Here is a 114,598-nt window from a genome sequence, read left to right as displayed (position 1 = left end):
AAAGGCCAGGTACCGGAGGACGCTGCCAGTTATCGCGGTGCCAGGGCGTGGAGATGGGAAATAACCACCTGTTCGGCGGTTTCCACCACCTCCGGAGGGAATTCCCCCTCCAGGCCGAGGCGGCGGAGCAGTGGAAAGCGAGCGACCAGGAAGAAGACGATCTGGCCCATCACCGTGTGGGCCTCAATAATCACCCGACGTTCGTCGGGTGACCGGTCCATCACGACCGCAATCAGGCGGGTCAGGTGGATGTGGACCCGTTCGAAGGTTTCCTCGTAGAGGATATCGAAGGCCGCGGTTGGGTTGGCCTGTTCCCGGATCACCAGCATGAGCCAGCGGCGGGCTTCCGGGGCTTCTGCGAACTGGTGAACCATACGCCGGACAATGATTTCCAGTTGAGCCAGCGCCTGGCCGCGATCAAGCGTATCTGGAGTGGATTGGTCGCCCTGGAAACCGAAAACTTCCCTCATACGCCGGGCGATATGCCGGGCGATCGCCAGGTAAAGACCCGTTTTGTTGTCGAAGTAATAGGCGATGGACCCGATATTGGAACCGGCAGCTTCAGCGATCATACGGGTGGTCGTGCCTTTGAAGCCGTATTGGCCAAACAGGTCCATGCCGGCCAGAATCAGTTTATAGGCGGTTTCATCCTCGAGCCTGCCCGGTTCGTTTGCCACAGCCATCCCCTCAATGCACTAGGTTGTCTCGGTTACTGTGGGCATCTTCCCTGATTCGCGGGCAAAAAAGTAGGTGTACAAGACCGGCACCACGCCCAGGCTCATCACGGTTCCCAGGCCCAGGCCGAAAGCCATGGCACTGGCCATGGCGTAGAACAGCGGGTCTTTGCCGATGATCAGCGGCAACAGTCCGAGGATGGTGGTGGCTGCGGACATAACAATGGGCCGCAGCCGCCGGACCGAGGCCCGGATTACCGCCTCGCGTAGGGAGAGCCCGGCGCTTCGGCGTTCACGGTCGATCCGTTCAATAAGCACGATGGCATTGTTGATGATGATACCCGCCAGGCTGTAGATCCCCAGCAGGACCATGAATCCGAAATCCGCCCGCAACACCAGCAGGCCAACCGATACCCCAAGTACTACCAGCGGAATCGTGACCACGATCAGCAGTGGGCGTTTGTAGGAGTTGAACTGCGCCACCAGCAGGATCAGGATCAAACCCAGGCACAGCGGCAGGTTGGCCTGCATTGCCGCCTGCCCTTCGGCGGACTGGACCACCACGCCATTAAACTCAATCCAGTGCCCTGGCGGCAAAGAGGCTTCCAGGGATTCCAGGGCCGGGGCAATGTGCGGCACCATATCCTCGGCGGTCAGGGCATCATTTCGTCCTTCGATGGTAATGGCCCGCACCAGATCGTGCCGGTCGATCCGGTAGTAGCCGTCATCCAGCCTGATTTGCGCCACTTGGTTCAGGGGAACGCCCGGTCCGCTGCCGCTCATGGGATAGACCATCAGAGATTTCAGTCGCTCCAACCGCATTCTGACATCCTGCGGGTAGCGCAACACAATGGGCACCAACGTGTCACCCTGCCGCAGCTGGCTAAGCGGATGGCCGTCGACGGCGCCTTTTAACGAGCTGGCAATGTCGGCGGACGTGACCCCGGCGCGATCGGCCTGGGCCTGATTCACCTGGATGCGCAATGACGGGATGCGCGCTTCCCAACTCTGCCGGACATCCCTGGCTCCCGGCATTGAACGGAGCTCCGCCGCCACTTTGGCGGCAGTGTCGTACAACACCTCCCGGTCCGGGCCCTTGACCAGGATCTCCAACAGGTTGGAATCCGACGGCCCGAGGAACATTCGGGTTACCTGTGAGGAAAGTTGTGGGAACTCCCGGGCCAGCAGTCGCCTTACAGCGTTCATTACCGGCGCCACCTGGTCCCGCTTTGCCACATTCAGCACCAGGAAACCCTTGTTCGGCGCAGGATCAATGGGCGTCAATGACAGCACAAACCTGGGCCCACCAAATCCAGCGTACGCCGCCACCCCGGTGAGCCGATCACCCAGGGATTCGGTGAGCGCCCGGCTGACCGCCTGAACCTGCTGATCCGTTGTGGAGGGTGCGGTGTCTGATGGCAGGTTCAGGTAGACCAGTACCTGTCGACGATCGGAATCGGGGAAGAACTTCTTGGGCACAACCTGCATCAATCCAATGCCCAGCGCCAGCAAAGCCACCACCACCGCCAGGAACAGCGGGCGATGACGCAGGCAGCGCCTGAGCACTGTCTCGTAGCCACTGGACATAGTCTTGAACAGGCGGTCCGACAGCGCCGCCGGCGCCAGATCATCCTGGCCCGATACATCCGACCGATGATCCTCTGGGCGCTTCATAAACCGGTGACACCAGATCGGCACCACCGTCAGCGATAGCAGCCAGGAGGTCAGCAACGACAGCGCAATCACCAGGGATATCGACCGGGTGTACTCCCCAGCCACATGCTCAGCCAGCATCAGTGGCAGGAATACAAGGATGGTGGTCAGCGTGGAGGACAGCAGAGGCATGGCCAGTTCGCCCCCGGTCTGCTTCAACGCAGCCTCGCGGGACAGCCCCTCGGCCAACCGGACCTTGAAGTCCTCTGCAACCACGATCGCGTTGTCCACCAACAACCCCAGGGCGATCACCAGGGTCGCAAGGCTCATGCGCTGCAGGGTCATGTCGGCGAGGCCCATCAATGCCAGGGTCACCAGCATCACCGCCGGCACGGTTGAGCCGACGATCAGGCCGGTACGAACACCCAGGAACAGCACCACCACCGCCAGCACAATGGCCAGGGTCTGTACCACACTGAGGCTGACGCCATAGACCGCATTGGCCACCTGGTCCGCCTGGAAAGTCATGATATCCAGGACATAGCCCGCCGGCAGACTGGCCTCGATGTCAGCCAGGCGTGCCTTTATTGCAGCGCCGTAGTCCAACACGCTGTAACCATCGGCCATGGATATGGCGAAAACGATGGCGCGTTCGCCGTTGTGGTAAGCGGTGTTGGTGGGAGGGTCGAGGTACCCCCGGGTTACCGCCCCCAGGTCTCCCAGGCGGATGCTGCCCCCATCGGGCAAGCGGATGTCTGCCGCCCGCAAGGCATCCAGATCCGGGAATTCCCCGGAGACCTGTAACGCCAGCCGCTGTTCACCGGATTCCATAACACCTGCCGGTGACAGTACATTGCGATCGCTGAGCTGAGAGGCCAGTCGCACCGGTGTCAGCCCCAGGGTGGCAAGGCGGGAGTCGCTGATATCAATGTAGATACGCTCCGGCTGTACACCGAGCAACGCCACCTTGCGGGTCCCCTCCACGCCATACAGCCGGGCCTGCACATGCTCGGCAATCTGCAACTGCTCGGCCTGACTGAACTGGTTTGAGGTGAGCGCTGCGGTGACCACTGCCACGTCACCGAAATCGTCGTTCAGGACCGGTGCCTCGGTGCCCTCTGGCAACTGGCTGCGGGCGTCGTCCACCTTCTGGCGAACGTCATCCCATATCTGCGCCAGATTGAAGTAGCGATCCTGGATCTCGACATGAATCAACGATTGGCCGCGAAGGGAGGTGGACCGTATGTGTTCCACTTCTGAGACCTGGCGAATCCGGGTTTCCAGCGGCTTGGTGATCCATTCCTCCACCTGCTCGGCGGGCAGTCCGGCGTAGCGGGTGCTGACCACAGCCTCACGGACGGTAATACCGGGATCTTCCCGGGTGGGTAGAGAGACGTAACTGAAGGCGCCAAACAGCATGGCGGCCACCACGGCCAGCAGGACGACCGGGCGGTAACGGAAAGCGAGCTGGGACAGATTCATGCTCACCTCAATGGAGCCGCTGCGGGCCCTGGCCCAAAACGCTGACCCGCTCCCCCACTGAAACGAATTCAACGCCGCGAGCGACTATCCGTTCCCCGACCCTGAATTCGCCGGTAACCACGGCAACGCCATTCTCCACAGAGTGCACCGTCACGGTCACCGGTCGCAGTTGGTTGGCGTCGTCCAGCCGCAGAACCTGAGGTTTGCTGTTCGCCGGGTACACCAGGGATGTCAGTGGCACCTGGAAAGCACCCGCAGGTGTCGCTGCGTTATCGGCGGCAGCCATTTCGAAGGTGATTTCAGCCGTCATGCCGGAACGGAGCCCGGGCACTGGCCCGGTTACGCGGAGTATGACCGGGTATTGATTCGCGGAAGACGCAGACGTCCCGATGTGTTGTACCCGGGCCGTCGCCTGGGCTGCATCCAGGGCGGGCACTGTCACTGTCTGTTGGCTTTGCGGTTGAATCCGGCCGATCAAATTCTCCGGAACATGGGTCAACACATCAAAACCGCCATCGCTCGAGACCAGGCCCAGGACCACCTGGTTTGCTGTCACCCGTTGCCCGGGCTCGGCGCTCCGACGGGCGACCGTACCGCTGAACGGAGCCTGGAGAGATGTTTGTTTCAGATCCCGCCGGGCCAGTTTCCGGGACGCCACGGCGGAATTCACCCGGGCCCGGGCGCCAGCCACTGCCGCCTCTGCGTTATCAAGCGTCGCCTGGCTGGTGTGGCCGCCCTGCCGCAGCGCTATCAGCCGCTGCAGTTCTCGCTGGGCATCGGCAAGGCCAATTCGGGCCTCCTCCTCGGCTGCCTGGCTGCGCTCATACGCCAGCCGGTAACGGCCGCCATCAAGCCTGGCCAACGTGTCACCCTGCTGAAACGTATCACCGACCTCCAGGCCCAGGTGTTCCACCTGGCCAGGCACCTCAAAACTCAGCGTGGTTTCCTGGTTAGGCCGGATGCGGCCCGGCAAAGTAACGCGGGAAACTGAACGGGCCAGCTGCACCGTCGCCACGTCTACAAGGCGTGGAGCAGACGGGGCATCCGGAGCTTCGTGGGCCGGGGAACATCCGACCACGAGAAGCATCGCAAAGACCCCGGTTGCCTTCCGGTAGAGCTTACCGGCGCTCACCCGCCAGGATAGCTTTGTGTTCCGATGCTGCAGTCTTCCCTTAGTCATTTCCACTAGTCATTTCCACTGCCACCCCGCAGTTTAATCATTTGATTAAAGCATCATATAATCATTTGATTAAGCCTGAAAGGCCTTGCAGTGAACGTTGTGCTTTCGGGAAGGGCTACTGCCATTGAAAATCTGGGGAGGAAAAGCCAGGGGCCGCCCGGAGGCAGCCCCTGTCAGACCGATAGAGCATCGGACATGGCGTTGTCGGATCAGTTGCTGGCAACACGATCCTTCGGCAGCTTGAAGGTCCAGACCATGCCACCCTGGTTAAAGTCCTTCACCACCTTGGCCACTTCACCACCCCAAAGCGGAACCGCGCCGCCCCAGCCTGAAGCCACGGAGACATACTGCTCACCGTCCATGGTCCAGGTGACTGGTGTGCCCACAACGCCGGAACCGGTGTTGAACTTGTACAACTCCTCACCGGTCTTGGCGTCAAAGGCCTTCAGATAGCCTTCCGGTGTACCGGTAAAGACGAGGTTACCGGCCGTTGTCATCACGCCACCCCAAAGCGGAGCGGTGTTTTCATAGCGCCAGACTTCCTCGCCGGTTTTGGGATCCATCGCACGCAGTACGCCGATATATTCTTCATTTGCCGGCTTGATGGTAAAGCCCGCACCCAGGAAGGCAGCGCCTTTCTTGTAGGAAACCGGCTCGTTCCAGATATCCATCGACCACTCATTGGACGGTACGTAGAACAGGCCGGTTTCCTGGCTGAACGCCATTGGCATCCAGTTCTTGCCACCGAGGAATGCAGGCTGCGCTACCACTACTTCACCCTTGTTTCCTTCCATGGCGGAAGGATCACCCGGGCGACCGCCCTCCGCGAAGATGGGGCGACCAGTCTCCGGATCCAGACCTTCGGCCCAGGTAATCTTGTCCACAAACGGGAAGCCACGAATGAAATCGCCATTCTCACGATTCAGTACGTAGAAGAAGCCGTTGCGGTCAGCGGTTGCCGCGGCTTTGATGGTCTTGCCGTTTTCCTGGTAGTTGAAGGAAATCAGCTCGTTCACACCGTCGTAATCCCAGCCATCGTGGGGCGTGGTCTGGAAGTGCCACTTGATACGGCCATCATCCGGATCAATCGCCAGACGTGAGGAAGAGAACAAGTTGTCGCCGGGGCGCAGGTGGGAGTTCCAGGGGGCCGGGTTGCCCGTTCCAAAGAACAGCGAATCGGTGTCCGGGTCATAGGTGCCACCCAGCCAAGGGGCCGCCCCGCCGTTTTTCCACATATCACCAGGCCAGGTCTGGCCGGGCTTGCCACCAGAAATACCGGCCTCGACGGCCTTGCCATCTTTGTAGACGTACCCCATGTGGCCCTCGACGGTCGGACGCGTCCAGACCAGCTCACCCGTATTTGCGTCATAGGCTTCCACCTTGCCGACAATACCGAATTCACCACCGGAAACCCCGGTAATCACTTTGCCCTTGACCACAATGGGCGCGGCGGTAATGGCATAACCAGCCTGATAGTCGGCCACCTTCTTGATCCACATTGGCTTGCCAGTGTCTTTATTCAGGGCGACCAGTTTGGCGTCGAGGGTACCGAAGATAACTTTGTCGTCGTACAGGGCAACACCCCGGTTAACCACGTCACAGCAGGGCATGATGCCGTCTGGCAGGCGCGCGTCATACTGCCAGATTTCCTCGCCGGTCCTGGCATCGATGGCATACACACGGGAATAGGAGGCGGTTACGTACATCACACCGTCCTTGATCAGCGGCTGGGACTCCTGACCACGCATTTTCTCGCTGCCAAAGGAAAATGCCCAAACTGGCTGAAGGTGCTGCACATTGTTGGTATTGAGGTCGTCAATAATGCTGTACCGCTGACCCTGGGTGCCCATGCCGTAGCTGACGATGTCCCCGGGGGTTTTGTGATCGTTCATGATGTCTTCGTCGGTAACCGCATGGGCCCCGTACGACACCGCCAGCGCAAGGGCGCTGGTGGCAATGCGAATCCCGAACTTGTTTGTTCTCATGTTGCGCTCTCCAATTCTCTTGTTGTCGGTTCTCTTGTTTCCGTTTTTGGGCGAACCGGGAACTTTTCCCGCCTCTGTGGAGATTCTTCGCTCTGGCGCAAAAACCAACAATTACCCCCCGGCACTGGTTTTCTCATCACTTGGTATTACTACTTTCCCAAGCAGGGCCCGCGAGGGCATCGTTAGGGCTGGCCCTCGGCTTTTGCCAATGCTTCGTCGCTGAGAAATTCCCGGTAGTACTGGGGAACGCCGTAGCGGAGGCCCAACTCCGAGAACAGGGATTGCATCTCACCGGATTTGACCATCTCACTGATAATGGCTTCGATCGCATAGCCCAACTGGCGATGGGTATGCTTGATGGCCATACCCACATCCCAGACCTGCTTGCCGATGCCGGGGAAGCCATTGCCCGCCAGCCGGAATTCCTCGTTTTCCGGGTGCCCCAGTTCATGGTCGATCTCTGCGCGCATACCCATGACGGCGCTGACCGTGCCCTCACGCATGGCTTCGAAAGCCTTGCGCACATTGGGGTAATGTCTGACCTGGTCCCGCATGCGGCCTTGCAGCCCGGAGCTCAGGTAAAAGTCCGGCAGGGTGTCGATCTCCACGCCGATGGGGTGGTACTGGAACTTAGCAACGGTGTCGACGCCATCAAGCGTTTCCGGGTTGAAGGCAATCTGCCAGGTTTCCTGCTGATACGGGCCAAACAGCACCACTTGCTCATTGATGTATTCGCCGGTGGAATCCTGCATGTACGCATACTGCTTGTCGTAGGGTACGCGCATCATCACGTCGGCCAGTCGGCGCTTGGCCAGGTAATGCCCCTTCCAGACGTTGTTCCGCAGGTCGTCACCCAGGCTTTCGTCGGGAACAATCCAGTGCACCTTGAATTCAACACCCATTTCCTCCGCAATCCGCTTGCCGACCTCCACATCGATTCCCCGGGGCTCGCCATCCACCTGGTACGAATACGGCGGGAAGTTCTCGTAGACACCCACTTTCAGGTAACCGGACTCCCGGATAATGTCGTAGGTTCGCTCCGCCGGGCGGTTGAGCAGCGGATCGCCGTCGTCAATTTCCTGTGCAAAGGCGACCTGACAGAGCAACATCAGTACGAGGATACGGGACAGTACTTTCATTGATTTCTCCCCAACGACGTCAGGCCGGCACAGGGCCGGCCCGGGTTCAGGCTTCCAATCGTGATATGCGGAACCATTATTCCGGCTTGGGCAGGGACTCCACATAGGTCCTTATGGCCCATATGGCATTCTGATCCAGGGTTTTCTTCCAGGCGGGCATGCCACGGTCGGTGCCATTAAGTACACGGTTGACGTAGTACTCGTCATCCCACTCGGTCAGTTCCCGCAGATCCGGCGTCAGGCCACCGGACATGGCGCGGATACCATGGCAGCCGGCGCAGTTACCGGCGTAGGCACTCTCACCCACTTCTATCGCCTGGGCGTTGTGCTCACCGTATTCGTTGCCCTTCCGGAAGGGGTTTTCGGAACGCACCTCGTCGCCCAACTCAGGAAGATTACCGGTGTCCACCTCCTGTGGGGTCACATTGCCATGAGCCATTACCAGACCGGCAACTCCGAATAGGACAGCTGCCAGCAGCGTGCTAAGTGAAAAGGACGTGGTCATTGTTGCTACCTCTGTTTTTGAATCCCCGTGCGTTGGCTATTGGTTTTATCGGACGCCAACCTGCTTATCCCCAGTCTAGGAACACCACTGCCCGATCCGAATGCCACTTTGGGGGTTTTGGCTTAGTTCCTTGGTAGTAGACGCGAGGTGTCGAGGAGGAAATCTCATCCTTTAGTACCGACAGATTCCTACTTTCTGAATATTTCGGCGGGTATAGGGCTTCTCTATCCTCGAGAGAAGGACAACAAGAACGGAGATTATCTATGCCACATCGCTACCTCAAAGCCTTTACCGGCCTGCTCGCTGCCACTGTGCTTTCCAACAGTGCCCTGGCGGAGCCGCTTGAGGTGGGCATTGGCTACATTCAGTGGATTCCGGACCAGGGTCCGGTCCTCTCCAATGTCATCCCGGAACCGGAGGACGCCGGCCTGAAAGGCGCAGAACTGGCGTTACAGGACAACAGCACCACCGGCAAGTTCCTTGGTCAGACCTACACACTAGAGAGTACGGTCGCCGACTCCGGGGAAGCCGCCATCGCCGCTTTCGACAGCATGCGTAGAAAGGGTGTGGGTCTGTTCGTGGTGAACGCCCCGGCGCAGACACTGAAGGCGATCACCGCCAGCGCGAACGAAGAAACGCTGATCTTCAACGCAGGCGCCAAGGACGACGAGCTCCGCACTAACGGATGCCACGCCAACATGCTGCATACCATGCCCAGTTACGCCATGCTCACCGACGCCCTCGGCCAGTGGCTGAACCAGCGGCGTTGGGACGAAGTGTTCCTGATTACCGGACCCACCGAGGCAGACAAGGGCTGGGCCGATGCCTTCCGTCGCGCTGCCAAACGATTCGGCCTGGAGATTGTGGAGGACAAGCCATGGACCTTTGATGCCGATCTGCGCCGGACAGCCTCGAAAGAACTGCCCCTGTTTACCCAGGCCAGCGATTACGATGCCGTCGTCGTGGCCGATGTTCGCGGTGATTTCGGCGAGTACGTGCCATTCAACACCTGGCTGCCACGACCGGTTGTCGGAACGCAAGGTATGTCACCGGTGGCCTGGCACCGGGTGGTGGAGAGCTGGGGCGCGGCACAGCTGCAGAACCGTTTCCGTGAACTGGCCGGCCGCGATATGAACAGTGAGGACTACGCCGCCTGGGCCGCCATTCGCTCCATCGGCATCGCAGTAACCGACCTGGGTAACGCCAACCCTGACGCAATCCGAAGCTTCCTGTTCAGCGACAAATTCCAGTTGGCCGCGTTCAAGGGCCGCAAACTCACCTACCGCGACTGGAATGGCCAACTGCGACAGCCCATTCCCCTGGTTCATCCCCGGGGACTGGTTGCCCGGGCACCTTTTGAAGGCTTCCTTCACCCCAACACCGAAATGGACACGCTCGGCTTCGACAGGCCGGAAAGCGAATGTCGGATTAACGGCTGATCGCTTCCGCGGCAGCGCCCAAAAACAAGAAGGAGTTCCACCATGATATCCCTGTTCAAGCACACCGCCCTGGCCACCATGATCGGCCTGTCGACCCCGGCACTGGCCAGCCTGGCCTATGTTTCCAATGAAAAGGACAACACCCTGTCGGTGATCGACACTGATTCCATGGAAGTGGTCGACACTATTGATGTCGGCGCCCGCCCTCGCGGTATCCTGTTGTCCAAGGACTACACCAAGCTCTACATCTGCGCCAGCGACGACGACACCGTACAGGTGCTGGACCTGGCTACTCGCAAGATCATCGACACCCTGCCTTCCGGTGAAGACCCGGAGCAGTTCGCCCTGCACCCCAACAACAAGCACCTGTACATCTCCAATGAAGACGACGCCATCGTGACGGTGGTGGATGTGACCAATAAAGATGTGCTCGCCCAGATCAATGTGGGTATCGAGCCGGAAGGCATGGCCGTCAGCCCGGATGGAAAGTGGGCGGTGAACACCAGTGAAACCACCAGCATGCTGCACTGGATCAACACCGAGACCTTCGAGATCGAGAAGAACATCGTGGTGGGCCAGCGGCCCCGCCATGTGGAGTTCAGCAAGGACAGCAAGATCGCCTGGGCTTCGGCGGAAATCGGCGGCACCGTGCACATCATTGATGTGGGCAACCTGGAGCAGATCCACGAAATGTCCTTCAAGGTGCCCGGCGTGAACCAGGATCGTGTGCAGCCTGTGGGCATCGAACTGACGGACGACGGTAAGTACGCCTTTGTGGCGCTCGGCCCCTCCAATCACGTTGCCGTGGTGGATGCCCAGACCTACGAAGTGCTGGACTACCTGCTGGTAGGCAGCCGCGTCTGGCAACTGGACCTGGATAAGGACCAGAAGCACCTGTTCACCACCAACGGTGTGTCCGGAGATGTCTCGGTCATCGATGTGGCAGAGCTGAAGGTGATCAAATCCATCAAGGTAGGCCGCTACCCCTGGGGTGTGGTCGTCGATCCAACTTCATGACTATTGAAGCCAGGAATATCAGCTTTCGCTACGGCGACAAGCCGGTGCTCCAGGAGGTCAGCTTCGCGCTGACCTCGGGCTGTTTTCATGCGCTCCTGGGGCCCAATGGCGCTGGTAAGTCAACACTGTTCGGTTTGCTGACCCGGCTTCTTGCCCTTCAGCAGGGAGAGCTCCTTCTGGCGAGGCAATCGCTGAAGAAGCAACCCTCCCGGGCCATGCGGCAGATTGGCGTGGTGTTCCAGCAGAATGCCCTGGATCTGGACCTGACGGTTCGCCAGAACCTGCAGTATCACGCAGCACTGCACGGTTTATCCCGCAAGGAGGCCCGGGTGCGTGGCGACCGGGAACTGGCGCGTTTTGAACTGCTGGAGCGGGCAAACGAGCCGGTCCGGAAACTCAACGGCGGCCACCGCCGGCGGGTGGAAATTGCCCGTGCGCTGCTCCATGAGCCCTCTCTGTTACTGCTCGACGAGCCCACGGTTGGGCTGGATGTGGCCAGCCGCAGAGGATTGAACGAGCATGTTCGCGCGCTCTGTGACGAAGTGGGGCTGACGGCTCTGTGGGCTACTCACCTGATTGAGGAAGTTCGCCAGGACGACCGGGTGTTGATCCTGCATGAAGGAAAACTGTTGGCCGACGGAGTGGGTCATGATATCTGCAAAACCAAGGGCACGCGCGACCTGGCAGAAACCTTCCATACCCTGACCGGAGCCGGATAACCATGAAAGCTGCTCACTATTGGCATTGCTTTGTCGGCATCCAGACCCGGGAGTGGTTACGCTTCTGGCAACAGCGCACCCGCTTCGCCAGCGCCCTGGTACGGCCGCTGCTGTGGCTGGTGGTGTTTGCCGCCGGCTTCCGGGCGGTACTGGGTATTTCCATCATCCCGCCCTACCAGACCTACATCACCTACGAGACCTACATCGCCCCCGGCCTGTGCGGAATGATCATCCTGTTCAACAGCATGCAGGGTGCGTTATCCATGGTGTACGACCGGGAGCTCGGCAGTATGCGGGTGCTGCTGATGAGCCCTCTGCCCCGTCCTTTTTTACTGGTGACCAAGTTGCTGTCCATGGGGGTGGTGTCGGTTGGGCAAGTGTACGTGTTCCTGCTGCTGGCACTGCTCGTAGATGTAGAACCGCCGCTTTGGGGCTACCTTGCCGTACTGCCGGCGCTGGTGTTGACCAGTCTTATGCTGGGAGCATTGGGCCTGCTGATCGCTACCTGGATCAAACAACTGGAGAACTTTGCAGGGGTGATGAACTTTGTCATTTTCCCGATGTTCTTTATGTCATCGGCGCTGTACCCGCTGTGGAAAATGAACGAAGCCAGCCCCTGGCTGTACTGGATCTGCCAGTTCAACCCGTTCACCCACGCGGTGGAGGCGATCCGGTTTTCCCTTTATCTGGAGTGGAATCCGGTGGCCTTTGGCATCACCTCTGGTGTGACGGTCGTTCTTGCCCTTTTGGCGACTGCGGGGTTTCGGCCTCAGAGGACTAGAATACTTGGCACCAAGCCTGCCTAATCGAGGGGAAGTCAGCAAGCTTGGTACCGAGATTTATTTTTGGCGACCTACCAACCTTCCGTTGGAATGCCATGCTCTTTTAGGTAGTCACCGTGCTTTTCCAGGTAATTTCGGGTGCCTACCTCAAAATCGTCTGGATCACCTGGCCCCTCTGAGGCCTGCATACGCATTACCTCGACCTCGTTCCCGATCTGGTTCATGATCCAGACCACCACGGTGCCTCCGGGTGCCAGGCCAATGGCCATGGTGTGGCGAGGTCCCGACCGCACGTCCACTTGCGTCTTGTACGTTGCTGGCTCCCGCATGCGATCCTGCAGGTCGGGCGGTACCTTGATCAACTTGACGTAGTACTTCTGCTCAGCAAAGGAAAACCAGTGAATGAGGATCAACTCGGGAAAGGGGTCAACCCCAACGCTTGACCCACTGGGGCCTCGCGGTCCCTTCCAGCAGCAACTTACGTAGCCTACGGGCTGACGCCAACTTCGTTCTCCAGTCTTCTCAAGGAACAGGCCCACGCCCCAAATATCATAATGCTTGGGGGCTACTACTTTTATTCCCCAGGGGATGCTCTCCTTAGTCGAGGTAGCGCAGCCGCTAACTAGTAGGACCATTGCGGCAATACCGATAGCCAATACCCTCCAGATCATCATTTCCCCTCCCTCTGAGGATATACGAGGCGCTCCCCAGACGACGTAGGCGCGTGAGGGAACAACACCCTCAACTTAGCCGGCAATCCCCCTATTTGTGCCTCAATACTGTTGTAGTTTGCCGAGCGATGGATGTAGCGCTGAAGTAATAGGTCCAGATCTTCGGCGCCGAGAGATGGCACCTCATTCCCCTCGGTAACCTGCTCCAAAATATGTAACAAGATCGGTTCCAGCTCTGCAGGTAGAGTATTTTCAGCTCTCCTGATGTCAACGTCTCGGAAAGGTACGTTACTCTCAGTTGCCATGTGGTGCATCAACCTCAATGCTACCTGCGAATACTCTCCGCGCACTTGGCGCAACATCCGCAACACCAGCTCTACGCTGCCATCTGGTACTGGATGGTCATTTCGCATGGTAACGATTTCCAGTCGCGCAGCTCCTTTAGAACCCAAGTCTGTCGGCCACGCTTGCAACCGATCCGACTGCTGCACCGGCAAGTTATAGGGGCCAATCCAGCCCTCCGCCGCCACTTGGTCCCTCTGAGTTTCCAGATTGTCCCACTGTAAGGTTTTTTCCGGCCAGCGCAGCCGGTTTCGAGGTACCTGGAGACGAGGACTCAGCAGCACTTCTTCCCTCTGGCTGTCTCTGTAGCCACCACCAATATCTGAGTGAGCGCCCGGCAGTGTGATCTCCCTGAAGTTTGCTGGAAGACTGCCATCCTTATTTCTCAGACTATTCAGGGCAAAGGCTTTACGGTTCTCATGAGCAGCAGTCAGGTGTACCGCATTGCCTACCTTATCCGGGTCCAAGTACAGTCGTATCGGATGGTTCCGGTCGTTGTGCGCGAGCAGGTCACCAGACGCTGGGTTAACGATGGCCGCTACAGAATCAAATAAACCAACGAAGCGTATTTCCACCTTTTCTGGCCAGAGAACACCGTTCTCTGCAAGCACTCTCGACAGCAGGCCATTTTGCTTCTGATTGATCTCATAGGCTACGTGGCGTGCAGCAGCCGCTCCGCGACTGAAACCAAAAAGATCAACAGTCAGTCTATCGATGGTCTGGCCTTGCAGATCTTCTTTGATCAGTATGGCCAGTCGCGAGAAGGCGTGGTTTACCTGTTGGATGACTCCCGCCTCCCCCATGCCTGTAGCTGCGCTATACCATCTATCGCTATCACCAGTTTTTGTGCCCGCACCAGGGGCATATACCTGGCGCCGATAGACTATTTTCCCATCGGACTCCAGCTCACCTTCAGCATACAGATCTCGCAGCTTAGCCACATTGCTAAGGCCATTGGCATAACTGTCCCCCATCATCAAGCGAATACGCCACTCGCACTCCTCCCGACTAATATCATCGTTTTCATAGGGAATCAGACAATCCTGCTCCAGCTGTTCGGCAAAAGACCGTGCATTGGCGGCGTTGTTCATGGTGCCGTCGGTAAATATCCCAACTTCCAGATGCACTTTGCGAGAGGAAGCCTTGGGCGGATCGGTTTGGGCGCCGCCGGTTGCAGGTGCAGTCGCAACATTCAGCGGCGCCACCGAGGCAGCGGCTCCCAGTGGCAAGCTCAGGCGATGATCCTCCGCCCCGCCTTGCGCCTCCTGTGCTGATCGCTGCCACTGCCGATAGTTCGCCGAAAACAGGCTTGTTCCCAAACCACCGATGCCCTGGGGTTCATAATGGCGGAGCTGTTCCTGGCTAATCTCACAAGCGTTCAGTTCCGCTACGGCCTTTTTTATGTCGTAGGGGGAACCCATCCCACTGTCGCTGACCTGCCAGTGCCCTCCGGCGGGCAGGCTGTCGTCCGGTTGCCAGATCACCATAGGGGACAAGGGCCTGTCAGACCCGGTATAAACAAGCATCAGCCTGCCATCGCTGACCGCCTGGCAGACGGTCTCGGCCAGGTTGTGGCCGGCACCGGTTCTGGCTCCCAATTCCGATGCCATGCGCGAGCGGACACCGCCATCGTTTTGCACAAGACCTCTGGCCATACTGGCGGCGATAAAGGGGGATTCAATGCGGGGAAGGTGGTAGGCCTTCAGGTCCCAAAGCGGAACCAAGTCCATAAAGCCCATCGTCAGCACTCCTTGTTGACGGTAAGAAACAAGCTGGCCATGTTAGCCGATGTTTCACAAGGACAACAATTCAGCTGTCACGACTCTGTCATTAAACCATGTCGAATCCCTCGGAGTTTCGCAGCTTGCCAAGAAGCTCATTGATCAAGCGAGGTTCGCCAACCGCATCATCCCACTGCAACTGCGCGGGCCTGCCATCCAGGTACCATAGGCGGTTCGCCAGAATCTCGGCATCTCCTCCATCATGGGTCACGCAAATCATGGCCATCCGGGGATGAGCATCCATAATTCCGGCAATCAGTGCTTTCAGTTCCCCTGCCATCACCGGATCAAGCGACGCAAATGGCTCATCCAACAACAGCAGGTCGGGTTTCACGGCAAGGCAGCGGGCAAGCGCGGCCCTGCGGGCCATACCGAGGGAAAGTTGATCAGGCAAGTAGTGGCTGTAGTCTTTCAAACCCACACTGGCCAAGTGATCATCCGCTTCCGCCGTAGTTGCACCCGCCAGTTGGAGGTTGGCGTTGAGAGTCCGCCAGGGCAACAGCCGATGTTCCTGAAACAGATAGCCAACCCTGAGTTTGTCTCGACCGATGATCGCCTTCGGTGGAATTGTTTTATCCAGCCCGGCAATGGCGTTCAACAATGTGGTTTTGCCAATGCCCGACGGCCCCAACAGGCAGATGCGATCCCCCCGCTCTATCGTGGCAAAGACCTCTCCCAACACGGGCTGCCCAAAGCTGCGGCCGGCGATCTGCAGCTCAAGCATGGGCGGCCTCCGGCTGGCGCCAGCGGCTGGACCGCCGTTCGAGGGGCTGCAGGATAGCCAGCTCGATGAGTTGGACCACGGCAATGAACGCCAGACTGTAGGCAAGGATGGCAGCCACGTCGAAAACCTGAAAGGCCATGTGCAGTTGGAAGCCAACGCCGCTGGAACGGCCAAGCAGTTCGACCACCAGAACAATTTTCCAGATCAATGCCAGACCGCCACGGGTGGCGGCCATCAGGTAGGGAAACAGTTGCGGCACCCAGACGTCGCGGAAGCGTTGCCAGCGGGTGAATTCGTAGACGGTGGCCATTTCCTCCAGGCGGTAGTCAAGGCTTCGTGCCCCTTCACGGACGGTCACCGCAACATTGGGAACCTTGTTGATAACCACGGCCATCACGGCAGCCACTTCCACCAGGCCGAACCAGACGTACATCAGGATAATGGTGACCAGCGCCGGCAGGTTGAGCATTAACACCAGCAGGGGATCGAACAGGGCGTTGGTGGTTCGTGAGCGGCCCATGACGAGCCCGATGACCGTGCCCAGAAGCATGGCAAGAATAAACGCCACAACAACACGCCCGAGGGTGGCACCCAGATGGTGCCAGAGTTCGCCCGAGGCGGATTCCCGTATCAGGGTGTCGAGCACGTTCAAGGGGGTGGGTAGCAACGGTGATTTGAGCCACCAGGCAATCAAGGCCCAGAGCAGGACAAACGACGGCAGGACCACCCAGTAGCTCCAGGCCGGCGGGCGACCGGAGAAGGTGTTCACGGCCGCCTCCGGTAGAACAGATCCTCTGGCATCAGGTGGTTCGAGTCGGCACCGGTGAGCTGCAGCAACCGATGCAGGTCCGCTATGCGCTGATCGGTCTGCGGCGCCGGTGTGCCTGCTATAAAACCCTCTCGCAGTGCGTGGAAAACGCCCGTCTCCGGGCTGCCCATGAGCGGTCTCAGTCGTTGCCAGTGTGATTCGCCTTCCGCCAGTTCCGCTTTTGCCTGTCGCAGGGAGGTCGCAAAGCGATCCAACAGCGGGCCATGGTTATCCGCCCAGGCCGCCGGAAACACGTAGCCCAGAACCGGCAAGTTCCGGTCCAGATCCAGGGCGGTGAGCAGGTCTGCCATACCGAACGCGGAGCGCCAGCCGCCCTCACCCCGCAGGCGGGCGGCAAAATGCCAGTAGGTGACGATCACGTCCACCTGTCCCCGTCTCAGGGCCTGGCTCAGCAGCGGTGGTGCGGCAAACTGCACCTCGGCGGATTCAGCCAGGCTGATCCCTTGCTGCCCGGCGACCTTCTGGAGCAGTACCCAGCCTTTGCTGTCCGGCCCGCCAGCAACGCCGATACGCTTGCCGGCAAGATCCGCCACAGAGCGAATCCCGGAGTTTTCCGCCACCACAATATCGCCGATCTGGGACGAAAAAGGCACGTAAAGGTAGGGCGTGCCGGCCTGAAACCGGGACTGCGTCCACAGCAGGTCGGCCACGGCGCCATTCACCGATCCGCTGGTCACCGCCAGCCGGGACGCCGGGAGGTTGGCCACCAGTGTCAGTTCAAGGCGGTAACCGTTCTCGTGATCCAGCCCCCGGTGCAGGATGTGGTCCAGCTCCCAGTGAGCGGTGCCAAACTGCAACACGCTGACGGAAAGCACCGGCAGTTTTGAGGAGTCTTCGTCATTGCCGTAGGCGGGGCTGATCAGCACAGAAAGGACCAGCAACGCGGTAACCATCACCCTGGCAAGCCTGGCGGTAACGGAAAAGGATTGAGAAACGGGCTTTGTTATTGGTTGTTGGCTCATTCCTCCACGATACGAAGCCGGCCGCCAGGCAAGAATAGTACTTTGGTGCCTGTTTTTTGGTGCGATGGTCGCATTCAACCCAGGACGCAGATAGCGTGTAATGCAATCATCACAATAATAAACAGAGGATCGATCCGGACCCCGGAAATCCCTGTAACAGGAGGCCGCCATGCTGAATGAGCTCGAAGCCGCACTCTCTTCCGAAAAGCGTTATCATGTTTCGGAACCCGTCCCCGATAACGACAACAAACAGGTGGATCCGTCCATGGAGCCGGCTTATAAAATCCTGATTGCCGATGACCACCCGCTGTTTCGCGAAGCGATCAGCAGTGTGATCGCGACAGGTTTTGAGGGCAGTGAAATCATCGAAACCGCCGATCTCGACAGTGCCCTGGACATTACCCGCGAAAACGATGACCTGGACCTGATCCTGCTGGACCTGAACATGCCGGGAATGCACGGCCTCAATGGCCTGATCACCCTGCGGAATGAGGCACCCACCATTCCCGTGGTGATTGTGTCAGCGGAGGAAGACAAGCAGGTGGTGTTGCAGGCCATTACTTATGGCGCCTGCGGTTTCATTACCAAATCCTCGCCACGGGCCCAGATGACCGAGGCGATCCAGCAGATCCTCAACGGCAATGTGTACCTGCCTTCGGACATTATCCGCACCGGCAAGGAAAGCAACACCCGCCGCAGCCGACATGAAGACAACCCGATTTCCCCGGAACTGCTGAACTCCCTCACCCGCCGTCAGTTGCTGGTGCTGGAGCGAATGTCCAAGGGGGAGTCCAACAAGCAGATTGCCTACAACCTGAACATCGCCGAAACCACGGTGAAAGCCCATGTGTCGGCGATTCTGCGTAAGCTTGGGGTTCATAACCGGGTACAGGCGATTCTTTCCGCCAGTGATGTGGATTTCAGTCAGTATTTGAAGCGGTAGGATTTTCTTTACGCTAGCTGGTTTGTCGGATTACGCCTTCGGCTAATCCGACCTACGTTTCTCGATTCTACTCCCTGTAGGTCGGATTAGGCGAAGCCGCAATCCGACAATTTCCAAAGACCTTTCACCCTCGCAACAAATGATTCAACGCACTCCGCAACTTCAGCGGCTTTACCGGCTTGTTCATCAACACATACCCCAACTCGCGGATGTGCTGCTTTAATTCGTTGGTGTAATTGGCGGTAATCATCACCACCGGCGCCGGGCACTGCCGGCGGTCGTTGATGTTGGCCACCACATCCACCCCGTTCTCGTCATTATCCAGGTGATAATCCGCCAGGATCAGGTCCACGGGGCTTTTGGCCGGGTCCAGCTGGCGCTCAAGGTCATCCAGGGAAACGGCGGACACCACCTGGCAGTCCCAGCCTTCCAGCAGCGTTTGCATGCCCTGGCAGATGGCGTGGTCGTTATCAATCACCCAGATCCTCGTACCGCCCAGGCCGCTGTGGTTTGAAACCTCCCGGCTGCCATCCTTTGCCGGGCGCCGGGGCTGCAGTCGCCCAATCGGAACTTTCACGCTGAACACGGAACCCTTGCCCTCCACGGAGGAGACAGTCACCTCGTGGCCGAGTATTCGCGAAATCTTGTCCACAATGGCCAGCCCCAGACCAAGCCCCTTGTCCGGTTGTGAGCCGGTGGGGCGGATGCGCTTGAACTCCTGGAAGATCTCGGTCAGCTTGTCCTCGGGGATACCAGGGCCGGTGTCCCACACCTGCAGCAGCACGTGATCAGCCTGCCGGCGGCACCCCAGCAGGATGCGCCCCTCGCCGGTGTAACGGATGGCATTGGTGAGGAAGTTGCGGAGGATCCGTGCCAGTAGCTGGGAGTCTGACTCCACCACTGCCGACGAAGGCACAAAGTCCAGGGTCAGCCCTTCCGCCATCGCCATCTGGCGGAATTCCCGGGCGATGTTGTTGAGCAGGTCACGCAGATCAAAGGCCATGATATCCGGTTTGATCACGCCGGCGTCCAGTTTGGAGATATCCACCAGGGTACCCAGCAGGTTTTCCACGTCGTCCAGGGAGGTACTGACCGACCTGACCAGCCCTTCGGCCTTGGGACCGAACGAATGCTCCAGCAAGGCGCTGGTGAACAGGCGGGCCGCATTCAGCGGCTGCAGCAGGTCATGGCTGACCGCCGCCAGGAATTTGGTCTTGGACAGGTTGGCACGCTCGGCGTCCATCTTGGCGTCACGCAGCCGGGCCTCGACCGCTGCCCGCTCGCTGATCTCCTGCCGCAATTGGTTATTCAGGCCAGTCAGGGCCGCCGTGCGCTCCTTGACACGCCGTTCCAGGTTGTCATAGGCCTGTTCCAGCGCCAGGGCGGTTTTGCGGCGGTCTGTGATATCGCGGATCAGCACGAAGAAACCGGTTACCTGCCCTTCCACGTCCACGTTGGGCACATAGGCACGGAGCATGTAGCGGGTCTCGCCGGTGTCGTTGGTCTCCTCGAACTCGAAGTTGACGCTATGGCCTTTCAACACCCGCTGGACATGGGGCAACAGACGCTGATAAAGCTCCGGCTGGTGAACGTTTTCCAGGTGCTTGCCCAACGGAGACTCGCCATTTCGGCCGTACCAGGCTTCGTAGACCTTGTTGCAGAACTGCACGGTCATGTCCGCGCCGACGTAGGCGATCAATGCGGGCACATGGTCCGTCACCACGCGAATCCAGCGTTCGCTCTCTTCCAGCGCCTTGATGCGGCGGGCCATTTCGCTGTTCTTGACGTCGGTGATGTCGGAGTAGAGAACGACCAGCCCACCTTCACGGGTGGACCTTTCCGTCATCTGTACCCAGCGGCCATTGGACAACAGGAAGACCGCCCCCTCAGAGGAGGCATTGACGTGTTCCTCAATAATCAGCCCGGAACTGACCGCACGGGCCTTTACTTCGGCGATTGAGGTCCCTGCCGGCGGCACCTCAAGGCCGGAGTGCTTCCAGTAGCTGCGGAACCGGCTGTTACACTGGATCAGTCGGTGCTGGTGATCGAAAAGCACAAAGCCGTCGGCGATACTTTCGATGGCATCAACCAAACGCTGGCGGGTGGTTTCGGCTTCTTCGCGGGCACGATTCAGGGCCTTGTTGCTGCCCTTGAGCTCGTCCATGGTCTGGTTGAGTGCTTCGGTACGCTCACGCACCTGCTCCGCCAGCACCACCGAGTGCTCAAACACCGCGTAAGGCTCGGGTTTGTGGGCCGACCCGGATTCCACCCGCACAATCAGGGCATCGCGGATTTTCCTGAGACGTTCGTTCTCCGCCTCCAGTTGGGCGATGCGCTGGTCCCTGCTGTCTTCAGGGCCAGCGTCAGTTGTGGCTGTAACCGGCATCAGGCTGACCAATCACCACCCCCGTGAACGTCTGGTTGATATGCATGCCATCGAACTGCTCGCCGTAGGTGTTGAAGCCGATGACCTTGTGGTGACGGAGAAAGTCAGACACCTCGTCCACCACACCGGTCAGTTCCGCTTCCAGGCGACGCAGGAAGCAGTCACAGCCAATGGTGACCAGGGGCGGGCCAACCACCCGCTCGGAGGCTTCAATCTGAGTTCGGACACTGTCCAGCAGGGAGGCCGGCTCCATGGCCGTCATCACGATGCCGGTTTCCACCGCGCAATAGAAAGTCAGACTCTTGTCGGCATTCACCCGCTGCACCGACCGCACGAAATAGTGGCCACCGATCCTTACTCCCATGGGGCGCAGGGCAAAGACCTTGCGGTCCAGTTCATCGACTGTCACGCCCACGGCGCGGGCATAGGCTTCCGCAGCCGGTTCCGCATTCAGTTCATAGACCGTGCGGCTCTTGGCATCGGCATGGGTAACCACCAGTTTCTCGTTGCGAGCCTTCATGTGGTGGGTGGAAAACACCCGGAAATCCAGCGGTGTATTCACCAGCATCACCGTAGCCGCACCGGTGTGGAACTGGCCGTCAAAGAACACGTGGGTATTGGCCAGGCGCTCGTCGTCACCGGCGGAACCGCCAAACTGCGGGATCGTGCCCAGGGCGGCATTCAGGGTGGCCAGCACCAGCTCTTCCCGGCTCGACAAACCGTCCAGCAGGGTAATGGCGAAGGTATTGCCCTTGATCGGCGCCAGGTGGGCATCGCGGCAGGTGGACAGCAAGCCGTCGATCACACCCTGGGCGTCCTGCAGGGTAAAGCTCTCGAGCTCACTGATCAGCGCACAGTCGATGGAGAAATAGCGGCGATCAAAGCCGATGGCGGTAATACAGCCCCGGCCGTAACCCTCTGGCGTGATCTCCCCTGCGGACGTGCAACCGCTGACCCGCACTCCGTCGAATACGTGCTCCAGGGCAATGCCAAGACGCCCCAGATCATACTCCGCGGAACAGAAGAACAGCACACAGCCCAGGTTTTCATGGCTGAGCTGGCTGGCAAGGTTGGTAGCTGCCAGCATGGGATCACGAACATTGGAACTGGCTACCCGGACGGCAGGCAGTGTGGTGGCTGGCTTCATGGACGCACGCTCCGAAACCGGATGGCTTTCCACCGATTTTACGGGATCTGCAAACGGAGCCAATGCGACTTCAGTGCTTTTAATAGGCGCGCCGAAATGATCATAAGCCATTGATTAAAAACCTCCCTGCATCAAAGCTCAGAAACACCCGGGTAACGCTGCCCACCAAACCGACACTTTAGTCGTAGCCTGATAAGACCGGAGCAGCCGATTCCTGGCCGGCCACCCCGGGTTTACTCACGGATATCCGGTCAGAACGTGACCACCGCGCCCAGGGCCAGAGTGTCGGCCTCGGTGATGGTTGCACCGCTGGTGCGGTTGTTGTCTTCGTACATGTTGTACTCGGCAACCAGCTTGAAGTTGCTGTTTACATCGTGGAAGAAGCCAACGGTGGTGTTCTCGGTTTCCAGGTCCAGAATCTCGGCGTCGGTTTCACCGTACGACAGTACCACCCGGTTCGGGCCGAAAGTGTAGGAGCCCTGCACCAGGAAGCCGTCGGCGTCGTCTTCGGTCACCGCCCCGTTCACGATCAGCACCGGGTTGTCACCCTCGGACGTAAAACCGGAAGCCGACAGAGCGAACCCGGCTACGGAAGCCTTCAGGCCGTATCCAACGCCCTGTGAGGTTACCGATGTGGCGCCATTCTCTGACTTCTGGTAGCGCCCGTTGACCCAGCCTGTCAGCGACACGTCGTTGAGGTTGGCGTTATAGGTAACTTCGGATTCGAATCGTGGCGCTGAATTCTCGTCCGCGGCCGTACCGCTTACCGTGTTGGCGGGATCGAGAATGGCCGCAGCCACCTTCAGCCCGCCCATGTCCGGCGTACGATAGGTGATTTGCGCGCTAGGTGTGGGATAGGGATAGCCGGCGCGGATGTTGCCGAAAGACACCCCGCCCGGTGCCGCACCCGGGGACCCGAAGCCCATCAGGATTTCGTCAAGGAAGATGTTGGAACGGGCGTAGAGGCCAAAGTCCTTACCGATCAGCACCTGACCGAAATCGCCATCGACTGTGGCGTAAAACTGACGTACGTCGATCGCGGTATCGGTGGGCGCGTCCAGGCTGTCGTTAATGGTGGTCCAGAAGGATGACCGGCCGCCCAGTGTCAGGTCGCCCATCTCCTTGCTGAAATTGAACCCGATGGTGTTGGGCAGGAACCCCATCTTGATGCGTGAGTCACTGGTGTCAGCAATGTCGTCATCACGGTTCACATAGAACGCGTTGAAATAGCCATCCACCGAGAAGGTGGTGCCGTCGTCGTTGTACAGTTCCACCGCCGCATTGGCGCCTGCGCTGGCGCCCATGGCTGCTGCGAGTGCCAATACCAGCCCTGACTTTCTGAAATTGTTGTTGTTCATAAACTCCCCCGGTTTTAATTGAATTCAGGCGCACTCTCTCGCCTGAATTCAATGGTCGACGAAGCAGCAGGGATGGAAAATGCGCCAAGGGGGCAGGTTTTCTGATCTTTTAGGAGGCTGTGGAAACAGAACTTTGGGATTAATACCCGTCAGACGGGGAAAAGCTCCAGCTCCTGCAGGCAGTCGCCCAGGAAGGTTTCAGGGTCGGCCATAACAGCTTCGTCAGCGACGACACCGAACTGGATCTGGCCGGCATAGCTGACAATGCTGACCCCCAGCCCGATATCGCCGGCCTGGGGCACCCAGAACATCTGCTCGAGGATGCGGCAGCCGGCCAGATAGCGTTCATCGTGGGTACCGGGAACGTTGGACACCACCGCACTGGCCTTACGGTAGAACAGGTCCGCCACCAGCTGGCGCCAGGCTTCGGGAATCAATGGTGCGCTGCCGGTCAAGGCCCAGGACAGGCCGGGCTGCCAGCTCTTCTTGAGCTTGCGGGTTTCATGCTTGATGCGAAACAGCCGCTCCAGCGAGCTTTCACCGTCCACCGGCAACGGCACGAACACGGTTCCGAAGTAATTACCCAGGGTGCCTGGTTCGGGTTTTATGTCCTCTGGCAGACGGCTGCGGATATCCACCGGCACCGCGGCGTGGAGCACTGCCTCATCCATGTCGGTATCGTTCGCGACCAGCCGTTTGCGGACAGCCGAGGCCACACAACTGAGCAGCACATCGTTGATGGTGACACCGGTGACCGTGGCAATGCGCCGAAAGCGCTCGAGTGCCACCGGCTGCGACCAGCGGCACTGGCGCCGGCCCAACAGCGACCGTTTGAGGGACGAGTCGGTATCTTCCGGTTCCACCAGGAACTGACTGAGCTCATTCACCAGTTTCAGGCTTTTCCAAGTCGCCCGTTCCAGGGCGTTTCGGCCGGCCGTTCCGCCATTGCGGGGAATGTCACCACCCTGCGACGCTTCGCCCTGCGGCATCTCACTGGCCGTCAGCTCGCGCAACCAGGCGTTGGCGGCACGCCCCCATCGCCCGATATCGGCCTGTTCAGGCGCACCGTAAAGTACGGGCGCCTGTTGCGGTGAGGGCGGGCACAAGCGCTCGAATATGCCCAGCAGGGAGAGGCCGTCGGCATAACAGTGGTGCATGCGCAGAAGGAGAGCGGCGCCGCCCTCGGCATCGGGAAGCAGCCAGAATTTCCAGAGCGGACGATACGTGGGCAGGGGTTGGTTCAACCGGGCCGATACCCAGTCCTGTAATGCCTGCCGGTCAAAGCCGCCAGGGACCACTTCAAGGTGATGATGAAGAGAGAACACCGGGTCCTCCTCCCACCACCAGCCGGGCGCACGGCGAACCGGCATAAAGTGGAAACGTTCCCAGGCCAGCCAGTAAATGCGCAGGAATTCCAAAAACCGAGCCGCCGTCAACCCTTCCACCCGCAGCATGACCGTGATGGTCATGGGGTTTTCCGGGCGTTCCAGGGCCAGCCAGGCTGAATCCACAGGCAACAGCAGATGCGATTCCTTTTGACTCAAACCTGTCGGTCCCCGGGTAATTGCAGCAAGAAATGGAAAGATGACCCGGCATTGTGCCAGACAAGCCCTGATGGCTCCATACAAGGTCCCGCGCCACGAACTTACAAAAAGTTACACGGACGCAACCTATCACCTCTATACTGGGAATAAGGCTTGATGAAATGGTTATTAGGCGCCAGATAAGCCTTGCCGCCCTGTTCGCCAAAAGTCTATTGGCCGTGGCTCAGCGTAAAATAGGTAGCCAGTGCCAATACCTACGGAGTCAGAAGGCGGTACAACTGATAGTACCAGCACCCACACAGACCAATAAAAGGCAGGCAGCAGGTGCTGGAGGAGAGCAGTCATGAAAGCGAGCCATGTACGCAAACTGATAAAACCGATTGATAGCGCCTACTCGGAGATGTTCTCTGGGCGTGTCTACCGAGTCGGTACTGGTGCCGTTTCCGTCCGCAACCACAGCGGCAAGGCAGAGCAGACCGTCATCGGTGTACACGGTTTCCTTGAAAATCACTGCTACTTCACCCAGGCCTACGAAGCGCCCACCACCGAACTGATCCTGTTGACCTGTAGCAACTACCACATTCCGGTCAACGGCGTAACACCCGAGTCTCCGGACTGGGAAGTGCCCATCAAGCATCTGGACGGCACTATTGAGTACGACGCCTGCATTCTCAACCAGGCGCTGGCGAACCTGCCCGGCACCGACAATATTCGCGTACACGGTCATTCTCGAGGTGGCGCGGTAATCCTGGAGGCCATCAAGCAATGGCCGGAGCTGTACGATAACGTCGAGGTGATACTGGAAGCGCCGGTATTGCCCAACGGCCGTCTCTCCGCCCTGGTAACAGCCGTACTGGAACCGGTGAGCCATGGCATGTGGCCCTGGCTGATCCGCCTGATCAACAGCGCCCCCTCATCGGCCTATGGCCAGACCTTCTTCGGCAAGATGAACCCGCGCAAGAAGCAGTTGCTGGGCAAGCTGTTCTCTGCCACCAAGGATCACCTGACCATTGTTCGCAACATCGAAAACCTGATGGCGTGGATGGAGCGGACAGACACCAGCGTTTACGACAAGGTTCGTTACGGCACCTTCCTGATCCCCGCGGTGGACCGTATCCTGGATCGCCAGTCAATGCTGGCCAGCGCGCGCCAGAGCCCGACCACCATGCGCATTGTCGAAACCGAGGCGCCCAGCCACTTCATTACCCTCGACAGCAAGGAATGGGTACCCGGGTTTGAGACCCTGCCCACAGCTGCCGAGAGTTAATACGGCTGCACCAGAGTGCCGGCTCCGCTAAACTGGCCTGCTTCTATCGCCGGTCCAGTGGAGCCACACCACCATGTATCGTGAGCGCCTTGTCGCCACCAACGTCCATTCCGACAGTGCCCGTCGGTTGCAGCAACTGTTGCTGGCGTATCATGATTTCCGGCAGCACAAGGCCGCCCATCCCCTGCTGGAACACACCTTCCTGATTGCTCAGTGGCAGGCCGAGCGGCTGAAAGCCACCCACGCCGATCTTTACCAACACCCCGGCTATCGCACCGGCCTGGAATTCCTGCTCACCGATCTCTACGCCCCGGCCGGCATGACCCGGCGCGACGACAACATCGACCGGGTCTTCCCGAAAATGGTGAAGTGGTTACCGGACAACCTGCTGGACACCTTCGCCGGGCTGGTGGAGCTGAACCTGATTACCCAGCAGCTGGACCTGGAACTGGCCGAACTCTGCCACTGTCACGACCTTTCCCCCACGACACTGACCACAGAGGACTACTGCCAGCTTTTCCGCAGCAGCCAGCACATGCAGCAGCGCGAGCGGCAGATCGCCCTGGTGGCGGAAGTAGGGCACCAACTGGACCGCTACGTGCGCAACCGCACCCTCGGCTGGCTGCTCTCAATGAGCCGGGCACCCGCGGAGATGGCAGACCTGAGCGACCTTCACAGCTTCCTGCACCGGGGCTACTCCGCCTTTCGCAGAATGGATGACGTGGAACGACTGATCGACCGCCTGGTTACGCGGGAGAGGAAGGTAATGGACAACATCCTGAACGGCCACCCTGAGCCGTTTGCCCTGCCGGATGACCTTTAAGCAAAATAAGAGGCTCAGGCCTTCAGAATCTGATCCAACTGGGAATGGATTTCCTGCTCGATCCGGGATTTAAAAGGCCGCAGCATCATCCCCAGCTCGAGGTGGACGTGGAGATCGCTGTCATTAATGTTCAGGTGACCCTTCACCCCACTGCGCTTGAACTTCAGGTGATCCCCTTCCCACTGATAGTTCACATCGAATTGCTTCGACAGATCCTGGGCCAGTGTTTCAGCCGCCTGGCGTGCGTGCTCTTTATCAAGGGAGTGGGCGCGATGAACGTCAATAACGGACATGGATCAGGTTTCTCCGGGAATTAAGAAGGTTTTACAGTGTAAGGCGGCATTAAACTTGTAGCCACCCCCGCAGGCGTTAGAATACGGGGTTCAGATTCTGACAGGACCCAGCCATGAGCGAGCAACAATCGTCTGCCAACCAGCCGCAACCAGAGACGCCAAAAGACGAGGTCACCCACTTTGGCTTCCGCAATGTGCCGAAAAGCCAGAAAGCGGGCCAGGTGGCGGAAGTCTTCCACTCCGTGGCGGGCAAGTACGACCTGATGAACGACCTCATGTCCATGGGAATCCACCGCCTCTGGAAGCGCTTCACCATTGAGCTTTCCGGCGTACGCAAAGGCCATCAGGTGCTCGACATCGCCGGCGGTACCGGCGACCTCACCATGAAGTTCTCCGACCTGGTCGGCCCTGCTGGCAAAGTCGTGCTGGCCGACATCAACGCCTCCATGCTGCAGGTTGGCCGCGGCCGACTGATGGATCGCGGCTACGCTGGCAACATTGAATACGTCCAGGCGGACGCCGAACACCTGCCATTCCTGGACAACAGTTTCAACGCCGTCAGTATTGCGTTCGGCCTGCGTAACGTCACCGACAAGGATCAGGCCCTGCGGGATATGACCCGCGTATTGAAGCCCGGCGGCAAGGTGATGGTGCTGGAGTTTTCCAAACCCAAAAACCCTTTGCTCAGCAAGGCGTACGATGTCTACTCGTTCAACGCCCTGCCATTGATGGGCCAGTTGATCGCCGGTGATTCCAACAGCTATCAATACCTTGCCGAATCCATCCGCATGCATCCGGATCAGGACACGCTCAAGTCGATGATGGAAGAGGCCGGCCTGGTGAACTGCAAGTACTACAATATGACCGGCGGCGTGGTCGCCCTGCACGTGGGAATCAAGCCCTGATGTTTCCCGGCCCTACCTCGCTGTCCGCCGTTACCGCCATCATCGAGCGCGCGCTCAACCGCGCCCTGGAACTGGACCCGGCCGGAAAGCAGGCACTGATGTCGGCGCTCACGGGGCCGGTACAGTTTTCGCTGGACGGGCTCGGTCTGACACTGGTGTTGCAACAGGCCGCGGGCCGGGTTCAGGTGGCCAGCCAGCCTTCAGAGGCACCGGCGCTGGTACTGTCTGGCCGGCCCATGGCCTTCGCCGCGCTGGCAACCGGTGATGACCAGGTATTCAGCGAAGGACGCATTCAGGTGACCGGCGACACCGCACTGGCGCACCAGTTCCAGCGGGCCATCGACCAGCTCAATCCGGACTGGGAGGCCGCCATGGCTGCCTACATTGGCGATGTACCCGCACACTTTGTCGGCCAGCGCATTCGCGGCGCCGTACGCTGGAGCCGGCAGGCCTTCGCCTCCCTGAATGCCAATATCGAAGAGTATATTCACGAGGAAAGCCGCAGCCTGCCCGGGCGCCGGGAACTGGAAGCCACCTTCACGGATATCGACCAGTTGAACCTACAAACCGAACGCCTGGAAGCCCGAATCGAGCGACTGGAAAAACCCAATCAACAAGACCAACCGGAGACGCCGTGACGCGCCTGCAACGCCTGTTCCGCATTGCCTGGGTCTTCTGCCGTTACCGGCTGGATATCTTTCTGCCGTTGGCGGAACTGCCGCTCCCGCTGAAGCTGTTTTTCCTGCTGGCACCCTGGCACCTGTTTCCCCAGCCGAAGCTCGACCGGGGTGATCGGTTGCGTCTGGCCTTTGAAGAACTGGGGCCAGTGTTCGTCAAGTTCGGCCAGATTCTCTCCACACGGCGGGACCTGCTGCCGGACGACATGGCGCTCTCCCTCAAGAATCTGCAGGACCGGGTGCCTCCCTTCCCCGGCGAGGTGGCCCAGGGCATTATCGAAAAATCCCTCGGTGCGCCGGTGGCGGAACTGTTCGCCGAGTTCTCCCGGGAGCCCATGGCCTCCGCCTCGGTGGCGCAGGTTCATGCCGCCACCCTCCGTGATGGCCGACAGGTGGTGGTAAAAGTCATACGCCCTGACATCGAACGTGTCATCCGTCAGGATCTGGCACTGATGTACATGATGGCCCGGTTGCTGGAGCGCTACTGGTCCGAAGGCCGGCGGCTGCACCCGGTGGATGTGGTGGCGGACTACGACTCCACCATTCACGACGAACTGGACCAGCAGCGGGAAGCCGCCAACGCCAGCCAGTTGCGGCGGAATTTCGAGAATTCATCGCTGATTTACATTCCCTCCATCGACTGGGATTACACCCGCAAGTCGGTGCTGGTGATGGAGCGTATCCACGGCATCCCCATCGCGGATATTCCGGCGCTGAAGGAAGCCGGTGTGGACCTGAAGGTACTGGCGGAGAAAGGCGTTGAAATCTTCTTCACCCAGGTTTTCCGCGACAGCTTCTTCCACGCCGACATGCACCCCGGCAATATTTTCGTGGACGTCAGCAACCCGGCGGACCCGAAGTACATTGCCATCGACTTCGGCATCGTCGGCACCCTGGCACCGGACGACCAGAGCTACCTGGCCCGCAACCTGCTGGCGTTCTTCCGCCGCGACTACCGCCAGGTGGCGGAATTGCACATCCAGTCCGGCTGGGTACCACCGGATACCCGGGTCAACGAATTCGAGGCCGCCATCCGCACCGTTTGCGAACCCATTTTCGAGAAACCGCTGAAGGATATCTCTTTTGGCCATTTCCTGTTGCGACTGTTCCAGACTGCCCGACGCTTCAACATGGAGGTGCAGCCGCAACTGGTACTGCTGCAGAAAACCCTGTTGAATGTGGAAGGCCTGGGGCGCCAGCTTTATCCGGACCTGGACCTGTGGAGCACTGCGCAACCCTTCCTGGAAACCTGGATGCGCAAGCGCATCGGCCCTTCCGGCCTGATCAAGTCGCTGCAATCACACCTGCCGGCGTGGCTGGAGCAGTCGCCTGAAATGCCGCAACTGGTCCATGATGCGCTGGTACAACTGCGCAATTCGGGCTCCAACGACCAGCCCAGCCGCGCTACACTGGAGCTTATTGCCGAAAACCGGGCCCGGGCCGACCGGCGCTGGCGCAGGGGGCTGGCCGCGGCGGCATTGGCTGGAGTGGCCTGGCTGAGCATCGACCACGACCTTGCCACCATCGCCCAGACCATGCCGGCTCACGGCTGGGCCCTGCTGGCCGCGGCTGCCTGGCTGATTGCCGGCAGCGTACGCAAAAACTGACGGACGTCATACAAATGCAAGATTCAGAAGCTACAGTCGGGGCGCCTGACTGGTTGGACGAAATACGCTGGAACGCGGACGGGCTGGTGCCCGCCATTGCCCAAGATGCCGCCACCGGTGATATCCTGATGATGGCCTGGATGAACGCCGAGTCTCTCAGGCTGACCGCCGAGGAAGGCCAGGCCGTGTATTGGTCCCGGTCACGGGGAAAGCTGTGGCGCAAGGGTGAAACCTCGGGCCACCAGCAGGTAATCTCGGAAATTCGGCTGGACTGCGATGAAGACGTGATTCTTCTCAAGGTTGAGCAGAAAGGCGGCATTGCCTGCCACACCGGCCGCCGCAGCTGCTTCTATCGAAGGCTGGAAAACGCCAAATGGACAAGCGTGGACCCGGTGCTCCGGGACCCTCACGCGATCTACGGGCACAAACAGGGAGGTAGCAACGATGAGTGACATTCTCGAACAACTGGCCCAGGTACTGGAAGCCCGCAAGGAAGCCGATCCGGAAACCTCCTACGTTGCCAGCCTGCACCAGAAGGGCCTCAACAAGATCCTGGAAAAGGTGGGCGAAGAGTGCACCGAGACATTGCTTGCCGCCAAGGACGCGGAGCATTCCGGCGAAACCCGGGACGTGGTCTACGAGACCGCCGACCTCTGGTTCCACAGTATGGTAATGCTGTCCCGGCTCGGCCTGGGCCCCAAGGATGTCATCGATGAGCTGGCCAGTCGCTTTGACCTGTCAGGCCTTGAAGAAAAAGCCTCCCGGGACCAATAACGGGGATACCTCTGAAGAGGGTTTCCGGAAGGCCCCGGATGTGGCGTACAATCAAACGTAACAGAAACATTTAGACGAGGGTCCCGGCATGGGCATCAGTATCTGGCAACTCCTAATCGTACTTGGCATTGTTATCCTTTTATTCGGAACCAAAAAGCTCCGCAACATCGGCAGTGACCTGGGCGGCGCCATTCGTGGTTTCAAGAAGTCCATGAGCGATGAAGACAAAAAGGATGCAGACCCGGACGCCATTGAAGAAGATGTCGACGCAAAGGCTCACGAGGCCCGCGCCGAAGAAAAACCACGGGACAAGTCCCACAGCTGAGACGGGCTGAATGTTTGATATCGGCTTTGTCGAGCTGCTGATCTGCGGCGTCATCGCGTTACTGGTTCTCGGCCCCGAGCGGCTGCCGACAGCGGCCCGGGCAGCCGGGCGCTGGATTGGCGGTGCCCGGCGCATGGTCAGCCAGTTTTCCTCGGAGCTCGACCGCCAGCTCAAGGCGGAAGAGCTGCGGGAAGAGTTGCGCAAGGCCGGCGACATTGGCCTGGACGATGTCCAGAAGTCGGTCCGTGGCGCACTGGATGAGGCCAAGAAGTACGAACACATGGTCCTCTCCGACGACGAAAAGCCCAAAACCCGGCCGGCACCCGCCACCCGGCGTGTCGCCGAACCGGAAGAACCCGAGCTCGACCCGGAGGAGGACCCGACCTCGGCCAACGGCTCCGGCCATGCCTCCATAGACGCGGACAACCCTGACGACCCGAAACCACAGGACAGCTCGCCGGAACACCGTTCATGACCACCCAGCCCGACGGCAAAAACACCCGCAGCCCGGACGACTCACAACCGGAAATGCCACTGATCGAGCATTTGCTGGAGCTGCGCAACCGCCTGCTGAAAATGGTACTGGCGGTGATCATCTGTTTTGCCGCTATCTACCCGTTCGCCAACGAGCTCTACCTGCTGGTCTCACAACCCCTGCGAGATCTTCTGCCGGTCGGTCAGACCATGATCGCAACCGACATCACCTCGCCTTTCTTCGCGCCACTGAAACTCGCCCTGGTGCTGGCGGTCTTCGTGGCGATACCGGTGATTCTCTACCAGCTCTGGAGTTTTATCGCGCCGGGCCTGTATGCCCATGAGAAGAAACTGGCGTTTCCGCTGCTGTTCACTTCGGTCATCCTGTTCTATCTGGGTGCGGCGTTTGCCTATTTCGTGGTGTTTCCCCTGGTCTTCGGTTTCTTCACCGCCATCGGCCCTGAAGGCATTGTCGAGTTACCGGATATCAACAGTTACCTGAATTTCGTGCTGAAAATGTTCTTCGCCTTCGGCGTCGCCTTCGAAATACCCATCGCCACCATCCTGCTGATCCTGACCGGAGCCACCACCCCTGAGGACCTTGCGGAAAAGCGCCCCTACATCGTGGTGGGCTGCTTTGTGATTGGCATGCTGCTGACCCCGCCGGACATCATCTCGCAGACCCTGCTGGCCGTGCCCATGTGGCTGCTGTTCGAACTGGGCATCCTGTTTGGTCGCCTGGCCAGGCGCGAAGTGGAAGACCCGGACACCGGGGAAGTCTCCGACGAATGAACCTGGCGTTGCTGTTCGACGATGACTTTGTCGCCGCCAACCGGGCGCTGCTGACCGGGCGCCGGTTGTCACACCTGCATTCCGTGTTGAAAGTGGCAGAAGGGGATCTGATTCCGGTGGGCCGGGTGAATGGCGATATCGGCACCGGCCGCATCCTGCAGCTCACCGATGCCCAGGCTGTCGTCGAGGTTGAACTGACCGACCCGCCGCCATCACCACTGCCACTGACCCTGATTATGGCCATGCCGCGGCCGAAAATGTTCCGCCGGGTACTACAGACCTGCGCCACCCTGGGCGTCAAGGACATCTGGCTGATCAACGCCTACAAGGTGGAGAAAAGCTTCTGGCAGACCCCCTGGCTGTCGGAGGAAAACCTGCGGGAGAACATGGTGCTCGGCCTGGAGCAGGCCAGGGACACGCTCCTGCCCCGGGTTCATATCCGCAAGTTGTTCAAGCCGTTTGTGGAAGATGAGCTACCGACACTGCTGCAAAACACCCGTGCGCTGGTTGCCCACCCTGGCGCCGGCACGCCCTGCCCGGCCCATATCAATGGCCCGACCAGCCTCTGCATCGGCCCGGAGGGCGGCTTTATTCCCTACGAAGTGGACAAACTGGTCGAGGCCGGCTGCGAAGCGGTGCACCTTGGCAGCCGGATCCTCAGGGTGGAAACGGCGGTTCCGGTACTGGTCAGCCGCCTGTTTGATGCCTGCGGGTAGCTCAGGCTGAACGACTTTGCCAGAACTTCACAACGGGCGTGATCACCGCCACCAGTAATGCGCCCACCGCAACACCGAACAGGCCGTCGGCAACGACCGGGATGATGGCCTGGGCAACGCCACCGACACCTTCCGCAAAGTGGTGAATGGCCTCGTACACCGGAGGCAACCCGTGGGTGAGAATGCCGCCGCCCACCAGGAACATCGCAATGGTGCCCAGTACAGACAGGGTTTTCATCATCCAGGGTGCCAGCCAAAGGATAGCTTCTCCCACTCGCTGTGCGAACGGGCTCTCTTTTTTACTCAAGTACAGGCCACCGTCATCCAGTTTCACGATGCCAGCCACCAGCCCGTAGACACCGATGGTTATCATCACGGCCACCACCGTCAGCACCAGAAACTGCATACCAATACCCTGGCTGCTTACCGTTCCAAGCGTGATCGCGATGATTTCAGCGGACAGGATAAAGTCGGTACGAATCGCCCCTTTGATCTTGTCTTTCTCGACGGACTTCATATCTGCACCAGGGTCCTTCAGGGCTTCGTGCAGCTCTGCCTTGTGCTGCTCACCTTCCTGTTTGTGCAGGAACCGATGGGCGAGCTTCTCAAAGCCCTCAAAACAGAGAAAGGCACCGCCCAGCATCAACAGGGGAATCACCAACCAAGGCACAAAGAAACTGATGGCGAGCGCGCCCGGAACCAGAATGGCCTTGTTGACCATCGAGCCCTTCGCCACCGCCCAGACAACGGGAATTTCCCGGGCGGGCTTCACACCGGTGACCTGCTGGGCATTGAGGGCAAGGTCATCCCCCAGTACACCGGCGGTTTTCTTGGTGGCCGCCTTGGTCATCAACGCCACGTCGTCCAGGACCGTGGCAATATCATCAATCAATACAAGAAGACTGCTAGCAGCCATGACGCATTCCTTTGAGGTTTAACTAACTGGGTAACAACCGCTGCAAGCCACCATCAGGTATCCAGCCCCATGGCTTCAGCGGCAATGCGGTTCTTGATCGGACCGAGCTGGTTCAGCCAGCGCATTCCGGTATTGCGTAGCCAGCGTACGGTCAGTTCATCCCGGCCGAACAGCTGCTTGAAGCCTTCCATGGCCGCCATCATCGCGAGGTTTTCACCTTTGCGGCGACGCTGGTAACGGGCCAGGGTCAGCTCATTATCAGGATCTATACCGGCCTTTCTGGCCTGCGCCAGCTCATCCAATAACGCACGAACATCACCATAGCCCAGATTTGCCCCCTGCCCGGCCAAGGGATGGATGGTATGGGCAGCATCGCCCACCAGGGCAAATCCGGTGGCGATGTAATCCTTGGCATGGCGCTGGCGCAGAGGAAAAGCGTAACGCCGCGAGACCACTTCCACCGCCCCCAACTCGCGCTCGATCGCGCTTTCAAGTTCTGCCCTGAAGGCGCTGTCGCCCAGCGCCATCAGGCGGCGAGCTTCTTCGGTGTCCTGGGACCACACGATCGAGCAGAAATGCTCATCGCCGGATTCCGTCAGCAACGGCAGGAACGCCAGTGGCCCGGTTGGGGAAAAGCGCTGCCAGGCGGTAAAGCGATGACTCTGGGCGGTCCGCACCGTGCAGACAATCGCCTGCTGGCCATAATCCCATTCGCGGGTGGGCAACCCCACCCACTGGCGCAGGCGGGAATGAGCACCATCGGCCGCCACTACAAGCCTTGCACCCAGGGACTGGCCGTTTTCAAGCCGGACACCACGGGCGTCTTCGTCCTGCCACCAGCCGGTGACTCTGACACCATCAATCAGCCCAACGCTGCTATCGGCCAGAGCAGAAAACAGCGCCCGCACAATACGAGGGTTTTCGATAATGGTGCCCAACGCCGGAGCCCTGAGCTCTGCCGCTTCAAACTGAATGCGCCCGGTGCCATCGCCATCCCACACGATCATGGTCTGGTAAGGGCAATGGCGGCCGGCCGTTATCGCCCCCCACACGCCCAGTTGTTCGAGCAGGCGCTGACTGGCCACCGAAATCGCACTGACGCGGGGATCAAAACCGTCCACATCCGTGGCTTCGGCCGGTGCCTGCAACAGCGTCTCGCGCTCGCTGCCTTCCACCAGACCCACGTTCCAGCCCTGCCGTGACAGCCCCAGCGCCAGGGCGGAACCTACCATGCCACCGCCCACCACCAGGATGTCGAAATGAGCCTGCTCAGTCATGGTTGCCAGGTTCCGTAGAAAGGGTTCCGGGCGTGCGAATGTCGGCCCTGCGACCACCCATACCCATGGCCTGGCGGGCAAACCAGCGCTTGGCGCCGGGCAGGAGGTCCAGCCCCATCAGCCCAGCGTCACGGGCAGTGGTCACCAGGGGAAGGTGATTACCAAAGAGCTGAATCAGGGAGTCGGAAAACCGCACGGTTTGCTGCCAGTCCTGGCGATGACGGGCCTGATAGTCTTTCAGCACCGGCAGGCTACCCAGGGGCAGCTCCCGCTGGGTGGCCACCCGGAACTGCTCCACCAGGGCCATCAGCCCACGCAGGGCGAGGTTAAAGCCCTGCCCGGCAACCGGGTGCAGGGTATGCGCCGCATTGCCCACCAGCACAACGCCGGGGCGAACGGACTCATCCACGGTTTTCAGGGTCAGTGGGTAATGGCTGCATTCGCCAATGCGGGTAAACCGCCCCAAGCGCCAGCCAAACCGCTGTTGCAGGCGCTGACATTTGTCGTCGTCGCTGAGGGCCAGGAGATCGTCCAGGGCATGGTTGTCGAGTGTCCACACCAGGGCAGCGGTATTTCCCGCACGGGTCGGTGAACCATGGGGCAGCAGTGCCATCGGGCCGGCGTCTGTGAATCGTTCGTACGCAGTGTAGTCATGGCTGTGGGAAGTGGAAACATTGGCGATCAGCGCATGCTGGTCGTAAGCCTGTTCATTAACCCGGAAACCCAGCTTTTCCCGCAACCCGGAACGACCGCCGTCAGCCACCACCAGGCACCGGGCACTAAGTTCTCGTTGGCCTGACTCGGCGCCCAGCGTGACACGGACGCCACCCGGCAAGGGCTGCATGTCCGTCACTTCTGCTGGCGCTTCCCAGACCACTCCGGTCTTCAGCAGTTCCCGCATCAGGCACAACCCCATCCAGCGATTGTCCGCTACGTAACCGAGGGCTTCCTGGTGATGATCGGCCGCGTTCAGGCGCGTGGCACCAAAATGGCCACGATCCGATACGTGGATATGGCGGATAGGTGTTGCGTGTTCCGACAACCGTTGCCACAGCCCCAGTTCTTCAAAGATCAGCCGCGATCCCCAGGCCAGCGCAGTGGAGCGGGCGTCGTAGCTGGGCTGGTAGCTGTCCGGCAGTGCATCCGGCGACAGCGGAAACGCCTCAACCACGGTCACCCGCAGTTGCGGCAGGGTTCGCGCCATCGCCAGTGCCAGCGTGGCTCCCGCCAGCCCGCCACCGGCGATGATGATGTCGGTATCGTGCTGGTTCACGGTCAGTCGGCCATCAGCGCTTCGATCTCGGGGATGGTTTTGGGGGCGGTGTCGGTCAGTATCCGGCAGCCTTCCTTTGTCACTACCACATCATCTTCGATGCGGATGCCGATACCGCGCCATTTCTCATCCACGTCGGTGTTGTCTGGCGCTATGTACAGCCCGGGCTCAACGGTCAATGCCATACCTGGCTCCAACTGGCGCCAGGCGTCGCCTACCTTGTAGTCGCCGACATCGTGCACATCCATCCCCAGCCAGTGTCCGGTGCGGTGCATGAAGAAGGGCCTGAATGCCTGCTCCTCAATAGCCTGCTCCACGGTGGTGTTCTTCAGCAGGCCCAGATCAATCAGTCCCTGGGTCAGCACTTTCAGCGCGGCCTGGTGGGGGTGGTCCCAGTGATTGCCCGGGCGCACTTCTTCAATGGCCGCGTATTGTGCCGCCAATACAACCTCGTACAGGGCCTTCTGTTCATTGCTGAACTTGCCGTTCACCGGGAAGGTACGGGTGATGTCAGAGGCGTAACACTCCAGTTCGCAGCCCGCATCGATCAGCACCAGGTCCCCTTCCTGCAGCGGGGCGCTGTTCTCGATGTAGTGCAGTACGCAAGCGTTCTGGCCGCCGCCCACAATGGACGGATAGGCCGTGGAACGGGCACCGTTTTCCATGAAGGTATGGATCAGTTCCGCCTCCAGGCTGTACTCGTAGCCGCCCTTTCGTGCACGCTTCATGGCCCGCTTGTGGGCCTCGCAGCTGATTTCGCCCGCCTTGGCCATCACCTTGATTTCAGCAGCGCTCTTGTACAGCCGCAGGTCATGGAGCAGGTGCTCCAGGGCAACAAATTCCCCGGGCGGATGAGCCCCGGTACGCACCTTGCTGCGGATAACCTTGACCCAGTCCATCACTTTGGCATCGAAATTGTGGTCCTTGCCCAGCGGGTAGTACACCCGGCTACGGCCTTCGATCATGCCCGGCAGGATGTCGTCGATATCGGAAATCGGAAAGGCATCATCCAGGCCGAATGTCTCAATGGCGCCCTCGGGGCCGGCCAGAAAACCGTCCCAGAGTTCTTTTTCCGGGTTCCGCTCCTTGCAGAAAAGCACGGATTCGCCATGCTCGCGACCCGGAATCAGCACCACAACCGCTTCCGGTTCGCCGAACCCGGTCAGGTAATGGAAATCGCTGTCCTGGCGAAACGGATGCAGCACGTCCCGGTTGCGCACCCGCTCCGGCGCGGCCGGCAGGATGGCAATACTGTCTGGCGCCATCCGCTCCATCAGCCGGCGCCGGCGATCGTTGAATTCCTTGATGGGTATCAGTGAGGCCATGCTTTCTCCCACATTTCGTAACGTAACTCAGTGCAGCGTCGGGGTATTCGGTGACGGCTTTTCCGGTGGGTTGAACTCGGTAAACACCGCAAGCGCACCCAGCCTTACGTATTCGACAATTTCCATCAGCTGCTGTTCGCTCTCATCATCCGGCTCGTCATCGTCGGCAACCTGGCTGATGGCCACCAGGTCTTCAATCAGCTCGCGGATCTCGTCCGGCGCCTCTCCCAGCGACTGGCCGGCGGAGAGCGCCATACCCTCGAGAAAGCCACGCACCCAGGACGTGAGTGCTTCCAGACGTTGCTCAATGGCGTAATCGTCATCAGGCAGCAAGGGCTGAAAACTCATATCGGTGGCCTTGAGCAACTCCAGCGTCTGGCTATAGGCAGACGCCATGAATTCCCGTAGATCGTCCGATTCGTCGGTTGCGGTCCGGGGCAGGCCCATGTGCTCACAAACCATGGACAGCCACTCCTCTTCCTCTATACGGGCGCCAGCGGCAAGCCGGCCACATAGAACTCCGTGAAGCTCGGACGGATGGCTGAAAGCCTTGTGAGCGGTAAACACGTTTGCCCAGCGCTCGAAGGCCACGGCTCGGGCGTTGGAGGTGTCGGTTTCGGACATGAAACGGGACGGTCCTGTATCGATGAGTGAAGGCCCTATCCTAGCATTCAGCCGCGGTTAAGGCACTTGCCCTCTTGATTCCGGACGCGGAAAGAGTAAATTATGTTATAACATACCAAAACCAACGAGAGTACAGCCTTATGCCTATTCCAATGCCCGCCTTCCCCGGCCGTCCACGCCCATTGCTGGCACTGGGCTGCCTGTTTGCAACCGGCTTCCTGGCGGCGCCCGCGCTTGCCGCCGACAACCCCGGTGCCCATGAACACGGCCACGCCCGGTTGCAGATGGCGGTGGAGGAGAACCGCATTGATCTGATGTTCAACTCACCGGCCTTTAACCTCGCCGGATTTGAACATGAAGCCCGCACAGGGGGCGAGAAAAGCCAGTTGGCAGACATCAACCGTTGGCTGGAAACCACCCCACTGGTCAGCACACCGGCCGCCGACTGCCGCGTAACGGCTGCGGCTGTTGAACTGGGAGGGCACATGGAAGCCCATGGCGAGGATGACCATGATGATCACCACGATCACGACGAAGACCACCACGATCATGGCGGACATGAACAGGGGAAAACCACGCACCGGGAATACGATGTGTCCCAGCAACTGGAATGCGGCCGCATCGGGGCTAGCCAGGAATTCACATCCGCACTGATGGACAGGTTCCAGGCCATGGAGGAACTCACCGTTGAGTGGGTGAGCCCTTCCGGTCAGGGGAGCGCCCGGCTGACGCCCTCAACCCGGACATTCACCGTTAACGAATGAACGCATCACGCCCTGCAATGGCCCTATTCTTCGTAGGGCGTGACGTTTTCCGCAACGATGGAGTATGAGGACGAGGCGATATCGTTCTCGATCCTCTCAATTTGCAGCGTGCCCTCAATCCACACCGGATCGTAGAGTGCTTCCAGCTTGAAGCCCTTTTTGTACTTCACGTGGATGATCTGATTCGGTGGCGGGGGCGGCACATGGATACAGGCGCCGTAGTAAGGCACCAGGAAGAACTCGAGAATGCGCATATCCTCGGTGGTTTTCAGTGGCACCACAAAGCCCGGAATCCGGCCGGAGCGGCCCTCCATTTCCGGCACCACACGGCCGGTCATGATCTCGTCCGGCAGCGTGGTGGGCCCATCACCTTCGTGGGTGACTTCTGGCATATTTTCGAGCAGATTGAGATCCTCCGCGGGCATCAGCTCCAGCCAGTCGATCTCAGCGGTGGCTTCCTTGGCGCTGGCTGTTGTGACCATACTCAGCGCTGCGGTGAACACCAGGGCAATAACTACAGACAGCGGCACCGCAAGTCGCTTACGCTGTCCGGCGACTTTAAGATTGTGAACCATAAAACGGATTACTCCTGAAACAATGCAGGAATCATACACCGGATGACCAATGCCTGACATGACCAGCAAGACAGACTGGCCGGAGGATCATTCCCCAACCCCACGGCAAGCCCTTCATCTCAGCAACCTGAGCTTTCGCTGGGACCAGACCCAGCCACCAATCAGCTACCCGGATATGACGCTGAACAGCGGTGAGCACCTGTTCCTGCGAGGCCCCAGTGGCAGCGGCAAGAGCACACTTCTGAGCCTTCTGGGTGGCTTGATTGTGCCTGCAACCGGCGAACTGACACTGCTGGGCACAGAGCTGTCCCGCTTGACCAATGGCCAGCGGGACCGTTTCAGGGCCGACCACATGGGCGTCATCTTCCAGCAGTTCAACCTCGTGCCCTACCTGACCACACTGGACAACGTTATGCTGCCCTGCCGGCTTTCCCGTAAGCGCCGCTCGCGAGCCCTGCCCACGCCACGGGAAGAGGCGGAATCCCTGCTGACCGCCCTGGGTATTCCACAGAGCCACTGGCACCGACGTGTCACCGGCCTCAGCGTCGGCCAACAGCAACGGGTGGCCGCCGCGCGGGCACTGACCGGGGCCCCGGAACTGATCCTGGCGGACGAACCCACCTCCGCCCTGGACTCCTACAACCGCGACCGTTTTATCGAGTTGCTGCTCGGGTTGGCGGCGGAAAAGCGCTCATCCGTTGTATTTGTCAGCCATGACCAGAGCCTGGCGGAACGGTTTGACCACCAGTTGGCCCTGGAGGTGGCCCCATGACGATCCGGCTGGCGTTCTCATTGGCCATGGCAAGCCTGTGGTACCGGCGCAGGGTGCTGGCTCTGGTCACCCTCACCCTGACACTCAGCATCACCCTGTTGCTGGGCGTTCAATACCTGCGCACCGAGGTCAAACAGTCGTTCACCAATACCATTTCGGGTACGGATCTGATCGTGGGGGCACGAAGCGGTCAGTTAAACCTGCTTCTGTACACCATTTTCCACATCGGCGATGCCACCAATAACATTCGCTGGAGCACCTACCAACAGCTGCGGGAAGACCAGCGCATTGGCTGGCTGGTACCCATTTCCCTGGGAGACAGCTATCGCGGGCACCGGGTGGTCGGTACCAATGAGCAATTCCCGGAACATTTTCGCTATGGCAGGGACCAGCAGCCCGAACTGGCTGAAGGTGAATGGTTTGGCGATATTTTCGAAGTAGTACTCGGAGCCCAGGTGGCCCGCAAGCACGGCCACCAACTTGGTGATGACATCATTCTCTCCCATGGCGGCGGCAAGACCAGCTTTTCCAACCACAAGGACACCCCGTTCACGGCCACCGGCATACTCGCACCAACCGGCACACCGGTTGACCAGGCCGTTTACGTCAGCCTGGAAGGCCTGGAAGCCATCCATATCGGCTGGGAATCCGGCGTCGCTATTCCGGGGCGGACCGTCACCCCGGAGCAGGCCAGGGAGCGCAACCTGACGCCGGACGCCATCACCGCCGCGCTGGTGGGTATTGACCGCAAGGTTCTGACCTTTCAGGTGCAACGCCAGATCAACGAGTCACAGCTCGAACCCCTGTCGGCCATTCTTCCGGGGGTAGCGCTCAGCGAGTTGTGGCGGATCATGGGCCAGTTTGAAAAAGCCCTGCTGGGCATTACCGGCTTTGTGGTGGTGACCAGCCTGATCGGGCTCGTTGCGGTATTGCTCACCCTGCAGGTACAAAGAAGACAGGAAATCGCGATTCTCCGGGCCACCGGCGCCTCACCCATGCTGATTGCCGCACTGCACGTGATCGAATGTGTGATACTGGCGGTGGCGGCCTGCGGGCTTGCGGTGCTCGCCGGGGCGGCCGGCATTGCCGGGCTCAGCCCCTGGTTGCTGGAAACCTGGGGCATCCAGGTCGGCCTGCGCCCACTGAACACGACGGAATGGCTGATCATCGCCTGCGTGCCCCTGGCGTCACTGATTGTGGGCCTGATTCCGGCCCTCCAGGCCTGGCGTGGCAGCCGCAAGCAGGGGTTGGGCCATGTGGTGCCGGAGTGACGGAGGTCACGCATCACGGGCCATGACATCCCTGTAAATTGACCAGCTTGCAGTCCACACTTATAGTTAGTTCACTTCTTTGATACAGGCGTTGGACGACTCATGGAACAGTCCGAACTACAGGCATTGGCGGACAAACTCGACAGGCTGATTGAACACTGTCGCAAACTGGAACGTGACAACGCGATGCTGCGCGAGCTGCAGGACGACTGGAACCGCGAGCGGGCGCAGCTCATGCACAAGAATGATCTTGCCAAAAACAAGATCGAAGCCATGATAGGCCGCCTCCGGGCCCTGGAGCACCATTGATGCCAAAGCAGCCGACAACCGTCGAAGTCAAGATTCTCGACAAGGAATACCTGGTCGCCTGCCCGGAAGAAGAGCAGGAGGCCCTGCTCCGCTCCGCCAGGCACCTGGACATAAAAATGCGGGAAATCCGTGCCAGCGGCAAAGTGTTTGGCACCGAGCGTATCGCCGTGATGGCAGCCCTGAACATCACCCATGAAATGCTTGAGCGCGACACCATGTCAGACGCCTCCAGCTCGATCCTCAACGCCATGGACGAAAAGCTGGATACGGCACTGGGTGAGTCTTCCGGTAACTGAGCATTACGAAAGGATCCGATTCAGGTGTTGCAATCAGCCCCGGCAATGCCCGTATAATAAAAACAACTTCCTGGGCTGTTCGCTGGTCGGATTCGTCCTCGAGCCGATGCGCACTACCCAGGTGGCTACTCTAGGGCATTGTGAGCACGTCCCCTCACGGGGAAAGCCTAATATGTCACAGCGGCCACCGACCTTGAACTTTGGGTTCAAGGGCCACATCCGATAACGGCAGCCCGGGAAGCTTATTTTGACCAACGTTATCTCCCCCCAGCCTTTTGAAGACCAACCTGACCTATTATCGCGCCGTAATCTCCGTAAAGCCCTTCGGCAAAAGCGTCGCTCCCTGTCCGTGGAAGAGCAACAGGCTGCTGCTGACCAGCTAGCGCTGAACCTGTTGAAGCATCCGGACCTTTACCGGGCCCGCCACGTTGCGGTCTACCTGCCCAACGACGGTGAGATTGATCCCCAGGTTTACATCCACATGGCCCGCCGGCGGGGTATTCGCTTTTATCTGCCGGTGCTGCATCCGGTTCATCGAGGCAGGCTGGTATTCAGCCCCTACACCGACGGCACAACGCTGACGGCTAACCGTTTTGGCATTCCGGAGCCCCCCTTTCACAAGGGCCTGGAGCGGCCGCCATGGGCGCTGGATGCGGTGTTGTTTCCACTGGTGGGTTTTGATGGTTTCGGTGGCCGGCTTGGAATGGGCGGAGGATTTTACGATCGCACGTTTGCGTTCACGCGGATCCGGCCACGGCTGGCGCCCAAGCTGATCGGGCTGGCCCATGAATGTCAGAAGGTACCGGAATTACCGCTGGAGCCCTGGGATATTCCCCTGCACAGTGTGGTTACTGACAGGAAACGTTATCGAGTAACAGTGAGGAAGTCGTTGTAAGGTTCAGTCACGAACGGAAGACACTGTAACGGCTTCGCTCCCGGAAGCTGTTGGCTCATCGTCAGACGCCTGAAGCGAAGTGAAGCCAGTGATAATAAGGCCAACGGCAAAAATCAGCGCAACCGTCCGGATAATGTCAGGCTTGCGGCCCATGGGAGAGTCTCCGGCATTAAAGAGAGTAAAATCGATCTAAATCAGAAAGCTATTCTTGTTTTCAAGAATCAGACGAAAGACTAACACCTATCTTGTATTTTACAATTTTTCACAGGTTAAATTTACGTAAGCTTTGAGCAGGCATTCCGGCCTGGGTGCGGGAGGCCTTCCAAAACACGCTCAAGCACATCCCTGTGGCGCTTGAGCTCCGCCATCCATGGCTCCGCACAGTTTTGGAAGGCCTCCCGCACCCAAGCCTAATCCGCGTTATTCAGACTTGCTGTTACCGGCTCCCAAAAACAATTGATAAGCCTCGTTATCAGTCATGTTTTCGTAGCGGAAACCGACCTTGTCGAGCATTTTCTCGAAATCTTTTACTTCGTCGTCTTCCACCTGCGCGCCCAGCAAGACACGACTGTAGGCCGCGCCATGGTTGCGGTAGTGGAACATGGAGATGTTCCAGCGGGTGCCGAGTGACATGAGGAATTTCAGCAAAGCACCCGGGCGTTCCGGAAACTCGAACTGGAAGACCTTTTCGTTGGTGATGCTCGGCGCGTGCCCACCCACCATATGGCGAATATGCTGCTTGGCCAGATCGCTGTCGGTCAGGTCGATTACCGAGTAACCGGTTTCCCGCAGGTCCTGGATCAGGTCTTCGCGGCCGTGGCCGCCGGCCTGGATCTGGATGCCTACAAAGATCGTGGCATTGGTGGCATCGGCGTAGCGGTAGTTGAACTCGGTGATGCTGCGCTTGTGCAGGGCGTTGATAAACGTCTTGAACGCCCCCGGTTTCTCCGGAATGGTCACCGCCAGGATGGCTTCGCGTTTTTCACCGATTTCCGTGCGCTCCGAGATGTAACGCAGGCGGTCGAAGTTCATATTGGCGCCACTGAGGGTGGCCACCAGGTTTTCGTTCTCGATCTGCTCACGCTCGATGTACTTCTTGATGCCCGCCACACCCAGCGCACCGGCCGGTTCGGCGATGGAGCGGGTGTCTTCGAACACGTCCTTGATAGCAGCGCAAATTTCGTCGGTGGAGACGGTGATCACCTCGTCCACGTGGTCCTTGCAGATTTCCCACGGGTACTTGCCGATCTGCTTGACCGCCACGCCATCTGCGAAGATGCCCACTTCGTCCAGCACTACCCGCTTACCGGCCTTCATCGCCGCCTGCAGGCAGTTGGAGTCTTCCGGCTCAACACCGATTACCTTGATCTCCGGGCGCAGATATTTGATGTAGGCGGCCATGCCGGCAATCAGCCCACCGCCACCCACGCAGATAAAGATGGCATGGATGGGCTTACTGAACTGCCACATGATTTCCATGGCCACTGTGCCCTGCCCGGCGATCACGTCGGGGTCGTCGTAGGGCGGGATGTAGGTGTAGCCGTGCTTCTGGATCAGTTCCTGGGCATGGGCTGCGGCTTCATCAAAGGCATCCCCTCTCAGAACCACCTTGGCACCATGGTCACGCACCGAACGTACTTTAATTTCCGGCGTGGTCTGGGGCATCACAATCACGGCCTTGATGCCCAGTTTCTTGGCAGCCAGGGCCACGCCCTGGGCATGGTTGCCTGCTGAGGCGCAAATAACGCCCTTGGCTTTCTGCTCCTCGGAGAGCTGTGCAATCCGGTTGTAGGCGCCACGAATCTTGAAAGAAAACACCGGCTGAAGGTCTTCGCGCTTGAGCAGAATGTTGTTGCCAAAGCGCTTGGAGAGGCTGCGGGCCTCGGTCAGCGGGGTCTCGATGGCCACGTCGTAGACACGGGCATCGAGGATTTTCTTTATGTAGCGTTGCGGCATGGTTCCGTCCGGATGTTGGTGTTTTGTTGGAAAAACCAACAGTGTAGAAACTTTGCCGGGGTTCCGTCTATAAGCAGGTCGCCCGGAAGGGCTATAATGACGGCCATTGTGACCATTTCCCGCAAAAAACCGGAGTTCCTCAATGAATCAGGACGAACTGAAGAAAGCCGTCGCCCAGGCCGCACTGGACTATATAAGGCCCCATCTGGACCAGGACAGTGTTATCGGTGTCGGCACCGGAAGCACGGCCAATTGCTTTATCGACCTGCTGGCGAACATACGCAATGACTTCGACGGTGCCGTTGCCAGTTCCGATGCCACCGCAGAGCGGTTGAAGAGTCACGGCATTCCGGTGTACGACCTGAACAGTGCCGCGCCGCTTGAGTTCTATGTGGACGGCGCGGATGAAACCAATGAAAACCTGGAGCTCATCAAAGGCGGCGGCGGTGCCCTCACCCGCGAGAAAATCGTGGCGGCGGTGTCCAAGACGTTTATTTGTATTGCTGATGAGTCCAAGAAGGTGGATGTCCTGGGCACATTTCCGCTTCCGGTGGAGGTGGTGCCCATGGCCCGCAGCCATGTTGGTCGCGAAATCGTGAAGCTGGGGGGCGATCCGGTTTATCGCGAGGGTTTTACCACCGACAACGGCAATATCATCCTGGATATCCACAACCTGGATATTTCACGTCCTATCCAGGTGGAAGAGAAACTGAATAACATTGTGGGCATTGTCACCAATGGCCTGTTTGCTCGGCGACCTGCGGATTTGTTGTTGCTCGGTACCAAAGACGGAGTGAAAAGCATCTCCCGCGAGGACGGCTAGCTCCGGGAAGCCGTGAAGAGGCAGGGGTGTCAGGGGCACGCTGTGAATACATCCATGTACGCTCGACAAAAACATCCATGTCTTTGACGTCCCCTGACACCCCTGCCTCTTCACGGCCCCAACTCTTTTCGGGCCTCAATAAACCAAGCGCTTGCTTGGTTTCTCACTTTAGGTGAGACTGCTTTTATGAGTTTTGATCACAGGGAGCCTTACCGTGTCCGATTATTTCAACGATACCCATGAGCAAGTTCGCCAGAGCGCCCGACAGTTTGTTGCCACTCACATTCTGCCTAACATAGACGACTGGGAGGAAGCCGGTGAGTTTCCCCGTGAACTCTACAAGAAAGCCGGGGATGCCGGGCTGCTTGGGGTCGGCTTTCCGGAAAGTCTCGGTGGCGTTGGAGAAGGCGATATATTCATGAAGGTCGCCATTTCCGAGGAACTGATGCGTTCCACTTCCGGAGGCCTGGTGGCCGGCCTGGGGTCGCTGGACATTGGCCTACCGCCGGTGGCGAAATGGGCACGGTCGGAGGTGAAGGAAGCCATCGTGCCGCCTGTGCTCCGTGGCGAGAAAATCGCCGCCCTGGCCGTCACCGAACCCGGTGGCGGTTCTGATGTGGCCAATATCAAGACACGGGCCGTCAAAGATGGCGATTACTACATCGTCAACGGCAGCAAGACCTTTATCACCAGCGGCATGCGGGCCGACCATTACACCGTTGCTGTGCGCACCGGCGGTGAAGGGCATGGTGGTATCAGCCTACTGCTGATCGACCGTGACATGCCGGGCTTTTCCACCGGCAAGAAGCTCAAGAAAATGGGATGGTGGGCCAGTGACACTGCAGAGCTGTTCTTTGAAGACTGCCGGGTACCCGCTAACCGCCTGATCGGCGCCGAGAACGCTGGCTTTATTGCCATCATGAGCAACTTCCTGTTCGAGCGCCTGAGCCTGTCCATCATGGCCTACATGACCGCCGAAATCGCCCTGGAAGCCTCCATGGCCTGGGCCGGGCAGCGGGAGGCGTTTGGCAGGCCGGTGAACAAGTTCCAGGTCACCCGCCACAAACTGGTGGATATGGCCACACAGGTGGATGTGGCGCGGGAATACACCTATCGCTGTGCAGCGCTGATGCAGGCGGGCAAGAACCCGATCAAGCAGGTGGCCATGGCGAAAAACTTTGCGGTGGAAGTTTGCGAGAAAGTGACCCGCGAAGCGGTGCAGATTCATGGTGGTATGGGGTATATGCGGGAATCGGTGGTTGAGCGGCTTTACCGGGATGGGAAGATCCTGTCGATTGGTGGTGGTACCGATGAGATTATGAAGGAGTTGATTGGGAAACAGATGGGGTTGTAGTGGTTTGGTGTTGTCGGATTACGGCTTCGCCTAATCCGACCTACATGGAAGTACTTGCGGCGTGTTTTGGATGGTGGCCCCGATAGCCGGCATGCACCAAAGCAGGGGCGAGACCAACGTTTAGTTTCGATCCACACTATTGTCCCGTATAATTGCGCCCACTTTTTAAACGCAGTTAAACGCACTTCAGAAAGGATCGCTCATGAACTTCGACCATATCCCTGCTGGCAAGAACCCGCCGGAAGACATCTACGTCGCCATCGAAATCCCTTCCAACAGCTCCCCGGTCAAGTACGAGCTGGACAAGGACATGGGTGCACTGTTGGTAGACCGGTTCATGGCCACCCCCATGTTCTACCCGGCCAACTACGGCTTCATCCCCCACACCCTGGCCGACGATGGCGACCCGATTGACGTATTGGTGGTCACTCCCTATCCGGTACAGGCCGGTTCCGTTATCCGCTGCCGCCCGGTTGGCGTCCTGAATATGGAAGACGAAGCGGGTGGTGACGCCAAACTGGTCGCCGTTCCTCACGACAAACTCACCAAGAGTTACACCGACGTGAAAGACGTGGACGACCTGCCGCAACTGCTCCGCGACCAGATCCAGCACTTCTTCGAGAACTACAAAACGCTTGAACCGGGCAAGTGGGTCAAGGTACAGGGCTGGGCCAATGCCGCAGAAGCCAGGAAGGCTATTGAAGCGGCCGTTAACGCCTACAAAGGCTGACACCAGCGTTTTCAGGTGACCATAAAAAAACCGGGCTCAATTCAAATGTGGCCCGGTTTTTTTATGGTGCAATGTTTCCCTGGCATCAGCCTCGGGTCAGCAAATCGCGCATGTCACTGATTGCAGCGCTAGCGCGGGACAGATACGCTGCCATGGTCAGTGAATGGTTGGCAAGCACACCGAAACCGCTGCCGTTCAGGATCACGGGGCTCCACATCTCTCCCTGGGTGCCTTCCAGCTCGATAATGATCTGCTTGGCACTGGCAAGGGCATTCTTGTCGCTCAGCACCTTGCGGAAATCCACCTCGATCGCCCGGAAGATATGCAACAGGGCCCAGGCGCTTCCGCGGGCTTCATAGAACACGTCGTCGATTTTCGTCCAGGAGGTTTTAACCTCCTCACCCATTACATCTTCCGACAACGGATCTCCCGGGTTGATATTGGAAACTGCGTCAGACACAGACGCCTTGCCGACACTCTCACCCAACGTACGGGAAAGACTGCCGAGCCGGGTTTCCAGGTCCGCCAGCCAGTTGGCCAAATTGTCCGCCCTGGCAAAGAACTGCGCATTGGGCTGATCCGGGCGCGACAGGCGGTCCAGATAGCTGTGGAGGGCCTGGATGCCACGACGGTATTCCGCCTCGGTGGACGGGATAGCCCAGCTACCGCTGTCGAAGTGGAACTGAGGTTCTGCGATCGTCAGGTCGGGGTCTTCGGCGGATTGGCTCTGGGAACGGCTGATGTCCTTGCGCATGGCGCGGGAAAAATCGCGAAGCTGCACGAGTACGCCATATTCCCAATTGGGCATGTTATCCAGCCAGAGCCCCGGCGGGAAAATATCGTTGGAAACATATCCCCCGGGCTTGTCTAGAAGGGTTTCCGCCACTCGAATCATGGTCACCGTGGTTGCGAAGCCCGTCACCGGTTCACGCTGCATTTCGTCAGCCACGGTACGCGTGTGATCGCGTACTGAAAAAACATCCGGTTCACTGCTCCAGATCATACCCAGAACCATCGCGACAAGCAGGTAAACAACAACAACGGCCAGTATAAATTTGCTGACAACCCCGCCGCTACCGGAGTAATCCCGAAGGTCGTCTTTGCGATCACTGAAATATTGTCTGATTTTTCCTGGCATCGGTTTTCAGTTCCCCTGTCTATCATTAATCCCGGATGCGATCCGTCTGCGCACTTCGAATACCATGAAGCAACGGCAACGTTTATGCAATTTGCGGCGCTATGGCGCCTGGCCACTATCCACTGCCTCGAACGGCCGCCCCAGATGGTACCCCATTGCTCCATCGATACCGATACCCTGTAGTGTCGAATACTCACTGGCGGTCTCAACACCGGTCACGTATACCCGTACGCCACGGCTTTTGGCGATGGTGGTCACGGATTCCAGATAGAAGCGGTTATCATCGTGGGTATCGATATCGTGAACAAAGCTGTTATCAATACGCAAAGCCTGGAACCTCAGATTTCTCAGGTAGCTGAAAGGCACACCGCCAACCCCGAACCGGTCAACCAGCACAGGCACCTTCAGTCGATTCAATGCTCGCACCAGAAGCCCCACGGCCGTGCGGTGATGATGAATAGCCTGTTCGGAAATGCCAATCTGCAATCGGCAGCGTTCCTTTCCCGCAGCAGAAAGCCGCTCCAGGAGCTCCTGACGGAACGTTTCACTGGCCACGGAACCCATCCCCAGGCTCATCGCCAGGCTGGCTTCCGGCTGCAGACGCAGCAACGTGAGGGAACGCACGAGAACCCAGCGGTCAATGTCCGGGATCATGCCAAACCGCTCGGCCATGGGCACAAAAGCACCCGCCTTGATCCAGCCATCAACGGTTTTTATACGGGAAAACACCTGATGGAACAGCACCTGGTCATCGCTGGCCCTGACCATGGGTTGTAGCCAAAGCGACAGCCGCTCCCGGGCAATCGCCTCTTCGATAATGGACCGCCACTCTTCGCTGTCATGGTGCTCGGGCCGGTCGAGATCGGCAGCGTGACAGGTAGACCCCTGTTCAGCCTGAACCTGGCGGAGCGCCTCGTCAGCCGCTGATATCAGGTCGCGAACTGTGCGGTTTTCTGCTGCCTGGGCAATACCGGCATGAACGGAAACGTCCATTGGCGCGGACATTTCCGAGTATATGCCATCCAGTTCCTCCACCAACTGGCGACACCATATCACCCCATCAGCTCGGGAAACCCCGGGCAGGAAGACAGCAAAACCCGCCCCCGTCATCCTCCCTGCGAACGAATCACCATGGCGGCGAACAAAGGCTTCCAGCGCGTCGGCGACACGGATCAGCAGGCGGTCGGCCTCTTCCCGGCCGTAACTCTGGTTATACTCAGCAAACTCCTCCAACTGGAGAGTAAAAAGGACACCGGGAGCGGCCCGCTCCTCCGATTCCACCTCGACCTTAAGTCTCTGTTCGAATGCCCTGCGGCTGGCGAGACCAGTGAGGCTGTCTTCATTGTTCACCTTGCGCAGGTGCTGGATAAGCTTGGCCTGCCCCTCAAACAGTCGGCCAAGGTCATCCGCCATCTGGTTCATGGCGAGAGTCACCTGATTCAGTTCCCGGGTGGAGGTAAGATTGACCCTGCGCCGGAAGTCGCGTTTACCAAGGGCCCGGGCCTGCTTCTCGACCGCGCTGAGCGGGCGCATCAGGCGGGTTACCATCCAGAACAGCCCGACCAGGCCCAGGCCGCCAATCAGCGCCGAACCGGCCACCATACGGACCGTTACAGCCCAAAGGTCTTCATAGGCCCTGCCAGGGTGGCTCACCACCCGCACCTTGCCAAGCTGACTCCAGCCACGCACCACTTCCGCCTCACCTGCCGGCAGAGGCAGGTCCGCCAGCGCGACAAACCAGTCAGGCACATCCACCTCACGCAGTGACGTTTCACGCCCGGCCACGTCCTCACCCTGATTGTTCATGTACACCACGGAAAGATAGCGGCCACTGTCGAACACCGCATCAATCAATGAGGCGGAAGCCACCGGGTCCCTCCCATCGATGGCATTGGAAAGCGATAGCCCGATGGCTGTGGCGCCATCCCGGGCATGGCCCTGAAGCTGATTCGACATGTAATCCCGGAACCGGTCAAAGCTGACGCTGGCCGCAGCAATCAGTACCAGCAGCAACAGGCCGCTGGTAAACAGCAACAACAGGCTACGCAGGGTGATCGCACCCCGCTGACGGGAGATCTCTGTTGTTTTTTGCGTCCATGCCATCACTGGCAGCTCCTGTCTGAAGCAACGATTGCCGGGGGTCCGATGTGACCTGCCCCGCAGAGTTGACAAACATTTACATAGAGTCACCTACGCCGACAACATTAAACACTATAGACTCTGCAAAAAGACTAATGTTGAAAAGATCTGCCTGTACCGGAAGCGGGCGGCTCAGAACGAGAAAAACACAGGCTGGAGCACAATGAACGACGAAAGCCAGAAAGACAAACTCAGGCAGCATTTCGCTCGCCGTGTTACCACCCAGGCGCGCGTTGTCCTGGATACATGGCAGAAGATCCACGAAGATACCAGCCAGTCTGCCGCGTTCAGGGACGATTTTTCCAGGGCCGCCGACAAGCTGGTTCGCTACGCAAAGCGCTTCGAAATGGAAAGCCATGCTGACTCCGGGCAGCGGGTGTTTGACCTGATCGGTGAGTGGCCAGACGGCGAGAGACTGCCCGAAAGCCTTGATCGCAAACTGCAGGACGCCATTGAGCAGATTTCCCGCTGTACGCTCCGGCGTACCGACCAGGAGGCGAGTGAAGCGCCCCAGCAGTATCGCCGCACCCCGGTTTACATTGCACTGGCCAGCGAGGAAATGGCCAGCCGGCTGATCCGCCAACTGGAGTTCTTCGGCTTCCGTGCATCCGCGTTCCACACTGCCGAAAGACTGATCGAAGCCTGCGCGCTCCACAAACCTGAAACCATCCTGATGGACGTAAACTACGGTGGCGAGCCTCTGAGCGGTATCGCCACGATAGAGCGCCTTCAGGAACGCCATGACACGCCCATCCCAATCATTTTCATGAGTGATGAGGACGGTACGATCGAAACCCGCCTTCGGGCATCCCGCTGTGGCGGCGAGGAGTTCTTCTATCCGGCGGTGGACCCCGGCCAGCTGATCGAGAAGATCGAGACCTACACCCACGGCAACACGGTGGAACCCTACAAGGTACTGGTGCTGGATGACTCCCGCGCCCAGGCCAAGTTCATGGAAACGGTCCTGAAAAAGGCCGGAATGAACGCCCACATCATCACCGACCCCATGGACATCATTCGTGCTCTGGAGTCGTTTTCGCCCGAGATCATCATCCTCGACATGTACATGCCAGGCTGCACCGGCATGGAGATTGCGCGTGTGATCCGCCAGCAGGATCGTTTTCACAGCGTGCCGATCATCTATCTGTCCGCGGAAGAAGACGTTACCAAGCAGCTTCATGCCATGAGCCTGGGCGGTGATGACTTCCTGACCAAACCCATTGATCCGAAACACCTGATTTCCACCATCCACAACCGTGGCCGGCGTGCCCGCTCTTTGCTGGCGCTGATGATCCGCGACAGCCTGACGGGCCTGTTCAATCATACCCACACCCTGCACCTGCTTGATCAGGAGATTGTCCGGGCAAGGCAGAAGGACCAGCAACTCTGCTTTGCGATGATCGACATCGACTACTTCAAAAAGGTTAACGACACCTTCGGCCACCCCATCGGTGACCGGGTGTTGCGCAGCCTGTCCATGTTCCTGAAGCAGCGTCTGCGCAAGACCGATCACATCGGCCGCTATGGCGGTGAGGAATTTGCCATCATCCTGCCGGACACCCGCGAGAGCGACGCCCGCAACGTACTGAACGAAATCCGCGAGCGCTTCTCGGAACTGCTGCAACCCGCCGGCGACCGCGAGTTCAATGTCACCTTCAGTTGCGGCGTTGCCGCCTGGAGAGGTGACACCTCCCAGGCCCTGTGCGAACGGGCAGACAAGGCCCTGTACCGGTCCAAGGCAGAAGGCAGGAACTGCGTGACAGCCGCCGGCGACTGAAACCGACGCCAATCGACGGCCCCGCCCCGCACTCGGGGCCGTTTTATGAAACCAACGTCTTATAGCACTCATCATCACCCTTCACGACAATGGCCCTGCTAACGACAGCGATTGCTTTTGCGGTGCCAGATACTTTTCGACACATACCGGAATGTCAAAAAGTGTTGATCTGAAGACCTCAAGAACGCACCATTGGTGGAAAATGTCGCTAAATTCGGCGATCCTGTAAATAAAGTCAGCAAGGCAGACGAAATCATGTCGACCATACTCGTACTTCATGGCCCCAACCTGAATATGTTGGGAACCCGCGAGCCGGAGGTCTATGGCCACGAGTCGTTGGCGGACATTGACGACCGTTTGCACCAGAAAGCCGCCGAAGATGGCCATCACCTGCTACATTTACAGTCAAACGCGGAATATGAACTGATTGAACGAATACATGAAGCCAAATCAGAGGGGGTTGATTTCATCATCTTCAACCCGGCGGCATTCACCCACACCAGTGTTGCACTGCGGGATGCCATCCTCGCCTCGGGCATTCCGTTTATTGAGGTTCATCTTTCCAACGTGCATGCGCGGGAAGCGTTCCGCCATCACTCTTACTTTTCTGATATCGCCGACGGCGTTATCTGCGGGCTGGGCAGCCTGGGGTACGACCTTGCACTCGAAGCCGCCCTGCAACGAATTCATCGATAGAACTGATTAAAACGGGATCGGACTGACTATGGACATTCGCAAGATCAAGAAGCTTATCGAGCTGCTGGAGGAATCCGACGTCGAGGAACTGGAGATTCACGAGGGTGATGATTCGGTTCGTATTTCTCGTCGTCGCGAACAATTGGCTGCGCCGCAATACATGGCACAGTACCCGTCTCCGGCACCGCAGCCTGCATCAGCCCCGCAGCCGTCAGCGTCTGCCGCCGATGAGCCCGCCAAGCCGGCTGAGCCTTCAGGGCACGCTGTCAAGTCGCCGATGGTGGGCACGTTCTACCGCTCGCCTTCGCCTACTGCCAAGGCCTTCGTGGAAGTTGGGCAGTCGGTGAAAGCCGGCGACGTGGTGTGCATCGTCGAAGCCATGAAGATGATGAACCAGATCGAGGCGGACAAGAGCGGTACCATCTCCGAGATTCTGGTAGAGAACGGGCAGCCGGTCGAGTTTGACCAGCCACTGATCATCATTTCCTGAACCCGGTGATACCCTCATGGCTATGTTAGAAAAAGTTCTGATCGCAAATCGCGGCGAGATCGCCCTGCGCATCCTGCGCGCCTGCAAGGAACTGGGAATCAAGACGGTGGCCGTCCATTCCCAGGTGGATCGTGACCTGATGCATGTGCGCCTGGCTGACGAATCGGTCTGTATCGGCCCCAACAGCGCCGCTGACAGCTACCTGAACATTCCCACGATTATCAGTGCGGCAGAAGTCACCGACTCCGTCGGCATTCATCCCGGTTACGGTTTTCTTGCCGAAAACGCGGACTTTGCCGAGCAGGTGGAAAAAAGCGGCTTCCGTTTTATCGGCCCCCGGGCTGAAACCATCCGCCTGATGGGCAACAAGGTCTCTGCCATCAACTCCATGATCGAAGCCGGCGTTCCCACGGTTCCCGGTTCCGATGGCCCGCTGACAGACGACGATGAGCGCACTCTGGAGGTTGCCCGTAAAATCGGCTACCCGGTGATCATCAAGGCGGCATCCGGTGGTGGTGGTCGCGGCATGCAGGTCGTTCACTCTGAGGCAGCCCTGCTGAAAAGCGTGCAGATTACCCAGAGCGAAGCCAAGAATTCCTTTGGCGATGCCACTGTTTACCTTGAGAAGTATCTCGAGCGCCCGCGCCACGTGGAGGTCCAGGTTCTGGCAGACACCCATGGCAACGTGATCCACCTCGGAGACCGGGACTGCTCCATGCAGCGCCGGCACCAGAAAGTACTGGAAGAAGCGCCTGCGCCGAACATTGATCCGGAAGCCCGGGAAGTTACCCTGAAGGCCTGTGTCGATGCCTGCAAGAAGATCGGCTACGTGGGAGCCGGCACCTTCGAGTTCCTGTACCAGGACGGCGCCTTTTACTTCATCGAGATGAACACCCGGGTACAGGTGGAGCATCCGGTGTCGGAGATGGTGACCGGTGTCGATATCGTTCGCGAGCAGTTGCGTATTGCCAGTGGCCTGCCCCTGCAATACACCCAGGACCAGATAAAGATTTCCGGTCACGCCCTGGAGTGCCGCATCAATGCCGAAGACCCGCAAACCTTCGTACCCAGTCCGGGCAAGGTCAAGCATTTCCACGCTCCTGGCGGCAACGGTATCCGTGTGGACTCGCATCTTTACAGTGGCTACACAGTGCCCCCGTTCTACGATTCCATGGTGGCAAAGTTGATCACCTGGGGTGACGATCGGGAAATTGCCCGCCGCCGCATGAAGAACGCGTTGGACGAACTGGTGGTTGAAGGCATCAAGACCAATCAGGCGCTGCACCGGAAACTGGTGCGCGATGGCGGTTTCAAACAGGTAGACTTCACCATTCATTATCTGGAAAAGCTGATACGGGACTAACCCGTACAGTGGATTCGTCTACCCAACAGGACACCTACATGCCCTGGATACAATTACAGATCCCGGCTGATCCCGATAACGCGGACCAGCTCGAGGATCTGCTTATGGAGATGGGCGCTGAAGCCGTCTCCATGGAAGATGCCGCAGACCAGCCCCTGTACGAGCCCGACCCTGGCACAACACCGCTCTGGCACCAGACCAGCGTAACGGGCCTGTTCGGATCCGAGCGTGACATTGAAGAGCTGTGCGCTGCCGTCAAGGATACCTGGCACCAGCAGACCCAGCAGTCTCTGCCGGAGATTGAGGTTACCCTTGTGGAAGACAAGGACTGGGAGCGGGAGTGGATGGACAACTTCAAGCCGCTGCGATTCGGTGACCGGCTGTGGATCGTACCCAGTTGGCACGACGCTCCCGACCCGCACGCCGCCAACCTGCTGCTTGACCCAGGCCTGGCGTTTGGCACCGGGACCCACCCCACCACGGCCCTGTGCCTGGAATGGCTTGATGGCCAGGATGTGGAGTCACAGCAAGTGATCGACTATGGTTGCGGCTCGGGCATTCTAGGCCTCGCGGCCCTTTTGCTGGGCGCGGACCATGTCATTGGTGTCGATACCGACCTCCAGGCACTGGAAGCCAGCCGCGAAAACGCACGCCGCAACAAGGTGGAAGAAGACCGGCTGGATCTGTTCCTGCCCGGCGACGAACCCGATACCATGGCTGATATCATGCTGGCCAACATACTGGCCCAGCCGTTGATAGGTCTCGCGCCGAGGCTGGCGGCAAAGGTGAAACCGGGTGGCGATATTGTGTTGTCGGGAATACTCTCCAACCAGGCCCGCGAAGTCATGGAAGCCTACGAGCCCTGGTTTATCATGGACGAGCCGGAACAGCGCGAGGAATGGATACGGCTCACAGGACGGCGCAACGACAGGTGACGAATTCTGCCGAACCTACTAAACTCCGTGACTCGTAGCGACGCCGCTTACAGGAATGAAGCATGACCCAGAGCAGCCTGCAGACACGATGCCCAAAATGTGAAACCCGGTTTCGGGTAACCGACGCACAGCTAAGCGTAGCTGGCGGTAAAGTGCGCTGCGGCAACTGCATGGCGGTGTTTAATGCCGTCGAACACCAGATCAGTGACAGCATGTCTGGCAGCTCTGGTAAAAAGGACGCGGCCCCGGCGCCTGAAAAGCAAGACAAGCCTTCAGATCAGAGCTTTACCCCGGACGACGACCTGATTTTTGCCGACAACCCCGAAGAGGACGCCGCCGAGGGCCCCTACGCCGGCACCAGGCTGACCTTTTCCGACGATGAACTGAGCGACAGCTTCCGGACCGTTGACGAACGCAGCAGTGGCACCTTCGAAACGGACGATGGCGACGAGCCGCAGGAAAAGATAGACGAAAGCTGGGCCGAGGCCATGTTGTCGGAAGAAGACGACACCAGGCGCAAACCGGAACGCCAGGCGGAACAACCTCAGGAGCCAGTGACGCCTGAAGAACCACCCGCGCCACCGCAAGAGGAATGGGCAGAAAGCGACGCCCCCCCTCACCATGCCGAAGCCTCGCCAGAGGAACACGAGGAACTGAGCCTGGAGCCTGCCGACACCGACGGTTTCTATGTGGATGAGCCCCGGTCGCCATCCTTCGACTATGACGCCGGCCCTGTGACCGACAACGAGCCACTCGTCGCCAGCTCCCCCTACAACAACCTTCGCAGGGAACCGGTATCGGTTGCAGGCAATGGCAGCGGTCGCCTCAGAACCGCCCTTTGGACTTTTATTGTTCTTGCCCTGATTGGTGTTCTGGTAGCCCAGGTAACCTGGTTCCAGTTTGACCGCCTGTCGTCAATACCGGAACTGCGCCCCTTCTATGAGCAGGGCTGCGAGATTGCCGGTTGTGAGTTGAAGCCACTGGTGGATGTGGATGCCATACAGAGCCGCAAACTGGTGGTGAGAACCAACCCCGACAACCGGAGCCAACTGGTGGTCGATGCCGTCATCATCAATCGTGCAGCCTTTGAACAGCCGTTCCCCGCCATTGCTCTCACGTTCTCCAACCTGAACGGTGATGTGGTGGCGCAGAGTGTCTTTACCCCGGACGAATACCTGGCCGGCGAAGGCCGCAGCCTCGAAGCGATGCCAACGGATACCCCGGTCAGAATTGTCATCAATATCCGGGACCCCGGTAAGGACGCTGTAAACTACAATATTGCCTTCCGCGCCCACCGGGAGTAAGCGAGTCCTCACTCGTCAAACAGCGGGGACCGCCACCGAATAGACTGAAAGTCAACCAGAAAGGACGAAAAATAATCAATTTTTTCATGACTTCGCCCCTTCAATAGCATCTCTCCCAGCGGTATCATTACCGCCCTTCGGATCAAGATCGGTTACTTATTGAGCAACCGTTCAGTTCCGACGTTCGCTTAACCCGCTGTGACACGGACTCAGATCATGCTGCCAACGGCAAAAATCGGGCCGTACACCCTGCCCAATCCGTTGATCGTTGCGCCCATGGCCGGTGTAACCGATCGCCCCTTTCGCCTGCTTTGCCGGCGTATGGGAGCAGGGCTGGCAGTCTCTGAAATGGTCATTGCGGACAGCAAACTCTGGCACACGCGCAAGTCACAAACGCGCATGAACCATGAGGGTGAACCCGAGCCCCGGTCGGTGCAGATCGCCGGTGGCGACCCCGAGATGCTGGCCAACGCCGCCAGGCTGAACGCCAAGTTCGGCGCCCAGATCATCGACATCAATATGGGGTGCCCGGCGAAGAAGGTGTGTAACAAGGCTGCCGGTTCGGCGCTGATGAAAGATGAGGGACTGGTGCGGGATATCCTGAAAGCGGTTGTGGCCGCCGTGGACATTCCGGTGACCCTCAAAATGCGCACGGGCTGGGACCGGGAGCACCGGAACGCGCCGCTGATCGCCCGTATGGCGGAAGACGCCGGTATCCAGGCGCTGGCGATCCACGGCCGCACCCGCGCCGATGCCTACAAGGGCGAAGCCGAGTACGACACCATCGCGGAGGTGAAGTCCCGGGTCGGCATACCGGTGTTTGCCAACGGCGACATCAACTCGCCGGAGCAGGCACAACGTGTGCTGGCGCATACCAGCGCCGATGGTTTGCTGATTGGCCGCGGAGCCCAGGGGCGACCCTGGATCTTCCGGGAAATCCTGCATTTCCTGGAAACCGGCAGACATCTGCCCGAGCCGCCGGTGGACGAGGTGGAACAGGTGTTAAGCGAACACCTGCAAGCCTTGCACGGGTTCTACGGCGAAACCATGGGCGTGCGCATTGCCAGAAAACATGTCGGCTGGTATCTCCAGTCCCATGACGAGGACAAACAGTTCAGAAAACGCTTCAACGCCATTGATTGCGCGATGGAGCAGAAAGACAGCATTCAACAGTACTTTGCAGGCTTACGAAATGGAGAGGTATTCGCAGCATGACCGCTGAGACTTTGGCTAAAGACAACCTGACCCCACCCGCCAACGATGATATCCATCAGTTGCAAACGGTGAACAGCAGCGGCAACACCGTTACCCTGCGCGACAGCGTGGAAGTTGCCCTGAAAAACTATTTTGCCCAGCTTGATGGTGCCCCGGTCACCGAGGTTTACCAACTGGTGCTGTCCGAGGTGGAAGCACCGCTGCTGGAGCAGGTGATGAAGTACACCCGCAACAACCAGACCAAGGCATCGACGATGCTCGGCCTGAACCGCGGCACCCTGCGCAAGAAGCTCAAGCAGTACGGTCTGCTATAATCCAGCTACCCGATTGAAACGAGGGCCTCCCGGACACCATTCGCGAGGCCTTCATTCGTTCATACCCAGCAGAAATAAGTGACCCATGGCAAATCAGGCTAATACCCCCGTCCGTCGCGCGCTGATCAGCGTGTCTGATAAAACCGGTATCGTTGAGTTCGGTCGCGCACTGACTGATCGCGGCATCGAATTGCTCTCCACCGGTGGCACCTTCCGGTTATTACAGGAAAACCAGGTGCCGGTCACCGAAGTCAGTGACTACACCGGTTTCCCCGAAATGATGGATGGCCGTGTGAAAACCCTACACCCGAAAATCCACGGTGGCATTCTCGGGCGACGCGGTACCGACGATGCGGTGATGGCAGAGCACAATATCAACGCCATCGACATGGTGATCGTGAACCTCTATCCCTTCGAGGAAGCCGTTGCCAAACCGGACTGCGACCTGGCCACAGCCATCGAGAACATCGATATTGGCGGGCCCACCATGGTCCGCGCTGCCGCCAAGAACCACAACGACGTGACAATTGTGGTCAATGCCTCTGATTACAGCCGGGTGCTGAAAGAACTGGAAACCAACGAAGGCCAACTGACCTACAAGACCCGCTTCGACCTCGCCGTAAAGGCGTTTGAGCACACCGCCGGGTATGATGGCGCGATTGCCAACTACCTGGGTGGCCGCACCGCCGACAACGACAACGCCGACTTTCCCCGCACCTTCAATGCCCAGTTCGTGAAGGTTCAGGATATGCGCTATGGTGAGAACCCGCACCAGCGTGCTGCCTTCTACACTGAACGCAATCCCCGGGAAGCCTGTATTGCCACTGCCAAGCAGCTGCAAGGTAAGGAACTGTCCTACAACAACGTGGCCGATACCGACGCCGCGCTGGAGTGTGTGAAGCCTTTCGCCGATCCCGCCTGCGTTATTGTCAAGCACGCCAACCCCTGCGGCGTGGCCATTGGCGCGGATATCCGTCAGGCCTACGACCTGGCATTCGCCACCGACCCCACCTCCGCGTTTGGTGGCATCATTGCCTTCAACCGCGAACTGGACGCTGAAACCGCGAAAGCCATCATCGACCGCCAGTTTGTAGAAGTGATCATCGCCCCGACCATCGCACCAGAAGCGGCGGAACTGCTATCCGCCAAGAAGAATGTCCGCCTGCTGGCCTGTGGCGAGTTCGATGGCGAACGTGCCAGATCCATTGACTACAAGCGCGTAACAGGCGGCCTGCTGGTTCAGGATCGTGACCTGGGCATGGTAGCCATGGAAGACGTCAAGGTTGTTTCCGACCGCCAGCCTTCCGAGCAGGAACTGAACGACCTGCTGTTTGCCTGGGAAGTGGCCAAGTACGTCAAATCCAACGCCATCGTTTACGCCAAGGCCGGACGCACCATCGGCGTGGGTGCCGGGCAGATGAGCCGCGTGTACAGTGCGAAGATCGCCGGCATCAAGGCAGCCGATGAAGGTCTGGAGGTGAAGGGTTCGGTTATGGCTTCAGACGCCTTCTTCCCGTTCCGGGATGGCATCGACGCCGCCGCCAACGCTGGCATTACCGCCGTGATTCAACCCGGTGGCTCCATGCGTGACCAGGAAGTGATCGACGCTGCTAACCAGCATGGTATTGCCATGGTGTTTACTGGGATGCGTCATTTCAGGCATTGATTGGAGTTGGGCTCTTGTCGGATTACGCCTTTGGCTAATCCGACCTACATTGGCTTGAGACTTGAACCGTAGGTCGGATTAGCCGCAGGCGTAATCCGACAACCAGGAAAACGACTATGAACATTCTCGTAATTGGCTCTGGCGGCCGCGAACACGCCCTGGCCTGGAAAGCGGCCCAGTCCCCGGACGCAGACCGGGTGTTTGTCGCGCCGGGTAATGCCGGCACCGCCCGGGAACCGGGCCTGGAAAACATCAATATCGACGTGATGGATCTCAAGGGCCTGGCGGACTTTGCCGCTGCCAATAACGTGGGCCTGACCATTGTCGGCCCGGAAGCCCCGCTGGTGGCGGGCATTGTGGACCTGTTCGAAGAACGCGGCCTGCGGGTGTTTGGCCCCAGCGCCGGCGCTGCACAGCTGGAAGGCTCCAAAGCCTTCAGCAAGGACTTCCTCGATCGCCAGAAGATCCCCACCGCCGCCTATGCCAATTTCACCGATGTTGACCAGGCCCTGGCCTACGTTCGCAAGCAGAACGCCCCCATCGTCGTCAAAGCCGATGGTCTGGCCGCGGGTAAGGGCGTGATCGTAGCGATGACCCTGGAGGAAGCAGAAGACGCCATTCGCGATATGCTGGCCGGCAACGCCTTTGGTGATGCGGGCAGCCGCGTGGTCGTCGAGGAATTCCTGGATGGTGAGGAAGCCAGCTTCATCGTGATGGTGGATGGCGAGCACGTATTGCCCATGGCCACATCCCAGGACCACAAGCGCGTGGGCGATGGCGATACCGGCCCCAACACCGGTGGCATGGGTGCCTACTCCCCGGCTCCGGTGGTTACGCCTGACATCCACCAGCGCATCATGGACGAGGTGATTTACCCCACTGTTCGAGGCATGGCAGCCGAAGGCCATCCCTACAAGGGCTTCCTGTACGCCGGCCTGATGATCGACAGCCAGGGCGCGCCCAAAGTGATCGAGTTCAACTGCCGCTTTGGCGACCCGGAAACCCAGCCCATCATGCTGCGCATGAAATCCGACCTGGTCGAACTCTGCGACGCCGCCATCAATGGCAAACTCGACCAGTGCAGCTCGGACTGGGACGACCGTCCCGCCGTAGGCATTGTGCTGGCTGCGGGCGGCTATCCCGGCAGCTACAACAAAGGGGATGTTATCTCAGGGCTACCTGAGACAGATACAGACGGTGAGAAGGTGTTCCATGCAGGAACCCGCCTCAACGGTGAGCAGGTTGTTACCAATGGCGGTCGCGTGCTGTGCGCCACTGCTCTCGGGCAGAGCGTTACTGAAGCCCAGCAACGCGCCTATGATGTGGCTGCAAGGATCCAGTGGGAAGGCGCCTTCTGCCGCAAGGACATCGCTTATCGGGCCATTGTCCGGGAAAGCTCCGCCAGCAACTGATGCCGGAATAACACCAAAAAAGCCCGGCGAACCGGGCTTTTTTGGTGTTTGATACCCTTGGGTCAAGTCAGAAAACCAGGAGCCGCTCAAGCGCCTCACGAATACCTTCCGGAATCGCAACAGCGCGATTCTGTTCTCGGTCAACAAACACGTGAACAACCTGGCCAAGCGCAACCGGCTCCGCATCACCGTTCTTGAACAGGCCAAGCTCGTAGGTCACTGAGCTGTTTCCAATCTTGAGAACCCTGAGCCCTGCGTCCAGTGCGTCCGGATACGCCACCGGGCTTTTAAACTGACAACTGGAGCTGACAACGTACCCAACCACCGGCGCATTATTGATGTCCAGCCCGCCAACCTCAATCAGGTACCGGTTGATGGTCGTGTCAAAGTAGGAGTAATAAGTCACGTTGTTCACATGCCCATAGATATCATTGTCCATCCACCGGGTAGTGATCGGGTACAGGACACCAAACTCATCTCGTTCCACAGATTTCTCCGATTAGCAGTTTCATTGCATTTTGACCTAATCAAACAGCACAACCTGACGAACGGCCTTACCAGAAGCCAGTTTCTCAAACCCTTCGTTGATTTCCTCCAGCGTCAGGGTATCACTCAGTAATCTGTCCACCGGCAACTTGCCCTGGCGGAACAGAGTGACATAACGGGCAAGGTCGCGAACCGGCACACAACTACCCACATAGCTACCCTTGAGGGTGCGTTCCTCCGCAACCAGACTGACCTGCTGGATGGACACTTTCTTTTCCGGGTGGGCCAGGCCACCGGTGACTGTAGTACCACCACGGCGAGTGATCTGATAGGCAAACTCCAGCGCCTTTTCAGATCCGGCCATCTCGATTGCGCAATCAACCCCGCCATTGGTCAGGGCCCTGACCTTTTCGACACAACCCTCTTCACTTGAATTGAAAGCGTGGGTGGCACCAAGCTCTTTGGCCAACGCCAGTTTGCTGTCATCCAGATCTGTGGCAATCACTTCACCGGCACCGGCCACCAGCGCTCCCAACACGCTATTCAGACCAACACCACCCAAGCCAATGACAGCGACCGTCTGGCCTGCCTTGATATCTGCTGAATTGATCGCTGCCCCCACACCCGTCAATACGGCACAACCAAACAGGGCCGCGTGATGCAGGGGCAGGCCGGCATCAACCTTGACCAGCGAATCCCGTGACACCACCGCGTAATCTGCAAAGGCAGATACTCCCAGGTGGTGGTTAACCGGAGTGCCATCCGCCCGATGCAGACGGTGCTCGCCACTGACCAAAGTACCGGCGTTGTTGGTTTTTGCCGCTGGCTCACACAGGGCCGGGCGTCCCTCCGCACAGGGTGCGCAGTGGCCACAGCTGGGCACAAATACCGCGACTACATGATCGCCAACTTCCAGATCGCGGACGCCATTACCAATCTCCTTAACAATGCCGGCCGCTTCGTGGCCCAGCGCCATGGGCACCGGCCGGGGGCGGTTGCCATCAATAACCGAGAGATCGGAATGGCACAGGCCGGCAGCCTTTATCTGGACCAGTACCTCGTTGTCACCGGGTGGAGACAGTTCCAGTTCCTCAATGATCAGGGGCCTTGTGTCCTGGTACGGGCGCTCCGCCCCGATCGCTTGCAAAACGGCGGCTCGAATTTTCATGATGACGACCTCGTGACGATTGTTATTGGCAAACGGTAACCAGAATAGATGCTTTGATAGATTTCACAAACACTCGCATCGATCCTCAAGCGGAATACAGGAAACCTTCGGCGCGGGGCTGGAACAATCGTCGGTTCGTGTGGGGAATATGACCATTGCCTACCTGAGCAATACCCAGCCGGAATCTTCAAATATGACAGCGAGCTGGTAAGTCTGGTCATGGAAGGCGACAACCCCCCTGATCCCTGCCGAAGAGGGCGATTTCAAGCGCCTGATCGACTTTGCCCTGGAAAAGAAGCCTTTCGTTCCCTGGCCCATTTACGACGTAATGGAAGAGAAGGCCATAGCCAACCGCGACGTCAACGAAGTGATCTTCGAAGCCATTACCCGGATTGAGGCACCAGAAGAATCCGCTCACTTGTTCCGCGAGTTTCTTGCCAGTACGTTTTGACTACACGGCCAGCCGGAAACACGGTAGCCTTGCCATAGCCTTGTTTCCTGACCGTGAACTGACTTATGCCTGAAGCAATATGGATATCCTTTGCCTTTGGCCTTGGCCTACTGGTCAAGACCGTTGGCCTGCCACCCCTGGTGGGCTACCTGGCTGCCGGATTCGTACTGAGCGGGCTCTCCGCCGTTACCAGCGTTGCCATTGAAGCAACCGATGTTCTGGAACACATTGCTCACCTCGGCGTTTTACTGCTGTTATTTACCGTCGGCCTGAAGCTTAAACTGCGCTCGATTTTCAGCTCGGAAGTCATCGGCGGTAGCCTGCTGCATTTCGGCATCACCTGCGCGGTATTCACGCCCGGCCTGCACCTGCTCATGGACATTGACTGGCAAACAGCCTTCCTGCTGGCCATTGCGCTTTCCTTTTCCAGCACCGTGCTGGCCGCCAAGGTACTGGAAGGCAAACGCGAACTGAGGGCATTTCATGGCCGTGTTGCCATCGGCATCCTGATCATGCAGGACCTGATTGCACTGGTGGTTATGAGCCTGGCTGCGGGCCAGTCCCCGTCCCAGTGGGCGCTGATTGTGTTCGGCCTGCCGCTGCTGAGGCCACTACTGTTCAAACTGATGGATGCCAGCGGCCACGATGAACTCCTGGTTCTCCTCGGGCTGCTACTGGCCCTCGTGCTTGGTGGGCTCGGCTTTGAAGCTGTCGGCTTGAGCTCGGAACTTGGTGCCCTGGTATTTGGTGCCATGCTGGCCAACCATCCCCGCTCCCAGGAACTGGCCAAATCCCTCTGGAGCGTGAAGGAAGTTTTCCTTGTGGGATTCTTCCTGCAGATCGGCATCGGTGGTCTGCCGGATAGCGAGGCCCTGCTGTTTGCGGCTGTCGCCCTGCTGGTTGTGCCACTCAAAGGCATGCTGTTTTTCTTCCTGCTACTGGCCTTTCGCCTACGCGCCCGCAGCAGCTTCCTGAGCGCCCTGTCGCTGACCAACTACAGTGAGTTCGGCCTTATTGTGGCCAGTGTCGCACTGCCGGAATGGCTCGTTCCCCTGGCCATCACGGTGGCAGTCTCGTTCGTGGTTTCCGCCCCGATTAACCGGCTTTCGCATACGGTCTACGAACGGTTCAGCGCACGCCTGGCACCCTTTGAAAGTAAACGCCGCCATCCCGACGAGCAACCAATATCCCTGGGCAGTACGAAAATCCTGGTTATGGGCATGGGGCGAACGGGCACCGCTGCCTATGACCAGCTCACACATGACGAGCCGCTGACCATGGCGCTTGACTCAGACCCTGCAAAGGTGGACAAACACCAGAAGGAAGGTCGGAATGTGGTTTTTGGCGACGGGGAAGACATCTCCTTCTGGCAGGGCCTGCACATGCCGGCAGTTGAGGCCGTTATACTTGCGATGGGTGATATCGAAGGTAAGCTGATCGCAGCCAGGAACCTGAGAAAAAAAGGTTTCGCCGGCTATATTGTGGCGCACACCCTGTACGCCGATGAAGCAGAACGGATTCGCGAAGCCGGGGCCAATGAGGCTTACCTGACGATGAGCGAAACCGGTGTTGCCCTGGCAAGCCAGGTACTACACCGTAACGACCGGGCACCATCACTAATGGAGAGTGCGAAAACCTGATGCATGAACTCATGACACCGGACAACAGCATGATGACCCAGATGACATCACTGCACGAGGAGCGTCTGGATTTCGTGTTCCGAACCCTGAAGTCAACCGGTGCCAGGCGAGTGCTGGATCTGGGCTGCGGTTCCGGCTCCCTGCTCTATCGCATGCTGGCCGATAAACAGTTCGACCAGATTACCGGGCTGGAAGATTCCGGTGTGTCGCTTCAACAGGCCCGTTCCGTGCTCACAGACTATCTGAGCGAGGAGAATCCCAGAATCCGCCTGGTCCGTGGATCCTACGCTGAAAGCAACCCTGACCTGGCGGGCTACGAAGCCGCCGCCATGGTGGAAACCATCGAACATGTGAGACCGGAACAGCTTTCACGGGTCGAGCGGGCCGTGTTCGGCGAATATCGGCCCGGTTGTCTGTTTATGACCACCCCCAACCGGGAATACAACCCGCTTTTCGACCTGGCACCCGGGGAGTTCCGCGAGGAGGACCACAAGTTCGAGTGGGACCGGATTAAATTCCAACGTTGGGCCCGGGGGGTGGCGGATCGTAATGGCTACAACGTTCGCTTTGGTGGTATCGGAGAGTTTGTGCCTGATGTCGGTCACCCGACCCAGACAGCTTTCTTTACCCGCTGCGACTGATCAGCGGACTCTGCGCCAGGCACTAAGTTCGGCAATGGTGTGCTGGAACTTGCGGCGGGTTTCCCGGATCACGAACGGCACGTCCTGCGGCGGCTGTATCTCTTCAAAGTGGTGCGCCAGGATTTCTTTCATTCCCTGGTAAACCGTATAGGGCTTGCCATTGCGTTCATAACCGCCTATCCAGTTGGCAATTGGGGTGAATTCCTCCATCAGCGTGTAGGGCGAACTGATGACCAGGGTGCCGCCCGGCACCAGATGCTGGTGAATGCTCCCCAGAAAGGCACCCGGATCCTGCAGCCGATCGATCAGGTTGCCAGCAAAGACCAGGTCGTAGTCCACATGTTCCGGCCCCAGGTGACTGGCGTCACCTGTCGCGAATGATACCTTTGCAGCAGACCTGTCCAGCCCCAGCGCCTTCAGGCTCACGTTTACACGCTCCCCCAGCTCTCCCTCATCACGGCGGAAGTAATCGATCTCACCGGTTTTCTGGAGGGTGGTCGCAGCATCAACAAACCGGCGGGAAAGATCCACACCCACCACACTGTCAAAGACCCGGCCCAGCTCAAGGGCGGTGCGGCCAACCGCACAGCCCAGGTCCAGCGCGCGCCGCCTGTCCCGGCCGGCCATCAGTTCCTGGCAGATACCAGCACAGCGGGCCGGATAGTTCCCCACTCCGAAATGGCTTTCACCAAAATGGAACCCCAGGTACTGCCCCAGCAATTCGTCGGTTTCATATACGTTCATGTGGTGGTCCTCACTGAGTACCGGATGCTGAATGGGAGAGTGCACAGGTACGGAACCCGGTATAGACATCGTTGCGAAGGGGCAGGTAAGCCTGCCGGTAAGTACCACGAATGAGGCAGGACGATGTCGCACATCCTCCGCCTCGGGTCACCTTGTGGTCGCCAAACTGTAAGGTCGACATGAAGGGGTACATATCAATTTTGAAGCCGTCATAGGGAAAAAACTGGCTGCTGGTCCATTCCCAGACGCCACCTATCATCTGCCGACAGCTGGAACGGCTCTCGCCTGCCGGGTAGTCCCACACTGGCTGCTGCGCCATATGTATAGCGTCCAGATCCGCGTGTTCCGGCGTTGGGTGCTGGTTTCCCCAAGGGAAACAGTAGAAATCCCGGCCACTCAGGTTACCCAGCGCTGCCGCTTCCCACTCCACTTCCGTGGGCAAACGCCGGCCAGCCCACTGACAATAGGCCTCGGCTTCCCAGAAACTGACGTGGGTCACGGGTGCATCCAGGTTCAGAGGCTGCCAACGGTCAAACACGCGCTCCTGCCATTCGCCCTCATGCCAGCGCCAATACAGTGGATGACGGGGCTCCCGAAGCATCGGCTGGGAACTGCCATGCACCAGGGAGATGTCGGTTTCCGTACCCAGCCACTTACGACCGCCAAAAGACCAGAGTTCCGGGCGTTTGTAGCCGTTGTCGTCAACGAACGACAAGAACTCGCGGTTCGAAACCAGGGTACGGGAGATGGCAAACGGCTCCACCCGGACCTCGAAGCGTGGCTTTTCCGCATCGAAGGCAAAGTCCGTGGTGGCATAACTGGTCGACTCACCGGGCATACCGATCTGGTAGTGTCCTCCGGGGATATGCGCATCACCGGTCACCGGCTGTCCACTGCCCTGTCGGGCACCGATAAAGCCAGGCGGCGCCGGCAAGCCTACCGTCTGCCGACACCACGTCATCGACTCGATGTGCATGTTCTGGTGATAAATGGCGTAGCGATAGAGGTATAGCGCTTCGTCGGTCAGCGGCTGCTGCTGAATACGCGAAGCCACCCGGTCGTAGATGATGTTGAAGTACTGCAGGGTTTTCTCACGGCCCGGGAAAAACTCGTGGCTCCAGCGATCACCATGATCAATGTGGAAGGAATCCCAGAGGTCGTCCATCGAGGGGTCGTAACTGGGAGTGCCGTCCAGCAGGTTAAATACGAAGACCTCATAAAAAAAGCTTGCGTGCCCCATTTCCCAAAGCGGTGGATTCACACCTGGGTGATAGGGAACATCAAGTTGCTCGTCACTGAGGGAAGTGACCAGTTCAAGCGTGCGCTGGCGGGTGGCTTCCAACTCGGCCAGCAGCTCTGTCTTCTGTGCCTGTTCGCTCTGCGTCATGGCGGCTCCGTTGATTGCCAGTCATAGCTATAACCAGCATAACAGAGAGAAAGGCCTCGGGAACTATCCCCAGACAAGTAGGATGACAGGCACCGCGACGGCCGTTACCAGTATCGACAACGGCAACCCCAATCGCCAGTAATCGCCAAACCGGTAGCCGCCCGGCTCCATCACCAGTGCATTGGACTGGTGGCCTATCGGTGTCAGGAAGGCGCAGGAAGCCCCCACGGCAACCGCCATAAGCACGGCGTCGGAGGCCATTCCCAGCTCTGCGGAGAGGCTCAGCGCAATGGGCGCAACCAGAATAGCGGCCGCTGCGTTATTGACCACGTTGGACAACAGCATGGTTCCTGTCAGTACCATCGCCAGAACCGCTGCCGGGGCAAGCCTGTCGCCAAATACCAACATCTGGCCAGCGATCAGTTCTGCGCCACCGGTGGTTTCCATTGCCTGGCCCACAGGAATCATGGCAGCCAGCAGTACAATCACAGACCAGTCGATGGCCTTGTAGGCGCCGGGGGCATCGATCAGTTTTGTCAGAACCATGGCAACGGCCCCCGCCACCAGCGCCACTGGCGCCGACAGCCAGCCACTGACTATGGCCACAATACTGGTGACGAAGATACCCGCTGCAAGCAGGGTCTTGCGGGGCGACCCCAGACGCAAACCCCGTTCCGCCAGCGGCAGGCAACCTAGGCTGGAAAGGGTACTGGTCAGCGTGTCCTCAAAGCCTTGAACCAGCAGGATATCGCCGGCATTGAAATGAATGTCCCCCAGGCGCCGTTTCAGCCGGTGTCCCTGCCTGGCAACGGCGACAATGTTCAGGCCATGGCGTTCCCGCAGGTTGAGGCGATTGGCGGTCTGCCCAACCAGCGAAGACTCGGGTGTGACCACCGCCTCGGTCAATTGTACCTCGCCTTCGTTCAAATCCTTTTTCCGGTTTTTCCGATCTTTTTTGTCCTCGTCGGTTTTCGATTCATCTTCGTCCTGGCTGCCAAGCTCCAGGCCAGTCTTGTCGAGAAATGTCTGCAAGCTCTCGGTGTCGGACTCCACCAACAGCAGGTCATTTTCCTTCAGAACCTTGTAGGTGGAAGGTGCGAGCTGGCGTTTGTCATCACGGATAAGCGCCAACACCACCACATCTCTGTCTTCCCCGCTTTCGGCCAGCAGGTTATGGAGTGTGGCGCCAGCGTGGGGAGACCCTTCGGGAATCTTCAGTTCAGTCAGGTAGTCGCCAACACTGAAAAGCTTGTCGTCACCGCCGCTGTCGTCACCTCGCCTGGGCGTCAGCCGCCATCCCACCAGGGTAATAAAAGCAATACCGGCAAGGGTAATCGCTGCGCCCACCGGCGCGAAGTCAAATAACCCGAATGAGTCCGCGCCTTCCCGGTAGCTGGCAATGATGATGTTCGGAGGTGTACCGATAAGTGTCATGGTGCCGCCAAGCAGCGAACCAAAGGCAAGCGGCATCAGCAGAAGCGAGGGCGAGCGCCCCGCCTCCCTGGACATCCATACCGCTACCGGCATCAACAGCGCCAGGGCGCCCACGTTGTTAATGAACCCGGAACAAAGCGCAACCACACCGGTCAGCGTGAGGATCTGCAGGGTGGGACGATGCCCCACCTTGCCCAGCAACCGGGCAATATTGTCCACCACGCCGCCATTGACCAAGCCCTGGCTGATCACCAAAACCGCTGCAACCGTTACCACGGCCGGGTGACCAAAGCCGGCAAACAGGTCTTCGGTGGGTATCAATCCGGCAACGGCGATTGCCAGCAATGCCAGCATGGCAACCACATCAAACCGCAGCCGGTTCCAGACGAACAGGGCCAGCGTGGCGGCCAGCACTGCGAATACAATTCCCTGTTCTGTGGTCAAATCCTGAATCCCCGTTTTCCTGATTGACGGTTTACTGTCGGTTTAACATACGTTTTTTGTGCCCGACGTCATGCATATAACATGAATATCTGGTAACTTTTGCCCTGAAGCTGCATTTTGTGGGCTTTGCGCAAGCTTCAATCAAATCGGGTGACATGAACACCCCATCAGGGAACAACAGGCACAAGGGACGTCATGACCAAGGAACTCTACAACGAACTCTACCAGATAACGTTCGCCGGGCAGATTCTCGACGGCTTCAGTGAGGCAGAAGTCAGGGACAATGTAAAAGCCCTGTTCCGGATATCCGACGAGCGCACCGCAAGCCTTTTTTCCGGGGCCCCGCAAACTCTTAAATCCAGGCTGAGCCTTGCAGACGCTCAGATCTACCATGAACGGCTTACAAAAGCTGGTGCCCAGGTACAGATTTCAGCCCAGACTGCCCCCGCAGCTACACCAGAGCGAGATACAGGTACCGCTCCGCCACCTGCTTCACCGGAATCTCGGCAGCGCAACACCGACGCAACCGGACCATTGCAGGAAACACCGCTGGAATTCACCGGCAGCGGCCGCGAATACTTCGGCATCTGGATCGTCAACATCCTGCTGACCATTGTCACGCTGGGCATCTACTCCGCCTGGGCCACGGTGCGCAACAATCAATACTTCTACGGCAACACCCGGATGGATGGCGCCAGCTTCCAGTACCTGGCAAGCCCCATCACCATACTCAAGGGCCGGCTGATTGCGCTGGCCGTCCTGGTTGCCTACGTGGTGCTTTCGGATCTGTATGTGGAGGCCGCCGTGGTCTTCGCCATTGTGTTTATACCCCTGGTGCCCTGGATCATGGTGCGCTCGCTCCGGTTCAATGCCGTCAACAGCGCCTACCGCAACATCCGTTTCGGCTTCCAGGGCAGCTATGGCCAGGCCTTTATGGTGGCCTTCGTGTGGCCACTGCTGAACTTGCTGACCTTGCTGCTGCTTACCCCCCTGGTGATGAAAAAAACCCATGAGTTCATTGCCAACGGCAGCTGCTATGGCACCACGGAATTCCAACTGAAAGCAGAAACCGGTATGTACTACCGCTTCTTCGGGAAAGGACTGCTCATCGCTATTGCCTTTGGCGTTGCTGCCTTCCTGGCAATGCGCTACGTTGGCTTTACTGTCGGTTCGATTATTGCGGCTGTTGGCTACCTGACTCTGTTTGGCTATTTTATGGCCGGCATTGCCAACCTCTTCCTCAACTCTGTCCATCTCGACAGCCACAACTTTGAGTCCCGGCTGCAGCCCCCGCAGATGGTCTGGATTTTCCTGTCCAACAGTTTCCTCGTGGTCATCACCCTCGGCCTGTTCACTCCCTGGGCCAAAGTGCGTATGGCCCGGTATCGCGCAGCCTGCACGTCCATGCTGGTCAGCGGCGACCTGAATCACTTCGTGGCAGCCGAACAGAACCGCACCAGCGCGCTGGGTCAGGAACTGGGAGATGCCTTTGATGTCGACTTCGCCGCTATCTGAAGTCACTCTCGAAGGCCAATTCTACTCGGGTAACGACTCCAGCCGACGGAGCGCAGTAATGCGCTCCGTCGCTGATGTGATCGTCCTCGACGCCGGCGATACCCGCCTGCGCTTCACTCCCGATGAGGTCGAGATATCGCCACGAATCGGCAACACGCCACGCTATCTCTACCTGCCTGACGACGGGGTCTTCGAAACCGAGGACAACGACGGTGTGGATCAGCTTGGCCGGCGATTCCGCCATGGCCGTGGCAGCCGGTTGCTTCACGCGCTGGAGAACCATCTGGGCCTGATTCTGGTGGCTGTGGCGGTCACCATCGCGGCTACCGGCGGTGCCTTTGTCTGGGGGGTGCCCTGGGCCGCCCAGGCCGTGGCAAATGCACTTCCGGACACCATTGCCGAACAGGTGGGCGAATCCACACTCAGTACCCTCGACCGCACCTGGCTTGCCCCCTCTGAACTCCCGAGGGAGCGCCAGCAGGCGCTGCAGGCACATTTCCAGCCATTGTTGAGCCCCGTTGAAGGCCAGTATCTGAAGGTCATTTTCCGATCTTCCCCCGCCATCGGCGCCAACGCCATGGCCCTGCCGGACGGCACGCTGATTTTCACGGACGATCTGGTAAACCTGGCTGGGGACGACAATGAACTCACCGCCATTCTCGCCCACGAGATTGGTCACGTCGCCCACCGCCACGGTATGAAGGGGATGGTGCAGTCATCCCTCACCTTCTGGCTGATCGTAATGATGACCGGTGACCTGTCTGCCTTCTCCGATGCCACGGTGGTGGTGCCTGCCATACTAATGAGTCTGTCCTACTCCCGTGACATGGAGTGGGAGGCAGACACCTACGCCCTGGAAACCCTGATCGAGAACGGCATAGACCCGATCCACTTCGCCAACATCATGGAACGACTGATGGCCGCCCATGGTGAGGAAGATGAGCCGGAAACCGCTGAGGACAGCAGCCGATGGGACACTCTTCGCGACATGCTGTCCAGCCATCCGGTGACCGGGGAGCGCATTGAACGCTTTAAACAGAACCCCTGAGCGGTATAGTAGCGGTACATCCATGACGGGAGACAACTCCATGCCACCCAAAGCCGCCAGGCCGGTTTCGGCCTCTGCCATCGACAAGCATGTCTACAAGGTTTTCCCGAACGACATGAACTCTCACCAGACGGTATTCGGCGGCATGATCATGGCCAAGTGCGATCGCCTGGCCCTGGTGGTGGCGGAACGCCATTCCGGGCGTGTCTGTGTCACGGCCGCCGTGGATTCCATTCACTTCCGCGCCCCCGCCAAGGGCAACGACACCCTGTTGTTCAGCCTCGCCCTCAACCGCAGTTGGGGATCATCCATGGAAATTGGAGCCCGGGTGGAAGCGGAAAACAGCTACACCGGGGAATGCCGCCACATACTCTCGGCGTTCTTTACCTTCGTGGCGCTGGACGAGAACGACAAGCCCATCGATGTGCCCGGGGTAGAGCCGGAAACGGAAGACCAGAAACGTCGCTTCAAGAATGCAGAAATCCGCCGGAAGGGCCGCCTGGAAACCCGCAAGAAGCTGAGCGAGTACTGAATTGTGTCGGCATATTTTACAGGGATCATTCTGCGACACAGCTCTCATTTCCTAACCCTCTGAAACAACCGCAACTATTAAAACTGGCACACAATCTGAGTACTTATCAGAAGAATTTCCGCCTGTTTACCCAGCCGTTAGCGGTCACAGGGCAGTGACTGGAGCAAGCCGTTCCAGCCTTAGCAGAATCCAATGAACGTTTAGCAGTCCGTTTTCCCGGCACGAACTCAAGGAGAGTTGCCATGATGGAAAAACGACCGCTCGTTTGGTTGTCGGCAGAATACTCCGGTTTTGCAACGCAAGCTGCCGAACTGCGGGAATGGCGTTTGATTCCCATAGCCATTGACACCGAGCTAGGCAAAGGGGATATTCGCAGCGACAGTACCTGGGTTGGCGTATTTGATGTCAGCGAACTTTCCAGTGACCAGTTGGCGGTAGCAAGCAGTTGGCTGGAAGCACTCCGGGTCGAACACTGGGTTGCCGTTCTTGACTCCGGTCAGGTTGATAACCCGGAAGTCTGCAGCCTTATCAACCGCTACTGCGAGGATTACCACACCTTACCGATCCAATCTGAGCGGCTCCACGGGATACTAGGCCATCTGTGGGGCATGTCTGAACTCCATGCCAGAACTCCACACAGCACCCCCCTCAGTTACCACGATTTTGCCCTGGAAGGCGAATCCCCTGCCATCAGACATACAAGGGAACTGCTTGGCAAGTTCGCCCACACCGAAGAGCCTGTGCTGATCTATGGAGAGAATGGTACCGGTAAGGAAACAGCCGCAAAGTTTATTCATAACAACTCAGCGCGAAGGCACAAACCCCTGGTCGTCATCAACTGCGCAGCTTTGCCCCCTTCCCTGACTCAGAACGAGCTTTTCGGCCATGAAAAAGGCTCATTCACTCATGCCATGAGTGCACAAAAGGGCAGAATTGAAACCGCCGACGGTGGCACGCTGTTGCTCGTCGGCGTTGACGAGCTCACCCCGGAGCAACAATCGGCCATTCTGCGTTTTCTTCAGGAAGGCCAGATCGAACGTATCGGTGGCTGTCGCACCATAGAGGTGGATGCCCGGCTGATCGCCACCAGCACCAGCCCCCTGGAGCAGTTGGTAGCCTCTGGCCGTTTTCGCAGTGATGTGTTTTACCGACTCGGCAGCCTGCACGTATTACTGCCGCCTCTGCGGGAGCGCAAAGAGGACATTCTTCCGCTGGCTAACCGGATACTCTCGGCAGCGCCTTCATCCGCGGGGCCCAGACGCCTGGCTGACACCACCAAAATCTGTCTGGGCAAACACCCTTGGCCCGGCAATCTCAGAGAACTGCAGAACCGAATGCGTCAGGCCTTGCTGCTTGGGGAGAGCCTTGTCATTGAGCCAGGCGATATGGGCTTTGGGCGAACACCTGCCAACGATCAAAGCCGAAGCCAGGAGCTATCCCTGGATGCCTTCCGTTCCCAGGCGGACCGCCAGGCAATCTCTGTAAGCCTGGCACTGGCCCAGAATAATATTTCCGCCGCAGCACGACTGCTCAATATTTCGAGAGTCTCGTTTTACCGGCTGATGGACAAGCATCAGGTCCCTCACAGAACGTCCGTCTCGTCTTCTAAGAGTGATTAAAGGAGATTTTACATGGCTACAAGAATGTTCTGGCTCGTTCCTTTATTAACGGCAGCAGCGCCCATACTCACAGAAGCCGCACAGGCGGACAGGGACGCAGGTAGCACGTCGATAACAGCGCCTGAGGAGGCGCACGACCCGGCGACCGACATCGCATCAATTACCGCAGATCGGGGCATCGTTACCCGGCCGGGCAGGTTTACTATTGAGCCATCCTTCTCACATGCCCACAGCAACTCAACGGCGGTCGCAGTGGAAGGTTATACGGTGATACCTGCCCTACTCATCGGGCTGATCAATATTTCAGAAATCCAGCGAGATATTTTTGTCGGCGCGATGTCACTCAAGTACGGCTTCACCAGCAAGCTCGAAGCGGCGGTCCGTGTACCCTACCTCAGCATCAACGAGGACCTGAGGGAACGTGAGGTTTTTCAGGGCACACCGGTGGACACTCTGCGCGAGTCCTCAGGCGAAGGCCTGGGTGATGTTGAACTCTCGGCTCGCTACCAGTTAACCGATGGCTGGGATGGCTGGCCCTACATAATTGGCGCAATGCGGGTGAAAGCGCCAACCGGGGAAGGCCCCTACGATGTCGACCAGAGAGTCATCCGGGATAATCAGGGCAACCCGATTGGTATTGAACTGAAGAATCGGCCGACCGGTTCCGGTTTCTGGTCATTCGAACCCGGCTTTTCGTTCATCTACCCAACGGACCCCGCCGTGTTATTCGGAAACCTGAGTTACGTCTGGACCCTCAAAGAGGAGCAGGGATTCGAAAACGGGGGCACGGTAGATCCCGGTGACATAGTCCGCTTCGGCTTCGGGATGGGGTTCGCTTTCAACGACCGCACCTCCTTTAGCCTGGGCTACGACCACTCGGTCATCCGGAAAACAACGTTCGAGAGGAATAACGACATTTTTGCATCCAACTTTGATCGGATTCAGATCGGATCACTGTCGTTCGGCCTGTCGCAAAGGCTGACGCGGTCCACAAGCCTGAGCCTGACGGTGAGCGTAGGGGTTACAGAAAACGCGCCCAATAGCGAAATTACTCTCAAGCTCCCCATCAGCCTTTAGGGAGGGGCATCAGCGACCAAGCAACTGGACCAACTGATCACTGAACCGTGCCGGGAACTGAGCACCGGCACCCAGATTGTTCAACTCAATGTTCAGTTGATGCATATTCTGTATCACGGTGCTATCAAGACTGTTCTGAACCACTGTCATCCAGCCATTAGGCCCAGCCATACTACTGGATACCCGAGCGCCACCACTCTGGTTTGCGCTTATAACCTCGAGCACTGTTTCCGTATGATGACCCACCAAACGGTCGTTGACGGCCTGGTTCAGATTGGGAATGGTTAAACGATTGATCACCAGGGTGTCACCGTTAATACCAACAATCTGCTCCAGTCCAATGCTGATTTCCAGGTTATCCATCAGGAAGCCGCCCCGGTAATCAGCCAGCTCCGAATCACTCAGGGGCTCAACCCCCAGCGTCAGTTCTGCCCGGACAGACGGAGATAACGTTGCAAATGAAACTGCTAATAGAGCTATAGCTGGCATCCGGACCATCATCATCACCATTCCCTTGAGGAGGGCCAGTAAGGCAACGTGTGCCCGAGAGAAGGCCCGCCAAGACCTTTCTGTATTGGCGCCCTGGCCACCTGAGGCCAATGTCCGTCGCCAAGAAAGCCGTCTCGCCCCTGTTCAAGATGGCTGCGGATAATAAAGGCGGTGCCGTTCCAGTACTCACTGAACTTTGCGTAGGAAAAAATCTTCAATCCTCGCGCCGGGTCCCCCACCAGGACCTCATCATCACTGATCCCCTTGATCAGAACGAAATGCCGGAAACCATCAATGTTCAGCAACACAATCATGGGTAAGCGCACTTTCTCCTGGAGGCCGGTCAACGGCATGCGAAAACCATCGGCCTGGTACCCTCTGGCCTCCAGATAGTGCTTCATATCAAGCATGGAAAAGCCTTCCTGGCGCACCTTCTTTTCGTCTGCCAACGCGAGCATTTCGATAAAAACATCGTGCTCTGTTACCTGATCTTCGTAGTGAAAGGACAATAAGGAAGCAACGGCTGCGGAGCCGCAACTGAAGTCGTATTGCTGGCGCATGACGCTGTCAAACCGCCGATTCTCAAAACTGTTTACGGTTAGCCGGAAATCACCGCCTATACCCGGCACCGTTACCGAGCCCGTTGAGCCGGCAAAGGCGGCGGACCATAGCAGCCCGGCACTCGCGCAGATCGCAACAAGAACCTTCTTGGCCATGGCCCACCTCCGTTAGTGATTAATCAGTATATTGATCTGGGTACTGTCCTGAATGACCACCTGGTTACCGGTATTCTGGATAACCGTGGCAACCCCGCTCATGTTGCCGAACGCGTTGTCGGAAATACTGTTATCGCCAGTGACAACATTACCCGACAGCAGGTTATCGGACACATTCGCATTTTGCTGGTTATCGTTAATCTGCCACTGCACCGGGATTCCCTGGCGACCGCTTGAATCCGCCAACTGATCTGCCGACAACGGCGTGGCATCCATCCACTCCTCGGCCGACACCAATCCCGTTGCCCCGAGCATTAACGCCAGCAAGGCAGCCTTCAGTTTCCATCTGATGACATAACCCATGGCAGTTCTCCTGGAATTACCGGGCCACACCCGCAACAAGCAGATGCAGCCAGGATTCCTTACTGGGTGCCGCCACCGCCACCACCGGTGGACAGGTTGGACATTACACTGACATTAGCCTGTGTAACGCTGCCGTTGCCTGCATTCTGGGCAAATGCCCCGACGCCGGTGTAGTTGGCTGATCCACCGGAGATTTCGTTGCGGTTACGAGCTTCGGTATAGGAAGCTCTGCCATTGGCATCGCCGTATGTGGTCGAAGTTCCCGATACACTGCCGTCCAGGTCAGCGTTGTTCAGGAACACATCCAGATCAAGCGCCAGGGAGTTATCGGAACTGTCATTGCCACTGTCAGACACGGTGGTGTTACCACTGTCCGCAACGTTGGTAGAATTGTCGGAACTGTCGTTTCCGCTATCCGCTACATTGATGGAATTGTCGGAATTGTCATTCCCACTATCCGCCACATCGGTATTACCGCTATCCGATACGTTAGTGGAATTGTCGGAATTGTCGTTTCCGCTATCCGCGACGTTGGTGGAGTTATCCGAGCTATCCGTGGAGTTGTCATTTGCGCTATCCGCAACGCTGATAGAGTTATCAGAGTTGTCGTTTGCGCTGTCCGCCACGTTAGTGGAATTGTCGGAGCTATCCGTGGAGTTATCGTTTCCACTGTCGGCTATCTTGAACGAATCGGCAACATCGGTGCTGTTGTCTGAACTATTCGAGTTGTCGGAGTTGTTGGAATTGTCATTACCCGAGTCGGTATTGCCGGAATGGTCGTTGTTGGCAGTGGAGGTATCGTCCGCGTTGGTATTCGGATCGCCATCACCTCCCTGGTCAGCATAGGCAAAACCGGAAACACCCAGACTCATTGCGATGGCAGCTGCTAGCAAACTTTTCCTGGTATCCATGATGTCGTTTCCTTTTCGATTATTGGTTTTTAGAGGGATCCGCCCCAAACCGCTAGCCTTCGGTAAGCCAAGGTTCAGACCCGCCAGATAAGCAGAGCGATTCCCGTGCCAGCATCAACAAGAAAATTACAACTCACTGTTTTATATAAATTTTCGCATTACCAAAAAAACAGAGCCGCACTCACGGAGGGATGAAACTGTTTCAGGAATGAAACAGAGCTGGTGGGGGAAAATATCAAACAGACTATTTATGGTGTGATTTCAGCAACCTGAGTGAAAACGTTACTGTAAAAAAAACAAAACCCCGCGCAAGGCGGGGTTTCGAGATCTTCTGAAGCGAGCCTTTCAGCCCTCTCCAGTGACAACCGAACCGTTGCTTAGAACTGGTTCATGGTGTTGTCTTTACCGCCAGCCTTCAGGGCTGCGTCACCCGCGAAGAACTCCTTGTGGTCATCGCCGATGTTGGAACCGGCCATGTCCTGGTGCTTCACAGTCGCGATGCCCTGACGGATTTCCTTGCGCTGAACACCAGCAACGTAGGCCAGCATGCCTTCGTCACCGAAGTAGCCCTTGGCCAGGTTGTCGGTAGACAGGGCCGCGGTGTGGTACGTCGGCAGGGTGATCAGGTGGTGGAAGATACCGGCTTCACGGGCACCGTCACGCTGGAAGTTGGCCGTCCACTGGTCAGCCAGCTTGCCAAGTTCGGTTTCGTCGTACTTGGCGTTCATCAGGTCGGCACGCTCGTAAGCAAATACGTCCTTGCCTTCCTCCTTCCAGGCATCGAATACCTGCTGACGGAAGTTCAGGGTCCAGTTGAACGACGGGCTGTTGTTGTAGACCAGCTTGGCGTCGGGCACAACTTCCCGGATACGGTTAACCATGCTGGCGATCTGGCCAACGTGGGGCTTCTCGGTCTCGATCCACAGCAGGTCCGCGCCGTTCTGCAGGCTGGTGATACAGTCCAGGACCACACGGTCTTCACCAGTACCCGGCTTGAACTGGAACAGGCCGGAAGGCAGACGCTTGGGCTTCATCAGCTTGCCATCAGACTTGATCACAACGTCACCGTTGTTGATGTCTTCCGGCTTCTCGATGTAGTCACCGTCCAGGAAGCTGTTGTACTGGTCGCCCAGGTCACCTGGCTCTTCAGTAACAGCCAGCTTCTGGGTCAGGCCGGCGCCCAGGGAATCGGTACGGGCAACGATAACACCGTCGTCCACACCCAGCTCAAGGAACGCCAGACGAACAGCGTTGATTTTGGACAGGAAGTCGGCATGGGGAACGGTCACCTTGCCGTCCTGGTGGCCACATTGCTTCTCGTCGGACACCTGGTTTTCGATCTGGATGCAGCAGGCACCGGCTTCAATCATCTGCTTGGCCAGCAGGTAGGTCGCCTCGGCGTTACCAAAACCAGCGTCGATGTCGGCAATAATCGGCACGATGTGGGTTTCGTGGTTGTCGATCTGCTTGATCAGCTCGTCAGCCTTGGCGTTGTCGCCAGCCTGCTGGGCTTCTTCCAGGGCACGGAACAGGTGGTTCAGTTCCCATGCATCCGCCTGACGCAGGAAGGTGTACAGCTCTTCGATCAGGCCGGAAACAGCCGTCTTCTCGTGCATGGACTGGTCAGGCAGCGGACCGAACTCGGAACGCAGGGCCGCAACCATCCAGCCGGACAAGTACAGGTAACGGCGCTTGGTGTTACCGAAGTGCTTCTTGATGGAGATCATCTTCTGCTGGCCGATAAAGCCGTGCCAGCAACCCAGTGACTGAGTGTACTGGGAGGTGTCTTTATCGTAGTTCGCCATGTCTTCGCGCATGATTTTTGCGGTGTACTTGGCGATGTCCAGGCCAGTCTTGAATTTGTTCTGGGCGCGCATGCGGGCCGCGTGCTCGGGCTTGATGGCGTTCCAGGTCGGGTTTTGCTTCAGAAGGGAAGCAATGGCGTCAACGTCGTTTGCGTATGGCATGATCTCAGTCCTGTCTTCTAAGGTATGAGGTGCTCTTTTATAAAGTAAAAGCGACTTCAGCGAGCCAGCGTCCGTTCAAAAAACAACCAGACAGCTGACATTGACAGTTACTTTAGTGCGTTTGATTTTATAATTGAAATTTATATTATCTATATTCGGCATTTTTTTCATGAATGGGCAGAGCTGTCCGTCATGTACTGCATAAAACCACGAGGCGGTCGCCTGCCTGCAGGTCTAGGTACTCGCTCCGAGGGGGGCTGAGCTTCACATGGTGGCCACGCTCATCGGGCTGGTTACGCCAGATCCCCAGCGCTACCTCACCGCTTTCCGCCACCACTTTTTCCAGCAGTTGAAAGTCTGTACTGGCCGGCAGCGGGTAATCATGGGGGGGCCGGAACTGTATCTCGGCCCCGCCCACCGTAAACAGCTCATCCAGCACCACCCTCAGCTCACGCCGTAACGCTACCTGTGCGAGAACGTGGCTGACAATCATCGGGCTGATGATCATTTCACTCTGGTGGCCGGCCAGCAGGTGACGGTTGTCAGGATCGCTCAACTCCATGATCAGTTGGGGCCGCCGGCCACCCTCACTCAGCAGGTCTTCAAGCTGCAGGTAACCGACCATTGCACGGGCGTCCGCCTCTTCACCGGATGCCAGGCGGTCACTGCTCAGCAGCATGATGGAATCGTAATTAAGGGGAGCCACACGCCTCAGCTCGCCCTCCACCATATAATCCGCCTCGACGTGACGACAGATCACGTCCCGCTGCTCACCCAGGTAACGGTCTATTTCCTGCTGGCGCTCACGGGCTGACACGACAGAGACGATGTCCACCTCGAACCGCAGCTGGCTGTAACTGGAGAACTCGCTGATCAGGCTTGGCACGCGGCGATTCCAGCCCAGCACCAGAACCCGGTGGACCTGCCCGGAGGCGACAACGGGACGGCTGACAGGCTGCCCGCGATTAATCACCGGCAAAGCGGGGGCCTTGGGATCCGGTTCGGTTTCAGCATAGTCCCGCGCCAGCATCACAACCCGGTCTTCAGCGGCGATCAGGGTGTCCGACGGAGCCGGCATTTGTATATTCCAGCCCTTGCCCGCCGGCTTCAGGATACCCAGCACAATCACCCGGGGCCGTTGCGATGCCAGTTCCGCAAGGGTATGACCCGCCAGGGAGTCGCCACCACGGATGTAGGTTTCGCAGCCCTCCCCGGCGGTAAGCAGCTCATTGTAGATCTCCGACAGGCCCGGATGCAGGATGTTCTGAACCATCAGCCTGCTGATGGTGGCATCGCCGGCAACCACTTCCATCTCGCCGGGATAGGCCCGCTCAATGACCGGGTGTTTGCGTACATCCTGGATCTCGGCAACGACAAAAGGCAGCGGCGCCCCCAGGTGCCGCGCCTGTGCGGCGATGGACAGCAGGGCCTTCACCGTTTCCACATCCGACGTTACCAGGCTTCCGGCCTCATGGGCCGCACTGGGCACAATAACCGCAGAGGCATCCAGGCAGGCCACCCGTTGCAGTGCATCGGGCTGGATAGCAGCACCGGAACGGAGAATGATCTGGCGCGCCTTGCGGCCGATTCCGGGTTCATTGCGCAGCTCGTGTACTTGGGCCGCGGAGGCGGTTTCGGAGAGCACCACCAGCCGCAACCGGTTGGTGTCGTGTTTTTCCAGGAATCGCCGCATACGGCCGGAAGAGCCCAGCAGCTCTCCCAGCAGGGGCAGCGTCTGGCTGGTCCAGCCCAGTACCACGATATGGTTTCTCAGGGTGACCGGCGTCAGCCCCCGTTCCAGGTCCGTCATCTTGGCGATCAACCAGCGCGTCAGGATGGCCACCAGCGTACCCATGAACACCACATAGCCACTGATCGTCAGGATGGTGGATACCAGCCGTTGCCAGTTACCCACATCATCACCCAGATAGCCTGGGTCCGTCAGCCGCAGGAAGGCCCACCAGATGGCATCGCCCACATCCTCGAAAGGCGCGCCAAAGGGAATCACCAGCAGGCCACCCACCAGGGAAATCATCCCGATGAAGACACCCACCACCAATAACTGAAAACCGGCGCCTTTAACCAGTTGGCGTTCTACAATGAATTTAACGCGGTCGACAAAACGGAAGGGGAGCATGATCGTCCTTATTGAACAAGCCGGAAATGACCGTAGCATAGCGTATCAGGCAGCAACGATACGTTTAAAAGTTGGACCCGTATCAACAACCTCGCCAGGGGCTGCCCATGCGTAGCGTCCTCAAGATCATTATTGGCACGGTTGCCCTGCTACCGGTAGGATCGGCCGCCGAGATCAACCACCTGCCGCAACCCTGGCGTCAGGACGCGGTTGTTCTGGGGGCGGACGAAACGGCCGATGTGGAACGCTACCTCCATGAGCTGTCGTTTGCCCATAGCCAACGTGCCCCTTCTGCCATTGAAAACGGTATACGTGGAACCGGTGGCAGCGTGGGTACCCGGCGCCTGTATATGGACTTCCGCTTCCGCCAGGATTTCGCCTTCAACGAAGATCGTCAGAGATTCCTGCTGGACATCCAGCGCAGTGAAGACTTTGACGGCAGTTATGATCGCCAACTCGTGGGGTTTCGCCACCAACTCACCGGTGCTACCGAAGTCTGGCTACAGGGTGATGTGTTTGCCGACAAGTCCCTTGCCGATATTTACCTCAGCGGCCGACACACCTTTGACAACGAATCATGGTTCCACGGCAGCTGGATCCTGCCAGACCACTATTTCAACGACAAAACCCGTAGCAACGATTCGTTTGTGGACCCTGCCCAAAGCTTTTTCCTCCAGTGGCACCGGCCTGCCGAGCAACAGCAAAGTGGCACTACCGCTTCCGTCACTTACTCTCCACCCTCTACCTTCGACAGTCGAAGTGAAGGCCTGGTGGTGGAAAACGAAACCGTCCGGGGTGCGCTGAGCCACCAACACCGGCGCGGCGACTGGCAGCTCCGAATGTCCTTGAGCGGCGAACATACCCGCCGCCATTACAACCTGGACGAACTTGCTGGTGGCATACCCACCAGACGCGACCACATATGGATTGAAACGGAAGCGGTCTACGACAACCACCGCCTGCAACCCGGCATCGGACTTCACTATTTCTACCTGAGAGAACAGGGGTATACGGGGCGTAACCTGGATGAAATCGTGGATCTGCGCCGGAGAGAACCCATGTTGTCGGGGCATTTCAGGGTGCCCCTGACCCCATCCGCTAGCCTGCGGCCGGCGATCTACCTGAGCACCCCGGACATTGACCAGTCCTACTCGGAAAGCGGCGACGAGAACCACCGGGGGTTTACTGGCAAATTTGCATTACCCTTCGAGATCCTGCTGTCCAGGGAAGACAATGCGATTCTTACGCTCGCGCCAACCTTCTACCTTCACAAGCCTGCTTTTGGCGGTGGCAACCTCCAGTTGCACTGGCCTATGTGAGGGTGAGTTGGCCTTCAGCTTTGACCGCCTCATCAAGCGTTGGATAGAACCGAACCACGCCCTCCTCCGGCTTCACCCCCGCCCTGGCCAGCGTACGTAACGGCTGGAACTGCAGGTCATCGATAACCACTTGCGTGCCGTCTGCCCGGCAGGTGTTGATCAGTTTGTTCAGGGCAGACAGGCCGCCAGCATCCAGAATCGTCACCCCATCCATGTAGAGAATAAACCCGCGGGCGCTGGCCGACAGCTGCGCCAACTCCCCGAAGATCCGGTCAGCCGCTGCGAAGAACAGGGGGCCGTTGATCTTGAACACCTGCCAACCCTCCGGCAGGCCCGCCCCCGCAACCCGTTTGCCACCGGTAATGTCCGTCACCCGGGTCATCTGGGCCATTTCCCGCATGAACAGCACCGCCGCCAGCAGGATGCCGGTGGTGATGGCAATCACCATATCCAGCAGAACGGTCAGCGAAAAGCAGGTAATGAACACCAGTATGTCGCTACGCGGAGCCGTTTTCAGCAGGTGGAATGATTTCGGCGCCTCGCTCATGTTCCAGGCCACCATCACCAACAATGCCGCCATGGCAGCCATCGGCAGGTAGGCCAGTAACGGCGCCAGCGACACCAGCGCCAGCAACACCACCAAAGCGTGCACCATGGCGGAAACCGGCGATTCCGCTCCGGCGCGATAGTTGGCCGCGGAACGGGCAATGGCGGCTGTCGCCGTGATACCGCCGAAAAACGGCGTGATGACATTGCCGATGCCCTGCCCCAGCAGTTCGCTGTTGGCACTGTGGCGCTTGCCCGTCATGCCATCCAGCACCACGGCACACAGCAGCGACTCAATCGCTCCCAGCATGGCAATGGCAAAGGCAGCCGGCAACAGGTCCCGGACCATGGACCAGCTTATGCCCAGGGGCTCGCCACTGGCGCCTGGCCGGTTCCAGGGCCAGGCAAACTCCGGCAGAAAGGGCGGAATACCGGCCCCCACTGAGCCGTCCGCCAGCAGGTAACTGAATCGGGAGCCAATGGTTTCTATCGCAGCGCCATTGGCATTCAGTACCAGTGCCAGCAGGCTGCCAATCACCACTGCAGGCAAATGGGGTGGCACCGGGGTTTTCAGGCGGGGCCACAGCAACATCACAGCCAGCGTGGTTATTGCGACCAGCGTGGTTATGCCATCCAACCCCGGCAGCGCCTGGCCAACGGCTGCGAGCTTGTCCCAGTAATGTTCCGGCATTTGTTCAATGGCGAGCCCGAAAAAGTCCTTCACCTGCAGCGTGACGATCACCACCGCAATGCCACCGGTGAAACCAAGGGTGACGGCTTCGGGAATGTATTCGATGAAGCGGCCCAGGCGCATGAACGCCATCACAATCAGCAGCACACCGGACATCAGCGATGCCAGCAGCAAGCCACCAAGGCCGTACGTCTGGGCAATGGGATAAAGAATGACAACAAAAGCAGCGGTGGGGCCGGAAATGCTGAAACGACTGCCACCGGTCAGTGCAATCACAAACCCGGCAATGAAGGCTGTGTAGAGGCCGTACTGTGGCGGTACGCCACTGGCAATTGCCAGTGCCATCGCCAGGGAAATGGCGATAATTCCCACCGTCATCCCCGCCATTACATCGCGGCCAAGACGCCTTGTGGTGTAGCGCTCGTCAAAACAGGCCTCGCGGAAGGCGTGGGCGAGTCGCAGGGAAAACAGGTAGGCACGATGGGGCATTACAGCAGACCTCCGGGAACGAAATGGCGAGCATTATAGCCGCTTCGTATAAAAAGGGGCTCCGCCCACAACAGGGAATACGTCTACATTGCCGTCAGGTTATTGACTTATCGCAATTATAAATTACAATCATTATCATTCGTATTTGTGAGTAAGGTAAGATGAGCTTCCAAGGAATCCGGCCACATCATTTCCCCGCAGTCTGCTGCGCCCTTGTCGTCTGTTCATTTTATGGCGCTTTCAGGCCCGCGGAGGCGGCCCTGAAAGGCGCCAGCGGCACCCTGTACCTCGACGAGATCGTGGTGACCGGTACCCGCAACCCACGGAAAGTGAGCGACACACCCGTTCGTACCGAAGTGGTCTCACGGGAGGAAATTCGCGACACCCATGCCCGCACCGTCAAGGACGCGCTACAGAATGTACCTGGACTCTTGCTTCGACAGATCCACGGCAAGGCAGGCTATGAGGTATGGATGCAGGGGTTCAACGCTGACCGCGTGCTGGTACTGATCGACGGCCTGCCGCTGACGACCACCACGGGCTCCTCCGTGGACGTCACCCAGCTCGACACGCTGGATATCGAACGGATCGAGGTAGTGAAAGGGGCCGTGTCGGCCCAATACGGCAGTTCCGCCATGGGCGGCGTGGTCAACATCATTACTCGCCCGATTGCCGAAGGCGCCGGTGGTGAATTCACGGTGGACGGCGGTACCTACGGTGACCAGAACCCGAGCGGTGAATCCCTCGATTTTTCAAAGCGTAGTGGCCAGGCCAGCCTTTCGCTAGGAGGAGAAACCGTACGCTGGCGGCTGACGGCAAGCCAGCGGGAAACCGACGGCATCGATCCGGAACCGGAAACCTGGGCGCGCCCCGGCGATGCCGTGGAACGCACCAATATTGCCAATCGCCTGGAGTGGCTACCCGCCGACGGCCATCGAATATACGCCCAGTTGGGGTACTTCCGGGAGGATGCGGAGTCACATTACGTGGAAGCGAATCCCGGCAACCCTCTCAATGCGGGCAAGAACGAAATGGCCGAACGCCTGCGTGGCGCGCTGATTGGGCAGCACAAACCTGCCGGCGGCCCAGAGTGGAACTGGAGCCTGCTACACGAAAATCTCGAAAACCTCACCGACAAATATACGGCCAACAGTCGCTTCGACTTCCGTGACGCCACCCATACGGTTTCCAGGGCCGCGGGTTGGACCCGGTTCGAGCCGTTCGCCACCAACCAGTTGCAACTGGGCATCGACCTCAACCACAACAGCCTCGAACAGTACAACGACGGGAATACAGAACTGACCAAGGACGGCGATATCACCCGAAACGGTAAGGAGTTCTGGTTTCAGAACACCTGGTTTGCAGGCAACAACTGGGAGTGGGTCATGGGCATGAGGTACCAGAACGATTCCGATTTCGGCAGCCACACAGCCCCCAAGATCAACGCCCGCTACGATCTGTTCAAGGACACATCCACCAATATATACCTTCGAGGTGGCTGGGGCATTGGCTACCGGGTTCCCAACCTGAAAGAGCGCCATTATATCTTCGACCACAGCCAGCTCGGCTACATCGTAAACGGCGACTCGACACTGGAACCGGAAGAATCCGACAGCTACCAGCTAGGTCTGGGAATCACCTTCACCAACAAGGCCTGGCTGGAAGTTAATGGCTTCTACAACGAGGTTGATCAGTTAATTCAGACACAGGTGGACACCGAGGCCACTGCGGGTCGCAACGATGGCATTCAGGTATTCCGGTACGCCAACGTGGAGCACGCCCGAACTCAAGGCGCCGAAGTCACCGCGGGCTGGCAAATACGTCCCGGCTGGAAGGTTTCAGCCAGTTACACCTACCTCGAAACCGAAGACCTGGAAACCGGCGAGCAGCTACCCCGACGCCCAAGACATCAAGGACAGTTCTCCATCGACGGCCAGGCGCCCCTGTCGGGCATGAGTTGGCTGGCCCGCGTTCGCAGCCAGAGTGACGAAGTCGTGGACGCCGAAATCGATGCCAGCTCGCCTGCCTTCACCACCCTGGACCTGAAACTCAACCAGGACATCGGCCAACACCTGCGCCTGTTTACCGGCATCAACAACGTCACCGACGCCCAACGCAATTTCAACGACGCCAGTGACTTCGGTCCTGTGTCCGGCCGCTTTATCTACGTCGGCCTGACACTGGGCTTCGGCAACAACCTGTAGCACTACTCATTCAAAAGGAACAGAACCATGAACCGTTCATCATCACTTCTTTCAATGGCCGTCGCCAGCGTACTGCTTTCCGCCTGTGGCGGCGGGAGCAGCAACGACATCTCTGATTCCGACGATAACGGCGGCGGTAACGGCCTGCCGGACAACGTCAGCACCCAGCAGATCAATGCCAGCAGCAGCGATACTGCCGCCTATATGAATCTTGAAACCGGTGAAGTGCTGACGATGACCGACGAAGAGGCCGCCGCCTCCAGCGACTGGCACCTGGCGTTCAAACGCAACAATATCCAGCTCAACAGCGGTGCTTCCGGTCCCGGCCAGGTTGCTGGCGCAGTCGCCGCCGACCAGGCGGACTTCTATACCAGCAGCGGCGAACCCAACGGTAGCGTTTTCCTGAATGCCACGGCCAACAGCGAGCTGGAGCACCTTCTGGCTCCGATGTCGGAACCCTCAAGCTGGACCAGTGATGCAGTAGTCAGCCAGTTTGGTGATGACTGGTACATTTACAACTTCAGCAACGGCAACATGACCGCGAACCCAGACAACGGTTGGCTGGTGCGCTCCGCCGAAGGCGACAGTTACGCCCGCATGCAGGTCAACGGTCTCGATTTCCCGACGCGAGCCGGCGAGGGCGTCAAGAGCTTCCAGATCGACTTTGACGTACAGCCGGCGGCCCAGGCCACCTTCACCTTCACCGCCACCTTTAGCGGCAGCATCCCGGGAACCGGCGGCGAGCTCTGCTTCGACTTCGACAGCGACGCCACGGTTAGCTGCGACACCGCCACCTGGGATGTCAAACTCGGCTTCGTCGATCGGGATTTCTACCTGCGCACCAACAGCGGTCCTTCCGGCGACGGCGATGGCGGCGCGTTCGGCCCTTTTGAATGGACCGAACTGGAAACCTACACCAATGCCACGGTCTCCGACGGCGGCGTCGACATCACCCATCATTACGAGGCCGACTCCAGCGGCGGCATCTTCACAAATTCCTTGTGGTACGCCTACAGCCTGCAGGGCAACCACAAGCTCTGGCCCAACTATCGCGTGTACCTGATCGACACCGACAGCACCGATGACGCATCGCCCATCTACGCTATGCAGGTCACTGGCTACTACAACGACAGCGGCGACAGCGGTCACCCAGCCATTCGCTGGACGCCCGTCGAACTGACCACAGCGAACTGAAGAGACCAGACCCATGGCAACCGAAACCACCGTTATGTCACCGAGGGATCAACTGGCTCAGCGCTGGGCGGACCTTCGTGAGGACAACCCGAAACTGCGCATCCGTCAGGCTGCCAACGAGTTACAGGTCAGTGAACTGGAACTGCTGCTCTGCCGCGAACCGGAGGATGTCCGCCCCCTGAAGCCCGAATTTTCGGCACTGCTGGAAGCGATGGAAAGCGTAGGCGAGGTCATGATCCTGTCCCGCAACGAACCCGTGGTGCATGAAGTCACCGGCACCTTCAAGGACTTCCACACCTCCAGCTCCGGGGCCATGGGGCTGGCGGTCGGGCAGATGGACGTTCGCGTCTTCTTCCGGAATTGGCACTTTGGCTACCAGGTTCAGGAACAGGTCCGTTCCGGGCTGCGGGAAAGCCTGCAGTTTTTCGATGCCCACGGCCAGGCTATCCAGAAAATCTACCGCACCGACAATACCGACGCTGAAAGCTGGCAGGTATTAATCGGCCAGTTCCTGGCGGACGCCAGCACCACGCCCGATATCCAGCCACCTCGCGCACCCCTGAAACGTGCCGACAGGCAGGAGATTAACGCCGAAGCCCTGCGCCAGGACTGGGCCAGCCTGAAGGATGTCCACCACTTCAATGCCATGCTCAAGCGGCATTCCGTTGATCGGCTGACGGCACTGGAACTGGTCGGTCCCACCTACGCCAGGCGACTGGACAGTGGCAGCAACGAGACAATGGCCCTCGAGCAGAACGCTTTGGGCCACCTGTTGACGCTTGTGCAGAAAAGCCAGTGCCCAATCATGGTGTTTGTCGGCAACCCCGGCATTGTCCAGATCCATACCGGCCCGGTCGGGCGGGTGGTGCCCACCGGCCCCTGGCTGAACATCCTCGACCCGGCGTTCAACCTCCACGCCAACGTGGCGTCGATCCAGCAGTGGTGGCGGGTACAACGGCCCAGCAGCGACGGCCCGGTGACCTCCCTGGAGGGTTACGACGCCAACGGCGAACTGGTCATCACCCTGTTTGGCGCCCGCAAACCCGGCCAGCCCGAGAGCCCCCAGTGGCAACGTGAAATGCGAACCCTGGAGAGCCAGCTATGCGGTTGATTACAGCCCTGTTCTGCGCCTGCGCGATGACCGCCGCCCAGGCGCAGGAAAGCAGGATCATCAGTGCCGATGGCGCCATCACTGAAACCATCATCGTCCTGGGGGCCGGCGAACTGCTCGCAGGCGTGGATACCACCAGCCACTACCCGCCGGAGGCCATCGCCAAACTGCCAAAAGTGGGTTACCTGCGGGCGCTGCCGGTGGAGGGCGTGCTTTCACTGAGACCCACCCGGTTGATTACCACCGAGGAGGCCGGCCCCAGACAGACCCTCGACCGCATTGCGGCTGCCGGTGTCGATGTGGTGCAGTTGCCCGTCGCCAGGGACGTAGCGTCAGCACTGGCGAGGATTCGCCGTGTGGGTGAACTGGTGGATCGTGAAGCACAGGCGGACAACCTTACCCGGCAGATTGCGGATGAGATCGAGACCCTGAAACAGGACATGGCCGGCAAGCCCCGCGCCCGGGTGCTGATCCTGCTGGCCGCCGGCGACCACGGCGTCATGCTAGCCGGAAAGGACACCGCGGCCCATGCCCTGCTCCAGTCCCTGGGACTGCAAAGTGCCCTGTCGGATGTCAGCGGCTACAAACCCGCCAGCCGCGAAGCGTTGCTCGCCTCCGACCCGGACGCCATTGTCATAGCCGAGGCCCGCCCCGGTCAGTTCCGGCAGGAGGAGTGGCCCGAGCTGACACAGCTCAGGGCCTGGAAACATGGCAACCGGGTAACCGCCAACGCCATGATGCTGCTGGGCTTCGGCCCTCGCCTGGCGGAGGCCCTGCAGACCGTCGCCGCCACTGTTCCCGATGAAACAGCGCTCAGCGATGCGGGGCCCGGCGCCCATGCACACTGAAGACGTGCGTCGCCTGCAGGCACCGATCGGCTATGGCGCACTGCTTGCCCTGATTGCCGGCGCCGCCGTACTGGCGATATCCAGTGGTGCCTATCCGGTGACCGTTGCAGACCTGGCGCGGATGATCACCGGCAACGTGGCAAACGACAGCACTGCGCAATTTGTGCTGTGGGAAGTCCGCCTGCCCCGTTTGCTGCTGGGGTTGCTCACCGGTGCGGTACTGGCGGTTTCCGGCGCCCTGTTGCAGGGACTTTTCCGTAACCCGCTGGCCGACCCCGGATTGATCGGCGTGTCCAGCGGAGCTGCACTGGCGGCAGTGGCGGTGATTGTACTTGGCGGTAGCGGCCTGGCCGGCTGGACAGCCCTCACCGGGCGCTGGGCGCTTCCCCTGGCCGCGTTCATAGGCGGTACCGTGACCACGCTGCTGGCCTGGCGCATCGCCCACCGCCAGGGCCAGACCAGCGTCGCCCTGCTGCTACTGGCGGGCATCGCCATCAACGCCATTGCCGGCGCCGGAACCGGCCTGCTGACCTACCATGCCGACGACAACGCCCTGCGTTCACTGACGTTCTGGACCATGGGCAGTCTGGCCCATGCCCAATGGCAGGATCTCTGGATGGCCGGCCCCTGGATGCTGGTAACCCTCATCATCGCGCCCCTGCTGGCGCGCCCTTTGGACGCATTCCTGCTCGGCGAACCGGTGGCGGGCCATCTTGGCTACTCCACCGCCTGGGTGAAACGAGGGGCCATTCTGCTGGTTGCGCTGGGGGTGGGCGCAGCAGTAGCCGTAACCGGGCTGATCGGGTTTGTCGGGCTGGTGGTGCCACACCTACTTCGTCAGCTATTCGGGGCCGGGCATCGCCTGCTATTGCCAGCCTGTGCGCTTGGCGGCGGTGCGTTGCTGGTCATAGCGGATTGCCTGGCCAGGGTTATCGTTGCTCCGGCGGAATTGCCCATTGGGCTGGTCATGGCGCTGCTCGGCGGTCCGTTTTTCCTTGCCCTGCTAATGCGTAACCGTTTTTCCTGAGGCCCTTATGCATCAGAAGCCGCTGTTGAACGTGAACAATCTCGACCTCTGGCTTGCCAAGCAGCAAATCCTCGACGACATCAGTCTGTCGCTTACCCAGGGTGAGCTAGTGGCACTCCTCGGCCCCAACGGCGCTGGCAAGTCAACGCTGATACGGGCCCTGGCGGGGGAAGTCCGCGTGCCAGCACAGACTGTACGCTTCGACGGCAAAGATATGAACCAGTGGTCCAGGGCCGCGCTCGCCCGTCACCGCGCGGTTATGCCCCAGAAAGTCGACCTGCAGTTCCCGATGACGGTGGAAGAGGTCGTTGCCCTGGGACGCCCACGGGAGAACCCCACGCAACGCCGGCGCATTATCCGTGCCTTGCTGGCACGGTTGGATATCACCCACCTGGAAACCCGGCTTGTTCCCACCCTGTCCGGTGGTGAGCAGCAACGGGTCCAATTGGCACGTGTGCTGGCACAGGTCTGGGACCGGCCAGACCCTCGCCTGCTCCTGCTGGACGAGTGTACCTCGGCTCTTGACCCGGCACACCAGCAACAGGTGTTCCAGCAACTACGCCAATTGGCCAGCGAAGGGTTCGGGTTATTGGTGGCAGTCCACGATCTGAACCTGGCAGCCCAGTACGCAGACCGGCTGGTGCTGATGAAAGCCGGAAAGATCTTCGCCGAAGGACCGCCGGCCTCGGTGCTGACAGAGCAACACCTGCGGGAAGTGTACGGGCTTGAGTCGCGGGTGGAACTGTTACCGGAGGGCTACCCCCTGGTGATTCCCCAACGGCCGCGAACTGGCCACCCGACCGACTTAGGCGGGCAGCCGTTACCCTGGGAACGATTGACTGGCGTGGAATACCGTCGCATCGTATAGGCTCCGACAAGCTCCTCATTCCCGCCCCAACGGGGTAACCAGGTTAGCGGCTTCCTATGTCCCACGCCTCCATCGTATTTTCCGTTCTGGCAATCCCATTTATTGCGGGCTGCTCCCTGCTGACACCCGTGCCGGAGCAGGACCCACCGCAAACCTACTACCACGCCCCCGTGGTGGACGCCGCCTCCGGCACACCGGTATCACTACCCCAACTGGCAGAGCGCCTTGCAGACCAGGACGTGGTGGTGATTGGCGAGTACCACGGCCACCAGGGCGCGCACCTGTTGCAGTCCCGGCTGCAGGCGCACCTATATCGGCACCGCCCTGACCAGGTATTGACCATGGAACAATTCGATGTGGATCAACAACCGGTTCTGGACCAGTACCTGAATGGCGAAATCGGAGAGGAGGAACTGATTGCAGACGCTGGCGCCTGGCCGAACTACCAGCACGCCTACCGCCCCCTGGTGGAATTTGCCCGGCACAGGAACCTGCCGGTGATCGCCGCGAACGCGCCCGCCGGCATTGTGCGTTGCGTAGGACGCAACGGCACCGATTACCTGGATTCCCTGCCCGAAGAACACAAGCGCTTCCTTCCCGAGTCGCCCTTTGCCGGCAACGAGGCGTATCGGGAAAAGTTCTTGGGTGTAATGGGCGGCAGGCACGGTTCCGCAGACGATGAACGAATGCAGAACACCTACAACGCCCAGTTGCTGCGGGACAACACCATGGCAAGCCGGATACTGGAAGCACGGGAAAGTCACCCCGGGCATCAGGTGATTCACCTCACGGGTACCTTCCACAGCGAGGAACGCCTGGGCACCGTAGCATCCCTGCTGCAGCGCGAGCCTGGCCTGTCGGTAACCGTCATCAGCCCGGTGTTCATGGGACAACCTGCCGGGCAACACGGCCGTGAACTACCGGTTGCCAACAACCGGCGTAAAGGGGACTACCTGTATTTCCTGTTGCCCCTTCCCGAGGAATACCGGGACGAGGAGCGCGGGCGCGAGGCAATGATGGAGCAATTCCGGAACGCCCCCAAGACAACCTGCAAGTAAAGCCTGTCGGGCAGCAGGCCGGGAAATGGCTTACGGCCCGATTGTCGACAGACAGCGACTAAAGACCTGCTCGTCGGAGGCTCCGAACAACACAAAGCGCACCCGCTTTACGTTCTCCAGCCGCGGCAGGACCTGTTTTACCGTATTCATGGCCACCTCGGCCGCGCCTTCCACAGGATACCCGAAGGCACCTGCCGAAATCGCCGGAAACGCAATGGATTCAACGGCCTTGCTGTCCGCCAGCTCCAGCGCATTGCGATAGCACTCCGCCAGCCACTGGTCAGACGGCTCATCAACGCCATAAACCGGCCCCAGGCAGTGGATGACGTATTGGTTCGGCAGGTTATGGGCGCTTGAGATAACGGCTTCACCGGGCCGGATTGGCGCCATGGGCTGGCACTCCTCCGCCAGCCCCGGTCCCGCAGCGGAATGGATCGCGCCGGCAACGCCGCCACCGGGCATCAGTTGTGCGTTGGCCGCATTGACCACCACCTCAATATCGTCCTGGCGGGTAATATCACCGCGAACGCATTCCACGGTTTTTCCATTCAGTTCAACCTGTGCCATGGGAGCCTCCCCAGCCATCGACTCAGCGGCGCCGTTTCAGCGAGCGGTTGATGATGATGGTCTCCGGCTCGCTGTGACCTGCGATTGCTGCCAGCGCACGGTCCAGCGTCGCCTCGGCAATGGCCTCATGTTTCTGTGGTAATGAGTGAACCCTGACCGGCAGGAAATCCAGCAGCCGGTCATCCCCGAAGGTAGCCATTCTGAGCGACTGCGGCAAGCCATCCGGCTGTTCAAGAAGAACATCAAGAACGCCCTGCATCAGCGTGTAGGAGCCGGTGATCAGCGCATCGGGCAGCCCCTGTTCCGCCAGCACCCGGCGCATCAGATCAGCGCCGGATGCCCGGTCGTAGTGGGCGCCGCTGTAGACAGCCCATCGGCCACTGCGATTCTGCGCCACATCCTCGAAGCCCTCGCGGCGTTCGCGGGTCATGGCCAGCGCTGGCAAGGCATCAAGCCACACCACCGATCCGCTACCCGGCTCCAGCACGGATCGGGTCAGTGCGGCTGCACCCTTGCGGTTATCGCTGACCACGCAACTGATCACGCCCGGCGACTGGGCCCGGTCCACCGCAATCACCGGCAAGTCATCCTGTTGCAATCGCTGGTAGAAGGGATCATCCGGCGCCAAGGCGCTGGCGACAATCAGGGCATCGCACCGCCTGGCTTTCAGGGACCGTGCCAACTCGCGCTCGGTTTCCGGGTCATCCCCGGAGCCGGCAATCAGCAACTGATAGCCCCGGGCACGGGCGCCCTGCTCCAGCAGCTTGGCCAGGCGGGCGTAACTGGCGTTTTCCAGGTCCGGCAGGATAAATCCCAGGGTGCGACTTGCCCCGCCACGCAGCGCCGCAGCCTGGGGGTCAATCTGGAAGTGATTGTCCCGGGCGACAGCCAACACCTTATCGATCGTCGCCTGCTTGATTCTGCGGGCCGGCCCCTGGCCATTGATGACATAGCTGGCAGTCGTGCGGGACACCCCCGCCAGACGGGCAAGTTCTGCAAGGGTCATAGGGCCAAATCCTCCTGGGCACAGATTGCTTGATTTCTGATCAGATCTGTTTCATGATTCATTCTATGTTTGCTGACACGATTCAGCAACCCGAATTTGCACTGGCATTGGCCCCCCTCAACCGCCAATGCCGAGATCACACAACAACAAGGCGAGGCTAAACCCCATGCTGACGCTAACAGCCAATGATATCCGCCTGGGCTGCACTGCCACCGACTGGCAGGACGCCCTTACCCAGGCCAGCCAGGACCTGCAGGAAGCGGGCCGGATCACCCCCGATTACCACGCAGGCATGCTGGCAAGGGAGCAACAGTCCTCCACCGTTCTTGGCAACGGCATTGCTATTCCCCACGGCACACCGGAAAGCCGTGATGCCGTCACCAGCACCGGCATCCGGGTGTTGCAGTTTCCGAAGGGAGTCACCTGGCACGACAACGCCACGGTGACTGTACTGGTCGCCATTGCGGCCCAGTCAGACGAACATCTGGATATCCTGCGCCACCTGACCCGCGTGCTGGACAAGCCGGGCCTGGCGCGGAAACTGGCCGAAGCCGACGACGCCGAGGCGTTGGTTACCCTGTTATCGAAGGAACCGGTAGTCCCCAAATGCGACGCCCAGACCCTGTGCCTGGGCGTGAACACCCGGGCCACCAGCGAACTGGCCATGAGCGCCGCCGCCCGACTCCAGGGCCTGGGCTGTGTCGACTCCGCGTTCATGAAGGAAATTGTCAGTCAACCGCCGGTTGGCCTTGGCCAGGGCTTCTGGCTGGTTCACCACAGCATCGGCAGCATCAGGCCAGCGCTGGCACTGGCTACCCCCAAAGAGCCCAGTGACGAACTTGCTGGCGTTTTCTGCCTGGCAGGCCCCGGCGACGATTGTCGGGAACTGCTGGAACGCATCGATAATTTCCTGGCCCAGAATACCCCCCTGGAAAGCCAGTCCGTGGACGCCGTGCTGTCACGGCTTTCCGGCGAACAGGCCAATGCGGTCAGCGAGCGGGTAAGGCTGCTGAATACCCACGGCCTTCACGCCCGGCCCGCCAAACAACTGGTTCAGGAAGCCCGGCAACACAACGCCGATATCCGCATCCGCCTGGCAGAGGGCGACGGCAATTCCGTCTCCGCCATCAGTCTCACGCGCATCATCGGCCTCGGCGCCCGGCGGGGGCAGACCCTGATCATCTCCGCAACCGGCGACGACGCAGAACAGGCGGTAAAGGCGGTTTGCCAGGCCATCAGCGACGGGCTTGGGGAAACAGTATCCCCACTGCGACATCACGAGAGCCAGCCGGAGTCAGCGGAGCCGGAATCCGCACCAGAGCCGTTGGCCGACGACGAGCCCCTGAAAGCCGTGGCCGCCTCACCCGGCCTGGCACTGGCACCGGCCTTCGTGATGCGCCAGCCAACCCTGGACTACCCCGCCACCGCCAGCGATGCCAATGAGCAGACTGCACGCCTTGGCCGCGCCATCGATGAAGCCGATGGCCAACTGCGCACGCTGATTCGCCAGGCCGAAGGCGGAGAGGCGGCGCCTATACTGTCGGTACATGTGGAAATGCTGCAGGACGACGATCTTTACCAGGCCGCCCTGGAAGCCATCAACGAAGGTGCTTCCGCCGAGGCCGGCTGGTGGCGGGCGATTGATACCGCAGCCCGGGCCCAGGAGGCCCTGGCCGACCGGCTGCTTGCGGAACGGGCAGCAGACTTGCGGGATGTTGGCCGACGCGTGCTGGCCAACCTCTGTGGGGTGGCCATGCCCACGCCGCCGGATGAACCCTATGTGCTGGTGGCGGACGACCTTGGCCCATCCGACGTGGCAAGGCTGGATACCCAGCGGGTTCGTGGCCTGATTACAGCCCGTGGCGGCGCCACGTCCCACAGCGCCATTCTGGCCCGTGCGCTGGGACTGCCCGCCGTGGTCGGGGCCGGAAACCGTATCCTGACCATCAGCGATGGCACCGACCTTGTGGTTGACGGTGAGCGCGGCTGCCTGGTACCCAACCCAGGCGCCGAGCGCCGCGACCGCATCAACCGCCGGCTGGATCAGCTCACCCGCCTGCAGGCACAGGCCCATGAATGCCGCAATGAGCCGGCCACCACCACCGATGGCCACACCATCGACGTCTGCGCTAACCTCGGAAATACCGCCCACACACCGGACGCCGTGGACCGGGGCGCCGATGGCATTGGCCTGCTGCGCACCGAGTTCATCTTCATGGAGCACCCGGAAGCGCCGGACCTGGACACCCAGGTGAAGGAATACCGCCACGCCTTCGACGCCCTCGACGGCCTGCCGCTGGTGGCACGCACCCTGGACGTGGGCGGTGACAAGCCACTGGACTACTGGCCTCTGCCCCACGAGGACAACCCGTTCCTCGGGCTGCGTGGCATTCGCCTGTCGCTGACCCGTCCGGAAATACTGGAAACCCAGATCCGTGCGCTACTGACGGCGGCCGACAACCGCCCGCTGCGGATCATGTTTCCCATGGTCAAGGACCTGGAAGAGTTCCGCGCGGCCAAGGCCATTGTCGAGCGGGTACGCGCCGAAATTCCCTGCCAGGGCCTGCAGGTGGGCGTGATGATTGAAGTGCCTTCCTGTGCCCTGCTGGCTCACACCCTGGCGCCGGAAGTGGATTTCTTCTCGGTAGGCACCAATGACCTCACCCAGTACACCCTGGCGATTGATCGCGGCCATGGCCAGCTCTCGGCTGAATCCGACGGCCTGCATCCGTCGGTACTGCAACTGATCCGCATGACGGTGGAAGCCGCCCACGCCCACCAGCGCTGGGTGGGTATCTGCGGCGAACTGGCTTCCGACCCCCAGGCCATTCCGGTATTACTGGGCCTGGATGTGGATGAATTGTCGGTCACCAGCCGTCGGGTGCCCTTGGTGAAAGCCTGCATTCGCGGTTTGAGCCGGGAACACGCCCGTGAGCAGGCGAAACTGGCCCTGGGCAAAGCCACCGCAGCCGAGGTGCGCGACGCCCTGGAGACGCTGTAATGGCACGCATACTCACCATCACCCTGAATCCGGCGCTGGACCTGAACGTTGAAACCGGCACGTTTAACCCGGGTAGCGTAAACCGCTCACGGACCACACGCCTGGATGCAGCCGGCAAAGGCATCAACCTTGGCCGGGTGCTGGCCCGGCTTGGTCACACCGTAACCGTGTCCGGCCTGCTGGGCGAGATCAACGCAGCCCCCTTCGAGCGCCTGTTCGCATCCGAAACTCTCGAAGACCGTTTTATCCGCGTTCCCGGCCAGAACCGCATCAATGTAAAGATCGCCGAAGACGGCGGCCGGGTAACGGATCTGAACGGCCCGGGATTCGATGTCTCCCCGGAGGCACTTGGCCGGCTTAAAGCCCGTCTTGACGAGCTGCTGACTGACTATAACGCCGTTGTCATTGCCGGCAGCCTGCCCGGCGGCTTCCCGACCGATGCCCTGGCTGAACTGATCAGCCTGGTGCGGGCAGCCCATATTCCCGTATGGCTGGACACCAGCGGCCCGGCCCTGAAAGCCGGGCTTGAGGCATTGCCAGACGGTATCAAGCCCAACGTGGATGAACTGGCCGAGTGGGCTGGCCGCCCGCTGGGAAGCCTGGATGCCATCGCCGAAGCGGCCCGCTCGCTCCAGGCCACTGGCATTGCCGATGTGGTGATCTCCATGGGAGAAGAAGGCGTGCTCTGGCTGTCACCGCAGGGCAACTGGCTGGCCTCACCGCCCCGGGTGACCGTCACCAGCACGGTTTGCGCCGGCGACACGCTGCTGGCTGGCATGATCCACGGACTTCTCGAACACCACCATCCTGAACAGGTGTTGTCTACGGCCACGGCGCTATCCGCGGAATGTGTACGCCACGTTGGCGTTGGCGACCCGCAGGCCGACGACTTCACCCAACTGATCCAGAACACCCGCGTCACTCTCTTCACCCCCTGGCCCGGGCAAAACAACAACGGGGAGATACCATTATGAAACTGATCATCGTTACTGCCTGCCCCCAGGGCGTTGCCACCAGCTTCCTGGCGGCCCGGGCCTTGGAACGTGCGGCACAGCAGAAAGGCTGGGAGACCAGCACCGACATTCGCAATCCGCAGCAAGAGGCGCCTGCCCTGTCCGAAGACGTCATCGCTTCGGCGGATCTGGTGATTGCCGCGACGGGAACACCGACGGATCTGAACGCCTATGCCGGCAAGCGCCTCTACCAGATTCAGGTAACGGCCGCTCTGCCAGATCCGGCGGCAGTGCTTGATCAGGCAGAAGAACTGGCCGAGCCCTACCAACCATCTGAGACATCCGAACCGGAAGTCGCTGCCCCTGACTCCGCCGGCAAGCGCATTGTCGCCGTCACCGCCTGCCCCACCGGTGTTGCCCACACCTTCATGGCGGCAGAGGCTCTGACCGGTGCCGCCACGGCAGCGGGCCACCAGATACGGGTGGAAACCCAGGGCTCCGTGGGCGCCCAGGACCCGCTGACCGCGGAAGAAATCGAGGCGGCGGATGTGGTGATCCTGGCCTGCGATATCGAGGTGGACCCCAGCCGCTTTGCCGGCAAGCCCCTATGGCGCACCTCCACCGGTAATGCCCTGAAAAAGCCAGGGCCAACCATTGATGAGGCATTGGCCAATGCCACCGTCGAGGAAGGCTGGAAGAAAGCGGCCTCAGCGGGAGGTGGCGAGAAACACGGCCCCTACAAGCACCTGCTGACCGGCGTGTCCTTCATGCTGCCCATGGTGGTGGCCGGTGGCCTGCTGATCGCCCTGTCGTTTGTGTTCGGCATTGATGCCTTTGAAGAGGAAGGCACCCTGGCCGCAGCACTGATGCAGATTGGCGGCGGTACCGCCTTCCAACTGATGATCCCGCTGCTGGCCGGTTATATCGCCTGGTCCATCGCTGACCGGCCTGGCCTGGCGCCGGGTATGATTGGCGGTTACCTGGCGAGCACCCTTGGTGCCGGTTTTCTTGGTGGCATTATTGCCGGTTTCCTGGCCGGCTACGTCGCCCGCTTCATCAGCCAGAAGCTGCCGATGCCGGAGAGCATCGAATCCCTCAAACCCATCCTGATCATCCCGCTACTGGCCAGCCTGGTGACGGGCCTGGGTATGATCTATGTGATCGGTGAGCCCGCCGCTGCGCTTATGGATGCACTGACCGGCTTCCTGGAGGGCATGGGCACCACCAACGCCATCCTGCTGGGCGGCATTCTCGGCGCCATGATGTGCTTTGACCTGGGCGGGCCGGTGAACAAGGCCGCCTACACCTTTGGCGTGGGCCTGCTGTCGGAAGGCAGCGGTGGCTCGGCCCCCATGGCGGCGATCATGGCCGCTGGCATGGTGCCGGCCATCGGCATGGGTGTGGCCAGCTTTGTGGCACGCGCCAAGTTTGCCGAAGCCGAACGGCAGGCCGGGCGGGCGTCGTTTGTGCTGGGGCTGTGCTTTATCTCCGAAGGCGCTATCCCCTTCATGGCCAAGGACCCGCTGCGGGTGATTCCGGTGTGCATGGTGGGTGGTGCTATCACTGGTGCGCTGTCCATGCTGTTCGCCGTCAAACTCATGGCGCCCCACGGCGGCCTGTTCGTACTTGCCATTCCCAATGCGGTGAGCGCGGTGCTGCCCTATGTGGCGGCCATTGCCATTGGCTCGCTGGTGATCGGATTTGGTTACGCGATGGTCAAGACTGGCAAGGCCGAGGTGGCTGCGACCACGCCCTGAGCATACCTCTATCCGGGGGCGCTTGACGCCCCCGGCATTTGCGGCGATTGTATCCACCAGATCCCCACACAAGGACGCCGTGATGAAACTCCTGTCTACCCTGATCCTGGCAATTGCTGCCATTGTCTCAGCCTCCCTCATCGCCGACGGACTAACCGGGCTACGTACCGGCGACCGTTTCGTCACCGTCAAGGGCGTTGCGGAACGGGAGGTGCAGGCGGACCTGGCACTCTGGCCCCTGCGTTTTGTGGCTACAGGCGACAGTCTGGACGAGGCCCGTGAAAAAGCCCACAGCAGCCGCGAAACCATCATGGCCTTTCTCAAGCTCCAGGCCATCGATACCGAAGCCGTGGAACTGCAACGCCTGGACGTCACCGACACCCGCGCCAACCCTTACCAGGACACCGGAAACGGCCAGAAATTCATCATCAACCAGACCCTGATGGTCCGCAGTGACAACATTGATCGCATCCGCCAGGCCGCCCAATCCGTCGGTGAACTGGTGGATTCCGGTGTAATCCTGTCATCCGACTACGGCCCGGCCGGGCCCACTTACCTGTTCAACAGGCTCAATGACATCAAGCCGGAGATGATTGCCGAGGCCACCGCCTCTGCCCGCGAAGCTGCCGCACAGTTCGCCAGGGACGCAAAAACCGAACTGGGGGACCTGCGACGGGCCAACCAGGGCGTGTTCCAGATCCTGGCCAGGGACCAGGCACCGGGTATCAGCGAAGGACAGCAGCCGGTTAAAACCGTCCGGGTGGTGACCACCGTGGAATACTACCTCAACTAGCTGACCGCCCCGGTTACTGGGTTTGCACCATTTCATCGGTGACCTGATACGCTCCGGCCAACCAATGCAGGATTTCCCTCGCCGCCGGATGATCAAAGTGACGGTAGCATTCGGTCAGCGCCTGGCGACGCTCATCACTGATCCTGTGCAGCCCCGTGTCCTGCAATACAAGCAGGTCGGCCGCTACCTGCCGTGCCAGTTCCTTTCCCAGAACCTCTTCCGCGGCCCGCTGGAATGCGCGGCCGTATTGGTAGCCCGGCCCATGCTCGTAGCTGCGTGCCAGCGTAATAGCCGGGATCGTTGTCAGGATTGGCTGTAACGCAGGATTGATGGCGTGCCCTGCCAGGTACTGACTGTTGGCCGCAGGCCGGCCGGTAAACCCGCGCAGGTGCAGGTGGCGGGACATGCGGTCACCGTCGTTCACCGGGTAGTTGTCCCACAGCACCGGTTTGCGCCCCAGGGCCTCCGAAACGCGTTGCAGGTGCCCCGGTGATATTTCCCGGGAACAGACTTCCTCCCCCGTCCAGAAAACCTGAACAGACGGATCCAGCGCCTTGCCCAGGTCCTCCAGGTAGTGGTCGGGGCGCTGGCCAAACACCCGATCCAGAACCGGATCATCGGAATAATAGCTGGGGCAGACCGTCAACCGATCGGCACCACTGCGCTCGGCCACCCAGTGAATGATGTCCGCCTGGCGCCCCGCCAACTCCGGCGTGCCGCTTTTCATGTCATCAAACAGGATTGCCAGATCCGTGATACCCAGGCGATCAAAGGCCGCCAGCTTTTGCGCCAGCGCCGTTTGCGCCGCACCGTCAAAGTTGTTGAACACCTCGAACGGGCTCAGGCCGATACCGAACCGCACGCCCTGGTCGCGGCAGAAGCGGGCAAAGTCAGCCAGTTCCCTGGCCTCGGAATCAGGATGAGGCTCATTCCAGCGGCGTCGGAGAAAAACATCCGCCTTGGGCGCGTACCAGTAGTTGCGGTAGCCGTGGGGCGCAAGCGATTGCACCACCTGCCGGCGCTCCTGCCAATTCCAGAGCGGGCCATAGAAGCCTTCAATGATTCCCAGAGGAGGTTGGTCTGACATTGGTTTTTCCATTTTACCGGTGCAGGTGCAGACTGTGTTTTGCTGAGGTTATCGCATCAGTCTGCAGGGGTCACCGGACAAGTGCACGAATGTTCGCTAAACTTTCTTTATTGCCAACTAATCAGATGCCCCCGGGGCATGTCGGCCAAGGAGCTTATCGAATGGATATAAAAACCTTTGAAGACCTGATTGAATGGGCCCGCCAACTTCATGGCCACCTGTCCCGGTGCCTGTCCGAGAGCTCCACGGAGAACCAGGGGGAGCGTGCAAGAGCGTTGCTCGCGTACTTGGCGGATCACGAGTCTGAGCTTGAACGAATTACGGCGGAGTTTGAGAAGCAGGCGGAGACCAAGGCACTAAAAACAAGACTCTATGATTACCTGAACAGCGAACACCATCCCATCAAGACCCACCGCACCTGCGACGGACACTACGACGACCTGGACTTTGACGGCATCGTCCGTGAAATCTTCGACTTTCACGATCAGCTTATAGACCTCTACGACAGCCTGGCCGGCAAGGCAGAAATACCTGAGGCAAAAGAACTGGTAGAGTCGCTTCGCGCCATGGAGGAGCACGAAGCCATGAGGCTGGCGAGACAGATTGGCATGATGGACGACGTATGATGATTAACCGCCTGGCTCACGCGCCGGTTTGGAACGGTTAATCACTACTGTGCCGCTTCATCTACCTGAAATAGTCCAAATGTGTTCCCTTCAGGATCGACGAAGTACCCCTGCCAACAAGCCCCTGGAACTGCAAACTTTGGCAGCGCAATCAATCCGCCCAATCGCTCAACTTGGGCGGCAGCCTTATCAAAAGCCGGAACTTCCATTGAACAAACATACGCATTCGTCCCACACTCACTCGGTGGCATAGCTCCAGGGCGCTCCAGCAAACCTCCGTGAATGCCTTCCGTTTCGATCCGCCAGTAAGGAATCGGCAGGCCTTCCTGCTTCACAAACTTCCAGCCGAACACGCCTTGGTAGAAGGGAATTAGCGCCTCTGGATCAGTCGCCTGGATCTCAAAATACGCAACCGTATTCATTACTGGCCTCCTATTGTTCTAACGCCAGCGGCAGGGGAGCGACGCCAGAAGTCTCCCTTGACCGCACTTATTACACATTGACTGAGTACTTGAGGTCACGCGCTTCATCTCCAGTCATACCTCGAAACCCCCAGCAGCAAGCTGGCTGTTCCTTTATTGTCACTTCGACGTCCGCGGGTGAAATGCCAACCTCCGACTCATATCTCAATTCAAATATTCCTCAAAACTAGGTAGAAAACCCCTTCAGGTCAACGGCTTCCCAATAATTTCTTTCCGGGTCAACCAAGCAAAAATAGTCGTCACGGTTACTATCCCCGCCTAACGGCTATTAGCCCAAGCAACTGATTTAAAATAGAATTAAGCAGTTGGTAGATTGGCTACCCAGTTCATGGTCGCGGCGACCATTTTTCCGGTTGCCAGTGTTCTTCGACCAACATAAACTGTACGTACATACAGTATTTTGGGCCCAATGATGAAAACGCGCGCGACACCGCTCAATCCACAGAACCGCTTCCAGCCCATTGCTACCGACCGCCAATACGATGACGGCTGGTACCGGGACCCCGCCGACGATACCTGCCCGGATTCCCTGGCAACGGAAGTGGTGGATGAGCAGGTACGCACGATTATCAGCCGGAACCAGTCACCGGATATCCCGTTTGACCAGTCCATTAATCCGTATCGTGGCTGCGAACACGCCTGTATCTACTGTTTCGCGAGGCCCACCCACGCTTACTGGGACATGTCGCCTGGGCTGGACTTCGAAACCCGGCTGATCGCCAAGCCCAATGCCGCGGACCAGTTGCGCAGGGAGCTGGACAAGCCCGGTTACCGGGTCTCTCCCATTGCCCTGGGCATGAACACCGATGCCTATCAGCCGATTGAAAAACAACGGGAAATTACCCGGGATATCCTGAAGGTGCTGGCTGAGTATCGCCATCCGGTGTCGATTATCACCAAAGGTGCGCTGATCCTGCGTGATCTGGACCTGTTATCGGAACTGGCAGACCAGGGCCTTTGTTCCGTCCGGGTCAGCCTGACCACACTGGACAACACCCTGAAACGCCAGATGGAGCCCCGGACCGCAGCGCCGGCCACACGTCTGAAAATCATTCGTGAACTGACTGCTGCCGGGGTACCAAACGGTATTATTCTTGGCCCGGTGATTCCCTTCATTAATGACCATGAAATTGAGGCGATACTGGAGGCCGCCGCTGGTGCCGGCGCCCAACGGGCAAGCTGGATCATGCTGCGCTTACCCCTGGAGTTGGATGAACTGTTCCAGGACTGGCTTCAGCGACATTTCCCGCAGCGCGCCGGGCACGTGATGGCCCGTATCCAGGATCTCAGAGGGGGCAAGAGTTACCAGTCCCGGTGGGGCGAAAGAATGACCGGTACAGGCCCCTATGCAGAGCTGGTGCGGCAACGCTTCAACAGGAAAGCCAGAAGTCTGGGCCTGGGTCGACATGAAGCCGAACCACTGCGCACCGATCTGTTCCAGCGGCCCGATGGCGAGCAGATGCCTCTTTTCTGAAAGCAAGCCGCACCAAGGGAGTGCAACCCCCGGAAAGTGCTAAGACCTATGTCTTAGAGAAAGTGGTTTTTCGTTCCGTTGGCTGTCGATTATTGCTAACTTGGCCTAGAGTAGAGAGTTACTCATCCCGAAAACGGGAGAGGCTCTTACCACAACAACGACAAAAGAGGCTAGAAGAGCAATGAAGATCCGTTCTGTTCTATCCGCGGCTGTGCTGGCTATAGCAACTACCTTTGCTTCCACACAGACCCTCGCCCAAGACACCTACACCCTGCGCCTGGCAGAAACCTGGGGCCCCAACTTCCCGATTTTCGGTGATACCACAAAACGGTTCGCGGAAAACGTCGAGAAGATGTCCAATGGCCGTCTGAAGGTCCGTATTGATTCCGCAAACAAGCACAAGGCGCCGTTCGGCGTGTTTGATATGGTCAAGGCCGGCCAGTACGACATGGGCCACTCCGCGTCCTACTACTGGAAAGGCAAGGTCCCCAACACCCTGTTCTTCACCAGCATGCCGTTCGGCATGAACGCCATGGAACAATACGCCTGGTTCTACCACGGCGGTGGCATGGAACTGATGCAGGAGGTCTACGAACCTCACAATATGCTGTCGTTCCCGGGCGGTAACACCGGCGTCCAGATGGGCGGTTGGTTCCGTAAGGAAATCAATTCGCTGGAAGACCTGCAAGGCCTGAAGATGCGTATCCCCGGCTTTGCCGGTGAAGTATTCGCGGAAGTAGGCGTTAACCCAACCAACATTCCACCGGGCGAGCTTTACACCGCGTTGGAACGCAATACCATTGATGCCGTCGAATGGGTAGGCCCTGCGCTGGACCTTCGCCTTGGTTTCCAGCAAATCGCTGACTACTACTACACCGGTTGGCATGAGCCCGCCACGGAACTGCAGTTCCTGGTGAACAAGAAGGTGTGGGAAGAATTGCCTGCCGACTTGCGGGAAATCATGCGCGTAGCCATGCGCACAGCTTCCTACGACATGTTGGTTCACTCCCAGCACGCAAACGCGGAAGCCTGGGCCAACATCAAGGAAGAGTACCCGAACGTACAGATCAAGAAGTTCCCGCAGGAAATCTTCCAGGCAATGCACGAGGCCAACGAGAAACTACTGAAAGAAGCGGCGGCAAACGATGAGCAAGCCGCAAGGATTGTAGAGTCCCAACAGGAATATCTTGAAAAGAGCCGGGCCTACACGGACATTTCCGAGCGGGCCTATCTCAACACAATGGCAGAAGTCGAGTAACATATCGGCAGTAACTGAGCCGGGATCGCTCTAAAGGTGGTCCCGGTTTTGTCGTTTATAGCAATCGGAAATCGCCAGTTCGCTGGCGGAGGACAATCAATGCGTTGGATTATCAAGCTGGACGAGGGCCTGTCATGGCTGTCCATTTTTTGTGGCTGGGTGGCCTGTGCCGCAATGATACTGATGGCAGGCAACGTCTTCTACGATGTGGTGGCCCGCTACGCTTTCAATGAAGTTTCGATCGGTATGCAGGAGATGGAGTGGCACCTGTACTCAGTGGTGTTCCTGCTTGGGATCCCTTACGCACTGCGCACGGACGGCCATGTTCGGGTAGACGTTTTCTACACTCGCTGGAGTGACAAAACCAAGGCCTGGGTCAACATGGTCGGGGCTGTCATTTTTGTCATTCCCTTCTCCTACCTCATCTGGAACTACGGTTATGATTTTGCCCTTGAATCTTACCGGATGGGCGAAGGCAGTGGTGACCCGGGCGGCCTGCCCCATCGATGGATTATAAAGAGTGTGATTCCGGTATCCGCGGTCTTTACCGGCATTGCCGGGGTCAACATGGTGACCTTCGCCCTGCGGGTCCTGTCCGGTGAGAAGACCTACGAACCCAAGCACAGCGCGGAGGGCCTCGCATGATCGGTATGATTATGTTTTTAGCCGCCCTCATCATGCTGATGGTAGGTTTTCCGGTTGCCTTTACCTTTGGTGGCGTCGCCCTGTTTTTCGGCATCTTCGCCGAAGGCATGGATCTTTTCGCTTTCATGCCCTATCGCATCATGAGCGTGATGCAAAACACGGTGCTTATGGCGGTTCCGCTCTTTATCTTCATGGGCGTGGTCCTACAGCGTACAAGGCTGGCCGAGCAGCTACTGACCTCCATGGGCCGACTGTTCGGGGGGCTGCCCGGGGGGCTGGCCATTTCGACCATTCTGGTAGGTGCCCTGCTCGCGGCTTCAACAGGCGTGGTCGGCGCCAGTGTGGTTGCCATGGGCCTGATCTCGCTGCCGGTGATGCTCGCCCACGATTACGACAAACGGCTTGCTACAGGGACCATCTGTGCCGCCGGCACTCTGGGCCAGATTGTTCCACCTTCGATCATCCTGATTATTCTTGGTGATGTCCTGGGCCTTCCCGTAGGGGACCTGTTCAAGGCCGCGGTGATTCCGGGCGTGGTCCTGGTCGGCCTTTACATCTTCTATATTCTGGTGCTGACCCGCTTCCAGCCGCAAATGGCACCCGCCATGCCGGACGACAGTGGCCTGTCCCGTAAAAAGGAAATCTTCGCGGCCCTGCTGGCGATTATTCCTCCCCTGGCACTGATTGTGGTTGTCCTTGGCTCCATCTTCGCCGGCATTGCCACACCGACGGAATCTTCCGCACTTGGCGGTATCGGCGCCATCGTGCTGGCGATCATCTACCGCCAGTTTTCATTCAAGATGGTGTGGGATTCATCGAAGGATACCGTCAAAGTCACCGCCATGGTGTTCGCCATTCTGGTGGGTGCAACCGCGTTCTCCATGGTCTTCAGCTATACCGGCGGCGATTACCTGCTGGAAGAGTGGCTGCTGCAGCTTCCCGGCGAGAAGTGGGGCTTCATTATCCTGGCCATGCTGGTGATCCTGGTGCTGGGTTTCTTCATCGACTTTGTGGAAATCTCGTTCATCATCGTGCCGATTCTGGCTCCGGTGGCGGAGGCCATGGGCATCAACATGCTGTGGTTCGCCATTCTGATTGCCATGAACCTGCAAACCAGCTTCCTGACCCCCCCATTCGGGTTCAGTCTGTTCTATCTCAAAGGAGTGTCGCCCCCCGGGGTACGAACCACGGATATCTACAAAGGGGTGTTGCCGTTTATCCTGATGCAGATACTGGTTCTGGCGATGATTGTCATCTTCCCCGAATGGTTTGGAATGAGTTCAACCTACTGACATCAGTCAGAATACCGGGGCCAGGAGGCCCCGGTATGTCATATTTTTAACCCCTCCTATGGATACCATAGCCCCCTTTTAATTTTCCCGGGATATGACAAACCACGCTTGTTTTCTATACTAACAAGGAAACAGGCGATTCTCAGTTGTGAGATCGGGACGCGCCCTGATGCTGAATTACTTTGACCAGCGGCGAAAGGGAGACATGGACCCATGAATCAAAGTACCGCCCGGAAGACCTCTGCGACTACCGACGATCATCAGGAGGACAGGCCTCACGTTCTGACACTGCCTTTGGAAGACCAGCAGGCAGACCGGGAACCCCATAGCTATGAACGCTGGCTGCTTGCCAAACTGATGCGCATGGCGGGTTCCCCGCCGGTTAGGTTCCAGCTATGGAACGATGAATTCGTAGGGCCCGAGGTAGGCCAGGCCCGCTTTACACTAAGACTGACGGACCCCAAGGCCCTGTATGCCCTGGTCACCAACCCTAACCTTGCATTTGGTGACCTATACAGTGCCGGGCGCCTTCAGGTGGAGGGCGACCTGTCGGATCTGATGGAGGCGCTTTACCGCTCCCTGCACAACGCACGGCAACAATGGCCCAGGTGGCTCGAGGCACTGTGGCGCAACCATAATCCACGCCCAACCGGTGTCTCCGAGGCCAGGGAAAATATTCACCACCACTATGACCTGGGCAACGAGTTTTACCAGCTCTGGTTGGACCAGGCTGAAATGCAGTACACCTGTGCCTACTATGAAACTCCCGAGCTGACCCTGGAACAGGCGCAACTGGCCAAACTGGAGCACGTTTGCCGCAAACTGAGACTGAAGCCGGGAATGACAGTTGTTGAAGCAGGCTGTGGCTGGGGTGGCCTGGCTCGCTACATGGCCCGCAACTACGGCGTAAAGGTTCACTCCTACAACATCTCGAAAGAACAACTGACTTACGCCCGGGAAGAAGCCAGGCGCCAGCAGTTGGACCACCTGATTGATTACGTCGAGGACGATTACCGCAATATCAGCGGGCAATACGATGCGTTTGTGTCCATCGGCATGCTTGAGCACGTCGGCAAGGACAACTACCAGGCCCTGTCAGAGTTGATTCGGCGTTCCCTCAAACCCAACGGTATCGCACTGCTGCACAGTATCGGCCGCAACCGCCCCATGCTGATGAACGCCTGGATCGAGAAACGTATTTTCCCGGGCGCCTATCCGCCCAGCATCTCCGAGTTTATGGGCATTTGTGAGCACGGTGGCTTCTCCGTGATGGATGTCGAGAACCTGAGATTGCACTATGCCCAGACCCTGACCCACTGGATGGAGCGGTTCAGGAACAACATGGACAAGGTAACCGGAATGTACGATGAGCACTTTGTCCGCGCCTGGGAGATGTACCTCGCCGGGTCGATAGCGGCCTTCCGGACTGGATCACTGCAGCTGTTCCAGGTGGTCTTTACCCACGGCGAGAACAATCAGCTACCACAAAGCCGTAAAGACATTTACAGGTCCCCCGCCGCCCCGGAGGCGTACTGATGGAATACTATGATCTGATCATCGTTGGCGCCGGGCCTGCAGGATCAACCCTTGCCCATGCGCTGCAGGACAGCGGCAAACGCATCCTGGTTATCGACAAACAGGACTTCCCAAGGGACAAGACCTGTGCCGGCTGGGTCACGCCAGCGGTGATGCAAAGCCTGCATATTGATACCGATGATTACGGCTCCAGACACACCCTTCAGCCTATCCAGCAATTCCGGATCGGCATGATGGGGCAACCGGCCGTGGAAAACGACCACGGCGAAGTTGTCAGCTATGGCATCCGGCGTTGCGAGTTCGATGCCTACCTGCTGAACCGGGTCACAGCGCCGAAACAACTGAAAACGCCGGTCAAGTCCATCGTGCGCCGGGATGGCAACTGGGTGATCAACGACACCTGGGAGGCGCCTCTGGTTGTGGGCGCAGGTGGCCATTTCTGCCCGGTGGCGAAGTTGCTTGGAGAGGGCCCCGGAAGCCATGAGACTGTGGTTGCGGCCAAGGAAGTCGAGTTCGAGATGACACCCCGGCAGGCCGAGACCTGCGAGGCCCGCGGTGATACTCCCGAGCTCTGGTTCTGCCGCGACCTCAAGGGCTATGCCTGGGTGTTCCGCAAGGGTAATTTCCTCAATATCGGCCTTGGCCGGGAAGACAATCACAAACTGACAGAGCACCTGCACGCATTCGTCGACGAAATGAAGTCCGAAGGGCGCATACCGTCGGACTTGCCGGGCAGGTTCAAAGGCCATGCCTACCTCCTCTATGCCCATGCGGAAAGGCCCCTGGCCGACGATGGCCTGTTACTGATAGGTGATGCCGCCGGGCTGGCCTACACCCAGAGTGGCGAAGGCATCCGCCCGGCCATCGAATCCGCGCTGATGGCCGCGGACATTATCCGGGATCGGGAGGACTACTCCGCCCAGTCACTGCAAGCCTATGGCGAAGCCATCGCGAAACGTTTTGGCAACCGCGCAGTGGCCCAGGACAACGGCTGGCAGGTGCCGGATTGGGTCAAGATGCCACTGGCCAGCACCCTGATGCGGTCGCACTGGTTTACCCGCAAGGTGGTCACCGAGAAATGGTTCCTGCATCAGCAGGTGCCACCGCTTGAAGCTTTTGCTCACGGCTGACCAGGTACAAGAAAGCCCGGGTGGACACTTACCTACCCGGGCTCGCACTTACACCAGCGGAATCAATCCGAAGAGAGTTCGATAACGTCAATACCAAACAATGTTGTCGTACCACTCACCTCATTTCCGACCGCAAGCATGGGCTTGCTATTGGGGCTGTCACTCGCAGTGATGAAGGCAAGGCCCTCTGGCCCGAGGTCGCCGGCCATCCCGTTTTCGAGATCCGCCTGTGATGCAGAGAAATCACGGTTGTTGATGTACTGGACGAACTCCGGATTCTGGGGATTGGTTACGTTATAGACCATGATGCCACCTACCCGCTCAAGACCAATGAACGCAAAGGTCTGGCCATTGATGGTGCCAACGGTAACGGCCTCGGGCTCTGGTCCCTTGTCGTCGGAGCGGTTATCGAACGAGTTTTCGTCGTTGTTGCCGTTAAAGTTGTCCGGAATCAGGCTGGCAGTGATGCGTTCGAATTCGCTACCGCTGTCGAAAACCCGTTCACCGGTTTCGGACCAGATCGAGAAGGAGCGGGCACCGAATGCATAGAGTTCGCTGTAGACACAGGTACCCTCTACGTAGCTCTTGTCATATTCGCCATCAACGAGGGTGACATTGGTCGGATCACTGGGAGCGCAGGAGTCACCAAAACCGAGGGTTGAGGTAACGTTCAGACGCCCCAGGTTGGCGTCTTCCTGCAACTCGGCGGCATTGGGAAATGCCGTGGCATCCAGCACCAGATCAGCAATGCGGAACTCTTCGCTGAAGCCATCGTAATCCCGGGAATCCCCCTCGTTGGCCGTAATGTAATAGGTTTTGCCATTGAAGCCGTAACTTGTGATGGCATCAGGTTGATAGACACCCTTCACCGGCCAGTTGCGGATGTTGATGCGGTTGTCGTCGTTGCTGGCATCCAGCTCGTTACCAATGATGCTGTGGTCCTTGAAGCCCAGCGGAATGATCGCGGTGATTTCCCCGGCGGCAATGTCCAGCTCTGCAACGGCATTGGCTTCCTGCAGCGCCACCCAGGCTTTTTCATTGTCGATGGATACCGCAATGTATTCCGGCTCCATGTCCTGGGCCAGCGTAGCGCCCGGCCCGAACACCCTGAGCCCCTGTTCCATCAGTTCGGCCTGCTGGCTGTTAAACCCGGCAAATCCGGCTGTGGTCGCGGTAGCCGATGCCACACCATTGGAAAGATCAATGATGCTGACCGAGCCTTCCGGGTCAACGCTATAGTCAGCGCTGGGCTCGCCCTCGTTCGCTACCAGCAGGGCCTGGCCATCCCGGGTAAATGTCAGCATATCCGGCAGGGCACCGACTTCAATCTCGCCTACCTTATT

Annotated in this window: 104 protein-coding genes, 1 other RNA gene and 1 pseudogene (1 of these 106 cut by a window edge); 63 read left to right on the top strand and 43 right to left on the bottom strand. The window is 59.0% G+C overall.

The window, feature by feature from the left end; genetic code table 11:
• Positions 1-29: 29 nt before the first annotated feature.
• The 6 genes from NLU14_RS04580 to pedF form a co-directional block, all read right to left on the bottom strand.
• A complete protein-coding gene (locus NLU14_RS04580; RefSeq protein WP_275704992.1) occupies positions 30-683 on the bottom strand; it encodes a CerR family C-terminal domain-containing protein in 654 nt (217 codons plus the stop codon).
• A 12-nt stretch (positions 684-695) separates the two neighbouring features.
• Complete coding sequence (locus tag NLU14_RS04575; RefSeq protein WP_275704991.1) at positions 696-3,809, bottom strand: efflux RND transporter permease subunit; 3,114 nt, start codon at positions 3,807-3,809, stop codon at positions 696-698.
• A gap of 7 nt (positions 3,810-3,816) precedes the next feature.
• Positions 3,817-4,989, bottom strand: coding sequence for an efflux RND transporter periplasmic adaptor subunit (locus tag NLU14_RS04570; protein ID WP_275704990.1), 1,173 nt, complete (start codon positions 4,987-4,989; stop codon positions 3,817-3,819).
• Between the two features lie 209 nt (positions 4,990-5,198).
• Positions 5,199-6,974 carry a PQQ-dependent methanol/ethanol family dehydrogenase gene (locus tag NLU14_RS04565; RefSeq protein WP_275704989.1) on the bottom strand — a complete coding sequence of 592 codons (1,776 nt, stop codon included), beginning with the start codon at positions 6,972-6,974 and terminating at the stop codon, positions 5,199-5,201.
• 182 nt (positions 6,975-7,156) lie between these two features.
• The gene (locus NLU14_RS04560) at positions 7,157-8,113 is read right to left on the bottom strand and encodes a substrate-binding periplasmic protein (RefSeq protein WP_275704988.1); all 957 of its coding nucleotides are present in this window, start codon (positions 8,111-8,113) and stop codon (positions 7,157-7,159) included.
• 76 nt (positions 8,114-8,189) lie between these two features.
• Positions 8,190-8,618 carry a cytochrome c-550 PedF gene (pedF, locus tag NLU14_RS04555; protein ID WP_275704987.1) on the bottom strand — a complete coding sequence of 143 codons (429 nt, stop codon included), beginning with the start codon at positions 8,616-8,618 and terminating at the stop codon, positions 8,190-8,192.
• 263 nt (positions 8,619-8,881) lie between these two features.
• Between pedF and NLU14_RS04550 the strand changes: the two genes are divergently transcribed.
• From NLU14_RS04550 to NLU14_RS04535, 4 genes are read left to right on the top strand one after another with little or no spacing between them, the layout of a single operon-like run.
• On the top strand, positions 8,882-10,057 hold the full coding sequence (locus NLU14_RS04550) for an ABC transporter substrate-binding protein (RefSeq protein WP_275704986.1): 1,176 nt from the start codon (positions 8,882-8,884) through the stop codon (positions 10,055-10,057).
• Positions 10,058-10,099: 42 nt separating this feature from the next.
• Positions 10,100-11,074 carry a YVTN family beta-propeller repeat protein gene (locus tag NLU14_RS04545; RefSeq protein ID WP_275704985.1) on the top strand — a complete coding sequence of 325 codons (975 nt, stop codon included), beginning with the start codon at positions 10,100-10,102 and terminating at the stop codon, positions 11,072-11,074.
• Positions 11,071-11,793, top strand: coding sequence for an ATP-binding cassette domain-containing protein (locus NLU14_RS04540; RefSeq protein ID WP_275704984.1), 723 nt, complete (start codon positions 11,071-11,073; stop codon positions 11,791-11,793). The genes NLU14_RS04545 and NLU14_RS04540 overlap by 4 nt, the downstream gene beginning before the upstream one ends.
• 2 nt (positions 11,794-11,795) lie before the next feature.
• Complete coding sequence (locus NLU14_RS04535) at positions 11,796-12,599, top strand: ABC transporter permease (RefSeq protein WP_275704982.1); 804 nt, start codon at positions 11,796-11,798, stop codon at positions 12,597-12,599.
• A 47-nt stretch (positions 12,600-12,646) separates the two neighbouring features.
• On the opposite strand, the gene NLU14_RS04530 is transcribed toward NLU14_RS04535, so the two are convergent.
• The 5 genes from NLU14_RS04530 to NLU14_RS04510 all read right to left on the bottom strand — a co-directional run bounded on the left by NLU14_RS04530 (position 12,647) and on the right by NLU14_RS04510 (position 17,884).
• Positions 12,647-13,210, bottom strand: a complete 564-nt coding sequence (locus NLU14_RS04530) for a DUF2931 family protein (protein ID WP_275704981.1) — start codon at positions 13,208-13,210, stop codon at positions 12,647-12,649.
• A 35-nt stretch (positions 13,211-13,245) separates the two neighbouring features.
• On the bottom strand, positions 13,246-15,327 hold the full coding sequence (locus tag NLU14_RS04525) for a T6SS phospholipase effector Tle1-like catalytic domain-containing protein (protein WP_275704980.1): 2,082 nt from the start codon (positions 15,325-15,327) through the stop codon (positions 13,246-13,248).
• Positions 15,328-15,418: 91 nt separating this feature from the next.
• Entirely contained in the window at positions 15,419-16,093 is a 675-nt protein-coding gene (locus NLU14_RS04520) for an ABC transporter ATP-binding protein (protein ID WP_275704978.1), read from the bottom strand.
• Positions 16,086-16,862: an ABC transporter permease gene (locus NLU14_RS04515; protein ID WP_275704977.1), complete on the bottom strand. Its 777-nt coding sequence runs from the start codon at positions 16,860-16,862 to the stop codon at positions 16,086-16,088. Before NLU14_RS04515 ends, NLU14_RS04520 begins: the two co-directional genes overlap by 8 nt.
• Positions 16,859-17,884 carry an ABC transporter substrate-binding protein gene (locus NLU14_RS04510; RefSeq protein ID WP_420845029.1) on the bottom strand — a complete coding sequence of 342 codons (1,026 nt, stop codon included), beginning with the start codon at positions 17,882-17,884 and terminating at the stop codon, positions 16,859-16,861. Before NLU14_RS04510 ends, NLU14_RS04515 begins: the two co-directional genes overlap by 4 nt.
• Positions 17,885-18,149: 265 nt before the next feature.
• On the opposite strand from NLU14_RS04510, the gene NLU14_RS04505 reads away from it, so the two are divergent.
• Positions 18,150-18,827 (top strand): response regulator, encoded by a 678-nt coding sequence (locus NLU14_RS04505; RefSeq protein WP_275705363.1) that lies wholly within the window; start codon positions 18,150-18,152, stop codon positions 18,825-18,827.
• A 124-nt stretch (positions 18,828-18,951) separates the two neighbouring features.
• On the opposite strand, the gene NLU14_RS04500 is transcribed toward NLU14_RS04505, so the two are convergent.
• The 4 genes from NLU14_RS04500 to NLU14_RS04485 form a co-directional block, all read right to left on the bottom strand.
• Positions 18,952-21,213, bottom strand: coding sequence for a hybrid sensor histidine kinase/response regulator (locus NLU14_RS04500; RefSeq protein ID WP_275704976.1), 2,262 nt, complete (start codon positions 21,211-21,213; stop codon positions 18,952-18,954).
• Entirely contained in the window at positions 21,191-22,360 is a 1,170-nt protein-coding gene (nosP, locus tag NLU14_RS04495; RefSeq protein ID WP_420845028.1) for a nitric oxide-sensing protein NosP, read from the bottom strand. The genes NLU14_RS04500 and nosP overlap by 23 nt, the downstream gene beginning before the upstream one ends.
• A 251-nt stretch (positions 22,361-22,611) precedes the next feature.
• Positions 22,612-23,718, bottom strand: a complete 1,107-nt coding sequence (locus NLU14_RS04490; protein WP_275704974.1) for a porin — start codon at positions 23,716-23,718, stop codon at positions 22,612-22,614.
• A 149-nt stretch (positions 23,719-23,867) separates the two neighbouring features.
• Complete coding sequence (locus tag NLU14_RS04485) at positions 23,868-25,262, bottom strand: WS/DGAT domain-containing protein (protein WP_275704973.1); 1,395 nt, start codon at positions 25,260-25,262, stop codon at positions 23,868-23,870.
• A 343-nt stretch (positions 25,263-25,605) separates the two neighbouring features.
• On the opposite strand from NLU14_RS04485, the gene NLU14_RS04480 reads away from it, so the two are divergent.
• Positions 25,606-26,529, top strand: a complete 924-nt coding sequence (locus NLU14_RS04480; protein ID WP_275704972.1) for an alpha/beta hydrolase — start codon at positions 25,606-25,608, stop codon at positions 26,527-26,529.
• 73 nt (positions 26,530-26,602) lie between these two features.
• Complete coding sequence (locus tag NLU14_RS04475) at positions 26,603-27,352, top strand: DUF8198 family protein (protein ID WP_275704971.1); 750 nt, start codon at positions 26,603-26,605, stop codon at positions 27,350-27,352.
• A 14-nt stretch (positions 27,353-27,366) separates the two neighbouring features.
• On the opposite strand, the gene NLU14_RS04470 is transcribed toward NLU14_RS04475, so the two are convergent.
• Positions 27,367-27,645, bottom strand: coding sequence for a polyhydroxyalkanoic acid system family protein (locus NLU14_RS04470; RefSeq protein WP_275704970.1), 279 nt, complete (start codon positions 27,643-27,645; stop codon positions 27,367-27,369).
• 113 nt (positions 27,646-27,758) lie between these two features.
• Here NLU14_RS04470 and ubiE point away from each other — a divergent pair, with 113 nt between their 5' ends.
• The 9 genes from ubiE (at position 27,759) to NLU14_RS04425 (ending at position 33,915) form a co-directional block, all read left to right on the top strand.
• Positions 27,759-28,550, top strand: coding sequence for a bifunctional demethylmenaquinone methyltransferase/2-methoxy-6-polyprenyl-1,4-benzoquinol methylase UbiE (ubiE, locus tag NLU14_RS04465; RefSeq protein WP_275704969.1), 792 nt, complete (start codon positions 27,759-27,761; stop codon positions 28,548-28,550).
• A complete protein-coding gene (locus tag NLU14_RS04460; RefSeq protein WP_275704968.1) occupies positions 28,550-29,188 on the top strand; it encodes a ubiquinone biosynthesis accessory factor UbiJ in 639 nt (212 codons plus the stop codon). Before ubiE ends, NLU14_RS04460 begins: the two co-directional genes overlap by 1 nt.
• Positions 29,185-30,834 carry a ubiquinone biosynthesis regulatory protein kinase UbiB gene (ubiB, locus tag NLU14_RS04455; protein ID WP_275704967.1) on the top strand — a complete coding sequence of 550 codons (1,650 nt, stop codon included), beginning with the start codon at positions 29,185-29,187 and terminating at the stop codon, positions 30,832-30,834. The genes NLU14_RS04460 and ubiB overlap by 4 nt, the downstream gene beginning before the upstream one ends.
• A gap of 14 nt (positions 30,835-30,848) precedes the next feature.
• Positions 30,849-31,286, top strand: a complete 438-nt coding sequence (gene hisI / locus NLU14_RS04450) for a phosphoribosyl-AMP cyclohydrolase (RefSeq protein ID WP_275704966.1) — start codon at positions 30,849-30,851, stop codon at positions 31,284-31,286.
• Positions 31,279-31,608 (top strand): phosphoribosyl-ATP diphosphatase, encoded by a 330-nt coding sequence (locus tag NLU14_RS04445; protein WP_036210485.1) that lies wholly within the window; start codon positions 31,279-31,281, stop codon positions 31,606-31,608. Before hisI ends, NLU14_RS04445 begins: the two co-directional genes overlap by 8 nt.
• Before the next feature lie 88 nt (positions 31,609-31,696).
• On the top strand, positions 31,697-31,933 hold the full coding sequence (gene tatA / locus NLU14_RS04440) for a Sec-independent protein translocase subunit TatA (protein ID WP_275704965.1): 237 nt from the start codon (positions 31,697-31,699) through the stop codon (positions 31,931-31,933).
• Positions 31,934-31,943: 10 nt separating this feature from the next.
• A complete protein-coding gene (gene tatB, locus NLU14_RS04435; protein WP_275704964.1) occupies positions 31,944-32,408 on the top strand; it encodes a Sec-independent protein translocase protein TatB in 465 nt (154 codons plus the stop codon).
• Positions 32,405-33,199, top strand: a complete 795-nt coding sequence (tatC, locus tag NLU14_RS04430) for a twin-arginine translocase subunit TatC (protein ID WP_275704963.1) — start codon at positions 32,405-32,407, stop codon at positions 33,197-33,199. Before tatB ends, tatC begins: the two co-directional genes overlap by 4 nt.
• Complete coding sequence (locus tag NLU14_RS04425; RefSeq protein WP_275704962.1) at positions 33,196-33,915, top strand: 16S rRNA (uracil(1498)-N(3))-methyltransferase; 720 nt, start codon at positions 33,196-33,198, stop codon at positions 33,913-33,915. The genes tatC and NLU14_RS04425 overlap by 4 nt, the downstream gene beginning before the upstream one ends.
• Position 33,916: 1 nt before the next feature.
• On the opposite strand, the gene NLU14_RS04420 is transcribed toward NLU14_RS04425, so the two are convergent.
• From NLU14_RS04420 to NLU14_RS04400, 5 genes are read right to left on the bottom strand one after another with little or no spacing between them, the layout of a single operon-like run.
• Complete coding sequence (locus NLU14_RS04420) at positions 33,917-34,831, bottom strand: DUF808 domain-containing protein (RefSeq protein ID WP_275704961.1); 915 nt, start codon at positions 34,829-34,831, stop codon at positions 33,917-33,919.
• Positions 34,832-34,884: 53 nt separating this feature from the next.
• Positions 34,885-36,108, bottom strand: coding sequence for a UbiH/UbiF/VisC/COQ6 family ubiquinone biosynthesis hydroxylase (locus NLU14_RS04415; RefSeq protein WP_275704960.1), 1,224 nt, complete (start codon positions 36,106-36,108; stop codon positions 34,885-34,887).
• Complete coding sequence (ubiH, locus tag NLU14_RS04410; protein ID WP_275704959.1) at positions 36,101-37,381, bottom strand: 2-octaprenyl-6-methoxyphenyl hydroxylase; 1,281 nt, start codon at positions 37,379-37,381, stop codon at positions 36,101-36,103. The genes NLU14_RS04415 and ubiH overlap by 8 nt, the downstream gene beginning before the upstream one ends.
• A gap of 2 nt (positions 37,382-37,383) precedes the next feature.
• Positions 37,384-38,706 (bottom strand): Xaa-Pro aminopeptidase, encoded by a 1,323-nt coding sequence (gene pepP / locus NLU14_RS04405; protein ID WP_275704958.1) that lies wholly within the window; start codon positions 38,704-38,706, stop codon positions 37,384-37,386.
• A gap of 27 nt (positions 38,707-38,733) precedes the next feature.
• Complete coding sequence (locus NLU14_RS04400; RefSeq protein WP_275704957.1) at positions 38,734-39,330, bottom strand: UPF0149 family protein; 597 nt, start codon at positions 39,328-39,330, stop codon at positions 38,734-38,736.
• A gap of 140 nt (positions 39,331-39,470) precedes the next feature.
• Between NLU14_RS04400 and NLU14_RS04395 the strand changes: the two genes are divergently transcribed.
• Positions 39,471-40,094 (top strand): ZrgA family zinc uptake protein, encoded by a 624-nt coding sequence (locus NLU14_RS04395; RefSeq protein WP_275704956.1) that lies wholly within the window; start codon positions 39,471-39,473, stop codon positions 40,092-40,094.
• A 23-nt stretch (positions 40,095-40,117) separates the two neighbouring features.
• Here the strand turns inward: NLU14_RS04395 and NLU14_RS04390 are convergent, their stop codons facing one another.
• Positions 40,118-40,576: a DUF3299 domain-containing protein gene (locus tag NLU14_RS04390; RefSeq protein WP_275705361.1), complete on the bottom strand. Its 459-nt coding sequence runs from the start codon at positions 40,574-40,576 to the stop codon at positions 40,118-40,120.
• Between the two features lie 151 nt (positions 40,577-40,727).
• On the opposite strand from NLU14_RS04390, the gene NLU14_RS04385 reads away from it, so the two are divergent.
• The 6 genes from NLU14_RS04385 to NLU14_RS04360 all read left to right on the top strand — a co-directional run bounded on the left by NLU14_RS04385 (position 40,728) and on the right by NLU14_RS04360 (position 44,212).
• Positions 40,728-41,441, top strand: coding sequence for an ABC transporter ATP-binding protein (locus NLU14_RS04385; RefSeq protein WP_420845039.1), 714 nt, complete (start codon positions 40,728-40,730; stop codon positions 41,439-41,441).
• Entirely contained in the window at positions 41,438-42,712 is a 1,275-nt protein-coding gene (locus tag NLU14_RS04380; RefSeq protein ID WP_275704954.1) for an ABC transporter permease, read from the top strand. Before NLU14_RS04385 ends, NLU14_RS04380 begins: the two co-directional genes overlap by 4 nt.
• A 102-nt stretch (positions 42,713-42,814) precedes the next feature.
• Positions 42,815-43,021, top strand: a complete 207-nt coding sequence (locus NLU14_RS04375; protein ID WP_007153200.1) for a TIGR02449 family protein — start codon at positions 42,815-42,817, stop codon at positions 43,019-43,021.
• The gene (locus NLU14_RS04370) at positions 43,021-43,317 is read left to right on the top strand and encodes a cell division protein ZapA (RefSeq protein WP_275704953.1); all 297 of its coding nucleotides are present in this window, start codon (positions 43,021-43,023) and stop codon (positions 43,315-43,317) included. The genes NLU14_RS04375 and NLU14_RS04370 overlap by 1 nt, the downstream gene beginning before the upstream one ends.
• Before the next feature lie 64 nt (positions 43,318-43,381).
• Positions 43,382-43,561, top strand: a non-coding RNA gene (gene ssrS, locus NLU14_RS04365) — 6S RNA.
• Positions 43,562-43,564: 3 nt separating this feature from the next.
• Complete coding sequence (locus NLU14_RS04360; RefSeq protein ID WP_275704952.1) at positions 43,565-44,212, top strand: 5-formyltetrahydrofolate cyclo-ligase; 648 nt, start codon at positions 43,565-43,567, stop codon at positions 44,210-44,212.
• Between the two features lie 3 nt (positions 44,213-44,215).
• Here the strand turns inward: NLU14_RS04360 and NLU14_RS04355 are convergent, their stop codons facing one another.
• A complete protein-coding gene (locus tag NLU14_RS04355) occupies positions 44,216-44,365 on the bottom strand; it encodes a hypothetical protein (protein WP_275704951.1) in 150 nt (49 codons plus the stop codon).
• Positions 44,366-44,632: 267 nt separating this feature from the next.
• Positions 44,633-46,168, bottom strand: a complete 1,536-nt coding sequence (gene ilvA / locus NLU14_RS04350) for a threonine ammonia-lyase, biosynthetic (RefSeq protein ID WP_275704950.1) — start codon at positions 46,166-46,168, stop codon at positions 44,633-44,635.
• A 142-nt stretch (positions 46,169-46,310) separates the two neighbouring features.
• Between ilvA and rpiA the strand changes: the two genes are divergently transcribed.
• From rpiA to ppa, 3 genes are all read left to right on the top strand, one after another.
• On the top strand, positions 46,311-46,991 hold the full coding sequence (gene rpiA / locus NLU14_RS04345) for a ribose-5-phosphate isomerase RpiA (RefSeq protein WP_275704949.1): 681 nt from the start codon (positions 46,311-46,313) through the stop codon (positions 46,989-46,991).
• 214 nt (positions 46,992-47,205) lie between these two features.
• A complete protein-coding gene (locus tag NLU14_RS04340) occupies positions 47,206-48,345 on the top strand; it encodes an acyl-CoA dehydrogenase family protein (protein ID WP_275704948.1) in 1,140 nt (379 codons plus the stop codon).
• Positions 48,346-48,547: 202 nt separating this feature from the next.
• On the top strand, positions 48,548-49,075 hold the full coding sequence (ppa, locus tag NLU14_RS04335; protein WP_275704947.1) for an inorganic diphosphatase: 528 nt from the start codon (positions 48,548-48,550) through the stop codon (positions 49,073-49,075).
• An 85-nt stretch (positions 49,076-49,160) separates the two neighbouring features.
• Here the strand turns inward: ppa and NLU14_RS04330 are convergent, their stop codons facing one another.
• Positions 49,161-50,213, bottom strand: a complete 1,053-nt coding sequence (locus NLU14_RS04330; protein WP_275704946.1) for a DUF2333 family protein — start codon at positions 50,211-50,213, stop codon at positions 49,161-49,163.
• 99 nt (positions 50,214-50,312) lie between these two features.
• Positions 50,313-52,316, bottom strand: a complete 2,004-nt coding sequence (locus NLU14_RS04325) for a bifunctional diguanylate cyclase/phosphodiesterase (protein ID WP_275704944.1) — start codon at positions 52,314-52,316, stop codon at positions 50,313-50,315.
• A gap of 199 nt (positions 52,317-52,515) precedes the next feature.
• Here NLU14_RS04325 and NLU14_RS04320 point away from each other — a divergent pair, with 199 nt between their 5' ends.
• The 10 genes from NLU14_RS04320 (at position 52,516) to purD (ending at position 63,524) form a co-directional block, all read left to right on the top strand.
• The gene (locus NLU14_RS04320; protein WP_275704943.1) at positions 52,516-54,129 is read left to right on the top strand and encodes a diguanylate cyclase; all 1,614 of its coding nucleotides are present in this window, start codon (positions 52,516-52,518) and stop codon (positions 54,127-54,129) included.
• A 255-nt stretch (positions 54,130-54,384) separates the two neighbouring features.
• Entirely contained in the window at positions 54,385-54,825 is a 441-nt protein-coding gene (gene aroQ, locus NLU14_RS04315; protein WP_275704942.1) for a type II 3-dehydroquinate dehydratase, read from the top strand.
• Between the two features lie 28 nt (positions 54,826-54,853).
• Positions 54,854-55,315: an acetyl-CoA carboxylase biotin carboxyl carrier protein gene (gene accB, locus NLU14_RS04310; RefSeq protein WP_275704941.1), complete on the top strand. Its 462-nt coding sequence runs from the start codon at positions 54,854-54,856 to the stop codon at positions 55,313-55,315.
• A gap of 16 nt (positions 55,316-55,331) precedes the next feature.
• Entirely contained in the window at positions 55,332-56,678 is a 1,347-nt protein-coding gene (gene accC, locus NLU14_RS04305) for an acetyl-CoA carboxylase biotin carboxylase subunit (RefSeq protein ID WP_275704940.1), read from the top strand.
• Positions 56,679-56,716: 38 nt separating this feature from the next.
• Positions 56,717-57,613, top strand: coding sequence for a 50S ribosomal protein L11 methyltransferase (prmA, locus tag NLU14_RS04300; protein WP_275704939.1), 897 nt, complete (start codon positions 56,717-56,719; stop codon positions 57,611-57,613).
• 62 nt (positions 57,614-57,675) lie between these two features.
• A complete protein-coding gene (locus NLU14_RS04295; protein ID WP_275704938.1) occupies positions 57,676-58,917 on the top strand; it encodes a DUF3426 domain-containing protein in 1,242 nt (413 codons plus the stop codon).
• 216 nt (positions 58,918-59,133) lie between these two features.
• Complete coding sequence (gene dusB, locus NLU14_RS04290; RefSeq protein ID WP_420845027.1) at positions 59,134-60,132, top strand: tRNA dihydrouridine synthase DusB; 999 nt, start codon at positions 59,134-59,136, stop codon at positions 60,130-60,132.
• Complete coding sequence (fis, locus tag NLU14_RS04285; RefSeq protein WP_007154166.1) at positions 60,129-60,446, top strand: DNA-binding transcriptional regulator Fis; 318 nt, start codon at positions 60,129-60,131, stop codon at positions 60,444-60,446. The genes dusB and fis overlap by 4 nt, the downstream gene beginning before the upstream one ends.
• A gap of 85 nt (positions 60,447-60,531) precedes the next feature.
• On the top strand, positions 60,532-62,112 hold the full coding sequence (gene purH, locus NLU14_RS04280; RefSeq protein WP_275704937.1) for a bifunctional phosphoribosylaminoimidazolecarboxamide formyltransferase/IMP cyclohydrolase: 1,581 nt from the start codon (positions 60,532-60,534) through the stop codon (positions 62,110-62,112).
• Between the two features lie 116 nt (positions 62,113-62,228).
• Positions 62,229-63,524, top strand: a complete 1,296-nt coding sequence (purD, locus tag NLU14_RS04275) for a phosphoribosylamine--glycine ligase (RefSeq protein ID WP_275704936.1) — start codon at positions 62,229-62,231, stop codon at positions 63,522-63,524.
• Positions 63,525-63,591: 67 nt separating this feature from the next.
• On the opposite strand, the gene NLU14_RS04270 is transcribed toward purD, so the two are convergent.
• Both NLU14_RS04270 and NLU14_RS04265 read right to left on the bottom strand, forming a co-directional pair.
• Positions 63,592-64,011 (bottom strand): acyl-CoA thioesterase, encoded by a 420-nt coding sequence (locus NLU14_RS04270; RefSeq protein ID WP_338040780.1) that lies wholly within the window; start codon positions 64,009-64,011, stop codon positions 63,592-63,594.
• Between the two features lie 36 nt (positions 64,012-64,047).
• On the bottom strand, positions 64,048-65,178 hold the full coding sequence (locus tag NLU14_RS04265) for a zinc-dependent alcohol dehydrogenase family protein (protein WP_275704935.1): 1,131 nt from the start codon (positions 65,176-65,178) through the stop codon (positions 64,048-64,050).
• Positions 65,179-65,352: 174 nt separating this feature from the next.
• Here NLU14_RS04265 and NLU14_RS04260 point away from each other — a divergent pair.
• The 3 genes and pseudogenes from NLU14_RS04260 to NLU14_RS04250 all read left to right on the top strand — a co-directional run.
• A pseudogene (locus NLU14_RS04260) lies at positions 65,353-65,563 on the top strand (alpha/beta fold hydrolase); the annotation flags it as partial.
• A 131-nt stretch (positions 65,564-65,694) separates the two neighbouring features.
• The gene (locus tag NLU14_RS04255) at positions 65,695-67,269 is read left to right on the top strand and encodes a cation:proton antiporter family protein (RefSeq protein WP_275704934.1); all 1,575 of its coding nucleotides are present in this window, start codon (positions 65,695-65,697) and stop codon (positions 67,267-67,269) included.
• On the top strand, positions 67,269-67,910 hold the full coding sequence (locus tag NLU14_RS04250; protein ID WP_275704933.1) for a methyltransferase domain-containing protein: 642 nt from the start codon (positions 67,269-67,271) through the stop codon (positions 67,908-67,910). Before NLU14_RS04255 ends, NLU14_RS04250 begins: the two co-directional genes overlap by 1 nt.
• On the opposite strand, the gene NLU14_RS04245 is transcribed toward NLU14_RS04250, so the two are convergent.
• From NLU14_RS04245 to NLU14_RS04235, 3 genes are all read right to left on the bottom strand, one after another.
• Positions 67,911-68,654 (bottom strand): putative 4-mercaptohistidine N1-methyltransferase, encoded by a 744-nt coding sequence (locus NLU14_RS04245; protein WP_275704932.1) that lies wholly within the window; start codon positions 68,652-68,654, stop codon positions 67,911-67,913.
• Between the two features lie 10 nt (positions 68,655-68,664).
• Entirely contained in the window at positions 68,665-70,041 is a 1,377-nt protein-coding gene (gene senA, locus NLU14_RS04240; RefSeq protein WP_275704931.1) for a selenoneine synthase SenA, read from the bottom strand.
• Positions 70,042-70,104: 63 nt separating this feature from the next.
• Positions 70,105-71,919, bottom strand: a complete 1,815-nt coding sequence (locus tag NLU14_RS04235; protein WP_275704930.1) for an SLC13 family permease — start codon at positions 71,917-71,919, stop codon at positions 70,105-70,107.
• 195 nt (positions 71,920-72,114) lie between these two features.
• Between NLU14_RS04235 and NLU14_RS04230 the strand changes: the two genes are divergently transcribed.
• The 5 genes from NLU14_RS04230 to NLU14_RS04210 all read left to right on the top strand — a co-directional run bounded on the left by NLU14_RS04230 (position 72,115) and on the right by NLU14_RS04210 (position 77,710).
• Complete coding sequence (locus tag NLU14_RS04230) at positions 72,115-73,434, top strand: YjgN family protein (RefSeq protein ID WP_275704929.1); 1,320 nt, start codon at positions 72,115-72,117, stop codon at positions 73,432-73,434.
• Positions 73,403-74,482, top strand: a complete 1,080-nt coding sequence (locus NLU14_RS04225) for a M48 family metallopeptidase (protein ID WP_420845026.1) — start codon at positions 73,403-73,405, stop codon at positions 74,480-74,482. Before NLU14_RS04230 ends, NLU14_RS04225 begins: the two co-directional genes overlap by 32 nt.
• 40 nt (positions 74,483-74,522) lie before the next feature.
• Positions 74,523-75,014 (top strand): acyl-CoA thioesterase, encoded by a 492-nt coding sequence (locus tag NLU14_RS04220; RefSeq protein ID WP_275704927.1) that lies wholly within the window; start codon positions 74,523-74,525, stop codon positions 75,012-75,014.
• A gap of 242 nt (positions 75,015-75,256) precedes the next feature.
• Positions 75,257-76,633, top strand: a complete 1,377-nt coding sequence (locus NLU14_RS04215; RefSeq protein ID WP_275704926.1) for a sigma-54 dependent transcriptional regulator — start codon at positions 75,257-75,259, stop codon at positions 76,631-76,633.
• Positions 76,634-76,645: 12 nt separating this feature from the next.
• On the top strand, positions 76,646-77,710 hold the full coding sequence (locus NLU14_RS04210) for a transporter (protein ID WP_275704925.1): 1,065 nt from the start codon (positions 76,646-76,648) through the stop codon (positions 77,708-77,710).
• Positions 77,711-77,719: 9 nt separating this feature from the next.
• Here the strand turns inward: NLU14_RS04210 and NLU14_RS04205 are convergent, their stop codons facing one another.
• The 6 genes from NLU14_RS04205 to NLU14_RS04180 form a co-directional block, all read right to left on the bottom strand.
• Positions 77,720-78,199, bottom strand: a complete 480-nt coding sequence (locus tag NLU14_RS04205) for a hypothetical protein (RefSeq protein WP_275704924.1) — start codon at positions 78,197-78,199, stop codon at positions 77,720-77,722.
• Between the two features lie 14 nt (positions 78,200-78,213).
• Positions 78,214-78,915: a C39 family peptidase gene (locus NLU14_RS04200; protein WP_275704923.1), complete on the bottom strand. Its 702-nt coding sequence runs from the start codon at positions 78,913-78,915 to the stop codon at positions 78,214-78,216.
• A 12-nt stretch (positions 78,916-78,927) separates the two neighbouring features.
• A complete protein-coding gene (locus NLU14_RS04195) occupies positions 78,928-79,278 on the bottom strand; it encodes a hypothetical protein (RefSeq protein WP_275704922.1) in 351 nt (116 codons plus the stop codon).
• A gap of 59 nt (positions 79,279-79,337) precedes the next feature.
• Complete coding sequence (locus NLU14_RS04190) at positions 79,338-80,189, bottom strand: dentin sialophosphoprotein (protein ID WP_275704921.1); 852 nt, start codon at positions 80,187-80,189, stop codon at positions 79,338-79,340.
• Between the two features lie 377 nt (positions 80,190-80,566).
• On the bottom strand, positions 80,567-82,156 hold the full coding sequence (locus tag NLU14_RS04185; RefSeq protein ID WP_420845025.1) for an isocitrate lyase: 1,590 nt from the start codon (positions 82,154-82,156) through the stop codon (positions 80,567-80,569).
• Between the two features lie 190 nt (positions 82,157-82,346).
• Positions 82,347-84,293, bottom strand: coding sequence for a potassium channel family protein (locus tag NLU14_RS04180; protein ID WP_275704920.1), 1,947 nt, complete (start codon positions 84,291-84,293; stop codon positions 82,347-82,349).
• A gap of 107 nt (positions 84,294-84,400) precedes the next feature.
• On the opposite strand from NLU14_RS04180, the gene NLU14_RS04175 reads away from it, so the two are divergent.
• Positions 84,401-85,612 (top strand): hypothetical protein, encoded by a 1,212-nt coding sequence (locus NLU14_RS04175; RefSeq protein ID WP_275704919.1) that lies wholly within the window; start codon positions 84,401-84,403, stop codon positions 85,610-85,612.
• On the opposite strand, the gene dauA is transcribed toward NLU14_RS04175, so the two are convergent.
• Positions 85,605-87,338: a C4-dicarboxylic acid transporter DauA gene (gene dauA / locus NLU14_RS04170; protein WP_275704918.1), complete on the bottom strand. Its 1,734-nt coding sequence runs from the start codon at positions 87,336-87,338 to the stop codon at positions 85,605-85,607. The two genes, NLU14_RS04175 and dauA, sit on opposite strands and share 8 nt — an antisense overlap.
• A gap of 161 nt (positions 87,339-87,499) precedes the next feature.
• Here dauA and NLU14_RS04165 point away from each other — a divergent pair, with 161 nt between their 5' ends.
• Genes NLU14_RS04165 through NLU14_RS04135 form a run of 7 tightly spaced genes read left to right on the top strand, consistent with a single transcriptional unit; the run spans position 87,500 to position 95,648 of the window.
• Positions 87,500-89,542 (top strand): TonB-dependent receptor plug domain-containing protein, encoded by a 2,043-nt coding sequence (locus NLU14_RS04165; protein ID WP_275704917.1) that lies wholly within the window; start codon positions 87,500-87,502, stop codon positions 89,540-89,542.
• Between the two features lie 27 nt (positions 89,543-89,569).
• Positions 89,570-90,736 carry an HmuY family protein gene (locus NLU14_RS04160; protein ID WP_275704916.1) on the top strand — a complete coding sequence of 389 codons (1,167 nt, stop codon included), beginning with the start codon at positions 89,570-89,572 and terminating at the stop codon, positions 90,734-90,736.
• A gap of 13 nt (positions 90,737-90,749) precedes the next feature.
• Entirely contained in the window at positions 90,750-91,847 is a 1,098-nt protein-coding gene (locus NLU14_RS04155) for a hemin-degrading factor (RefSeq protein WP_275704915.1), read from the top strand.
• Entirely contained in the window at positions 91,838-92,695 is an 858-nt protein-coding gene (locus tag NLU14_RS04150) for a heme/hemin ABC transporter substrate-binding protein (protein ID WP_275704914.1), read from the top strand. The genes NLU14_RS04155 and NLU14_RS04150 overlap by 10 nt, the downstream gene beginning before the upstream one ends.
• Complete coding sequence (locus NLU14_RS04145; protein WP_275704913.1) at positions 92,685-93,722, top strand: FecCD family ABC transporter permease; 1,038 nt, start codon at positions 92,685-92,687, stop codon at positions 93,720-93,722. Before NLU14_RS04150 ends, NLU14_RS04145 begins: the two co-directional genes overlap by 11 nt.
• Positions 93,723-93,729: 7 nt before the next feature.
• Positions 93,730-94,590 carry a heme ABC transporter ATP-binding protein gene (locus tag NLU14_RS04140; protein ID WP_275704912.1) on the top strand — a complete coding sequence of 287 codons (861 nt, stop codon included), beginning with the start codon at positions 93,730-93,732 and terminating at the stop codon, positions 94,588-94,590.
• 56 nt (positions 94,591-94,646) lie between these two features.
• A complete protein-coding gene (locus NLU14_RS04135) occupies positions 94,647-95,648 on the top strand; it encodes a ChaN family lipoprotein (protein ID WP_275704911.1) in 1,002 nt (333 codons plus the stop codon).
• Positions 95,649-95,678: 30 nt separating this feature from the next.
• Here the strand turns inward: NLU14_RS04135 and NLU14_RS04130 are convergent, their stop codons facing one another.
• Both NLU14_RS04130 and cra read right to left on the bottom strand, forming a co-directional pair.
• Complete coding sequence (locus tag NLU14_RS04130; RefSeq protein WP_275704910.1) at positions 95,679-96,215, bottom strand: macro domain-containing protein; 537 nt, start codon at positions 96,213-96,215, stop codon at positions 95,679-95,681.
• Positions 96,216-96,237: 22 nt separating this feature from the next.
• The gene (gene cra, locus NLU14_RS04125) at positions 96,238-97,221 is read right to left on the bottom strand and encodes a catabolite repressor/activator (RefSeq protein ID WP_275704909.1); all 984 of its coding nucleotides are present in this window, start codon (positions 97,219-97,221) and stop codon (positions 96,238-96,240) included.
• A gap of 166 nt (positions 97,222-97,387) precedes the next feature.
• On the opposite strand from cra, the gene ptsP reads away from it, so the two are divergent.
• The 4 genes from ptsP to NLU14_RS04105 all read left to right on the top strand — a co-directional run bounded on the left by ptsP (position 97,388) and on the right by NLU14_RS04105 (position 103,725).
• Entirely contained in the window at positions 97,388-100,222 is a 2,835-nt protein-coding gene (gene ptsP / locus NLU14_RS04120; RefSeq protein WP_275704908.1) for a phosphoenolpyruvate--protein phosphotransferase, read from the top strand.
• The gene (gene pfkB / locus NLU14_RS04115) at positions 100,222-101,196 is read left to right on the top strand and encodes a 1-phosphofructokinase (RefSeq protein ID WP_275704907.1); all 975 of its coding nucleotides are present in this window, start codon (positions 100,222-100,224) and stop codon (positions 101,194-101,196) included. The genes ptsP and pfkB overlap by 1 nt, the downstream gene beginning before the upstream one ends.
• On the top strand, positions 101,193-102,932 hold the full coding sequence (locus tag NLU14_RS04110) for a PTS fructose-like transporter subunit IIB (RefSeq protein ID WP_275704906.1): 1,740 nt from the start codon (positions 101,193-101,195) through the stop codon (positions 102,930-102,932). Before pfkB ends, NLU14_RS04110 begins: the two co-directional genes overlap by 4 nt.
• Positions 102,933-103,014: 82 nt before the next feature.
• Positions 103,015-103,725, top strand: a complete 711-nt coding sequence (locus NLU14_RS04105; protein WP_275704905.1) for an SIMPL domain-containing protein — start codon at positions 103,015-103,017, stop codon at positions 103,723-103,725.
• 13 nt (positions 103,726-103,738) lie between these two features.
• Here NLU14_RS04105 and NLU14_RS04100 read toward each other — a convergent pair whose 3' ends face one another.
• The gene (locus tag NLU14_RS04100; protein ID WP_275704904.1) at positions 103,739-104,812 is read right to left on the bottom strand and encodes a beta-N-acetylglucosaminidase domain-containing protein; all 1,074 of its coding nucleotides are present in this window, start codon (positions 104,810-104,812) and stop codon (positions 103,739-103,741) included.
• Between the two features lie 161 nt (positions 104,813-104,973).
• Between NLU14_RS04100 and NLU14_RS04095 the strand changes: the two genes are divergently transcribed.
• A complete protein-coding gene (locus tag NLU14_RS04095) occupies positions 104,974-105,438 on the top strand; it encodes an ATPase (protein WP_275704903.1) in 465 nt (154 codons plus the stop codon).
• Between the two features lie 44 nt (positions 105,439-105,482).
• On the opposite strand, the gene NLU14_RS04090 is transcribed toward NLU14_RS04095, so the two are convergent.
• On the bottom strand, positions 105,483-105,860 hold the full coding sequence (locus NLU14_RS04090; protein ID WP_275704902.1) for a VOC family protein: 378 nt from the start codon (positions 105,858-105,860) through the stop codon (positions 105,483-105,485).
• Between the two features lie 472 nt (positions 105,861-106,332).
• Here NLU14_RS04090 and NLU14_RS04085 point away from each other — a divergent pair, with 472 nt between their 5' ends.
• From NLU14_RS04085 to NLU14_RS04060, 6 genes are all read left to right on the top strand, one after another.
• Positions 106,333-107,394 carry a PA0069 family radical SAM protein gene (locus NLU14_RS04085; RefSeq protein WP_275705357.1) on the top strand — a complete coding sequence of 354 codons (1,062 nt, stop codon included), beginning with the start codon at positions 106,333-106,335 and terminating at the stop codon, positions 107,392-107,394.
• A gap of 181 nt (positions 107,395-107,575) precedes the next feature.
• On the top strand, positions 107,576-108,652 hold the full coding sequence (locus NLU14_RS04080) for a TRAP transporter substrate-binding protein (protein ID WP_275704901.1): 1,077 nt from the start codon (positions 107,576-107,578) through the stop codon (positions 108,650-108,652).
• Positions 108,653-108,751: 99 nt separating this feature from the next.
• Positions 108,752-109,297 (top strand): TRAP transporter small permease subunit, encoded by a 546-nt coding sequence (locus NLU14_RS04075; protein WP_275704900.1) that lies wholly within the window; start codon positions 108,752-108,754, stop codon positions 109,295-109,297.
• A complete protein-coding gene (locus NLU14_RS04070; protein WP_275704899.1) occupies positions 109,294-110,589 on the top strand; it encodes a TRAP transporter large permease in 1,296 nt (431 codons plus the stop codon). Before NLU14_RS04075 ends, NLU14_RS04070 begins: the two co-directional genes overlap by 4 nt.
• A gap of 213 nt (positions 110,590-110,802) precedes the next feature.
• Positions 110,803-112,125, top strand: a complete 1,323-nt coding sequence (locus tag NLU14_RS04065; RefSeq protein WP_275704898.1) for an SAM-dependent methyltransferase — start codon at positions 110,803-110,805, stop codon at positions 112,123-112,125.
• A complete protein-coding gene (locus tag NLU14_RS04060; protein WP_275704897.1) occupies positions 112,125-113,255 on the top strand; it encodes an NAD(P)/FAD-dependent oxidoreductase in 1,131 nt (376 codons plus the stop codon). Before NLU14_RS04065 ends, NLU14_RS04060 begins: the two co-directional genes overlap by 1 nt.
• A 62-nt stretch (positions 113,256-113,317) precedes the next feature.
• Here NLU14_RS04060 and NLU14_RS04055 read toward each other — a convergent pair whose 3' ends face one another.
• On the bottom strand, positions 113,318-114,598 hold the 3' portion of the coding sequence (locus NLU14_RS04055; RefSeq protein WP_275704896.1) for a choice-of-anchor I family protein. Its footprint extends 423 nt past the window's final position; 1,281 of the gene's 1,704 nt are visible here — the last part of the coding sequence; the start codon falls outside the window, past its right edge — the gene reads right to left on this strand; its stop codon occupies positions 113,318-113,320.

This window comes from Marinobacter iranensis (genome assembly GCF_029207565.1).
Taxonomy (GTDB): Bacteria; Pseudomonadota; Gammaproteobacteria; order Pseudomonadales; family Oleiphilaceae; genus Marinobacter; species Marinobacter iranensis.
This window is presented reverse-complemented; position numbering and strand designations above follow the sequence as displayed.

What these genes read in the sequence shown, in the direction of transcription:
- NLU14_RS04580 (WP_275704992.1), bottom strand. Translation starts at nt 683, where the DNA reads ATGGCTGTGGCAAACGAACCGGGCAGGCTCGAGGATGAAACCGCCTAT.
- NLU14_RS04575 (WP_275704991.1), bottom strand. Translation starts at nt 3,809, where the DNA reads ATGAATCTGTCCCAGCTCGCTTTCCGTTACCGCCCGGTCGTCCTGCTG.
- NLU14_RS04570 (WP_275704990.1), bottom strand. Translation starts at nt 4,989, where the DNA reads ATGACTAAGGGAAGACTGCAGCATCGGAACACAAAGCTATCCTGGCGG.
- NLU14_RS04565 (WP_275704989.1), bottom strand. Translation starts at nt 6,974, where the DNA reads ATGAGAACAAACAAGTTCGGGATTCGCATTGCCACCAGCGCCCTTGCG.
- NLU14_RS04560 (WP_275704988.1), bottom strand. Translation starts at nt 8,113, where the DNA reads ATGAAAGTACTGTCCCGTATCCTCGTACTGATGTTGCTCTGTCAGGTC.
- pedF (WP_275704987.1), bottom strand. Translation starts at nt 8,618, where the DNA reads ATGACCACGTCCTTTTCACTTAGCACGCTGCTGGCAGCTGTCCTATTC.
- NLU14_RS04550 (WP_275704986.1), top strand. Translation starts at nt 8,882, where the DNA reads ATGCCACATCGCTACCTCAAAGCCTTTACCGGCCTGCTCGCTGCCACT.
- NLU14_RS04545 (WP_275704985.1), top strand. Translation starts at nt 10,100, where the DNA reads ATGATATCCCTGTTCAAGCACACCGCCCTGGCCACCATGATCGGCCTG.
- NLU14_RS04540 (WP_275704984.1), top strand. Translation starts at nt 11,071, where the DNA reads ATGACTATTGAAGCCAGGAATATCAGCTTTCGCTACGGCGACAAGCCG.
- NLU14_RS04535 (WP_275704982.1), top strand. Translation starts at nt 11,796, where the DNA reads ATGAAAGCTGCTCACTATTGGCATTGCTTTGTCGGCATCCAGACCCGG.
- NLU14_RS04530 (WP_275704981.1), bottom strand. Translation starts at nt 13,210, where the DNA reads ATGGTCCTACTAGTTAGCGGCTGCGCTACCTCGACTAAGGAGAGCATC.
- NLU14_RS04525 (WP_275704980.1), bottom strand. Translation starts at nt 15,327, where the DNA reads ATGGGCTTTATGGACTTGGTTCCGCTTTGGGACCTGAAGGCCTACCAC.
- NLU14_RS04520 (WP_275704978.1), bottom strand. Translation starts at nt 16,093, where the DNA reads ATGCTTGAGCTGCAGATCGCCGGCCGCAGCTTTGGGCAGCCCGTGTTG.
- NLU14_RS04510 (WP_420845029.1), bottom strand. Translation starts at nt 17,884, where the DNA reads ATGAGCCAACAACCAATAACAAAGCCCGTTTCTCAATCCTTTTCCGTT.
- NLU14_RS04505 (WP_275705363.1), top strand. Translation starts at nt 18,150, where the DNA reads ATGGAGCCGGCTTATAAAATCCTGATTGCCGATGACCACCCGCTGTTT.
- NLU14_RS04500 (WP_275704976.1), bottom strand. Translation starts at nt 21,213, where the DNA reads ATGCCGGTTACAGCCACAACTGACGCTGGCCCTGAAGACAGCAGGGAC.
- nosP (WP_420845028.1), bottom strand. Translation starts at nt 22,360, where the DNA reads ATGAAGCCAGCCACCACACTGCCTGCCGTCCGGGTAGCCAGTTCCAAT.
- NLU14_RS04490 (WP_275704974.1), bottom strand. Translation starts at nt 23,718, where the DNA reads ATGAACAACAACAATTTCAGAAAGTCAGGGCTGGTATTGGCACTCGCA.
- NLU14_RS04480 (WP_275704972.1), top strand. Translation starts at nt 25,606, where the DNA reads ATGAAAGCGAGCCATGTACGCAAACTGATAAAACCGATTGATAGCGCC.
- NLU14_RS04475 (WP_275704971.1), top strand. Translation starts at nt 26,603, where the DNA reads ATGTATCGTGAGCGCCTTGTCGCCACCAACGTCCATTCCGACAGTGCC.
- NLU14_RS04470 (WP_275704970.1), bottom strand. Translation starts at nt 27,645, where the DNA reads ATGTCCGTTATTGACGTTCATCGCGCCCACTCCCTTGATAAAGAGCAC.
- ubiE (WP_275704969.1), top strand. Translation starts at nt 27,759, where the DNA reads ATGAGCGAGCAACAATCGTCTGCCAACCAGCCGCAACCAGAGACGCCA.
- NLU14_RS04460 (WP_275704968.1), top strand. Translation starts at nt 28,550, where the DNA reads ATGTTTCCCGGCCCTACCTCGCTGTCCGCCGTTACCGCCATCATCGAG.
- hisI (WP_275704966.1), top strand. Translation starts at nt 30,849, where the DNA reads ATGCAAGATTCAGAAGCTACAGTCGGGGCGCCTGACTGGTTGGACGAA.
- NLU14_RS04445 (WP_036210485.1), top strand. Translation starts at nt 31,279, where the DNA reads ATGAGTGACATTCTCGAACAACTGGCCCAGGTACTGGAAGCCCGCAAG.
- tatA (WP_275704965.1), top strand. Translation starts at nt 31,697, where the DNA reads ATGGGCATCAGTATCTGGCAACTCCTAATCGTACTTGGCATTGTTATC.
- tatB (WP_275704964.1), top strand. Translation starts at nt 31,944, where the DNA reads ATGTTTGATATCGGCTTTGTCGAGCTGCTGATCTGCGGCGTCATCGCG.
- tatC (WP_275704963.1), top strand. Translation starts at nt 32,405, where the DNA reads ATGACCACCCAGCCCGACGGCAAAAACACCCGCAGCCCGGACGACTCA.
- NLU14_RS04425 (WP_275704962.1), top strand. Translation starts at nt 33,196, where the DNA reads ATGAACCTGGCGTTGCTGTTCGACGATGACTTTGTCGCCGCCAACCGG.
- NLU14_RS04420 (WP_275704961.1), bottom strand. Translation starts at nt 34,831, where the DNA reads ATGGCTGCTAGCAGTCTTCTTGTATTGATTGATGATATTGCCACGGTC.
- NLU14_RS04415 (WP_275704960.1), bottom strand. Translation starts at nt 36,108, where the DNA reads ATGACTGAGCAGGCTCATTTCGACATCCTGGTGGTGGGCGGTGGCATG.
- pepP (WP_275704958.1), bottom strand. Translation starts at nt 38,706, where the DNA reads ATGGCCTCACTGATACCCATCAAGGAATTCAACGATCGCCGGCGCCGG.
- NLU14_RS04400 (WP_275704957.1), bottom strand. Translation starts at nt 39,330, where the DNA reads ATGTCCGAAACCGACACCTCCAACGCCCGAGCCGTGGCCTTCGAGCGC.
- NLU14_RS04395 (WP_275704956.1), top strand. Translation starts at nt 39,471, where the DNA reads ATGCCTATTCCAATGCCCGCCTTCCCCGGCCGTCCACGCCCATTGCTG.
- NLU14_RS04390 (WP_275705361.1), bottom strand. Translation starts at nt 40,576, where the DNA reads ATGGTCACAACAGCCAGCGCCAAGGAAGCCACCGCTGAGATCGACTGG.
- NLU14_RS04385 (WP_420845039.1), top strand. Translation starts at nt 40,728, where the DNA reads ATGACCAGCAAGACAGACTGGCCGGAGGATCATTCCCCAACCCCACGG.
- NLU14_RS04380 (WP_275704954.1), top strand. Translation starts at nt 41,438, where the DNA reads ATGACGATCCGGCTGGCGTTCTCATTGGCCATGGCAAGCCTGTGGTAC.
- NLU14_RS04375 (WP_007153200.1), top strand. Translation starts at nt 42,815, where the DNA reads ATGGAACAGTCCGAACTACAGGCATTGGCGGACAAACTCGACAGGCTG.
- NLU14_RS04370 (WP_275704953.1), top strand. Translation starts at nt 43,021, where the DNA reads ATGCCAAAGCAGCCGACAACCGTCGAAGTCAAGATTCTCGACAAGGAA.
- NLU14_RS04355 (WP_275704951.1), bottom strand. Translation starts at nt 44,365, where the DNA reads ATGGGCCGCAAGCCTGACATTATCCGGACGGTTGCGCTGATTTTTGCC.
- ilvA (WP_275704950.1), bottom strand. Translation starts at nt 46,168, where the DNA reads ATGCCGCAACGCTACATAAAGAAAATCCTCGATGCCCGTGTCTACGAC.
- rpiA (WP_275704949.1), top strand. Translation starts at nt 46,311, where the DNA reads ATGAATCAGGACGAACTGAAGAAAGCCGTCGCCCAGGCCGCACTGGAC.
- ppa (WP_275704947.1), top strand. Translation starts at nt 48,548, where the DNA reads ATGAACTTCGACCATATCCCTGCTGGCAAGAACCCGCCGGAAGACATC.
- NLU14_RS04330 (WP_275704946.1), bottom strand. Translation starts at nt 50,213, where the DNA reads ATGCCAGGAAAAATCAGACAATATTTCAGTGATCGCAAAGACGACCTT.
- NLU14_RS04325 (WP_275704944.1), bottom strand. Translation starts at nt 52,316, where the DNA reads ATGGCATGGACGCAAAAAACAACAGAGATCTCCCGTCAGCGGGGTGCG.
- NLU14_RS04320 (WP_275704943.1), top strand. Translation starts at nt 52,516, where the DNA reads ATGAACGACGAAAGCCAGAAAGACAAACTCAGGCAGCATTTCGCTCGC.
- aroQ (WP_275704942.1), top strand. Translation starts at nt 54,385, where the DNA reads ATGTCGACCATACTCGTACTTCATGGCCCCAACCTGAATATGTTGGGA.
- accB (WP_275704941.1), top strand. Translation starts at nt 54,854, where the DNA reads ATGGACATTCGCAAGATCAAGAAGCTTATCGAGCTGCTGGAGGAATCC.
- accC (WP_275704940.1), top strand. Translation starts at nt 55,332, where the DNA reads ATGGCTATGTTAGAAAAAGTTCTGATCGCAAATCGCGGCGAGATCGCC.
- prmA (WP_275704939.1), top strand. Translation starts at nt 56,717, where the DNA reads ATGCCCTGGATACAATTACAGATCCCGGCTGATCCCGATAACGCGGAC.
- NLU14_RS04295 (WP_275704938.1), top strand. Translation starts at nt 57,676, where the DNA reads ATGACCCAGAGCAGCCTGCAGACACGATGCCCAAAATGTGAAACCCGG.
- dusB (WP_420845027.1), top strand. Translation starts at nt 59,134, where the DNA reads ATGCTGCCAACGGCAAAAATCGGGCCGTACACCCTGCCCAATCCGTTG.
- fis (WP_007154166.1), top strand. Translation starts at nt 60,129, where the DNA reads ATGACCGCTGAGACTTTGGCTAAAGACAACCTGACCCCACCCGCCAAC.
- purH (WP_275704937.1), top strand. Translation starts at nt 60,532, where the DNA reads ATGGCAAATCAGGCTAATACCCCCGTCCGTCGCGCGCTGATCAGCGTG.
- purD (WP_275704936.1), top strand. Translation starts at nt 62,229, where the DNA reads ATGAACATTCTCGTAATTGGCTCTGGCGGCCGCGAACACGCCCTGGCC.
- NLU14_RS04265 (WP_275704935.1), bottom strand. Translation starts at nt 65,178, where the DNA reads ATGAAAATTCGAGCCGCCGTTTTGCAAGCGATCGGGGCGGAGCGCCCG.
- NLU14_RS04255 (WP_275704934.1), top strand. Translation starts at nt 65,695, where the DNA reads ATGCCTGAAGCAATATGGATATCCTTTGCCTTTGGCCTTGGCCTACTG.
- NLU14_RS04250 (WP_275704933.1), top strand. Translation starts at nt 67,269, where the DNA reads ATGCATGAACTCATGACACCGGACAACAGCATGATGACCCAGATGACA.
- NLU14_RS04245 (WP_275704932.1), bottom strand. Translation starts at nt 68,654, where the DNA reads ATGAACGTATATGAAACCGACGAATTGCTGGGGCAGTACCTGGGGTTC.
- senA (WP_275704931.1), bottom strand. Translation starts at nt 70,041, where the DNA reads ATGACGCAGAGCGAACAGGCACAGAAGACAGAGCTGCTGGCCGAGTTG.
- NLU14_RS04230 (WP_275704929.1), top strand. Translation starts at nt 72,115, where the DNA reads ATGACCAAGGAACTCTACAACGAACTCTACCAGATAACGTTCGCCGGG.
- NLU14_RS04225 (WP_420845026.1), top strand. Translation starts at nt 73,403, where the DNA reads ATGCCTTTGATGTCGACTTCGCCGCTATCTGAAGTCACTCTCGAAGGC.
- NLU14_RS04220 (WP_275704927.1), top strand. Translation starts at nt 74,523, where the DNA reads ATGCCACCCAAAGCCGCCAGGCCGGTTTCGGCCTCTGCCATCGACAAG.
- NLU14_RS04215 (WP_275704926.1), top strand. Translation starts at nt 75,257, where the DNA reads ATGATGGAAAAACGACCGCTCGTTTGGTTGTCGGCAGAATACTCCGGT.
- NLU14_RS04210 (WP_275704925.1), top strand. Translation starts at nt 76,646, where the DNA reads ATGGCTACAAGAATGTTCTGGCTCGTTCCTTTATTAACGGCAGCAGCG.
- NLU14_RS04205 (WP_275704924.1), bottom strand. Translation starts at nt 78,199, where the DNA reads ATGCCAGCTATAGCTCTATTAGCAGTTTCATTTGCAACGTTATCTCCG.
- NLU14_RS04200 (WP_275704923.1), bottom strand. Translation starts at nt 78,915, where the DNA reads ATGGCCAAGAAGGTTCTTGTTGCGATCTGCGCGAGTGCCGGGCTGCTA.
- NLU14_RS04195 (WP_275704922.1), bottom strand. Translation starts at nt 79,278, where the DNA reads ATGGGTTATGTCATCAGATGGAAACTGAAGGCTGCCTTGCTGGCGTTA.
- NLU14_RS04190 (WP_275704921.1), bottom strand. Translation starts at nt 80,189, where the DNA reads ATGGATACCAGGAAAAGTTTGCTAGCAGCTGCCATCGCAATGAGTCTG.
- NLU14_RS04185 (WP_420845025.1), bottom strand. Translation starts at nt 82,156, where the DNA reads ATGCCATACGCAAACGACGTTGACGCCATTGCTTCCCTTCTGAAGCAA.
- NLU14_RS04180 (WP_275704920.1), bottom strand. Translation starts at nt 84,293, where the DNA reads ATGCTCCCCTTCCGTTTTGTCGACCGCGTTAAATTCATTGTAGAACGC.
- NLU14_RS04175 (WP_275704919.1), top strand. Translation starts at nt 84,401, where the DNA reads ATGCGTAGCGTCCTCAAGATCATTATTGGCACGGTTGCCCTGCTACCG.
- dauA (WP_275704918.1), bottom strand. Translation starts at nt 87,338, where the DNA reads ATGCCCCATCGTGCCTACCTGTTTTCCCTGCGACTCGCCCACGCCTTC.
- NLU14_RS04165 (WP_275704917.1), top strand. Translation starts at nt 87,500, where the DNA reads ATGAGCTTCCAAGGAATCCGGCCACATCATTTCCCCGCAGTCTGCTGC.
- NLU14_RS04160 (WP_275704916.1), top strand. Translation starts at nt 89,570, where the DNA reads ATGAACCGTTCATCATCACTTCTTTCAATGGCCGTCGCCAGCGTACTG.
- NLU14_RS04155 (WP_275704915.1), top strand. Translation starts at nt 90,750, where the DNA reads ATGGCAACCGAAACCACCGTTATGTCACCGAGGGATCAACTGGCTCAG.
- NLU14_RS04150 (WP_275704914.1), top strand. Translation starts at nt 91,838, where the DNA reads ATGCGGTTGATTACAGCCCTGTTCTGCGCCTGCGCGATGACCGCCGCC.
- NLU14_RS04145 (WP_275704913.1), top strand. Translation starts at nt 92,685, where the DNA reads ATGCACACTGAAGACGTGCGTCGCCTGCAGGCACCGATCGGCTATGGC.
- NLU14_RS04140 (WP_275704912.1), top strand. Translation starts at nt 93,730, where the DNA reads ATGCATCAGAAGCCGCTGTTGAACGTGAACAATCTCGACCTCTGGCTT.
- NLU14_RS04135 (WP_275704911.1), top strand. Translation starts at nt 94,647, where the DNA reads ATGTCCCACGCCTCCATCGTATTTTCCGTTCTGGCAATCCCATTTATT.
- NLU14_RS04130 (WP_275704910.1), bottom strand. Translation starts at nt 96,215, where the DNA reads ATGGCACAGGTTGAACTGAATGGAAAAACCGTGGAATGCGTTCGCGGT.
- cra (WP_275704909.1), bottom strand. Translation starts at nt 97,221, where the DNA reads ATGACCCTTGCAGAACTTGCCCGTCTGGCGGGGGTGTCCCGCACGACT.
- ptsP (WP_275704908.1), top strand. Translation starts at nt 97,388, where the DNA reads ATGCTGACGCTAACAGCCAATGATATCCGCCTGGGCTGCACTGCCACC.
- pfkB (WP_275704907.1), top strand. Translation starts at nt 100,222, where the DNA reads ATGGCACGCATACTCACCATCACCCTGAATCCGGCGCTGGACCTGAAC.
- NLU14_RS04110 (WP_275704906.1), top strand. Translation starts at nt 101,193, where the DNA reads ATGAAACTGATCATCGTTACTGCCTGCCCCCAGGGCGTTGCCACCAGC.
- NLU14_RS04105 (WP_275704905.1), top strand. Translation starts at nt 103,015, where the DNA reads ATGAAACTCCTGTCTACCCTGATCCTGGCAATTGCTGCCATTGTCTCA.
- NLU14_RS04100 (WP_275704904.1), bottom strand. Translation starts at nt 104,812, where the DNA reads ATGTCAGACCAACCTCCTCTGGGAATCATTGAAGGCTTCTATGGCCCG.
- NLU14_RS04095 (WP_275704903.1), top strand. Translation starts at nt 104,974, where the DNA reads ATGGATATAAAAACCTTTGAAGACCTGATTGAATGGGCCCGCCAACTT.
- NLU14_RS04090 (WP_275704902.1), bottom strand. Translation starts at nt 105,860, where the DNA reads ATGAATACGGTTGCGTATTTTGAGATCCAGGCGACTGATCCAGAGGCG.
- NLU14_RS04085 (WP_275705357.1), top strand. Translation starts at nt 106,333, where the DNA reads ATGAAAACGCGCGCGACACCGCTCAATCCACAGAACCGCTTCCAGCCC.
- NLU14_RS04080 (WP_275704901.1), top strand. Translation starts at nt 107,576, where the DNA reads ATGAAGATCCGTTCTGTTCTATCCGCGGCTGTGCTGGCTATAGCAACT.
- NLU14_RS04075 (WP_275704900.1), top strand. Translation starts at nt 108,752, where the DNA reads ATGCGTTGGATTATCAAGCTGGACGAGGGCCTGTCATGGCTGTCCATT.
- NLU14_RS04070 (WP_275704899.1), top strand. Translation starts at nt 109,294, where the DNA reads ATGATCGGTATGATTATGTTTTTAGCCGCCCTCATCATGCTGATGGTA.
- NLU14_RS04065 (WP_275704898.1), top strand. Translation starts at nt 110,803, where the DNA reads ATGAATCAAAGTACCGCCCGGAAGACCTCTGCGACTACCGACGATCAT.
- NLU14_RS04060 (WP_275704897.1), top strand. Translation starts at nt 112,125, where the DNA reads ATGGAATACTATGATCTGATCATCGTTGGCGCCGGGCCTGCAGGATCA.